This window comes from Parabacteroides gordonii MS-1 = DSM 23371 (assembly GCF_000969825.1).
GTDB classification, from domain to species: Bacteria; Bacteroidota; Bacteroidia; order Bacteroidales; family Tannerellaceae; genus Parabacteroides; species Parabacteroides gordonii.
Map to the genome: position 1 here is coordinate 173015 of NZ_KQ033920.1, position 115343 is coordinate 288357.

The window sequence follows — 115343 nt, forward strand, 5'->3', positions numbered from 1 at the left end:
AGATTCTTTTCCGAGTTCCAGCGCAGTACCAGTCCGCCGTTGTATCCCTGCTTCATCTTGGTCGATACCCTGGGACTAAAGCTGACGGACGAAAAGTTCATACCGAACGAGGCGCCAACCGATACTTCCTGTGGAAATTTACTCTGTGCTTTGCTTCCGGCAATGACAGCCAGGCACAAAGAGGATATGATTAAAATCTTTCTGATCATCTTACTTCGCTGCGTGTTACATTATAGTCGTTCTGGTAGTGAACGATAAATATATTGGTATTGATAAATCCTCCCCAGTTGTTGACCCGTTCGAAGTCGAAGCCTGTCTGTATACCTTTGTAACGGATCTTGCCCAGATTGTTTTCGAAGTTCGCTCCGTATTTCTTGATCGCATCGAAGAAGAACATGCCGGTATCGAAACCTAATATACCATATTTAGGGAAGTAATTGATCAGGCTTTTGCTGTACCAGGTCTTGTATTTCGAATAGAAATCCGAGACTTCGGACGATAGGTTGTCCGCATAGAAGTTACTATATATATAGGTATTCAATGCGAAGAAATCGTCGAGGCATTCGCGGGTGTAGGTCTGCCATTCCGGATAACCGAAAAGGGTGATGTTGTATTCCGGCTTTGCTTCCGAAAGCATACGCAGGGGCGATTTGAATTTGTTCAGCGCTTCCAGCTTGCCGGTAGTCGGGACGACAACGTTTCGTTTGTCCTTGCTCATTGTCGCTTCCAGGTCGGTCGGGAATGTCTCGGCCGAGTAGGTCAGTTCGCGCCAGGCGATGTTCCGCTGTTTCATTTCGGCTTTGAAGGCTTTCATGAAGTCGGCCTTGTCTTCTGTTCCGGGAACGGTCAGCAAAACGATGTTGTCGTTGGCAAACAGGTCGCAACCGGCCTGCGAAGCCTTGGCATACAGGTAGGAATGCGGGGTATTTACCTGGAAGATATTTGCGTTGGATAATACATCGTCGTTTCTGGAAGTGAACGGGATCACGTATTTGATATTGTTCTTTTCTGCAAAGGCGGCTACCGGGGCTATCTGTTCGTTTTGAACGGCTCCGATGATCAGGTTGGCTTCTTTCAGCTTATCGTCTTTCAGTATCTCTTTCAGCTTCTTGGTACCGTTGCCGGTGTCGAATACCGACAGTTCGATGGAACATCCGCTGTTGCGCAGGCTATCGACGGCAAGCAGCATACCTTCGTAATATTCAATGAAGCGGGGAGATTCGTCCGTCATGAACGGCAACAACAGGGCTACCTTGATCATATTCAGTCGCTTGATCTCTTTGGGGGCGGACAAGAGGGCATTCACGTCCCTTTCGTGCATCACCGGAGCGGATTCGGTCACGACGTCTTTTGTCTCTACCGGTATTTTAATGACCATGCCGGCTTTTACCCCGTTCTTCAGTTCCGGGTTCCGTTTGATCAGTTCAGCGCTGGATATATTGAACTTCCGGCAGATGCGGTACATGGTTTCTTTTTTAGCGATCGTATAGTCGATCTCCTTTGTCACGGTCTTTACCTCTTTGGTAGGCAGCGACTCGATAGGAGTGGCCGGGATACGGATCGTTTTGCCGATAGTGAAGGTGGAAGTCGACAGACCGGGGTTTGCTTCGATGATGTCCGGGCCGGGTACAGCATACCGGATAGACAGGGAGTAAAGCGTTTCTTTGGGCTGTATCGTGTGATATAAAAAGTTATCTTCCGTCTTGTCCAATGAAGCGGAGCCTGCATCGCGCTGCGGGATCTTTAGTGTAGACCCGGCTTTGATCGACTCGCGGCTTTCGGGATTCAGGCGATAGATGTCGTCGACAGTTACCCCGTACATGGTAGCGATAGAGTAAACGGTCTGTCCCCGCTCTATGGTATGATAAAATATATTATCATTTAGTTCGTTAGTAGTAATAATCCGTGCTCTGTTGTTTTGTGAATGCAGGGAAACGCAGGCAAAACTCAGGCACAACGTCAATACGTATATACTAATCTTATTCATTTGCTGATTGGAATATTTACCGCAAAGATAGTGTATGTCCGTATAAAATACTAATTTTGGAAGCTAATTAGGTGATAATATATGCAAAGGAATTGTTTAAGAAGAGTGCTCGGGACGCTCTGTTTTCTGTTGTTGGTACTTACAGCACATGCTCAAAAATATACGGTGACAGGGGGGCAAGGGACGCCGCTGCTGGCTTTCGATGAAAGTGCAAATAGCAGTAAGTTTCAGGTTTACCTAGTATATGGTATGGATAATGTTGAAATACGATATACCCCTACATCAAGCTCATATCAGTGGTATCGTTATAAAAATAAAGCCGGAGCCGGAGGTGATGGGGAAAGAATATCTTCCGAACAGGAGGGTGGAACTACTGTTATCCGTAATATCGAAGAAGGATATGGATATTACGTAGTTGAAGATGATAATATGGCGAAAACGGGGGGGTATGTCTGGATTATCGATTATAGTAAATATGCTTTTGATATCACCCGTTTATATGTAGACGCAGAAAGAAGTAATTGTGATTATATGGCTTTAGGCGCAACCGCTGATATGAAAGATATGAAATACTATACTCCATCAGGTTCTTCCAAGATATTGGATCGGGAGTTTGATATTACTTATCAGACAATGAAACTAATGGGAGAGGATGATATTTATACAACGGTGACTGTCGATACGATTATTGATCCTTTCAAGAAAGTACTTCCTCCTCCGCTTTGTGATACCGATGTTACGTTGAAAGGCGATCTGTTTGCCCGTCATTTCGGAATGGAGAAAGTTATAACGAGTGATGTCTACCAAGCGGTAGCCGTAGATGCAGTGGTGAAGATAGACACTGTGTCATACGCAAGCGATGTTCCTAACCTTGTAGTGAAGGGAGACAGCTTATCGGCTCCTGTCGAGTTTAACTTTACGGCAATAGCCAATACTCCGGTAGCGGCTGTGTTCAAATGGACTATCTCCCAGAAGAATGAAGGCGGAAAAAATACGCCGCTGTCCACTTCTCCTAATGAAGATGTTAATTATGTATTCAACCAGAATGGCACCTATTTTGTTGATTTAGAAATATCAGACCGTACGTTGGCATGTACATGGAAGCTGGAAGAACCGATTACCATAAACATTTCAGACACATATATCGATGTCCCGAATGCATTCTCTCCCGGTACGACTCCCGGCATAAACGACGAGTTCAGAGTGGCTTACCGCTCCCTTACCCGTTTCAAATGCTGGATATTCAACCGATGGGGGGCTGAAATATATTACTGGACAGACCCGTCGAAGGGCTGGGACGGTAAGAAAGGAGGGAAGTATGTTGCTCCCGGTGTTTATTTTTACGTGATAGAGGCGACCGGCTCGGACGGTAAGTCAATAAAGAAAAAAGGTTCAATTAACATTCTTAGATCAAAACGAATTGATGATGAAATTATCGAGGAATAGTATATTTAGTTTTTTATCGGGAGGCCTGGTTTGCCTGACGGCTTGCCTTTCGATCAGTTCAAGTGACTCTGAAAAAGTTTTGGAGGGAAAGCCGGTCGTTATGGCGATGACGGCTTCACCGGATATCCCTTCGTCCGTTGTCTTTTGTGGAGAGCCGATAGACCTCACCCGCTACAATATGCGTGAGGGGTTCGATCGTGAATTAAGTAGCTTTACTTATTTCCATTCGACTACGATGCTCCTGATCAAACGTGCCAACCGTTACTTTCCGGTTATCGAACCGATACTGAAAGCCAACGGTATCCCTGACGATTTTAAATACCTGGCCGTGATAGAGAGCCATCTCGATCCTCGGGTATCTTCTCCTGCACGTGCAGTCGGGATGTGGCAATTCATGGAAGCGACAGGTAAGCAGTACGGTCTGGCAATTACTCCGACCGTCGACGAACGCTGCCACGTAGCCAAGGCGACCGAAGCCGCCTGCAAGTACCTGAAAGCGGCGCATGCCAAGTATGGCGACTGGGCCAATGTAGCCGCCTCTTACAACGCAGGCATGGGGCGTATCTCCGGCGAATTGACCAAACAGACTGCCGACAGTACCTTCGACCTCTGGCTGGTAGAAGAAACGAGCCGTTACGTATATCGTATCATGGCAATCAAACAGATATTCGAGAATCCGTATAAATATGGCTTTGTGCTTCGTGCCGAAGACCTGTACAAGCCGATCGCGTGTGAAGACGTAGCCGTATCGTCCGATATCCAGGACTTATCCGACTTCGCACAGAAGAACGGGATCACCTATGCCGACCTGAAGCGTTTCAACCCCTGGTTGCGCGACCGTAAGTTGCAGACCCTGGGCAAGACCTATACGCTCCAGATCCCCAAACAAAACGAAATGTATTACAAAACTCCCAACACCTATGTACATTATTCGGGTTGGGTGGTAAGATAAAACGCCGATAGTAAAGAGTATGAACGATAAGAATGCACTGGAGGGCGGGCGTATTTCCGTTTTAGGCGCCCGTGTCCATAATTTAAAGAATATAGATGTAGAGATACCGAGAAACAAACTCACCGTGATAACCGGGATGAGCGGTAGCGGAAAGTCGTCGCTGGCTTTCGATACGATTTTCGCGGAAGGACAGCGCCGTTACGTGGAGACATTCTCTGCTTATGCGCGTAACTTCCTCGGGAATATGGAACGTCCCGATGTGGATAAGATCACAGGCCTGAGCCCGGTTATCTCCATCGAACAGAAAACGACGAACAAAAACCCCCGTTCGACTGTCGGTACCACTACCGAGGTATACGACTTCCTCCGTCTGCTTTATGCCCGGGCGGGAGAGGCCTATTCGTACCTGAGCGGCGAGAAGATGGTAAAATATACGGAGGAGAAGATACTCAACCTGATCCTCGAACATTACAGCGGAAAGAAAACCTACCTGCTGGCTCCGCTGGTTCGTAACCGTAAGGGGCATTATAAGGAACTGTTCGAGCAGGTGCGTAAGAAAGGCTATCTGAATGTCCGCGTCGACGGCGAGCTGAAAGAGATTTTCCACGGGATGAAGCTCGACCGTTACAAGATGCACAGTATCGAGGTGGTGATCGACAAAATGGTTGTCTCCGCCTCCGATGAGCGACGCCTGAAGGAAAGCCTGCGTGTCGCCATGAAGCAGGGGGATGGCCTGGTGCTGATCCTGGATGCCGATACGGACGAAGTGCGCCACTACAGCCGCCAGTTGATGGATCCGGCCACCGGCTTGTCTTACAGCGAACCGGCTCCCCACAATTTCTCCTTCAACTCCCCGCAGGGAGCTTGTCCGAAGTGTAAAGGTCTGGGACAGGTGAACCTGCTTGATATGGAAAAGATCGTGCCCGACCCTTCCCTCAGTATCTACAACGGAGGGATAGTAGCCCTTGGAAAATATAAGAATTCATTGATCTTCTGGCAGATCGAAGCCCTGTGCGAAAAGCATGGCGTGACGATCAAGACACCGATCAAGGATGTACCGGAAGAAGCGATGGACGAGATCATGAACGGGACGGACGAACGCCTGCAGATCAAGAATGAATCGCTCGGTTCTTCCAATTACTTCCTTTCTTACGAGGGGGTTGCCAAATACATTCTGATGCAGCAGGAAAGCGAGGCTTCTGCTTCCGCCCAGAAATGGGCAGGCCAGTTCATCAAAATGACTACTTGTCCCGAATGCAACGGCCAGCGTCTCAACAAGGAAGCGTTGCATTACCGGATTGCCGGCAAGAATATCGCCGAACTGTCTGCTATGGATATTGCCGAACTGTATGAATGGCTGGACGGAGTGGAAGCGAAGCTCGACCAGAAACAGATACAGATCGCTACCGAGATATTGAAAGAGATCCGTTCGCGTCTGAAGTTCCTGCTCGATGTGGGACTGGATTACCTTTCGTTGAACCGTGCGTCGGCAAGCCTTTCCGGTGGAGAGAGCCAGCGTATCCGCCTGGCTACCCAGATTGGCAGCCAGTTGGTCAATGTGCTCTATATCCTGGATGAGCCGAGTATCGGCTTGCACCAGCGCGATAATGTCCGCCTGATCAATTCGCTGAAGGAACTGCGCGATACCGGCAACTCGGTCGTCGTAGTGGAACACGATAAAGATATGATGCTGAATGCCGACTCTGTGGTCGACATGGGGCCGAAAGCCGGCCGCCTGGGAGGAGAGGTCGTTTACGAAGGAACGCCCCAGGATATGCTGAAAGTAAATACGTTGACCTCTGCCTACCTGAACGGGGAGACAGAGATCGCGATCCCTACCGAACGCCGGCAGGGAAACGGTAAGTTCATCACGATAAAAGGTGCCAGCGGGAACAATCTGAAGAAAGTGGACGTCACCTTCCCTCTGGGGACGCTGATCTGTGTGACCGGTGTGTCCGGCAGCGGGAAATCGACCCTGATCAACCGTACCCTGCAACCGATCCTGAGCCAGCATTTTTATCGCTCGCTGGAAGATCCGTTGCCTTATAAGTCGATCGAAGGGATCGACAATGTGGATAAGATCGTCAATGTCGACCAGTCGCCTATCGGGCGTTCGCCGCGAAGCAATCCGGCCACCTATACGGGAGTCTTTTCCGATATCCGTAACCTTTTTGTCGATCTTCCAGAATCGAAGGTGAGGGGCTATAAACCCGGGCGTTTCTCGTTCAATGTCTCCGGCGGACGCTGTGAAACCTGCAAGGGTAACGGGTACAAGACGATAGAAATGAATTTCCTTCCTGATGTATTGGTTCCCTGCGAAGACTGTCATGGCAAGCGGTATAACCGCGAAACCCTGGAAGTCCGTTTCCGCGGTAAATCCATCGCAGACGTACTGGATATGACGATCAACATGGCTGTGGAGTTCTTCGAGAATATCCCGACCATCCTGTCGAAGATCAAAGTCCTGCAGGACGTAGGGCTGGGTTATATCAAACTCGGACAACCTTCCACTACCTTATCCGGTGGAGAAAGCCAGCGTGTGAAGCTGGCAACCGAACTGGCTAAGAAGGATACCGGTAATACATTATATGTACTGGACGAACCGACTACCGGACTTCATTTCGAAGATATCCGTGTCCTGCTGGGCGTCCTCAACAAACTGGTCGAGAAGGGCAACACCATCATCGTGATCGAGCATAACCTCGACGTAATCAAATGTGCCGACTACCTGATCGACATGGGCCCCGAAGGCGGCCGTAAAGGCGGCCAGCTCTTATTCGCCGGTACGCCCGAGGAAATGGTAAAGAAAAAATCAAAGAGCTATACGGCTCCGTTCCTGAAGGAGGAGCTGAAGGCGGCGAAATAGGTTAGTAGTGCTACGAACAGTCACTTAGTAGTGCTACTCTACCTGTCTTAGTAGTGTTGTTAACCCGGCATAGGTAACCTGGCCGGACAAGTGTGTGGAAAATAATTTAATTAATAAAGAAATTAGAGAATGAAGAACCCTATCCAAATGATCAAGCAATGCGTGGAAAAGGAAGAACCCTATTTCCTGCTGCGCGGACAAGATATATGTGCTTTGGCTGCCATTGAAACATACTATGCCGAAGTAAAGAAGAATGTTAAAGATCCTTACTTTATCGAGGAGATCGAAGAGATAATGAAAGACTTCCGGGCTTTCCGGGAAGAACAGCAAACCCATATTCCGGATTGATCGATGGCAGACGACAGTTACAGAACCATTCAGCAAGTAGCCGAGGGCTATTACACGGAAAAGCGTAGCCGCTTTATCTCGTATGCCATCCCCGTGCGTACGGTAGAAGAGGTGAAAGAGGAACTGGATAAATACCGGAAACAATATTACGATGCCCGCCATGTCTGCTGGGCTTATATGCTGGGAGCCGACCGGCAAACTTTCCGGGCAAACGACGACGGGGAACCGTCTTCTACGGCCGGTAAACCGATCCTGGGACAGATCAATTCCAATGAGTTAACGGATATCCTGATTATCGTTGTCCGTTATTTCGGAGGGATCGAGTTGGGCACCAGCGGCCTGATCGTCGCATACCGCACCGCTGCCGCCGAAGCGATTGCCGCTGCCGAGATCGAGGAACGCACGGTCGACGAAGACATTACAGTTGCGTTCGAATACCCCTATCTGAACGGGATTATGCGGATAGTGAAAGAAGACAACCCTCAGATTGTGTCACAAAAGTTTGAAATGGACTGTGAAATGACCTTGCGCATCCGGAAGGGAGAAGCCGAACGGCTTAAGAACCGATTATTGAAAGTGGAGTCGGCCTATCTCAAGTAAATTATTAATAATCTGAAACATGGGTTATCGGCTATTTTCGATTTGAGAGGATTTGCTTATTTTTGTTCTCTCAAAATCTAAACAAAAAATAGCTGATAGAATAATGAGGAAGATCCTTTTATTTTCTTTTTTCTTGGTGATTGGTCTGGTCGTGTCGCAATTTCTTCCTACACTGGTAGGAGAGAGTTATTCGATGGTGAAGACAGTATCCAATACACTATTGTATGTGTGTCTGGCCTTTATTATGATTAACGTAGGCCGGGAGTTTGAAATGGACAAGACCCGTTGGAAATCTTATACGGAGGATTACTTTATCGCAATGGCTACCGCAGCCTTTCCCTGGATATTTGTTGCATTGTATTATATGTTCGTGCTGTTGCCCGACATCTACTGGTCGAGCGGGGAGGCCTGGAAAGAGAACTTGTTGTTAAGCCGTTTTGCTGCGCCTACTTCCGCCGGGATCTTGTTTACTATGCTTGCCGCCGCCGGGTTAAAAGCATCGTGGGTCTATAAAAAGGTACAGGTATTGGCCATCTTCGACGACCTCGATACTATTTTGCTGATGATCCCGCTTCAGATCATGATGGTGGGAATGCGTTGGCAGCTGGGTGTTATTATCCTGATCGTGATGGTATTGCTTACGCTCGGATGGAAGAAGATGGGGTCTTATAACATGCGTCAGGACTGGAAGGCTATCCTGCTCTATGCGGTAATTACGCTGGCGATTACGCAGGGTGTCTACCTCGTGTCCAAGCATTTTTACGGCGAAGAGGCCAGCATCCATATCGAAGTGCTGCTGCCGGCATTTGTCCTGGGTATGATTATGAAACATAAGCATATCGACACCAAAGTGGAGCACAATGTAGCTACTGCGATATCTTTCCTGTTCATGTTCCTGGTGGGAGTCAGTATGCCGGTGTTCTTTGGCGTCGACTTTGCTAAGCAATCGGCCGAAGCTGCAACGATTACGGGAGCACAGCCGATGATGTCGTGGCCGATGATCCTGCTGCACGTTCTGGTTGTTTCTTTCCTGTCGAATATCGGAAAGCTATTCCCGCTGTTCTTTTACCGTGACAGACGCAAACGTGAACGTTTGGCCTTGTCGATCGGTATGTTTACACGCGGTGAAGTAGGAGCAGGGATTATATTTATAGCCCTTGGTTATAATTTAGGTGGGCCTGCACTGATGATTTCTGTGCTTACTATTGTGTTTAATTTAATTTTAACTGGTATATTTGTCGTCTGGGTGGAGAAACTTACCCGCAGTGCCTATCAGCTTGAGATGGCTGAGAAGCAGCTCGAAAAATAACAGTTAGGAATATAACCGGAGACAGGCCAGCAAGCTGTCTCCGCAAACTTTAAACACATAATGGATCGTACTATTAATGTTATCCTGAAACCATTGCGCCGATTCGCTACACAGAAGTCGAGTGCCAGTTTTTTATTGTTTATGGCCACTATTCTGGCTATGTTACTGGCAAACTCGCCCTGGGCGAATGCTTATCATCACATCTTATCTTATCCTATAGACCTTCAGATCGGTAAATTCAATCTGTTTGCCCATCACGGGGAACCGATGCCTATGTTGGCCTTCGTGAATGATGCCCTGATGGCTGTATTCTTTTTTGTGATAGGGTTGGAGATCAAGCAAGAGGTACTGATAGGTGAACTTAGTTCGATGCGTAAGGCGATCCTTCCGGTCATAGCCGCTTGCGGTGGGATGATCGTGCCGGTTCTTTTCTATATCCTCGTTTGTAATACTTCTCCGGAGATACGTGGTGCTGCTATTCCGATGGCTACCGATATCGCTTTTGCCCTTGCTGTTTTGGGGCTGTTGGGTAAACGGGTACCTCTGGGTATGCGTATTTTCCTGACGGCACTGGCGGTTGTCGACGATATTGGCGGTATAATTATTATTGCCTTGTTTTATAGCGGTGATATTGCCTATCAACCTCTGCTCATTTCGTTGGCGTTGCTGGCATTATTATATGTAGGAGGGAAGATGCGGATCAATAATAACCTGTTTTATTATGTGGTCGGTTTCTTTGTATGGGTGTTGTTCCTGGAGTCGGGTATTCATCCGACCATTGCGGGGGTATTGGTGGCATTCACCGTTCCTGCCCGCCCGAAGATTAACCTGGATGATTTTACTTGTGATATGACCGGCTATCTGAATATGCTGGATTATACGGAGGTACGCCAGTCCAAGAAAGCGGCGGTGCTGACACCGACACAGATACAGGTGCTGAATAATATACATTCGCTGGCCGATAAAACGATCAGTCCGTTGCAGAGTATTGCCGACAAACTGCATCCTTTGGTCAACTACCTGATCCTTCCGTTGTTTGCGTTTGTCAATGCCGGTGTTACGTTCGGGGATATCCAGCCGGCGTCGTTAGTTAATGTTCCGTTGGCTGTCCTTGCCGGTCTGTTTATCGGAAAGACACTGGGTATTTTCTCTTTCACTTATCTTTTTGCCCGTACGAGCATAGGCTCTTTACCGACAGGAATGACCCGTATGAATTTATTCGGCGTGTCGATGCTGGGCGGTATTGGATTTACGGTAGCCCTGTTTATCGCCAACCTCTCATTTGCAGGCATGGGCGATGCAGGTATCGACTTGCTGAACCAGGCAAAACTGGGTGTCTTTGCCGGCTCATTCATCTCCGGCCTTTGCGGCTACCTGATTTTGAAGAAAGTGCTGCCGAAAGAGTAGTGGGGAATCTTTTTACTTACTGTAGTGCACATCAAACCGTCCGAAAGTGACACGCTCGCCTTCAAATCGTCCGCTGATGATTTGCGCGGTGCTGTCAAAGCGGGTGATAAAGACTTTTCCGTCTGATAGAGCTTCGTCGCCCCATGTAAATTGGGTATAAGGAATTTCTTTGTTCTCTTCCGGATTATCCAGACAGAAGCTGATGGCCATGTCTGCTTTCACCCATACATTTACCTGCATGGTTTTATTGTAGGAGATATAGTCGAAGTTGATAGAAGGCTGGGTGAGCAGGCTATATCTGCCGCCAACGTATAACCAACCGTCTACCAGGCATCCGAAAGTATCAGCACCGATCGTAGTTTCTTCCGGCATCACGGTGATATCTACTGATTCATCTTCCGTACAGGAGAAAAGAAAAGGAATGAGGCATAAGAGAAATATATACTTTTTCATGATGTGACGAATTTAATGATTGCTTTTACTTAAAAATGATAACCCAGACCGAGTGATATGTTTAACCTGGAAACGTTCAGCCGTTCTTCCGACGGGAACCTGACCAGAACCGTTTCTCCGTGATATTTCGAATTTACTTTCCTGAGATTAGTCAGTATATACTGTAGATCGGCAGAGATACCCCAATGAGAAGATAGCATATATTCAGCATTAACTCCAATATTTCCGGCAATGCGTCCACCGGTTACCCGGCGATCTTTTTCATATACCGTACTGTTGTTTCTATATCGCAGATAACCGGTTCCTGCACTCAGGCGTATATTCATCCGTTCGCTGTTTAAACAATACAAAGCGAATTGCGGTGCTATATAATGTGTATATACATGGTCAGAACTATGTTCTAACGAACCTTTTGAACTGTATCCGGAGTACAGCAAACCAAAACCGATCATCTTCTTAAAATGCCAATGGTATTGTGCATCCCAGGAAATGCCCGAACAGAGGTCACGCTCATAACTATGGGCTGAATTTGTCAAACCGGCTGTTCCGCTCAACATATTGGCATATCCCGTATGCAGGGATATGGAGTGCGGATTGTTTACCGGGTTTTCGGCATATGAAGGCCAGGAGATTAGTGATATGCAGAAGAAAGTCAGATAGAGTAACTCTTTTGGTTTCATAAGAATTAGAATTTATATATTGCACAAATATATAAAAGATTATTGTTTGATTAGGCATGGAATTGAGGTAAAAAGAAACGGCACCAACTTCGTAATGAGCTGGCGCCGTTGTTTTTATGGATATAAGACGGATTATTGCATACGACGGATTTTGCCGTAATCGAAGTTATCGTCCAGATATTCATCTTCAGTGAATTTGTATCCCTGAGGCCCCCAGTTACCCATAGCGAGCATGGCAATCATTGTCATTGGATTAAAGTTGGTCATATCTCCACCTGCTGCTTCCAATGGAATGGATACCATCTGTTTGCGCATGGAGTGGCCATAATTCTCATTGATCACCATATTGCGATATAAAGCAAGCACTCCGTTACCTTGTTCTTTACGATCCCAGGCCAGCACATAAGTTCCATCATTAGCATTTGCCTTAGCCAGAATATTAGTTAGTTTAGGAGAGTTCTTATCAGCGATGATAAAGGTCACGAAACCTTTCTTGTCTACTTTCTGTAACTTTTCATCATAGACTGAGATATAAGAATAAGACTCGGAAGAACCTAAGCAGACAGACCAGTAACGTACGTCGGCAGTAGGATATTCACTCACACTCTTCGGTGCTGTAGGCGGTATGAAACTGAAAGTGGCAACTTCGCCTTCCTTCAGATTAATACGGGTGAATAAATATTCGGCCGGACTGTTCGGATACATCAGGTTCAGTGGAGCACGCATGAAAGGAAGCGGTTTAGCATCAGAAGAAAAGTCCATAGAAGGCAATTGCAATGACTCATGGATATTACATTTCTCGCGTTTCGGGAAACTTACTTCCTTACCGGTAGTTACATCGAAAGCCTGAATTTCCGGCATTTCTACACCACCATATTCGTCACCGCTATATTGTTTTGCCAGATAAAGACGCATAAACGTAGAAACCATATTCAGCGTATCCGGAAATTCACACACATTCTTCATAGAAGCACGCATGCTTGTCGGAGTACTTTTGGGAATGATATAAATGGTATAGCCATTCGATCCATAATCAGCAGTCTCTTTAACATAAGGATTGACAGAACTGTCGTCCGGTTGTACATTCACATCTTCGATACTGGATACATCGATTTGTGTTTCATCATTATATACAGTGAAGTTAAAGAAACGTGCCTTTGGAAATTTCCCGGTCAGACGCAAACCGATGTTTGGATTATCTTTATAAGAATAGGTATATTCCCAATAATCGGCAAAAATGTCAGGGAAAGCCAATAGAGATTGGTCGTCTCCGCGGAGTGTTTTTCCCCATTGTTCTTTTGGCGCGGGATTTGGTTCCGGAGCGTTGTTGTCGTTGTCGTCATCACATGCAGTGAACAGCCCAAAAGCAAAGGCTATAGCTGCCAGGTAAAAAGTCTTTTTCATCTTTTTTGTTTATTAATTTTTTAACGGGGGACAAAAGTAACTGAATAAATATACCGGAACGAATCTTGCGTAAAGATGGAATGTCGATTATTAAATTTGGAATATAGATAGTTGAGGTTTACTGTCAAAATACGGCCAGCCACCGAAAATACGGAGGTGTAGATTTCTGTAGAAGATACCTCTTACCTTTTTCGTAAGAGATATCTTTATTGTGCGTTATAGTTGGTTTTCGTAATCGAAAGAAGAGATTAGTTCGATTAGTTTGTTTTCTGCTTTCTTTAGGGCATCCACGGAACCTATCGAGCCGGCAATATAACTATTGGCAATTGGAGTGATGAAAATATCGGCATGGGCGGTTTCATCTATTACAGGTTTGGCATCCGGCCTTTCGGTGTTGTCTTTCAAGTCACCGCGAATGGCATATGCTATTTGATTGGCATCATTGCTGATGGCTATGGCCACTGTCTCCATTAAGCTGAAGGTTCGCGCCTGATTGGATGTGATACGCCAGTTGATAATCGCTTTTGCGAGTGCTGGAATTATTTCTTCCCTTTTCTCTTTAGGACAGATCAGGCAGTTCCCGAAAATGTTTTTGCCTTCGATCCATCCCTCTTTCCTGAGTTTGGCTTCGATTTCGGGATAAAGTTCCGGTTCAAGTTTATTGGTGGAAACACAGAACAATGTCCTCAGATCGATGGCGATGTCATAAACAAAAAGACCGGATGCCCTGGTTTGATCCTGTATGAAAGCCCGGTTGGGAAGAGACCTGCTATTGGTTGTCAGCCATTCATCCAATTCTTCTTTACTTAGTTCGCCACCTCTTTTTTTGTTTTCCATCCAATAGACCTTGACAGTGTGGTGTTCCGGATGTGATGTCCTGTCGAAGGTGATATTTTCAGTCGGCGACTCGATACCGCCCAATAAAGGATGAAGCGGTCGCATGGCCGAAACAGATAAGGGGCTGCGACGCTTTACCGTCATACTGCCGCTTTCTGCTTTCATATATCCACCCAATAGTTGATCCGTAAAAGAAGGATCGCACGGAGAGTGGGGCTCTTTCTGGTTTGCCTTATTTTCTTTTTTGTCGATTTCCCAGTTGAATGTTATTGCTGCGAAAGGCATATTCAACGCCTCTATAACGGAGCGTTTTACCTGCTGGCCGCTGGAATAAGCCATTCTTCTGCCGAACTGAGGATCGAAATAGTATTTCTGTCCGTCATTTACGCCGAATACTGTATGCTCTGCATGGCGAAGGCCACGTAAATAGATAAAAGGATTGTCCATAACTGTGGGTATTAGGTTGTTTAATTTTTTGATTTCCAATAAGTATATTCAAAGTCTATCAGTGTCATGAATAGAGGAAAAGAGTCTTTAGGTATGTAATAAGCCTCTACAAAAGCTTTTCTGAACACTTCGTTGTCAGAAGATTCATATTCCATTATTTCTTTGAGCTTCTGCCCGAACACTTCTATTTTATTTGACTTCCTAACCTCTTTCGACAGGTTCGAATAAACCGTTTTGCCTTTCTCCGCTGTCCGTTCAAACTCTATCAGGGCCTTTGCTACCGCGGTTGCCAGCTCCAGTAATTCTGTTTTGTTTATCATAGCAATAATCCAGATTTTATATAGTTCATAATTAATATACGATTCCTCATTGTTGAATTTGTATTCTTTCCCTTGCGCGTAAGGCATGGAGCCTATGGGGAAATATTGTCTCAGCTTATCCGGTTCAATCGCTTTTAGTCCGATGGTACCCAGTCTACAGGCTGATTTGAAGTTGTAGTAGGTGTTAAACGACTCTATTTCTTCATCAGACAGGATACTTTGCTTTCCGTCGAAAAATAGTTTATCCCTGAAATCGAACAAAGAGTGGACTTCGGGGAGATAGAGATTGATAAACCCCAGCGTTGTGTTTGTCTGGGATAGATTATAAGAATAAGCAGTTATTACCTTATCGGGGTATTTCTTGGATAAAGCCATGATGATCTCGAGCCAGGGCTTGGTCGGTATGGCGAGATTACCCATCGATTCGGTAAGCATAATATGAAAGCTTTTGTACGGAGTTAGATCATTATAGAACTTCCGGCACCAATGGGATAACCAATGTCCGTTCCATGTTTCGATCTGTTTGTCTTTGACATTGGGTGTTTGATTCAGATACTTCCTATAGTATTTCCAACCGCAAAACAGTTGCCATAAAATGTCAGGTTCGTCCAGCAAGATGGCAAAACCTCCGCTTACCCCAATGGCAAGCGCTTCGCCGATCCAGGAGGCATACATCTCGTTTCTATCGATAAAGGTTTGTACTTCGGATATCTGTCCGGAGGTTGTTCCTTCTATATCTTTTGCCGCATATCCGACAAAGATCGACATGTTCGGTTCGTCGCCGGCTATGGCCGTTTTCAGATTATTATATTGGGCGAGCGGCTTACTGCCATATTTTTTTACATCTTCTTCTCTCGGCTTTTGGAAAAAAGGAGAATTGCTGACATGTATCAGATGCCTTTCGTCATTGAAAAACAAATTGAAGAATATCCGGTCAAAGAACTCCTCTGCGGATATATCCGTATGCATCTTCTCATTATATATCTTCAGGAACTTTTTACCGATGTAGCTTGTATACATATCTAAATGAATTTATCATGTTCCACTAATTGTAATCCAAAAATCTCATACTCTGCCTGCGACATGGGAACGACAAAAGGATTTGCTCCTATATCCTGCAACTGTTCGTATTTGTTCCTGTATCGGGAGATCGTTTTCCAGTTAACAGGTATTTCCATATTGATCCGCTCTTCCCAGGTGGCAGTGATGTAGTTATCCCTGTCGGCGGATAGTATGCTGGTCGCACTTTCTATTTCCAATGCTTTCAAGAGGACAGCTTCAGTCCGGCTGGTCAGGTTTATAAGCGAGAAGTCTCCGTCTTTTACAGCCAGGTGAATATCGATCTCCTTTGTATCGACCGATCGATATACATTGTCTATTTTTTCCTGCAGACATCTTTCCTGCAAAATACCCCCGTTGTCCGGCAGTTGGTCGAAACTACGTTTCAGTAGCTCCATTTTGTAAGGAAGCACATTCCCTTCAGGGGCGATTACATGAATCGGCCTGTAAACCCGGTGATTGACTGCTACTCTTTTTCTGTTTATTCTTCCGAATCGTTGTATCAGACTATCCAGAGGAGCGCATTGGGTAATCATCCTGTCGAAACTGATATCCAGACTGACTTCTACCACCTGTGTCGAAACGACCAGGCAGGGGCATTTCCCGTTCCTGTGTTCTTTCCCGTCGCCGTTGAATTCTTCTTTCAGTAGCTTTTCAAGTTTAACGCGGTCGCTTCGTTTGAAGCGGCTATGGATAAGCATCATGGGGATATCAGGAAATTCATTCCTGAATTCCTTGAAAGCAGCCTGCGCTTTGTTGACGGTATTGTAAATGACGAGTACTTTCTCTTTTTCCTTAAAGGCATTCGCCAGGATAGGGGAGATATTGTCCTCATTATCGAGTTTGAATATCTGATGGCGGTCGAATGTGTCCAGTATTTCATCCGGTAGTTTGACTTCATATACATTCTTTTTTCCACCCAGTATTTCCAGTAACTGTTTGTATAAAGCGGAAGGCATTGTAGCTGTTCCGATATGGATACGGCATTCAAACCTTAAAAGTGCTTTGACGATTTCCAGTACCATTGCTTGCGAGTAGTCTGAATAAGTATGTATCTCATCCAGGATGATATCACACCCCTTGATATCCAGTATGATACTTTCAAAACCGAAAGTACCGAAAATAATGGACGACAGTTGATGGGGCGTCAACACTTTGATGCTAGATCCGATCAATGGTTGTAACATCCTTTCTTCCATATTCTCTCCGACAACGATCTTCGATGTTGCATGCAGCAAACGGATATCCTTGTTGGGAATAGTTGCTTTTAGCCTTTCCCACATAGCATTTATGGAAGCTTGGAAAGGAAGGGTGTAAAATATGCGGCCTTTACATCTTTTCAATAGAAAATCGGTCTTTCCTGCACCTGTCGATGCGACTACCAAAGTGTGCGGGCGTTTGTTGTCTACCCCGATCAACGACAGGGGATATAGAGGATTTATCCGCTCCGTTCTAAAATAGCCGGACAGATCCGGTACTTCGAATATAGACTCAAGTTCCTTTTGAGTAGATGAAGAAAAAGCGGAAGCAAAATGATCTGCAGCCATTAATAAACCTCTCCAAACTGACCATCCGAAAGTCTGCGATTCGCAATACTCCACAGTATAAAGTAAAGCCTGCCGGGCTTCTTCCCGATCTATTCCGGAACATGGATATCCGAATCTATTCAATATCAGTATTCCGTATTGGCTCCATTCTTCCCAGTCCTGTAAATGATTGTCTATCCAATGGCGATCCCCCGGGACAATATCTAAAATACCTCTTCGCCGGGGATCGTCTATTATAGATTTATGATGGGCTACAACCATTTCTATCAGCGTATCCCATTCCCATCTCGGAAAGGCTGGTAGGAATGCCAAAGATGACAATTCATGTCGATGGATGAATTTAGTACGCCTGTTCGACAGGGAACCGTCAACAGTCTTATTCATCCGGTTCTGAAAATACTTATGTGCTTTACCCAAATCGTGTAAAGTCGCTCCTTTGAGGGCTATCTCCGTATCAAAAGGAAAATCTGTTCGCTTGGCGAAGACTTCGATAGCCCACCGGGTATGCAGGCTATGTTCAAGAAGTGAAACATGACCATTATCAGGACTTTTTGCAAGTATCTCGTCGATAGATTTCATAGGGTACTTCTGATCGGGTTACCTTTTACATGTAATATTCCATACATCTCTTCACCTCCGTGATATCTGTTATATCCGGCTTTGAACCCTTTTTCTTTATCAGAAGGTATCCACTCGAAACCGTCTATCTGTTCAAAATCGTCAGGTGACATTTCGGTAGGACGATCCGGTAATAATATATCTTCATTTCTGCATAAACAGATCGATTGTTTTGCTGCGCGCGATGCATCGTCATAGTTCTCAAAGGCGAGATATAAATGGGGGTATAGGAGAACGCCACGGGTAATGATACTGATGTTTTTAGGAATATAATAAACATTCCCTTGTGCATCTTTCTTTTTCTCTTTGACAAATCCGCCTTTAGACCAGGTTCGTTCCTGTTGCGAATCCAACCCGCAATAGTTAAGACGGTATCTGCTTATCTTTTGAACTCTTTCCGTCGTATTCAGTAACTCCGGGAAAAGTTTTTTTTCGATCCCCTCTATCGTGGACGTTATCAGGAATTGCAGACTGAATGTTTCACTATCCCTGACTGCTGTCCAGGGCTTGATAAATCCAAAAGGACCTGAGTATTTTACTACGTAATACATGATGTAATTGTTAGATTATTGAACCGCAACCACTACCGGTTAAAGAGCCAATGCCGCAATTCCATGCGAAGGCTTTTGTCAGAGGTGTACCTTCAATGATAAGAGGGCACATGCTGCATTTGTTACTGATATTATGGATAGTAATGAGTTTTTCTTTTTTATTGGGATAACTAAGGTCAAACTCAATCTTTAGGGACGGATCTTCCGGAAGTCCGGCAATCTGCATTTTGCGTCTTAATGTTTCGGCCATCATCTCTCCGGTATTCTCGTCTTTATATGTAAAGTGTTTATGGTTGCCATCACAAAAACGTTTTATAAAGATGGGGCTTCCGAGTTGGAAATGATTTTGGGTGGATAGGTCGGGAGTTTCCTGAATAACAATCCTTTCTACTTTCATTCCGCAAAACATATCTGGTGAGTCCATGATTGCATTTATTATGGTCTTGACATAATTCTCCTCACAAAAAGAGATAAACCAATTGGCTCCATAAGGAAAATGAAGTCCATTTTTGTATCTTTTTCCTCCCTTTAACCATGAGAAGGAGTATAAGGATATTTTATCATGTAGTTCGTTTGTTCCGAGCCAGCGATGCAATACACCAAGAAGTTTCTGCTGGTAATTGAAAGGTACGAGTTCGTTGTTGGCGCTCGTTGATAAATGTATTCTCATATAGTAATTCTGGTATTATATTTAGGTTATATATTATATAAGGTATAGATATAATCTAAGTAAGTTAATAGTATACTAAGTTTCTCCCAAATATAGTCATATATTTGGTCTGGCCTATGAATTTATTGCTTTTTTTGTTGATATAAAGGATGGCTCCTCCCTTTGAAGAGAGAATTGTCTTTGATTAACAGATAGTTTCGCTGTTAGAAAAAGTTTGAAAAAGATTTATACCACTAAGGTACAATTAAACCTTTGGAAACTTCTGCAACCTAATTACTGTCCGATCTGCTTTATATACCACAAAGGTACAATTAAACCACAAATAAATTGGCTGAAACGTTTGTCGCTACAATCGACTTTAAATACCACTAAGGTACAATTAACCCTCATCATCATGCAGACGTTGCATGATAGTAACCATCTTTAAATACCACTAAGGTACAATTAAACCACAAAAATACATGCAGAGTGTCGAAGATAACCTGTGCTTTAAATACCACTAAGGTACAATTAACCCTCAGGCGATAGCACTTGCCGATCCGGAATTATTACTTTAAATACCACTAAGGTACAATTAATTAACCCCCTATCAAATTTATAGAGATTCCCTGCTCTAAATATCTTCTAGCCTTGTTTGGTCTTTCGTTTTTACTAATTGAAGTTGTCGACCTGCAATTGTATGAAATACCCTGGGGATCGACAATTCTTTAATGGCAAACAGATTCGATCACAACATTCGATCCGTGATAAAGTGTTATCATCCCAATCCTCCTCCATTTCGTTTACAGATAACAGATAGGTCGTCAACAGCATCGCTTAGCGAAAGTTGATGTTCGGCCTCGTAGCATTCATCCAAAAAAACAAGTCCTTTGAAACGTTGCAGATAGGCAAAAGCTTGCTTTGCACTCAACTTGTAACGCTCTGCAAAAGCATTGATACAATAGATGATATAAGTTACACGATTTTGCTGTTGTTCGTTCATTGTTGTTTACCTATTAATTACTACGTTAAAACAAAGATAATGAAAAACTATATATCTTCACTTGGTACAATTAAGCCTTGTCCTCATCCCTGGAACCTTCCGGTTTTTAAGTATGTTTCATACCACTAAGGTACAATTAATCCTGAGAAAGGGGGAAGTTATCGGCTTTGTAGGATCGACTTTAAATACCACTAAGGTACAATTAAACCGCGATTGGCCGTGCCCCTGGGTCTGCCGCTATTTACTTTAAATACCACTAAGGTACAATTAAACCTACCTATTTCCAAGTTGCTGGCTGTACAATCTTCCCCTTTAAATACCACTAAGGTACAATTAAACCCAGAAAACAGCGTATATAAAGGAAAGGATAAAGTCCCTTTAAATACCACTAAGGTACAATTAAACCTTACAGGCGACATATCAGAGCTGCCTTGCTCGGAATCTTTAAATACCACTAAGGTACAATTAAACCACAAGTTGGCCCTTTGGGGGGCGCAGCTGGTATGTGCTTTAAATACCACTAAGGTACAATTAAACCTATTATGCTGTTAAAAACAAAGGAACAGTTACACCCTTTAAATACCACTAAGGTACAATTAAACCCCTTATAGAAACCATAGATTTCCCCTGTTCTAAATACCTCCTAGCCTTGTTTGTTCCTTCTTTTCTGTCAATGATAGTTGTCGACCTTCAATTGTATGAAATACCTTGGGGATCGACAACTATCATCTACCTCTTATACTCTCCAAATCACATGTTTCTACTGTGTTGATGACAGCTATTCTGCATTATAGTCGACTAAAACAGAATAAAGCTTCCAAATATACATTATATTAATATATCCTGTAAGTTTTATTCTCCAATTTGTCCCGGTGCTTTTTATATTTGCATAGTAAATTGTTCCTTAGTGGTATCTTCCGAACCTATCCCCCCGTTTTTTCTGTTATATTCCATGCCAATATCAATTTAAACAAGAAATGAGTATGGAAGAAATTAATCGTATCAGGAAAGGGGTGGCGCGTAATGGGTTTGTGATTTATGCGCTGGGGGTTATTGACAAGATGGAGAAGGATGGAAGGTTTGGGATATCCCAAGCCTACCGGAGCAGTGTGAAATCGTTGGTGCAGTTTACGAAGAGTGAGCGGATACCGTTTCAGATGTTCCGGTTTGCGCTATTGGAGGAGTATGAGAATTGGTTGATACAGCAGGGATGTTGTGAGAATACCGCTCATTATTATCTACGCAATTTGCGGGCAATCTATAACAGGGCAGTGAAGGAAAAGGTGATAAGGCCCCGTACGAATCCTTTTTCCGGTATCTCGATGGAGTCAATGCCTACCCGCAAACGGTCGCTTCCCCGGAAATGGCTCAAACGAATCAAGAACCTTGACCTGGATGGAGGCTCGTCGCTTGCCATGTCGAGGGATATGTTTCTTTTCAGCTTCTATGCCTGTGGCATGGGGTTTGCAGATATGGTGAATCTGAAACATGAAGAGGTACGGCATGAAATGATCTGTTATGAGCGTGTAAAAACCGGCCGTCCGGTATCTGTTTTCGCAGAACCCCAATTACAGGAACTAATCAAAAGGTACAGGACGACCAGCCAGTATATCTGGCCTGTTTTGTCGGATGGAGTAGACCGTGCACAAAACTACAAACGCTATCGGAGTGCACTGGTCTCATTTAACCGGCATCTGAAGAAAATAGCTGAACTCGCAAAAATCCCCGAATCACTGTCTTCTTATATGGCCCGGCACTCTTGGGCTACCGCTGCTCGCAACAAATTGATGCCGACAGCAGCGATCAGTACCTGTCTGGGACATGCCTGCGAACAAACCACGCAAATCTATCTGGACTTCTTTGATGAAGCAGTACTGAAAAAATTGAATCACAAAGTGATAAATTTGGAATAGGGTCAACCCTTTATTTGTCAAACTGTCAACCATCCTCCCCCCTGAAGCCTTTCTACAGGCGTCGGGTAGGGGGATGGTTCAAATATTCGCTTCTCCTGAAGTTAAGGAATGACAGAAAGAGAGGGAGGGAGATATAATACGAACTATTTGTAATGACTTTTCCAATAGACTCCCGGCCGGTTTCTGCGGCTGCTACTTATTCTTATCGAATAGCACCAAAATATCTTTTTAGAATTGAACCGTTTTGTTTGGCTTCCGGAAAGCTGAAGGGAGGGATTGTGCCTGATTTCTTGCTTCGGGAGGGTAAAAAGCGGAATTACCTGCCAGCTGATTACCACTACCCGGCAAGTAATTCCCATCAGCTGCCGGGTGAATGCCTGTTACCTGCCGGCTGGTTGAAAATAGCAGCCGGGTAGTTCTCTTTATGACCGTGCTGGTTGGCATAACACAGGTACTTTTGGATGCAAAAGACGCCTGAACGACTCCCATAAAGGAATTAGTGAAAAAGAACGTGTTACGAATGTGCCCGATATTCGATGATATTGTTATGACATGCCCTATAAATGCATCATTTTGACATTCTCTAAAGACTCTCCAGAAGCGCTGGAATATATAAATAACGCTAAAATGAAATTGAATTTGGAAGATAAATAGATAGCATGAATATCAAAGTTTCTTCTAAGATGAGGATTGTATCTCTATTATGCATAGAGATACATTATATTTACTTAACTAAAAACTGATACAAAGATAGAAAATATTCAATTTCAATATAGGTTGACCCTTAAGGTTTAAAGAATATTTAACCAATCAAAAAATGTTATCAATTTCAGCTTCTTTCACAAAATCGCGATTGTGAATAAAAACTATCAATCCCTAACGATGTCTTTTATCCTTTTGATAATTAGTTGTTTATGAAGGCTGTATCTCTATGCATAATAGAGATACACGTAAAAGAGGCTAAAACAGCAGAAAAAAATGTCAGATCGGGATATATATGTATGGGGATTGAGTTTGTCGGTATTTATGTTGCTGGCGACCGTCGTATTTTCTTCCTGCCGGAAAGAGGAAACCGATCCTGTAGTATCGGTGGGGAACGTCCGGCTCGCTTATAACTGGGACAAACTTCCTGCGGAGATCAAGTCCGGTGAAGGGATGTCTTTGCGTTTCTATGGTGCCGATGGCCAGGTGTACGACCGGCAGTCGGATACGGTTTCTTTCAGCGGTGAACTGCCGGAAGGGACTTACCGGGTGTTGCTGCGCAATCGTCCGACACCGGGCATTGGTTTTCGTGGGGATGATTGTTACGAAACGGCCGAAGCCTATCTGACTGCCGATAGCCGTGCTGCGGAGTCTGCCGGTCAGCCGGGTTGGCTGTTTGCTGCGTCACTGGCTCGTTGCGAAGTGTCTGCCGCCAGGCCCGTGGAGCTGTCTGTTGTCCCGCGGCCGATGGTTCACCGCATTGCCTTTAGTCTGAAGATAACCGGCCGTCCGGTGGAGGATGTGTCTGCCTGTCTGTTGAATGTGGCGACGGCACTCAACCTGAGTACCGGCAAGTCGGTAACTTCGTCCGGTGGGGAAGTCGTTATCCCTGTTGAACGTACCGGCGGACAGTTTGCCGGTCAGGTACGTATCTTCGGCCTGTTGAACGATCCGGCCGTGGAGAAGAAAAACCTGAAGTTGACGATCCGTTATGCCGACAATACAGGCAAGACCATCGAACTGGATATCTCCGATCAGCTGGACGACCTGCACGAAGGGGTGGGAAGCGATGTGGAGATAGAAGTAAATGTCGACGCGGATGATGTACGCTGGACTGTCCGTATCATTGAATGGAAGAATGAGAAAGGCCCCGATATACCTGTCGAACTTTGACAAAGGAAAAAATCAATATGAACACAGATATAAGGATATTATTTACACTGGGCGTTGTGGCTCTCCTGCTGTGGAATTGCTCTGCTGACGAAGGAACCGGGACAGGGAACGCTCCCGGGGTGATCCGCTTTGTTTCGGGTCCCGGTAGCAAAAGTGGCCCGGTGAGTGGCTCCGGCTTTGCCGCCGGGGCGGAAGTCGGTGTGTTTGCCTTAGAGAATACCGCAGGCAATGTACCTACTCCGGATGATGCCCGATTGATGGATAACCAGGCGTGTCGTGCGGATGGAGTTGGCGGGCTTACGTATGAACCGGTACAGTATTATAAGGAGAATGCCCGGTATAGCTTTTATGCCTACTATCCGTACACAGCGGATGCGGTGTTCTCTTTGTCCGGTACATCTCCGGTGCTGGCCTGCACGTTTGCTTCCCAGATAGATTATATGTACGCTACCCCGTTGGAAAACTGCGAGCCAAGCAGCGAAGCGCAACAACTTGTTTTCCACCATGCCCTGACCCAGATCAGACTGGAAATAGCGAACCATACAAAGAAAAAGCTGGTTCTTCATGCCATCCGGTTGCATGGCCCCGGTAGTGCCACGCTGGATATTGCCAGCGGCCAATGGCTATCGCCCGGCGACTGGCAGACCTATGCCCTGTATGGCCCGGCCGGTGACCTTGAAATAGCTGCCGGCAGCACGGTATCTGTCCCCGGACAGCTCATGCTGCTGCCGTCGGAAGGAACCGGAGCATCTTACACCTTCGATATAAGTGCCACCCGTGGCGACGATTCTTCGCCCACCGAACAGAAAGGCGTTGCTCTGACCCTGCCCGCCGGTGGCCTGAATGCCGGTGTCTCTTATCTCTATACAGTCAGCTACACAGCCGACGAGGAGGAAAAACCGAATGAACCGGATGAACCCGACGACCCGAATGATCCGAACGACCCGGATACGCCGGGTATCCCAGACGTTCCCGATATCCCTGTCGACCCCGACCCCGACCCGGATGTCCCCGACGTTCCGGATACCCCCGACAACCCTGTCACCATCACCTTCAAGTCCACGCTGTCCGCTTGGACGCTGATAGATGTCGGTGATACCGAAGTTCATTAATAATGAATAGAATAACAGATGTATTAATATTAAAACGACTCAATATGACAACTACGAATTTATTACTATCCATCCCCTTCCTGCTTTTAGCAGCCACCGGATGCACCACCGAGGAAATTAGTGATACCCCCATCCCCAACGAGAAAGGGGAATATGCAGTCAATTTCAGCGGAGGACTGGATATGGAACAGACAAAGAGTGGAACAACAAATTTGGCAGACGGGGTAAAAGTTACGATTTCAGCGTATGCACATGATGCAACTGAAACAGCTATAGCTAGCGGCAAATATGCTGCAAGTAGCGGCGGTTTCACAGGCGAATCCAGTTATACCATGTATCTGGCTAGAGGTTCTTACGACTTTTATGCAGTTTCCTGTAATTCCACGACAAAAGAGGTTCCGGCATTTACAAAAGGAACATCTTCTGATTTAGAAAATGGAGTGGATTATATTTGGGCACAAGCTGCGAATCAAGATATAGAAAACACTGAAAAATCTATTACTTTAGGATTAGCCCATAAAGCCGTTTGCATTGAGATTACTGTGAAAACAGCCGCAAATTCCGGTATAGAACTGATTTCATGGGAAGGTGATGCTGCGACAGATAATGATAATGCTACCATAATGCCACCTGCTGTGACTGATTGTAAGATGTCGTTATCTACCGGAGTAATAACGCCGGCAGCAGGTGTTGTTTCTGGTGTTACAGCATCTAATATGATAACAACAGCAGTGCAAGGCACGAGTGGATATGGTAACGAAAAAATAGCTACCGCCTCTTATTATATACTTCCTTTGGCTAAAAAAGATGATAGTCATTCTCACGAATTGACTGTTACCTTTAAAGTGAAAGTAAAGATAGATGGGCATGATTATACGATAGCTAATACAAACGGCGAATCCAAAACATATACCACCAAATTAACAGCTCCGGCATCCGGTAGTTATGCTTTCGAGGCCGGTAAGAAATATACCTATACTGCCACCCTGAAGCCAAACACGATCTCCTTTACGGGAGCAACGGTGACAGCCTGGGAGGAAGGGGTGAAAGAATCTCCTTTAACACCGACAGAACCAGAGCCTGCATCTTAATCTTACAACAATGACAACCCGTTTTTACCTTAATATATACAATATTTATCCTGTTGTTGGCCGGCTGCGCCGATGAAGAGCAGCGGGGTGAAGAACCTGTGCCAACTCCACCCGAGGAGTTGGTGGCCGTCTCTTTCAGCAGCACGATCGATCTGACGACGAAGGCTACAGAGGGAGTTTCCGAGAATTTAGCCGAAGGCACGCTTATAGATGTTCATGTCTATAAACAGGCAAATACGACTGCTCCGTCGGGAAGCCCCTTGGTTACCCGTCGGTATAAGGTACTATCAGGGGGAAATATGGAGCCTGCCGACCCCAGCAACACAATGTATCTCCCTGTCGGTACCTATGCTTTTTTTGCACTGGCTATCAATGCCGAGGGACAGGATCCGCCCGCCCTGGCTGCTTCCTCTTCCTATACTGGTGAATTGAAGAATGGCTTGGATTATATCTATTGTGCCGTGAACAGTACGCTCCATTCCTCACCCGAAGCGCCGCAGAACATTTCGCTATCTTTTTTCCGTCTCGCTACCCGCATTGACCTGAAGATCGATTGTGGCAGCGGTAGCGATAAGGCGACAGCGGCAACGGCTCCCACCTTCGCTTTACCTCTCACCAACCCTGCGGGCACGAAGATCTCGCTGGGGGCTAATCCGGTGATTACTGCCGGTGCGCAGGTGGAGAATAATAATACGAAAGTTACAAGTACAGGCTCAGTCGACAATGGTTTTACCGCCTCTTATATCCAGTTGCCTTTGTCGGGAAAACAGGATATCCCGGTTACGATTACTTTCCCGTCCATCACGTTTGCCGACCTGGTACAAACCAATAAAGTCTATACCCTCACTATCCCGAATACAGAGGCCGGTTTAGTTTCCGGAAACCAATATGATTACAAGGTAAATATTACCGGAAACGATGTCTCTTTTAATAACCTGACAGTCACAGAGTGGACGGGAGGTACGAATGGTAATATATCCGACAGTGATATAACGGAAGATTTTTGACGACGTTAAAACAGGAATAATCATGAAATATCAAATGAACATACACAGATTGACAGGCCTTTTGCTTCCGGCTTTTTGCCTGACGCTGGCTATCGGTTGTAGCCATGAAGAACCGGTCGATATTCCGGATATGGAACCCAGGTCGGAAATCCATTTCTTTACCTCGACCCGGACGCGGTCTGAGAACAACGGACTGACGACATCTGCCAAAGTGCGTATTTATCCCTATCAGCAAAAAACTGGGGTGACGGCACCAGTCATGGAAGGGGGCAAAAAATATACGGCGAATGATCCAGACGGAACGACACTGGCTCCGGTGGCTTCTGCTGAGGGATCGGAGGCCAAAGATATGATTCTTCCTGCAGGGAAATTCGGGTTTTATGCCGTTTCAACAAATAGCAGTACGGCAGAAGCTCCGGAGTTTAATACCATAGCAAATGAAGGCTATCCGACAGACGACTCAAAGAGTACTACTGCACTTGTTAATGGTATCGATTATCTGCACGCTGTTGCAGAAAAAAAGATACAATTCGGTACAGGTCAGAATATCCCTTTGATATTTAAGCATGTAGGAACCCAGGTTCAGCTGACTGTGCAGTTCGATAAAAATGCCTGTGCGGCAGATGAATCAGCTGCTCAAAAGTTTGACCTTGCCGATGTTTGGGTACAACAAACTGATGTGACAGATGCCTATATGTACCTGAAAGACGGCCAGGTTCGTGTCAGCAATAATATAGGATTGCAGCCATTAGACTGTGGTTCTGAAGTCGATGGATTAAAAACCGATCAAATGGCAATAATGTCCGTAGAGAAGGTTGGAAATGTGAATGGGAGCATCCCGGCCAATCAGGTAGCCACCTACAATATGTTACCATTGAAAGCAGGGGGATCCTTAAAGATGTGGATAAAGGTCGTTATTAAAGACCTTAAAGTGGGGGACACGGACGTGGCAACCCATACTTATACCGGACAGCTTGATGCCTCTAACGGCTGGAATTCCGGTGAACGAAACAGCTATACGCTGATCCTGAAAGGTAATGTAATTACTTTCTCCGGTGTGACAGTGGAAGATTGGAAAAGCGGAACTTCCGGCGTAGTAGGCGGCGTAACGGATTCAAAAACAAACTAAATCCAGAAAACATGAAACAACTGACAACAACAATAACTATCGGCCTGTTCCTGCTGCTTCCTGTAGCCTGTACGCAGGAATACGGACAGGAACAGACAAGCAACGACGACATAACGATCAGCTTTATGGCTACGGCAGGTGCGTTGGCTACCCAAGCGGCCGCTGCGGGTAATAATAAATCACTGGAAACGGGAGCGAACGTCACGGTACATGCCTGGACGAGTGCTCTTTCTTCCGAGACATCGGAAAAACCTGCGCTTTCCAATATGTATACAGTCGATAATACGGAAGCAACGGCGGTGTTGAAGGAAACAGGCGGTCTTATGCAGGTACAAACTGGGCTGGATTATTATTTTTATGCCCTGTCGACCAATAGTGCAACGGATGCCGTGCCCACACCAAACGGCAGTCATCAGACAGCCACCCTTCGCAATGGGGTCGATTATCTGATGGCAGTAGCCAATATAAAAAGTAGTAGTGCTGATGTTTCTGTCTCCTTGCCTTTCCGTCATTTGGCAACCCAAATCATATTGACCGTAAAACCGGCAGCCGAGGGTGGCTATCTGTCTGCCGCAGCTCTCTCGGTCAGTATTGCCGATACTGATCCGACAGGCAGTTATATCGATTTGTCCGTCGGATCCGTCGGTCCTGCATTGATAACGGGGGGTGTTCCGGGCGATCTTCCCAACGGGCAGACAAAAAAGGCTGTCGCTGCAAACTCTCCGTCGCCTTCATCCGAATTTACTGTCTCCTTTATCCTTCTGCCGGTAACCGTTTCTACCCGGGGTATTCCGTTGAAGCTGGATTTTACCGATTTAAGCTTTGAATCTGGTAAAACGATAGTCTCTAAAAGTTATATGGCGAGTATCCTGCCGAAAACAAATGAAACACTCACATTGGAGGGAGGATACAGTTATGCATACGAAGTGACAATCGCGCGTTATGCCGCTTCATTCAGCCTGCCGACGATAATACCCTGGGAACAGTTTGGCGTGGATATGGATAAGATCGAACTGGATCCGAAATAATCAGCCTCAGAAATAAGTATGAATATGAAAAAGAGTAACAATATATGGATCGTTCTTTTGCTGCTGGCATCTTGCCGGCAAGATACAATCGTGCCGGACGGGAAGGAACTCTATCCGGTGACGTTCAGTCTGCCGGAAGTAGATGTAATGACCCGTGCAACAGAAGGCGAAGCACTAACAGAAGGTGAAACGCTGATGATAGCCGCTTATAACCCGGATACGAAAGAGATGGCAGGGAAAAGTCAATATGTGGTAATTTCCGGTGGCCTCGGATTGGCAAATGATGCGACACCCTTATATCTTTCTGCCGGGACCTACGATTTTTGTACGATGGTTCCGGGTACCGGTTTATCGGAGGATGGGCGTTTTATAACGGTTGCTGCCGGTGTGGATGCATTGGGGTCGGTTACCCGGGCACAGATGCTGCCGGAGCCGACAAGTGTTACGCTGAATAGCCTGGAACATTTGACTTCGCAAGTCAGTTTTACCGTACGGGTGGTGACGGCCAGTTCGCCGATCGAAACGTTTAAGGTGAAAAAAATTGTAGTGAATGGTATGGTAGCGGCCCAGGACAATAACTATAAGTTGCCGAAAAATGAGTGGGTGATGCCTGCAACGAACAATGGTACATTGACGATTGATAATAGCGGGGAGGATAAGTTTGAGTATTCAGAGGCTCCTGAAGGGAAAAACGGGAAACACTATAATACTCAAAAATATCCTTTGATTATTTTCCCCCGGGCTGCCGCTCAGTTTCAGGCTACCATCACATTAGATGTAAAAGAAACGGATGAGGAGGTAGCAACAGAGAAAGAGGTTGTGGCAACCATCAATAAACTGGCATTCGAGCCGGGCAAAAGCTATCAGTTTGAAGTGAATTATGGTTGGGATTTTGTCGGGTTTACGATAACGGTCACTCCTTGGAATTCGGTTAATAACGGTCAGAACGAAGTGGGAGGCGGGGAACAGGAAATCCAACATCGCTTTGAGGTTAATGAATGGGGAGATCTGGTAGAGTTGGGAGGAGATATAGGATGAAACAATGGGTTGCTATGTATTGCACATGGATGGCATGTTTTTTTGCCACCGGCTGTTCGACCGATGGTTGGGCTAACCATCCGGACGAAGGAATGGAGGAAGAGTGGGTACCGGTTTCTTTTAGCCTGCGACAAGAACCGCTTATGTCGATCGCATGTGTCGAGGGAATGACGAAAGCAGAACCGACGGTAGAGGAAAGAACAACCAAACTGGCTATTAATGACCTGACGGTTCTGCAGTTTGACTGGGATGGAAATACGGAAGGTGGAAACGATGGTTCTACTGTGAAATGTGTAACCTCGCGTTATATTCTTTCACCGGAACCGGAGGAGGGTGATATTTATTCCATTGGTTTGCGCTCTCAGGAAAATGAAGAACAATATATCGTGTTTATAGCCAATGCCGGAGCTAAATTCCAGAATTACGAGGGAAAAACGCTCGGAGCGTTCAGAGAGGAAACGGTGGAACTCGACCAGCAGACAATGAGCGAAGATAATATGATGATGATTGCGGCGGTGAAAGCCTCTTTTACTGCCACGGGAAATACAGGAGATGCCGTCGAGGTCAACCTGCAACGGTTGGTGGCGCGTATCAGTTTTACCTGGCAAAGGAAACTGACGATAACGGGGACGAAGTTTACTCCTTTAGCCATGAAAATAGGAAATGTGCCCAATAAATTGAAGTATGCCGACGGGTTTATCGATGCTACTACCGAAATGGATTATCCGGAAAAGGTTGCCGGTAATTTTAAAAACTATACTTCTATTGTTTCCGAACTCGAAGAGGGATACACCTGGTATATCCCTTTGAACCGGCATAAGGAGAAAGGGACAGGCAAAACGGCTTATGAAAAAGACGCAACCCATGCCCCTAATGATGGAGTAGGGTGTACCTATGTGGAACTGTCGGGTATCTACACCACTCCGAATATGCCAACCCAATTAGCCAGTTACCGGTTTTATCCCGGTGGGAATATTACCGACGACTATACGATCGAGCGGAATGGGGATTACGCTATTCATGCTGTTATAAAGGGGGTGAACTCGTTCGATAAACGAGTCTCGAAGCGCAATTTTAAGGAAATCGAACCGGCCAATTGTTTTGTGGTAGCCCCGGAGACTGACAACGAACTGTTGTTTAATCCTTATCAGGCTCCGGGTACGGACGTTGCCGGTACAGGAGTCGTGTATCAGAACCAGCTGATAAAGGATCGTTTCAGCCGGATATTCGGAGTGAAAATCCTTTGGCAGACAGTTGAGGGGTTGCTTCAGTCGGTATCACTTTCTCAGGGAATGGTCTCTGTTGTACCGAATGCAACCGGTGTTTCCGGAAATGCGTTGATCGCCGTTTACGACGAAGCCGGGACGATTCTCTGGAGCTGGCATATCTGGGTGACACCGTATGCCGGGGTACTCGATGGGAGTGGCACGAAAGGTAAAATACAGCAATATGCCGAATGCTTCTGGATGGATCGCAATCTGGGAGCATTGAGCACGACAAAAAGAGAAGAAGGTCCCCGCTTCTATTACCAGTGGGGAAGGAAAGATCCGTTTTATACGGGAAACGGGGTTATAGTTTCCGGGGGGATGGAGGTTAGTTCTGCTGATATGGGTACCGCTTTGAATATAGACCAATCGGTCGGAAATCCTACCGTGTTTTTCCTGAATCAGTCGACCAGCCTTTGGCATGGCGGAAATGCGTTGACTACCTTATGGACGGAATCGGGCAATAAGACGGTATTCGATCCGTGTCCGGCCGGCTGGCAGGTGCCTGCAAAAGCGGCATGGGATACTTTTAACTGGGGAGTAAACTTTTCATGGGATGTCTCTAGTGATTTGGGAGCTACCCGGAATGTCGACGGAGGGGAATTGCCTGCCTGGTATCCGAAATCCGGGCGGTTGGATAACACTTCGATGGGTTACAACGAAAGTTATACAAGTCTTTGGTCGGCCTCTTTCGGTGCCACAATGCCGTCTGTTTTTCAGTTTAATAATGGTATGTCTTCTACAACAGAAGTTTCCGGAGCCTGGGGAGCAGCCGTGAGATGTGTCAAACAATAAAGTGAGCAAAGAAGAGAAATGGATATGAAAAAGAGAAATAGAGTCCGGTTGATTGGTGAACTGTTTTTACTGATTGTCATTTGGGGCGCGTCTACGGGGTGTACGGAGGAGACCGTACAGCCGGAGCCGGGAACGGACAATCGCAAGGTTGTAAATATAAACTGCTGTTTGCAGGTGGATCCGTTGGTGGGAGAACCGGCCACCCGGGCAGACGGTGCAATGCTGGGCGGAGAAGGAACAACAGAGGCGGAGGCGGAAGTGAAGGATCTGACTGTTATACAGTTTGATGGAGATGGAACCGATGCGAATGTACCGATGGTTGTAGTCCGCACATTCAAGAATCCGAGATTGAATGAGTTAGTTATCGGCCTGATGCAGTCACCATCACAGGCTATTCAATTTCTTTATTTTATCAGCAATGTCGGTGATGTACTGGCCAATTTTACGGGAACACTTGCCGATTTGGAAGGAAAATTGTTGTCAATCAGTCGGGAGGGTAGTTTATCGGAAGGGATCGTTATGACCGGGATTGCGAATACAAATGTGGTTACCGGCCCCACTTTAGCGGTGAAATTGACCCGTCGGTTTGCGAAAATTCGTTTTACTTATAACACAGATAAATTGCCGAATGGAGATACTTTTGATCCGGTGTGGTTGCAGTTGCTGTCGGTTCCTCAGGCGATGACGTTGGGATCGACGTCGGAAACGACAGATACATCTGTCGGCTTTTCCGATCTCTATCCGGTTTTAAAAGATATAGAGAAGGGGTATGTGTGGTATATACCCGAAAACAAACGGGGAACGGGAAATAATACTACCGGTCAGGCAACCGGCAAGATTACAGGTAATGTTCCTGATTCGTATTGTACCTATATTTTGCTGGAAGGTAATTACACTACAAGCGGAGGAGAGAGTCGTAAAGTTTATTACCGCTTTTATCCGGGAGACGACGCGATCAATGATTTTAATCTGAAAGGTAACTATGTATATAATGTGGTATTAAATCTGACGGGTATGAATACCGGTGACGGTCGGGTAACATCGTCAACAATGGAATCGCTACCCGGAGCGAATTGCTATATGGCAGCACCCGGTTCGACACTGACCTTTAACCCGTATGAAGCAGCGGGTGTATATGTGGCTTCCACCAACTGGACATCGTATGCCGATCGGATGGGAACGAAAGAAAATGGTAAGATTGACCATGTCGGATTGGTCTGGCAAACGGAACCGGGATTGGTAAAGAATATCTACAACCTGACTTCCAGTGGAGAAATACGTTTGACCACAGATAATAAGCCAGGAAATGCGTTGGTTGCAGCCTATGATGTAAATAATAAGATATTGTGGAGCTGGCATATCTGGATAACGGATTACTCGGTGAAAAAGGTAGACTATAACACTATGACTGAAACTAGTGCAGCAGTTGATAATGGGTATGTTTATAAATATAACAACTATATCTGGATGGATAGAAGTCCCGGTGCGTTATCTAATGATCGTGCAAATGTCACCTGCTTTGGTATGTCTTACCAGTGGGGAAGAAAGGATCCGTTTGTTCCGGCAAATACGTTTGTGGAAAAGAGTACCCTAACACCTATGTTTGATGCGAATGGGGAGAGGGTCGAGACTACAGGAAAGCAGTTTGATGCAACTTTTGCGAATAGTCACGATATGTTTGATAATGCGATGCAGAATCCGCTTGCATTCATTTCGAATGCAGGTTTATGGTATGGTATGGTTGCGAAAAGTGATTTGTGGTCGTCGACAAAAACTTTTTTTGATCCCTGCCCGGCAGGCTGGTGTGTTTCTCCGGAAGCGGCAATTCCTGGTGGTGGCAATGTTAGTTATTATGGTAATCGTCAAGGCTTCTATATTACTGATACAGGATTGTTTTGGCCTTACACTGGTTTCAGAAATGCATCGACGGGTCAACCCGATGGTATTGGTGTGCAAGGTATATATTGGACTTCTACTTATATTGGTGGCTATTCATCCAGAACGTATGGAGGGAGAAAGGATTATCAGTGGGATACTAGTGCCGGCGGAACCCGCGCACATTCCGACGGTCAGGGAGTCCGTTGTGTAAAAATCAAAAACACTTAATAAACAATGAATAAGAATGAACTGGCCCGTGCCATCCAGGAAGCGCGTGGTTGCACGCAGATAGAAGCAACCGAATTGCTGAATATGTTTATCGAAGTATTAACAGAGCAGTTGTCGAAAGACAACTCCATCAACCTTCAGAGTTTCGGCACCCTCAAACCCTGGCCTCAAACCCTGCGCGACGGCCGCAACCCCAAAACAGGCGCAGTCGTCACCATCCCCCCGCGCATCAGCGTCAAATTCCGTCCGGGAAAATACTTGTTGGATGCGTTGAATAAGCAGGAATAGCTGAGTTTTAGGAAATATTGAGCTATCTGATTAGTGACTGATGGTAACCAGCTCCCCTCTTGAGAGGGGGTAGGGGGTGTGTAAATGCCAGTAGATAAAACCGGCAAAAAACATAGGGATGGTTTAAATATATTAATGTGTTATTAATTAAGGCCCGTTTATAGGCGGGATTATAACACACCCCCTTCCCCCTCTCAAGAGGGGAGCCAGTTACAACCGGTCGCTATTATCAAAGACTCATATCTGTCAAAATCTGAACTATTTCTCTGTACACATATACCGGAGTAGGAAAGGGAATTCTCCCATCCTGCTAAACGTTATATATAATGTATAAAGAACTAAGAGCATTGTTCGGAAAGGAAGCTCCTTCCGTCAGTAAGTTTGAAACTATCCTGAGTGATTTACCCCCTGTCAGACGTTTTTATTATCGTCGCCTTGCCTACAAAGTGGCCCTTTGCGAATGGGAATACCTGACTGTTCGTTACCAGATTTTCCTTACCCATTTCTTTACCCGCGACTGGCAGCGGACGCTCGATCATTTGCTGGAAAACACCGTACTCGGAACTTTACAGTTCGATCTTCAGGCATCGGATATCATCCTGCGTTTTATCGGCCAGATGGAAGTCTACGAAGCCGAACACAAACCGTCCACGGTGCATTTGTCCTTTTGCTATCAACTGGCATTCGGCCATATCAACTCCATCGAAACCCTTGGTGACAAATTGCGTAAGCAAACCCTCACAGCCGAAGACCTTAATTGGCTGAATAAGTGGACTCCCGTCACCAATGAGCCGGGTACACGCGAACCTCGTGTAAAATAAATATAAATGACAGGGAATATGACGGCGATAATATAAACGATAAGGTGATATTGCGTAGTTTACCTCTTGTAGCTTGTGTAATACTGTCGCTATTATCGAAGACAGGTCATAAACTCGTTCTCTTATCTTTGTTATGTGTTCGACAGCGGACATGTAACAAAGATATTATTCATTTAATACATTATTAGTATGGCAATGAAGTTTAAGTTGGTAACAAGAAAGAACATGGGACCGGATCAGAAAGAAGTACCGGAGAAAATCTATGCACAGATGGTGTGTGGCGATTATGTTCCTTTCGATGAATTTGTGGAAGAGGTAGCCGACAGTTCCGGCGTGGGTAGTGCGGGAGTGAAAGCGGTAATCGACCGTATGGTCGTTGTACTGGTACGCCACATGCAGCATGGACGAAGGGTACAGGTTGGTGAGTTGGGGCATTTTCGTTATAACTTCGGATCGGATGGTGTAACGGATGGGAAAGACTTTGCTACCAATATGATCCGCGAACCGAAGGTTCGTTTCTTTCCGGGGAAGGCGTTGCGTGTGGCTAAAGGACGTACGAGTTTTGAGAAAATCTCTCCTGACGATAAGAAAGAGGATGAAGGAGGGAATGAGGATGACAGACCGGTTATTGAGTAAACTGGCAGTAGACCGGTAGCGGTTAACAGTTAAAGTGAATGACTATGAAACGGTTGACGGTTCAGTTGATTATTGCAATCCTGCTCACATTGAGCGGGATTGTTCTCCTCTTCAGCGGATTCTGGATCGATCCTCAGGGATTGATCGATAACAGCGTATTGGTGGCTTTCGGTGAGATCAGTACGTTTGCGGGTGCCCTTTTCGGGGTTGATTATACCTATAAATTTAAAATCAATGACAATGGAAAGTAGAAGTAAAAAGACCGGGTTAAGTGAACATTTCACGCTGGAAGAGCTTACATATAGCCGTACCGCAGTAGAGAATGCAATAGCCAATGAACCGCCTGCTCAGGCAAGGGCTTCGTTGCAACATCTGGCAAATTGTCTACTGGAACCGTTGCGGCAATTATATAAGAAGCCGATCGCCATCCTGAGCGGTTACCGGAATAAAGAGGTGAACCGTTTGGTGGGTGGTGTGGCTACGAGCCAGCATGTGAAGGGGGAGGCAACCGATTGCTATACTCCCGAAGGTCCGGAGAAGTTGCTGGAACTGTTGATGCGGTCGGGCTTACCTTTCGACCAGGCGATCTTATACAAACACCGCCGTTTCCTGCATCTGTCATTGAAGCAATCCGGCAGGAACCGGATGCAGGTGCTTGTTTATATGGTTTGTGTTATCTGTTTGTTCACAGGGTGCGGGTTAAGGAATATACATCGATCGGAAAGTAATATCCGGTATGACTCCATCCGGTTCGATGGTGCCGATAGCTTGTTGTATCAAAGCCGTTCCATCCTTTGTGACTCGCAATTATGGGAATTGAAACAAACCGTTTATCTTCCACCTGACAGTTCGGGCAGGCAAGCCCTGCAAAGTATCACCGTCGCTCGTCTCCGGCAGGTTAGAAACCAAACAGACAGCTTGTCTGCTATCACCACCACACAGCAATCCTATTCCGCACTAACCACAGAAAATAACCAAAAACAAGAATCCCGCCGCTCCACAAATATCAGTCTCCCGATCTTGGTCATAGTTGGTTTTTGTTTGTTGGCCGGAGGCGTGCTCATAAAAATGTATAGGGGTTACTTTACCTCGAAAAGTATCTTGCGCTGATTACCCCAGTTGTCGATCAAGGTAAGCAGGTGTTTACCGGATTGCACTGAACAGGCGATCTGGTGGTTGTTGGTGGTTTCTCCGAGATAGGTGTCGTCGAGATGCCAGTAAATGGTAGCATCTTGGCGGGCATGGGCGGCTTTAAAGATGAACTTCTCCTGTTTGCCGGAAAATCCTTTTGGTAAGTATAGTATGGCGTTATGCTCCGGATAGATCAGTTCGATCTGTTGGCTTTGTGTCTGTTCACATCCCGGTTTGATAGGGGGGAGCGGGATGTAGTCGATATGGTAGTTGCGATAATAATATTCCTGCGAGGGGGGCAGGACGAACCAGGGACGGGTAATCATCCGGTCTATCGACTCGCAGGAGCTGTTCACGCGGAAACGTCCGTCGGCCGACAGATGTATCAGTTTATGATAAGGGCATATCGGGGTGTTGATACCGGAGCGGGGAATATATAAGCTATCCACCTGGTCGCATATCTGTGAGGCTTTGTGTCCGCTGCTGCGGCATATAGCGGTTTGTTCCAGTTCATCGTAAGGCATATCGAACCATCCCCCTCCGGGTAGCAGGGAGAAGAGGTCGAACAAGACGGGGGCGGCATTTCCTACACCGGTTAGCCCCGGACGGCCTTCCCCCGAAGCATTTCCTACCCATACGCCGACCACATAGCGGGGAGTCGTTCCGACTGCCCAGGCATCACGCCCGCCGTAGCTGGTCCCTGTTTTCCAGGCTATCTGTTTCATCGATTCAAACTGTTGCCAGTCGGCTTCTTCTTCCGGACGGTTCAGGGCGGACATGGCTTCGTAAGTGAACCAGATGGAAGCGGCAGACAAAAGCGGTTTGTCGGTAAGGCGTTTATCCGTAATCGAACGGATCGGGTTCTTTTCCTTATTCGGATAAGGAGTCAGCGGGTGGATATCCTGCGGGTTATACCGTCCGTTATATGGGCGGTAGTGGGTAAGAATGCGGGATAAGGAAGCATACATTCCTGATATATCCCACAAGGTTCCTTCGGCACCGCCCAGGATAAGCGAAGCCCCGTAATGTTCTTCCGAAAAGCGGAGCGTAGTCATTCCCAAGGCCTTTAGTAAAGCCATGAACCGGCCTGTATTGTATTGCGACAGCATACGAACCAAAGGTACATTCAGCGAACGTTCGATAGCCCGGTGGGCAGGGACGGCTCCGTTGAATGTCTTGTTGTAGTTCTGCGGCATAAAGCCATTGATGTTTAACGGGACATCGGATACGAGGGTAGAGGGTAATATCTGTCCGTCGTGCAACATTCCGGCATAAAGGAAAGGCTTCAGGATACTGCCTGTACTGCGGGGAGAGGTGATGATATCGACTTGATTTCCCCGTTTCTCGTTTGCCCGGAAACTGGCGTTGCCGGCATAGGCCAGCACTTCTCCGGTTTCTACATCGGCAATGATGGCGGCCAGGTTATGGATATGGTTGGAGCCGAACTCGCGGGCGTAACGGTTGACCAGTTCCTGTGTCTGCTGCTGCAGGGAGTAGTGCACAGAGGAAGTGATACGTGTTCCCGGAGCACTGGCGGCAAGCCGTTCGAGCAAATGGGGAGCTTCGTCGGGCAATGGGACTGGGGCTTCGGGCAATGGCTCCATGCAGGATAGCTCGTATTCGGTGTTATCGAGGATTCCTCTGTTTTTTAATGTGAGCAGCAGGTTATCCCGTTTTGCCTTCAGCTGTTTGCGGTTTCGTCCCGGATGGATCAAGGCGGGGGAGTTCGGCAATACGGCAAGGGTAGCGCTTTCGGCCCACGACAGATCGGCGGCACTGCGTCCGAAGTATCGCCAGGCGGCTGTTTCGATGCCTACAACGTTTCCACCGAACGGGGCGTGGGAGGCATACAGGTTGAGTAATTCTTTCTTGCTGTGGGTCGTTTCCAGAAAGAGCGCCCAACACATTTCGATACTTTTCTCATAAACGTTACGGTCGCGGTTACCTCTTGCCAGGCGGGCGAGTTGCATGGTCAGCGTACTGCCTCCGCTTACTACCCGGTGATACCGGACATTCAGATAGACTGCACGCAGGATAGCTGCCGGATCGACTCCGGGATGGTAAAAGAAATACCGGTCTTCGTACGTTGTCAGGCAGGTAATGAATTTATCCGGCAGTGAGTCCGTTGCCGGAAACCGCCATTGACCGTCCGGAGCAATGCGGGCCCCTAGCAGATTGCCTTCGGATGAATAGAGCAGGGTGGAATAGGGGACAGGAAACAGGGTACGGGGAACCAATAGATACATTATCCCCCACAAAAGAACAATCAACAGCAAAAAGAAAAGAAGTATCTTTTTACGGTTCGCTTTGAGTGAGGTAATTAGTTTGGTTGGGTTCATCTTATTTGAACAGTTCTGAATGTACTCGTTTTTAGTTATCAAAGATAAAGATAAAAACTGAAAGAGAGGAGCGAATGTGCTTTGTAGTGGAATTAATTCTTTATATTTGTAGTACGATTGTACAGACTAAATCCCAGAAGTTAAATTCTTACTTTATGGAAGAAGAGAAGAGTAACAATAAAAAGAAGTTGCAGATACGTAATAGTACTGCGGAGTTCCTTATTTTTCAGCTTCAAGATAAGGAAGAAGGTGTTGAAATAGTATATAAGGATGAAACATTGTGGGTCTCTCAGAAAGCAATGTCAATTTTGTTTGATGTAGATAGAACTGTAATAACTAAACATCTGAAATCAATATTTGATGCTGAAGAATTAGATAAGGACTCAGTATGTGCAATTTTTGCACATACTGCGGAAGATGGTAAAATATATCAAACACAACATTATAATCTCGATGCCGTAATCTCTGTTGGTTATCGGGTAAATTCGGTTCGTGCCACTCAATTCAGGCAATGGTGTACAGCTGTTCTTCGTCAGTTTGCTATTCATAGGCATACTGCTGCTGAATTAATAAGGGAGAGAGCCAATGCAGAAAAAGAACATATGGGGTTAACTACGTGGGAAAATAGTCCGAATGGAAAGATTGTGAAGACTGACGTTTCTATTGCTAAGAATTATCTGAAAGAGGCAGAGTTGGACGATATGGGGCATCTGGTAAATGCATTTCTTGATTTGGCAGAAAGTCGTGCTAAGCGCCATATTCCTATGACTATGGAAGACTGGGCGAAGCATTTAGACCGTATCTTAAGTCTCGATGACCGGGCATTGTTAAGCGATAATGGAAAAGTCAGTGCAGAAGAAGCTAAAATGTATGCAGAGTCGGAGTTTGAGAAATACCGGATTGTGCAGGACCGTCTTTTTGAATCCGATTTTGATCGGGAAATAAAAGGGTTATTCGATAAAGAGTAACTCCTGTGTGTTAAGTAGTAACCGTTAATTGAAAGAAATATGGCAAGGTATCTTTATTTGGTGTGTTTATGCTATATGCTATGCCTGTTTAGCAGTTGTAATACAAAGAAAGCCGGGGGAGAGGCGGAAGAACTGCCTTTCAATCCGCATGTGGAAGCATTCACTTCCGGTAAGATATCCCGGTATACGCCGGTCTATCTGATCTTCAACCAGGATATCGCTCAGGATAAACTGAAGAGTGACCAATTGAGTAAACTTGTCCGTATCAAGCCCGAGGTGGCCGGAGAGTTCTCTTTTGAAAACAGCCGGACTATCGTATTCAAGCCGGCGAAAGGCTTTGAACGGAATACTTCCTATAAGCTGACCGCCAACCTTTCCGAATGGTTCGACGTGACCGGAAAAGACAAGGAGTTTACATTCGAATACTCAACCTTCCCCCTGGCGCTTCGTGCCAACCTGGAGTCGATGGATATCAATGCAAAGAATGAGAACGGCTACGATATAGTCTGTACCTTGCTTACCCCGGATAAGGAAACACCCGAGACGATCGAACCGCTGGTGCGCTTCTCCGAGAAAGCGGATGCAGTATGGCAACACAGTCCCGACGGGAAGAAACATCAGGTTACTTTACAGAACGTACAAGCCGGAAATGACGGTGCGCGTACGCTTACCCTCTCCGTCGCTCCGAACAAGCTGGGAGTGGCAGAAGACAAACTCCTCTCCGTCAGTGTGCCGGATATGAACGACTTCGATGTCTATGACGTGACTTATGTAACAGAGCCGGAGCGTTATGTCGAGGTAACATTCACCAAAGACCTCGATTCCTCACAAGATATGCAAGGGCTCGCTTTTATTGCCGGAAATACTTCCGAGACTGTTAATGTGGAAGGAAACCGCCTGCGTTTATATCCCGACAACCAGCGTAAAGGCGTTATGAATGTGCACCTGACCCGCCAGATCCGTAGTAAGAACGGGTTGACACTGAAGGAAGACGTTACCCGCCAGATCGAGATAAATACCTCTTTGCCCGCTGTTAAGTTTATCGGCCAGGGAGTGGTCATCCCGCAATCGACGGAACTGCTCGTTCCTTTCCAGGCCGTTTATCTCCGCGGGGTAGTGGTTCGCGTCATAAAGATACTGGAACAGAATATCGGCCAGTTCCTGCAAGTCAATAACCTGGACGGAACTTCCGACCTGATGCGTGTAGGCCGCCTGGTTGCCCGTAAGACCATCTTCCTGGATGAAGACGGCAGCGACCTTTCTGTGTGGAACACTTACGCTATCGACCTGAAGAAACTGATGGAGCCGGAACCCGGAGCCATCTACCGTGTAGAACTATCCTTCAATAAAGACCTGTCGGCTTACCCGTGTGACGACTCTGTGAAGGTATCGCGCGAACAACTTCTGGCCGAAGACGAGATCAAGTTTAAAGAGGAAAGCTCCCGTTTCGACGATGGTGGTTACTACTATTACAACGGCGACTTTAACTGGAACGATTACAACTACAACGACCGGAATGATCCCTGCTCAAACAGCTACTATTATAATAAGGTAGAAGGAAAGAACGTACTGGCTACCAATCTGGGACTGATCGCAAAAGCCGGCGAAGACAATGAAATGACTGTCCTGGTGCATAACCTGATCAGCACGAATCCCGAAAACGGTGTCGAAGTATCTGTCTACAATTACCAGAACCAGGTATTGGCTTCCGGTACGACCGACGGTAAAGGAGAGGTGAAGCTGAAGATCGCTTCCGGCAAACCTTTCTATATCATTGCTTCCCTCGGTTACCAACGTTCGTACTTGCGTGTGGACGGAGGGGCGGCACTGTCGTTGAGCTCGTTCGATGTCTCCGGAGAAGTGGTGCAGAAAGGCATCAAAGGATTCATCTATGGCGACCGTGGCGTATGGCGTCCGGGCGATACGCTTTTCCTCAGCTTTATGCTGAACGACCGGGCGAAGAAACTGCCGGCCAACCATCCGGTAGTGATGGAGTTGTATAATCCGCTGGGCCAGCTTTATCTGCGTAAGACACAGACGCGCGGCGAACTGGGTGTTTATTCCTTCGCTATGCCAACCGAACCGGATGCGCCTACCGGAGCCTGGAACGTAAATGTAAATGTTGGCGGTGTCAGCTTCACTAAACGTCTGCGCGTGGAGTCGATCAAGCCGAACCGTCTGAAGATAGACCTGTCTATGCCGGAAAAGACATTGCTGAGGGGTGAACCTCTTGACGGGCGCCTGCATGTGGAATGGTTGCAGGGAGCTACGGCAAGAAACCTTAAATACGATATCCAGGGAACCTTTATATCGACCCCGACTACCTTTAGCGGCTATAAAGATTTCTATTTTGACGATCCGTCGAAAGTCTTTAACAGTGAAGAAAGTAAACTGATCTCCGGTACAACCGACGAGAAGGGAGATGCAACGGTACAAGCGAAGTTCGAGATCGGTTCGACTGCCCCGGGTATGTTGATGGCTAACTTTGTCACCCGCGTTTACGAAGAATCCGGCGATTTCAGTATCGATGCCAACCGGATGTTGTATTCTCCTTATAAACGATATGCCGGTATCAAGTCGCCGCAACAGACACGCGACCAACTGAATACCGGAAGCAACTATACGTACGAAGTCGCTTCGACCGACTACCTCGGAAAACCGCAGGCAGGCACCGAACTCGATGTCCGGATTTATAAAGTATACTGGTACTGGTGGTGGAGTTCGGACAATAGCAGCCTGGCCAACTATGTATCCGACTCTTATAACAAGCCGGTGAAAGAACTGACTGTGCGCACCGGCGAGAATGGCAGGGGCACTTTCCAACTCTCCTTCAGCAATGAGGAATGGGGTACTTATTTTATCTCCGTAAAAGATAAGGAAAGCAAACACTCGACCGGCGTAATGAGCTATTTCGACTGGCCTTATAACGAAGGACGCCGCAATGCCGACGGTAGCGAGTCGGCCAATATGTTGAGCTTCAAGACCGATAAAGATAATTATAAACCGGGTGAGAAACTGGTTATCACCATTCCGTCCGCTAAGGGAAGCCGTGCCATTGTCAGCATCGAGAACGGTACGAAGGTGCTCTCCGTTACCGAACATACCTGCGACGACCAGCAGACAACGATCAAGCTCGACGTAACAAAGGAGATGCAACCGAATGCCTATGTCTATGTCACCCTGTTGCAGCCTCACGGCATTACGCAGAATGACCTGCCGATCCGTATGTACGGCGTAGTACCGTTCACGGTAACTTCTCCGGAAAGCCATCTGTATCCGCAGATAAAAATACCGGATGAGATTAAGCCGGAAGCCAATTATGAAGTGACCGTCTCGGAAAAGGACGGCCGCGAAATGGCTTATACGCTGGCTATCGTAGACGAAGGGTTGCTCGACCTTACCCGTTTCCGTACGCCCGAGCCCTGGAAGGCATTCAATGCCCGTGAAGCGTTGGGAGTAAGCACCTGGGATATGTATAACTATGTGGTCGGTGCCTATGGCGGACGTATCGAGCAATTGTTCAGTATCGGTGGCGACGATGCGTTGAACAAAGGCCCGAAAGCGATCGTCAATCGTTTCAAACCCGTGGTACAGTTCGATGGGCCGTTCTTGTTGAAGAAAGGGGAGAAACAGCGTCATACCTATACGATGCCGAACTACAACGGCCGTGTCAAGGTGATGGTAGTGGCCGGAAACGGTGAGGCGTACGGACATGCCGACAAGAGCGTATTCGTACGTAAGCCGGTCATGCTGTTGGGCACTCTGCCCCGTGTGATCGGTGTAGGCGAGGAAATGGTGGTTCCCGCCACTGTCTTTGCTACTGAGAACGGAGTGGGTGACGTTACTGTCTCGATCAGCTGTTCCGGTAATATGGAGGTGATGGGGGCCGCTACCCAGCAGCTTAACTTCACTAATATAGGCGATAAGCAGGCATCGTTCCGTATCAAGGTGAAAGACCAGCCGGGTGCCGGACGGGTAACCATTACGGCTTCGGGCAAAGGGGATAAGTCTGTTTATACGACGGATATCGAGATACGTTCGGTAAGCCGTCCGCAAGTCAAGGTATTGCCTGTAACGCTCGAAGCGGGTAAATCCTGGAAAGAAACAGTCAAACTACCCGGAACGGAAGGAACTAACTCGCTGACGTTGGAAATGTCGGATGTTCCCCCGTTGAATCTTTCTTCCCGTCTGTCGTACCTGATCGGATATCCGCACGGATGTGTGGAGCAGATCACATCCAAAGGTTTCCCGCAACTGTATGTCGGCGAGTTTGCCGCGCTGACGAAACAACAGCAGAACACGACTGAAAATGCCGTGAAAGAGGTAATCCGCCGCTTGCGTTCTTACCAGACCGTAGACGGAGCCTTTTCTTACTGGCCCGGTGGTACGAGCAGTAACGGATGGGGTACGGTTTATGCAACGCACTTCCTGTTGTCGGCCGAAACGAAAGGGTATCTCGTTCCCGACGGAATGAAGCGCAATGTATTGAACAACCTGCGCCGTGTTGCCCGCGACTGGAAACCGGTGACTACCTATTATTCCCGTTCGGAAGAAATGACACAGGCTTATCGTTTGTACGTGCTGGCTTTAGGACAGGCACCGGAGGTAGGTGCGATGAACCGCCTGAAAGAGAATAAGTCGCTTGCCCCGATGAGCCGTTGGCTGCTGGCTTCCGCTTATGCGCTGGTGGGTCGTACCGATGTGGCAAAAGACCTGATCGGTAAAACAACCGAGGTGAAAACCGATTACTCCGATTACGACCTGACGTTCGGTAGCGACCTGCGCGACCAGGCGATCCGCTTGATGACGTTGACGTTGCTGGGTGACGGTAAAGAAGCTGCTGTTCTGACCCGCGATATCTCGAAAGTCCTTTCGTCGGATGACTGGCTGAGTACGCAGTCGACTGCTTTCGCTTTGGTTTCACTCTCTGAATATATGGGTAAATATAAGGTGTCCGGTACGATGGACTTCTCGTATGCCTGTGCAGGAAAGAGTGACAAAGTAAGTACTACCAAGAATATCTGGACGGAAGTCCTGCTGGATAAGGCCGGAACTTCTGCTTCCGTGGAACTGAAAAATACCGGTAAGTCTACCTTGTTCGCCCGCGTTATTACCGAAGGTATTCCGGCGCAGGGCAAGGAAGAGGCTTATGCAAACGGCATCTCGCTGGCTGTTAGCTATACCGATCAGGACGGCCGTGCAGTGAATGTGGCTGACTTGCCGCAAGGAACGAACTTCATCGCAGTCGTTACCGTGAAGAACCCTACCGCCCGCGGTATCAACAATGTGGTACTGACGGAAATATTCCCTGCCGGTTGGGAGATACTTAATACCCGCTTCCTCAATGAAGGGGCAACGGATAACAAGACTATCGGGGTAAACTATCAGGATATCCGCGACGACAAAGTGTATAGTTATATCGACTATCTGCCTTCCGGCCGTCAGGTAACGGTAAAGATCAACCTCTGCGCCGTCTATCCGGGTCGTTTCTATCTGCCGCCTGTTTATTGCGAAGCAATGTATGATAACCTGACCCGTGCGAATACGGAAGGGAAGGAAGTCGTGGTAGAGTAGGCTGGTCTTAGTGACACTAGTGCCAATCGTGCCACTATAGTACTTTTATCTGTTATTAAAGTTAAGGTAATATGTAATTGGTTGTAATTTAATTAGATAGATGTTGTGGTTCTTTTTTGTTACACAGCCTTTAGGATATAATACCTCCCTTGACCGGACATGCTAAAGACAGGAAACAATAAAGATAGTGTCTATAGGCACAAGTGGCACTAGTGTCACTAACTATCGAAAAAAGCATACGCTTTTCTGACTAAGAACGTACAGTTTTAGCCGGAAAAGCGTACGCTTTTATTAATGATTTGCCGGGGATGCTATTTAATAATAGAGAAAGGCTTCGTGTCCTGTCTGGGGATAGGTAGCCGAAAGCATTTTGCATATGCTTTCCAGATACGAGGCGTCCGTCTGGTCGAAACTATTCAGGGTATCGCTGTCAATATCGAGTACAGCAACAACTTTGTCGTTGTGAATAACCGGTACTACGATCTCCGATTTCGAGTCGGAACTGCAGGCTATATGTCCGGGGAACTGATCCACATCCGGTACCACCTGTGTACGTGCCTCTTCCCATGCCGTACCGCAAACGCCTTTCCCCCGGCGGATACGTGTACAGGCCAATGGCCCTTGGAAGGGAGCAAGTACCAGCACATCCTCTTTTACCCTGTAAAAACCTACCCAGAAGAAGTTGAAGGTCTGCTTCAACGCGGCTGCTATGTTTGCCATATTGGCTATCACATCCGTCTCACCGGCCAGCAACGACTCTATCTGCGGGAGCAACGTCTGGTATTGTTGCTCCTTATTTCCATCACTTACGATTAAATTCTCTGCCATCTTTTAAACTATTATAGTAAAACAAAGGTAAAAATTAATCGTAAATATCCGTACCTTTGCACATCAATTGGTTTTTATGGCAAAACAAAACTCTCCTCTGGTACTCGGTACCGAACGTATTGGAAAGCTGCTTACGCAGTACGCAATTCCGGCAATTATAGCCATGACGGCTTCTTCGCTCTATAACATGGCAGACAGTATTTTCATCGGACATGGGGTTGGCCCGCTGGCTATCTCCGGTCTGGCCCTGACCTTCCCGCTGATGAATCTGGCGGCGGCTTTCGGCTCGCTGGTAGGGGTGGGGGCTTCCACGCTTGTGTCTGTCAAGCTCGGTCAGAAGGATTATGACGGGGCGAATAAGGTGCTGGGCAATGTGCTCGTACTGAATGTGCTGCTGGGGCTGGCCTTTACCTTTGCATTTTTATTTATGCTTGATCCGATCCTTTACTTCTTCGGGGCAAGCGAGCATACGATAGCTTATGCTCGTGACTATATGGAGATTATCCTGTATGGTAACGTTATTACCCACATGTATCTGGGATTGAATGCCGTGCTACGTTCGTCCGGTTTCCCGAAACTGGCGATGTATGCAACGTTGGCTTCGGTCGTGATCAACTGTGTGCTGAACCCTATCTTTATCTTCGGCTTTGATTGGGGGATCAAAGGCTCGGCCTGGGCAACGGTCATCTCGCAGGTTATTTCGCTGACGGGACAGTTTATCCATTTCTCCCGTCCGACGCAGTTGCTTCATTTCAAGAAAGGGATTTATAAGTTGAGGAAAGAGATCGTAAAAGGTATTCTTTATATCGGGATGTCTCCTTTCCTGATGAACCTCTGTTCCTGCCTGATCGTGATCCTGATCAACCGCGGGTTGAAGGAGCATGGCGGCGATATGGCGATTGGTGCTTACGGTATCGTGAACCGTATTATTTTCCTGTTCGTCATGATCATAATGGGCTTCAACCAGGGAATGCAGCCGATTGCCGGATATAATTTCGGTGCCCGTTTATATCCCCGTGTGACGGAAGTGACGAAGCTGACTATGAAGTGGGCTATCGGGGTGGCTACGGCCGGTTTCCTGTTGTGCCAGTTGTTCCCGACCCTGATCGTTCATATGTTTACGACGGATGACGAGCTGGTGAAAGCGGCTGTGTTTGGCCTGCACATCGTGTTTGCCGTCTTCCCGATCGTTGGCTTCCAGATGGTGGCGACCAACTTTTTCCTTTCGATCGGTATGTCGAAGAAAGCGATCTTCCTGTCCCTTACCCGGCAAATGTTGTTCCTGATCCCTTGTCTGATCATCCTTCCCCGTTTCTTCGGAACCTTGGGTGTCTGGATCAGTATGCCGGTAGCCGATACGATCGCCACGGTGGTCACGGCTCTTGTACTGGTTAATCAGTTCAGGAAGTTCAAGGAGCATAATTAAGTGGATTATCTGCTTGTAAATAAAAATAAGAAATCCTATCTTTGTCTTGTTACGAAATAGTTCATTATGAAAACAAAGACAGAATATTTGGAACTGCTCCGTTTGTATAAGCAACAAATGGCAGAGCGGTATGGCATTATCCGGCTTGGGATATTCGGTTCTGTGTCTCGTAATGAGCAAAAGGAAGATAGCGATTTGGATGTTTGTGTGGAGATGAAAGAACCGGATGGTTTCATCCTTCTGAATATCAAATACGAACTGGAAGATTTGCTGAAGTGTAAAATAGATATAGTCCGTTTGCGTGATAATATGAATGCTTTACTGAAACGGAATATAGATAGAGACGGAATCTATGTGTAAAGAAGAGATTGCATTATTATTGGAGCAAATAAGAGACTCGCTGGCTGTAGTCATGGAGAGGGCTCTTGTCGTAAAGACTGTGGAAGACTTTACACATTCTGCTGATGGAATGATGCGTCTCGATAGTATTTGTATGCAATTGGTAACTGTAGGTGAAGCGATAAAGAATATAGACAAATATACGAATAAAGAACTTTTCCCCCGATATCCTTCTATTGACTGGAGAAGTGTAATGGGATTACGGGATATAATTGCTCATCAATATTTTAATGTAGATGCAGACATTATCTTCCGTATAGTAAAAGTAAATATACCGGAGTTACTGATTGTAATAGATCATATTATTGCAGATCAAAAGGAAGAATCCTTAAAAGAAAATACTGAATAAGTTTATGGATAACAAAATCATATTGACCATTGGCCGTCAGTTTGGCAGTGGTGGTCGTGAGGTAGGGCAGAAGCTGGCTAAGGCGTTGGGAATAGCTTATTATGATAAGGAACTGATGGCTGTAGCTGCTAAGGAAAGTGGTTTGAGTGAGGAATTTTTCGAAAAGGCGGACGAGCGTGCTTCCAGTGGGTTGTCTTATGCCTTTACGATGGGATATTCGTATATGGGGATGTTCACGCCTTATAATGATATTCTTTCCAACGACGGATTATTCAAGTTCCAGAGTGATGCCATCCGTAAACTGGCTGCCGAGCAATCATGCATACTGGTGGGACGTTGTGCCGATTATATCCTGCGTGATGATCCGGATTGCCTGAGTTTCTTTATCCATAATAATATGGAGAACCGTATCCAGCGTATCCTCGAGTACCAACCCGTAACCGTGGAGCAGGCAAAGGAACTTATGGCGAAAACCGACAAATCACGTGCCGCCTACTATAATTATTATACCAATAAGGAATGGGGAGTAGCCTCGTCCTACAACTTCTCTATCGACGTATCTGTATTGGGTGTAGACGAAACCGTCGAGTTCATGAAAAGTTTTGTTGAACGGAAAATGGAGAAACGGCCGCCGCATTTCGGATAATTTACTATCTTTGCCGCTGACTTATCATAGGGGTGCCTTAATATACAGGCTGAGATTATACCCATAGAACCTGCCCGGGTAATGCCGTGAAGGGAGAATCGGTAGAATTGCTAAATAAAGGAGAGCTTAACCTCTATGTGCTCTCCGATGTTTAAACACTAATTATTATTGTAATGGAACAAATCGTTTCAACAGGAATTATTGACTCTTATTTTGCAAAACTGAAGAGCAATTTATCAATTGACGTGGCTATCGTTGGTGGTGGTCCTTCTGGTATCGTTGCAGCTTATTACCTGGCAAAAGCTGGTAAGAAAGTAGCTCTTTTCGACCGTAAACTGGCTCCCGGCGGAGGTATGTGGGGCGGTGCCATGATGTTCAATGATATTGTCGTACAGGAAGAAGCGATGCCGATCGTGAAGGAGTTGGGCGTTACTTATCACGATGCAGGTAACGGCACTTATATTATGGACTCGGTTCATACTACTTCGGCTCTGATCTATCAGGCAACAAAGGCCGGTGCAACGATCTTCAACTGCTATTCGGTAGAAGATGTGGTGTTCCACAATGATGCCGTAGCAGGTGTTGTTGTAAACTGGGCCCCTGTTATCCGTGAGGGTATGCATGTAGACCCGCTGACTATTATGGCGAAAGCTGTATTGGAAGGTACAGGACATGACTGCGAAGTGGCACGCACAGTTGCCCGTAAGAACGATATCCGTTTGAATACCCCGACAGGCGGTGTGATCGGCGAACGTTCACTGAACGTAGAGCTGGGCGAACAAACCACAGTAGAGAATACAAAGGAAATCTATCCGGGATTATTCGTTTCCGGTATGGCAGCTAACGGCGTAAGCGGTAGTTTCCGTATGGGGCCGATCTTTGGCGGTATGCTGATGAGCGGAAAGAAAGCAGCCGAGCTGATCTGCGAAAAGCTGGATAAATAATACGGAATAACAAGGTATTATAATACAAAAGGACGGTCATCCTGTTTTTGGGATTTCCGTCCTTTTCTGATATAGTAACATAAAAACTTACCTATGTCCTGTTACATGTTCTCTACAATCTCCCGTTGTTTCTTGAAAAACTGTATTCTTTGCATCTCGCCGCTTTCGGAGATCATAGTCGAGAACTTCCTGAGCGACTGAACCTATTCCTTCATGCTTTTACACATGTCTTTATCTCTCGATGTGATCGAGTTGATCGAAAATATCCGGATCAGGCTCAGCTGCAAGTTGGATGTTTCCACATAGCTGTAAGTCGCTTCGAAGTTGATGTTGGAGATATAGATATGTACATCTTTCCCTGTATCGAACTTCCCTTTGGAAGCTATTGCTTCCAGGTCGTCCAGTAACTGAAGAAGATCGGCCTGCAGGTTGGTCACTTCTTCATCCGTAATCAGATGGATGCTGGCAAAATATTTAATGTCGTTTACCAGATAGTGAAACATCATACAATCCCAGATATAATTCGTTGTCTGTATGTACTGCGTTGCTTTGACAAAGTCTTTTTGCACCTGCTTTAGCTCGTCCGAGATAGTTAACTCGGAGAAATACTTTACACAGTTCACCTTTTCATTCTGGTACATCCATTTGAATAAGCGGAACTTCGACAAGTTCTCATATTGCAGGTAAAAAGTCTGCGGAATCATATTCGATGCCGTGCTCAGTTCTGAAGTCGGATCGTCGTGCAACGCTTCAAAGACTTCAAGATAGTGGTCAAGAATAGTATAATACGTTTTGATAGGATCTGAATAATGTAAAAGATTCAGGTCGAACATCGCGTTGTTAGTATAACTTATACCCACGATCTGGTCCAGTGAAACTCCCATCTTCTTAGAAATGATAGAAGCTTCGTTGAGTGTGAAAGGAACTTCACCGCGTAATCTGCGATACACGGCTTCTTTTCCTATATAAAGGATATCCATCAGCGTATTCGCCAGGTTTACGCCATCAGGTATTTTATTCTTCATCACCTCAATCAGGTTTGTATTTAATACATCTGTATTCATTACCAAATTCTCCCTTTTAAAAATATATATGTTCATTAATTAAACAATATACGGGACGTAATGTTTCGGAAAACGCAACAAACATGTTTGCGACCACGTGGATGTTGCGAATATCTGACAAGCGGGTGCGGAGATTATACGAATAAGAAATAAGCGGGATGCAAAATACCTTATATCCGAAATAAAACTCCCGTTTTTGCTTAGTAAATTCGCATATCTCAATGAAAGAGAGATAATGATGGTTTGGATGGATAGTTATTATCGCTTAATATTAAACAAAGTGATTGTGAATTGAGATAGCATTAGAATGGATGAACTTTATTTTATTTTAGTCTTAGATTTTTTGTTTATAAATTATTTGACCTAACCAAACATTTGCTTGTATAATCAGAATGAGTAGACCACTAGTGCTAATACCATGAACAGCTGCCCGGCTGAGAGGTGACCTCTCGGCCGGGTTTTTTTATGATATATCTTGCATTTGCCATTGAGTTGCAAAATAAACTTCCTATTTTTGCAGCATAAAGTTATGAAAGCGAAAGAAAAGATAGTCCGTTATGTCATGTTGCTGGCAAGTATTGTCATGCTGCTGTCGGTGGTGATACCTCATCATCACCATAGCAACGGGATGCCTTGCTTCAAGTCGCTGACTACCGATACCCACAGTCATAAGAGTGCTTCTTCGCACGATTGCGGGTGCAACGGGCACAATCTGGTACTCTTTACTTCATTGCTTTCCCATGCGAGTGATCTCGATGTCAGTCACTTGCTTTTCCCTTTGCAAGTTTTATTTGATTATATTAACCCTCCTGAACCGGCCTTTTGCGGACATCCTTTTGACCGAGGCCGAGCCTTTTATATTGAGTCCCTGCACGATACGTGGATAACGTGTGCAAGTGGCCTGCGTGCCCCTCCTGTGTTGTAATTGCTATGGATCAGAGCGAACCTTATTCGCTTTCCGGTGTTCTATCAAAGCGCCGGACTAATATTTATTTGCATTAATAACACATTATAATACAATGAGAAAGATATATTTATTGTGGGTTTTATGCGCCTACGTACTTGCAGGCTGTAGCGGTGGAGCTACTAAGCAGGAAGAGCATAATCATGATCATGAAGCACACGAACATGAAGAAGGACACGACCACGATCACGAGGGACACGATCATGAACATGAGGGTCACGATCATGGAAAGGAAGCGGCGACTACTGCTGCACATTCCAATGAGATCATTTTCAAAGAAGAACTGGCTAAGGCTGTCGGTTTGCAGACAAAGGTCGTGGAACCGGCTCCTTTCACGGATGTCATAAAGACAAGCGGAAGCATACTGGCTGCCCAGGGTGACGAAACAACCGTTGTAGCCACTGTGCCCGGTATCGTTACTTTCGGAAACTTATCGTTTGTAGACGGTGCTGCCGTACGTAAAGGGCAGGCCATTCTGAGCCTGGCCTCTAATACGCTTTCGGATGGTAACGTAGCCGCCCGTGCCAAATATGCCTACGAGAATGCGAAGAAGGAGTATGAACGTATGGAGCAGTTGGTTGGCGATAAGATCGTTTCGGCCAAAGACTTCGAGCAGGCTCGTCTGAACTATGAAAATGCAAAGGTGGCCTATGAAGCGGTTGCCGGAAAGCAAACGGCGAACGGTGTATCGGTCGTATCCCCGATGAACGGTTATCTGAAGAACCTGCAGGTGAAGGAAGGAGATTATGTGGCAGTGGGACAGCCATTGGCAACGATCTCGCAGAACAGCCGCCTGGTACTTCGTGCCGAGGTTTCGGAAAAGTATTATCAATATCTTCCGGCTGTTCAGTCCGCTAACTTCCGTACACCTTATGATGATAAGGTCTATAAGCTCTCTGATCTTCACGGGCGCATGCTCTCTTTCGGAAAAGCGTCGGATGCCAATTCATTCTATATCCCTGTGACTTTCGAGTTTGATAACAAAGGAGCCGTTATACCCGGTTCGTTTGTGGAGATCTATCTGCTGACTTCTCCGATGGAGGAGGTGCTGAGTGTTCCCGTTTCCTCTTTAATAGAGGAGCAGGGTGTTTACTCCGTCTTTATCCGCCTGGATGAAGAAGGTTATCAGAAGCGGGAAGTGAAACTGGGTGCCAATAACGGTTCGGAAGTACAGATACTCTCCGGATTGAAACCGGGTGAAAACGTGGTTACACAAGGTGCCTATCAGATCAAACTGGCTTCTGCATCCAATGCTATTCCGGCTCATACGCATAATCATTAATGGGAGGAGCCTTATATGCTGAATAAAATTATATATTACTCGCTGCATAACAGGTTGGTAGTACTGATCTGTGCATTGCTGCTGATGATAGCGGGGACGTATACAGCCTTTCATACGGATGTAGACGTATTCCCGGATTTGAATGCTCCTACCGTAGTTATCATGACAGAAGCTAACGGTATGGCTCCCGAAGAGGTGGAACGCCTGGTTACTTTCCCGGTGGAAACAGCAGTGAACGGTGCGATGGACGTGCGCCGTGTACGTTCTTCCTCTACTACCGGCTTCTCAGTCGTGTGGGTAGAATTCGACTGGGGAACGGATATCTATCGTGCCCGTCAGATCGTATCGGAGAAACTGGCCGTGGTAAGCGAAAGCCTTCCGGAGAATGTGGGTAAACCGACACTTGGCCCGCAGTCTTCCATCCTCGGTGAAATGATGATTATCGGTCTGACCGCCGACTCTACTTCTTTGCTCGATCTGCGTACGATAGCCGACTGGACGATCCGTCCGCGCCTGCTCTCGACCGGCGGTGTGGCACAGGTTGCCGTGATTGGCGGTGATATCAAAGAATACCAGATCCTGCTCGACCCGGCTCGCATGAAACATTACGGGGTAGGGTTGGATGAAGTTCTGACCGTTTGCCGCAATATGAACCGTAACGCCAATGGTGGCGTACTGTATGAATATGATAACGAATACATTATCCGTGGCGTCCTCTCCACACCCAAAGCGGATGAGCTGGCTAAAGGAGTGATAAAGACAGTAGACGGTTTCCCGGTGCTGTTGGAGAATGTAGCTACGGTCAAGATTGGAAGCAAAAGTCCGAAACTGGGTACCGCATCCGAACGGGGCAAACACGCCGTCCTGATTACGGTCACCAAGCAGCCGAATACCAGTACGATCGACCTGACGAATAAGCTGGACGGTATTGTGGCCGACCTTCAAAAGAGCTTGCCTTCGGATGTGAAAGTCTCTACCGACATCTTCCGTCAGAGCCGCTTCATCGACAGCTCTATTAATAATGTAAAGAACAGTCTGTTTGAAGGAAGTTTCTTCGTTGTGATCGTATTGTTCCTGTTCCTGATGAATATCCGTACCACGGTGATCTCTCTGGTGGCGTTGCCGCTGTCGTTGCTGGTCTCTATCCTGGTGCTGCATTATATGGGGCTGACTATTAATACCATGTCGCTGGGAGGTATGGCGATCGCTATCGGTTCGTTGGTGGATGATGCGATTGTGGATGTGGAGAATGTGTACAAGCGGATACGGGAGAACCGGATGCTGCCGCCCGACGACAGGCGTTCGATACTGGAAGTGGTGTATGACGCTTCCCGCGAGGTGCGTATGCCGATCCTCAACTCTACGTTGATCATCGTTGTCAGCTTCGTTCCGTTGTTCTTCCTTCACGGGATGGAAGGACGTATGCTGGTGCCGCTGGGCGTCGCATTTATTGTTGCCCTTTTCGCTTCGACCATCGTGGCGCTTACGCTGACTCCGGTATTGTGTAGCTATCTGCTGAACCGGAAAGCGACCGACCAGAAGATCGATAAAGAAGCATGGGTGGCCCGTAAGCTGAAAGAATGGTATGGCCGTGCGTTACAAGTAGCGTTGGCACATAAGAAAGTGGTGCTGGGCTGTACCTTCGGTCTGTTTATCGTGGCACTCGGTATCTTCTTTACATTGGGTCGCAGCTTCCTGCCGCCTTTCAACGAAGGATCGTTTACGATCAACGTAAGTTCGCTGCCGGGTATCTCGCTGGACGAATCGGATAAAATGGGACACCGTGCGGAAGAACTCCTGATGCAGGTGCCCGAAATACAGACGGTAGCCCGTAAGACCGGCCGTGCCGAACTGGATGAACATGCTTTGGGCGTGAACGTGTCCGAGATCGAAGCACCTTTCGTCCTGAAAGACCGTAGCCGGGAGACAGTCATGAATGATGTGCGTAAGAAGCTGTCCACTATCAGCGGAGCTAATATCGAGATCGGCCAGCCTATCTCTCACCGTATCGATGCGATGCTTTCGGGTACGGAAGCCAATATCGCCATCAAGCTGTTCGGTACCGACCTGAACCGTCTCTTTACGATCGGTAACGATATCAAGAACTCGATCCAGAGCATCCCCGGTCTGGTAGACCTCAAAGTGGAACAACAGATCGAACGTCCGCAGCTGACCATCACGCCTAAACGCGAACTGATGGCGAAGTACGGAATACCTCTTCCCGAGTTTGAAGAATATATTAATGTAATGCTGGGAGGCGAAGTTGTCAGCCAGGTATATGACGACGGCAAGACCTTCGACCTGACTGTTAAGACTTCGGACGAGAGCCGTGCCACGATGGAAGATATCAGTAACCTGATGATCGACGCGGGCGGGAAGAAGATCCCGTTGAGCTACGTCGCCGAAGTACGTTCCGTGACCGGCCCGAATACGATCAACCGTGAGAATGTACAGCGTAAACTGGTGATCAGTGCGAACGTCTCCGAACGCGACCTGCGCAGCGTGGTAAACGATATCCAGAATAAAGTAGGCACCTCGATCCAACTGCCGGAAGGCTATCATATCGAATACGGCGGACAATTTGAAAGTGAACAGGCTGCCAGCCGTACTTTGCTGCTCACTTCCTTGATGTCGTTGCTGGTGATCTTCCTGTTGCTTTACAACGAATTCAAGAATGCAAAGGAGAGTGGCGTGATCCTGTTGAACCTGCCGTTGGCCCTGATCGGGGGTGTGTTCATCCTGTGGCTTACTTCGGGCGAGATCAGTATCCCGGCCATTATCGGCTTCATCTCATTGTTCGGTATCGCTACCCGTAACGGTATGTTGCTGATCAGCCATTACGCACAGTTGCGTAGCGAAGGCTTCTCGGTGCATGATGCCGTGATACACGGTTCGCTCGACCGTCTGAACCCGATCCTGATGACGGCTTTGAGTTCGGCACTGGCACTGATCCCGCTTGCTTTGAACGGCGACCTGCCCGGCAACGAGATACAAAGTCCGATGGCAACCGTTATCCTGGGAGGTTTGCTGACATCCACCTTCCTCAACGGGTTTATCATCCCTATTGTTTATCTTTTAATGAATAAGGAAAAATGAAACAATTCATAATAATAGCCACTTTGGCATCTGCGGTGCTTTCGGCGAGCGGGCAAAACTCCATCGACGAAGTGCTGCGCAGTATCGAAGCCAATAACAAAGAGCTGCAGGCAAACGGTCAGCTGACTGTCTCGAAGAAGCTGGAAGCCAAGCTCGACAATAACCTGCCCGACCCTTCCGTCTCCTATGTACATCAGTACGGCAACCGGGAGGGGATGGGAATACAGGGGGAGCTGGTTGCTTCCCAGTCGTTCGACTTCCCTTCAGTCTATGTGCAGAAGAATAAACTGGCCAAGTCGAAAGCAGCCAGTTACGACCGTCAGGGGGCGGAGTTCCGTCAGCAGATCCTTTTACAGGCGAAAGAGCTTTGCCTGGATCTGGTGTTGCTGAACCAGCAGAAGGCTTTGCTCGACCAGCGCCGGCAGAATGCGGAACAGTTGTCCGAACTGTATGCCACGCGTCTGCAATCGGGGGATGCCAATATTTTGGAGACGAATAAGATCAACCTGGAACTGTTGAATGCAAAGACCGAAGCCCGCATGAACGAAGCTACCCGTATCGCCAAGTTGCAGGAACTGGCCACGCTGAACGGCGGCATCGCCATCGAATTCACGGATACGGCCTATACTCCGGTAAAAGAGCTTTTGTCTTTTGAAGAACTGCGTTCGGAAGCGGTCACTTCCAATCCGCAGTTGCTGACATTGAAAAGCGAGCAGATCGCGGCACAGCGACAGTTGAGCGTGAATAAGTCGAAAGGGCTGCCCGGCTTCGAACTGGGCTATCGCCTGAATACGGCGACGGGGGGCGAACGCTTCAACGGTTTTCTGGTAGGTGTCACCATCCCGTTGTTCTCGAACCGCAATAATGTACGGCAGGCCAAAGCCCAGTCGCTTTATACGGATCTGCAACTGGAAAGCACCACCTCTACGGTTGAAAGCGAATTGCGCCAACTGTATAACCAGTCGTTGGCTCTCCGTACTTCTATGGACGAATACAATGCCGTCCTGAAAAGCCAGAACAACCTCGCCCTGCTGAATAAGGCTATCCAGACCGGACAGATCAGTATGATCGAGTATTTCGTGGATGTGACGACATTGTATCAGAGCATGCAGAATTATATGCAGTTGCAGAACGAGTACCAGAAGGTGATGGCACAATTGTATAAATATAAATTATAGGTAATAGTCGGAAGGCAATCTTGTGAGGGCAGGTTTTGAACCTGCCCTTTTTTTGTTATTTCTTTTATTGTATATAGAACAATATACGTATCTTTATTCCTTGAAATCTGCAAATAACGAATGAAAGATGAGAAACACAACAATCTTATGTTATAGCCTTTGCGCCCTGCTGGCAACCACTACTTACGCCCAGGAGAAGAATACGCTGGGCATGGAACTGGTACACATACCCGAAGGTTCTTTCCACATGGGAAGCCACGGAGTAGGAGAGAACTTTGACGAAGCACCCATCCACCCGGTTACGATCAGCCGTCCCTTCCTGATGGGCGCGACCGAGGTAACGAACGCACAATACGAATGCTTCGATCCCACCCATAAAGCACTCAGGGGCAAGTACGGCCTTTCCAACGGAGACGACGAAGCCGTTGTCTTTGTCAGCTACCCCGAAGCAAAAGCCTTTTGCGAATGGTTGTCGGAGAAGGAAGGCAAAACCTACCGTCTCCCGACCGAAGCCGAATGGGAATACGCTTGCCGTGCCGGCACGTACTGGCACTTCTGGATGGACGACGGACTGCACGGCATCTTCCATAAGAACCAGCAAAACGTATGGGGCACCGACTCGACCATCAACCTGACGGTAGGGAAGACCCGCCCCAATCCTTTCGGACTCTACGATATGCACGGCAATGTGGAAGAATGGTGCAGCGACTGGTACGGCCCTTACGAAGCAACTGCACAAACCGATCCGGTCGGGCGTGCCGATGGCTTATATAAAGTAACGCGCGGCGGAAGCCATAGCACCCCGGAACGTTTCCTGCGTTCGGCCAACCGCATGGCAATGATCCCCGAAGACAAACACTGGCTGACCGGATTCCGTGTCGTGCAGGCCGACATGCCGACGACCGGGCCGCTTCCCGCGTTGGAATCGGCCGTGGAAGAGAATATCTCACAAAGCAAATATAACTGGAACGCACCCTCGAAAGAACCGTTCTTTGCCGAGCCGCTTGTCTATGTGAATGCGCCCGATTGTCATTCCGGCGTTCCTTTCTACCGGCATAACCATTGCCCGGCTATCAGTTGGTGCGATAATGGCGACCTGTTGGCTATCTGGTTCACCTGCGATGAAGAGTCGGGGCGGGAAATGACTATCCTGGAAAGCCGCCTGAAAGCCGGCAGTAACGAATGGAGCCAGCCTCGCGAGTTCTTCCGGGTGCCCGACCGGAATGTAACCGGCTCATCACTCCTGAACAATAACGGCACATTGATCCACATGAACGGCGTAGAAGCTGCCGGAACCTGGGAAACCTTGGCAATGGTGATGCGAACCAGCACCGACAATGGTGCTACCTGGAGTCGTCCCCGTATCGTTGCCCCCGAACATGCCCGCCGCCATCAGGTGATAGCCGGTTCCTTCCGCACGAAAGAAGGCTGGCTGGTGCAGGCTGCCGACGCCACTCCCCGCAGTGATGGAGGAACAGCTCTGCATATGAGCCGCGACGGAGGACAAACATGGGAGGATATGGGACAAGCCTTTCCCGGACGGGTGAACCCCGGCAAGTTCGAAGCAGGACAGTCCGGCGGGACGATTGCCGGTATCCATGCCGGTGTGGTGCAGCTTTCCGACGGCCGCTTTATGGCTTTGGGACGTGGCGACGGTATCGTTAACGAAGCCGGACTGATACGGATGCCGATGAGTATCTCAGAAGATAACGGAAAGACATGGACATATAGTGCTTCCGAGTTCCCCCCGATCGACGGCGGGCAACGCCTGGTGCTGATGCGCCTGCAAGAAGGGCCTATTCTCCTGATCTCTTTCACCCATCATCCTTTCCGCCTGAAGAACGGCCTGGAAGGAATGACCTTCAAAGATAAGGACGGCCAGGAATATACGGGCTACGGAATGTATGCCGCCCTCTCGTTCGACGACGGGAAGACCTGGCCGGTAAAGAAATTACTGACCGATGGCAAGGAGCGCTTTATGGATGGCGGTGCCTGGACAGGCTTCTTCGATATGGATAGCACCCATGCCGAACCCCGTGGCTATCTGGCAGGAACACAATCGCCCGACGGAACGATCCATCTGGTCAGCAGCCGTAATCATTACCGTTTCAACCTGCCGTGGCTGGTGGAATATGCGGAGGTAAGAAAAGTTTCATCCGGGAGAAACTAAAGTTTCACTAGGGAGAAACACTTGTTTCTTCCGCATGAAACACTTGTTTCTCCTAGGTGAAACAGAAGTCACCTCTCGACCGGCTGTCAGCAGGATGCCGAACCGTCTGTTAGGCGGGTAAGCATCTGCCGGTAGCCGGTCATAATATCTTCGATTACTTCCGCTACCGTCTCTTCTTTCCTGAACAGGGCGGCTACCTGGCCGATCTCCAGTTCGCCTTCTTCCAGGTTGCCTTCGAACATGCCTTTCTTGGCTCTGCCTTTTCCGAGTAACGCGCGCATTTCCTCTACCGATGCACCCCGCGCTTCGGCTTCTTCCACAGCAGAGGTGAAACCGCCTTTTACCAGACGGGTGGGAGCCAGCTTCTTCAGCAGCAATTTCGTATCACCTTCATTCAGATTAAGGCAAAGCTGCTTGAAGTTTTCGTGTGCGGAACTTTCCCGGGTCAGGGCGAAACGGGTACCGATCTGTACACCTTCGGCTCCGAGGGCAAAAGTAGCCAGCATCGCATCGCCCGTACCTATGCCGCCCGCAGCAAGGAGTGGGAGAGAAGTTGCCCGGCGTACGGCAGGGATCAGGCAAAGGGTCGTCGTCTCTTCCCGTCCGTTATGTCCGCCGGCTTCAAAGCCTTCGGCTACGATCGCGTCGACACCGGCTTCTTCACATTTGGCTGCAAAGAGGGAACTGCTTACTACATGCACGACCGTCATGCCGTGCTCCTTCAGGAACGGTGTCCATTTCTTCGGGCTTCCGGCCGAGGTAAAGACTATTTTTACCCCTTCTTCCACCAGGATGTTCATCAGGCTTTCTATCTCCGGATACATTAAGGGGACATTGACGCCGAACGGTTTGTCGGTCGCCGCCTGGCATTTCCGGATGTGTTCGCGAAGTACTTCGGGATGCATGGAACCGGCTCCCAGTAAACCCAGTCCGCCTGCATTGCTGACAGCCGAAGCCAGCCGCCAACCGCTACACCATACCATCCCGCCTTGTATAATGGGGTATTTAATACCGAATAACTCACATATTCTGTTCATGGCTCATCTATTTATAATGTTAAGGAGACAAAGTAAAATAAAACTTCCCTATCTTTGTAGGCCTCGTTATATAAATAATGTGGATATAAATTAATTCTTACAATATAATAGTTATGAACAAAGCGCTTATGGCTGCCGGACTGGCAGTAGTTTTGGGAGCATGCAGCTCTTCAAAGAAAAGCGATGTAGCCGAGACTACACCCAATCCTTTCTTTACGGAGTACACAACCCCGTTCGGTGTCCCTCCCTTCGATAAGATCGAGGTAGCCCATTACAAACCGGCCTTCCTGAAAGGGATGGAAGAGCACAAAAAGGAAATCGACACCATTGTGAACAACACCGAAGAGCCGACCTTCGAAAACACGATCGTCGCTCTCGACCAATCCGGCGAGTTACTGAATAAAGTACTGTATGCTTTCGGAGGACAGTCGAGTGTGAATACCACCGACGAGATACAGGAGCTGGAGCAGGAACTCTATCCTCTTTTCTCCGCCCATTCGGATGATATCAGCCTGAACCCGGCTCTCTTTGCCCGTGTGAAAGCTGTTTATGACAACCAGGCTTCGCTCGGTCTGAATAAGGAACAGAAGAAGTTGCTGGAAGAAACCTACAAAGGATTCGTACGCGGAGGGGCCAACCTGGATGCCGACAACCAGGCCAAGCTGCGTGAGTTGAACGAGAAGATCTCCGTGCTGGAACTTACTTTCGGCCAGAATATGCTGAAAGAAACCAATGCATTCAAGTTGGTTATCGACAAGAAGGAAGACTTGGCAGGCCTGCCCGAATCGCTGGTTGCCGCTGCTGCCGAAACAGCCGCTGCCGACTCGATGGAAGGGAAATGGGTTTTCACGCTGCATAACCCGAGCGTGATGCCGTTCCTGCAATATGCCGATAACCGTGCTTTGCGTGAAAAGATCTTCAAGGCTTATATCAACCGTGGCAATAACGGCAACGAGAATGATAACAAGGAAGTCGTGAAACAGCTGGTTGCCGCCCGCCTCGACAAAGCGAAACTGCTGGGTTACGAAGACTTTGCCGCTTACGTGCTGGAAGAGAATATGGCGAAGAACGAAAAGAACGTATATAACCTGCTCGACCAGGTGTGGACTCCGGCTTTGAAAAAGGCGAAGGAAGAACTGGCCGACATCAACGCCGAGATCAGGAAAGAGGGCGGTAACTTCGATGCCGAAGGCTGGGACTGGCGTTATTATGCCGATAAGGCACGCCAGGCTAAATTCAATATGGATGAAAACGAAGTGCGTCCGTACCTGGAACTCAACCATGTGCGTGACGGTGCTTTCTATGTGGCAAATAAATTGTACGGTATCACCTTCACCGAAATCAAGGATATACCGAAGCCCGATCCCGATGCGTATGCATTCGAATGCAAGGACAAAGACGGCAGCCCGCTGGGTGTCCTCTACATGGACTTCTACACACGTCCCGGCAAGAGCGGCGGTGCCTGGTGCGGTGGTTACCGTTCGCAGACTTATAAGGATGGCAAGCGCGTCGATCCGATTGTGACGACTGTCTTCAACTTCAGCAAACCGGCTGCCGGACAACCTGCCTTGTTGAGTGCCGATGAAGCGGAAACGGTTTTCCACGAATTCGGACATGCCCTGCATAGCTTGTTCGGTGACGTTCACTATTATGGCGTTGCTGATGTTCCGCGCGACTTTGTTGAATTGCCTTCGCAGGTGAACGAACATTGGGTATTTGAACCGGAAGTACTGAAAGTATATGCCAAACATTACGAAACCGGCGAGGTCATTCCTCAGGAACTGGTCGACAAGATCGTGAAGAGCGGCAAGTACGGACAAGGTTTTGCCACAGTCGAATACCTGGCTGCTTCCCTGCTCGATATGGATTATCATATCCTGAAAGAACAACAGCCCGATATGGATGTCGAAGCATTCGAAGCCAATGCCCTGAACAGCCGCGGCCTGATCCGTCAGATTCCGCCGCGTTACCGCACTACCTATTTCAGCCATACGATGACAGGTGGTTACACTGCCGGCTATTACAGCTACATCTGGGCTGAGGTGCTGGATGCCGATGCTTTCGAAGCCTATAAGGAAACCGGCGATATCTTCAATCCCGAAGTGGCTGCCAAGTTCCGTACCTATGTCCTGACTCCGGGCGGTATCGACGATGCAATGGTCATGTACAAAAACTTCCGCGGCAAAGAACCGAGCATCGAACCATTACTTAAAAACAGAGGTTTAAAATAAGATTATCTTACATACTGTTGATAGAGAAGCCTTCCTGTATTTTGGAAGGCTTCTCTTTTTTTATATCTTTGCGTTAATAAAATACTTAAACAGAACAACATGAAGAAAATGATTATGGCAGCCGGTATAGCCGTTGCACTTAGTGCTTGTAGTTCGCCGGGGAAAAAGTCTGAAACCACAGCTCCCGGGGATATTTTCCTGACAGAGTTCACGACCCCGTTTGGTGTTCCTCCTTTCGACAAGATCACATTGGAGGATTATATGCCTGCCTTTAAAGCAGGGATAGCCGAGCAACAGAAAGACATTGAAGCTATTGTTAACCAGAAGGCTGCACCCGATTTCGAAAATACGATCGTGGCACTCGACCAGAGCGGAAAGCTGCTGCGCCGGATAAGCCCTGTTTTCTATGGCCAGAACAGTGCCAATACCAACGATGATATGCAGGCATTGAGTCGCGAGCTCTCTCCGCTGCTGTCGAAGAACAGCGACGATATCCGTCTGAACGCGGAACTGTTCAAACGCGTAAAGGCCGTATACGACAACCAGGAGTCGATGAACCTCGACAAGGAACAGAAGAAGTTGCTGGAAGAAACCTACAAGGATTTTGTACGTGGCGGTGCCAACCTCGATGCCGAAAAACAGGCTCGCCTGCGTGAACTGAACAGCGAGATATCCATGCTCCAACTCACCTTCGGACAGAATATGCTGAAGGAAACCAACGCTTTCAAGCTGGTGATCGACAATAAGGCCGACCTGGCAGGTTTGCCCGAAAGCCTGGTGCTGAATGCCGAAGCAGCTGCCCGCGCCGCCGGAATGGAAGGCAAATGGGTCTTCACCCTGCACAATCCGAGCGTAATGCCTTTCCTGCAATATGCCGACAACCGCGCTTTGCGTGAAAAGATATTCAACGGTTATATCAACCGTGGCAATAACGGCAACGATGCCGACAATAAAGAAGTAGTACGCAAACTGATCTCCCTTCGTCTGGAAAAAGCCAAACTGATGGGGTACGACGATTACGCTTCTTTCGTCCTGGAAGACCGTATGGCAAAGACATCCGATAAGGTGTATGCCCTGCTGGATGAAATTTGGACACCCGCTATCGGCAAGGCAAAAGCCGAACTGGCCGACATCAACGCCGAGATCAGGAAAGAAGGCGGCAACTTCCAGGCTGAAGGCTGGGATTGGCGTTACTATTTCGAGAAAGCAAAGAAAACCAAATTCGACCTCGACGAGAACCAGGTGCGCCCGTATCTGAAACTCGAGAACGTGCGCGACGGTGCTTTCTATGTTGCCAACAAGCTGTACGGTATCACTTTTACCCCGATAAAGGATATCCCTCTGCCATATCCCGATGCAGAAGCATTCGAATGTAAAGACAAGGACGGCACACATCTAGGCGTGTTGTATATGGACTACTTCCCGCGTGCCAGCAAAAAAGGGGGTGCCTGGTGCGGTACTTACCGTTCGCAGACTTATCAGGATGGCAAGCGCCAGGCTCCTGTCGTAACGATCGTTTGCAACTTCTCACAGCCGTCTCCGGGTCAACCTGCCTTGTTGAGTGCCGACGAAGCCGGTACATTGTTCCATGAGTTCGGACATGGCCTGCACAACCTGTTTAAGGATGTACATTATTATGGTGTATCGGGTGTTCCCCGCGACTTCGTTGAGTTGCCTTCACAGATCATGGAACATTGGGTATTTGAACCGGAAGTGTTGAAGGTTTACGCCAAACATTACCAGACAGGCGAAGTGATCCCGGCCGAACTGATCGAGAAACTGGATAAGAGCGGCAAGTACGGTCAGGGTTTTGCTACGACCGAATATCTGGCTGCTTCCCTGCTGGATATGGATTTCCATGTATTGAAGGAAGTACATGACGGTGCAGACGTGATGAAGTTTGAAGAAACCGTACTGGGTGATCGTGGCCTGCTGAAACAGATCCCGCCGCGTTACCGCACTACGTATTTCAACCATACGATGGGCGGCGGTTACACAGCCGGTTATTATAGTTATATCTGGGCCGAAGTGCTCGACTCCGATGCTTACCAGGCATTCAAGGAAAGCGGCGACATCTTCAACCCCGAAGTGGCTGCCAAGTTCCGTACCTATGTCCTGACTCCGGGCGGTATCGACGATGCAATGGATATGTACAAGAATTTCCGTGGCAAAGAACCTAACACCGAACCGTTGCTGAAGAACAGAGGTTTGAAGTAAGATCATAAACAAGGATAACGCGGAACACGCGGACAATCACAGATTAGGGTGTCTACTTAGTATGTAGTAGACACCCTAATTCGCGTTAAATAGACATCCTAATAAGCGTATTTGTGCGGTATAAATCGTAACACTCACTCCGGGAATGCGTTTGGTAAAAAGCGTCAAGACGGTATCGTCTATATAATTATCGATCAGGATAAGAGACTTTGTAGCCGTTCGCACCAGGTCAGAGGCAAATTTGTAGGCATCGAATAGTTGCCCATCATAGAAAATACCTTCTACCGGCGGCAGGGATGTTTTGATGAAGAAGTCGAACTTTTCATCGTATTCAGAGAATTTGGAATTCATTCTCTGTTCAATAACTTCTATTCGCTGATTGATTGTATAGCCTTTCAGCATGTATTCTTTTAGTATCCTGTTCGCCCATATTCTGAATTGAGTGCCTCTTTGTGATTTCACACGATAACCGACAGAGATAATGACATCGAGACTATAAGCTTTAACCGGTTTGTCTGAATTTGCAATATGCAAAAAATGCATATTGCTTTTTTCATCCAGCTCTTTTTCTTTGAATATGTTGCCTATATGTCTGGCAATAACTGATTGGTCTCTTTGAAAAAGTTCTATCATTTGTGCTTGAGTCAGCCAAACGGTTTCATCTTCCATTCTGACCTCTAATTGCAGAGTGTTTTCTGATTGATAAATAATAATTTCTCCTTTGTCTTTCATAATTAATATGTTTTGATTCTTGAGTTATGTAGGCAAAGGTATTCATTTCAATGGATATAGAATACGGATTGGCTAAAATATTTTCATAGGTGAATGTTTTTATATCTTAGCAGATGTGAAACCTTTCTTTGCAAACTTTCCCGGATACCCGAAAGCGATAGCCAGCAAAGCGCCAAGTCCTAACAGATAAGGATAGTACAGATATTGCATGATCTCGATAGGAGAGACGCCACCCAGTCCGGCAGCCATCAGCAGTTGTGCGCCATAAGGGATAATGCCCTGCACGAAACAGGAGAAGATATCGAGCAGGCTGGCACTGCGGCGCGGGTCTACATGGAAACGGTCGGCGATGTCTTTGGCGATCGGGCCTGCCATGATCAGGGCGATTGTATTGTTTGCCGTGCAGAGGTTGGCAAAGCTCACCAGGGCGGCAATACTCAGCTCAGCCCCTTTTGAGGAGCGGATATGTGAAGTCAGCTTCCCGATGATCCAGTCGATACCGCCGTTGTAGCGGATCATTTCCAGCATACCGCCGGCCAGCAGGGTGACGATGATCAGTTCGCCCATGTTCGTGATACCGAGCCCCATCGAAGCCGTCCATCCCCATACGTCGAAACCGCCTGTCAGCAGTCCCACGACACCCGACAGCAGGATGCCGATAAACAATACCAACATCACGTTCACACCGAAGATAGCCGTTACGAGCACTACGATATAAGGTATCACCTTGACCCATTCGATCGTTCCGGGAGCGTAGTCGCTGTCTATACCGCTACCAACCAATACATATATTATTCCTGTGAGAATCGCTATCGGAAGGGCAATGCGGATGTTCACCTTAAACTTATCGTTCATATTGCATCCCTGTGTACGGGTGGCAACAATGGTTGTATCCGAAATAAACGACAGGTTATCGCCGAACATCGCCCCGCTGACAACTACGCCGAGCATCAGGGCATCGGGCATCCCTGTCTTGGCCGCAATACCCACCGCCACGGGGGCCAGTGCAACGATCGTCCCGACCGAAGTACCCACCGAAATGGAGATAAAACAAGCCGCCAGGAAGATACCGGCCGCCAGCAGGTTACCGGGCAGGATCGACATCGCCAGGTTGACGGTCGCATCTACCGCCCCCATCGACTTAGCCGTTTGGGCGAAAGCGCCTGCCAGGATGAAGATAAGCACCATCAGCATGATATTGGTGTTGGCTGCTCCACGGCAGAACTGTTCGATGCGGTTGGATAGTTTTCCACCCTTGGATATGGCGATGGCAACCACCGACGAGATAACGAAAGCAACCGTAATAGGCATCTTGTAGAAATCGCCCGCCAATATCGAAACAACCAGGTAGGTGAGGAGGAATACCAGTAACGGTATCAACGCCCACGCATTCGGTGCATGGTTCAAAGGGGAATTTGTATCTTTTATCATATTCAAATCTCAATAGCTTAGAAGGAGAAGCGTAAAGCAATACGTACGCCGCCTTTCTTTATATTCGGTTCGTTCAGGTAAGTCAGACGGCGGTAATAGTCGATGCGGAGTATCTTGAAAATATTCTCCAGGCCGACGCTGGCTTCCATATAAGGCGTGTTACCCAGGGGACGTGTCCCGTCGGGCAAGACGAACAGGCCGGGTGTCATGGTCGGATTGTTCTTGTCTGTCAGTCCGCCATAGATACCGTTGAAAGAGATCACTTCGCGCAGACGCAGCCACTTAACACCCGGGATACGGTTCAGTATCCATCCTTTCATATAATAGGTGGCATTGAATGAAACGTACTGGTCGGTAACGAATTCCAACGCATTCATCATATGGAATGCTTCCGGCTGAATGGTGATGGACTGGTTGGTGTTCGGCAATATCAGCAGGGGGAAAGGAACCTTGTTCCATACTTTCCCGGCTTTCAGCTGTGTATCGATATGCCCGAAGGAAGATAACCAGATACGTTTCTCGGCACTGACTTCCGTATGGTTGTAGGTGTATTCGCCCCCTAACACTTTCAGGCCTAGCTGGTGTGAGAGCTTGAAGATAGGAGCGTCTTTCGACAGGTTGAATACCGACTCTTTACCGGAACGGCCGTCGTAGGAGCGTTCGCCCGGAGCAAAACGGAGTTGTGTACCGATCTCGGATGTGGTGATGCTTTTCTTGTGTATCAGCATACCGTCGGCATCTTTCTCTATGTATTTAAGCGTTCCCGCCGCCTGGTTGTTCTGGTTGTACACCCATGACCGCCAGGTAAGGCCGTTCAGCCATTCTTTTTCATACTGGAACATCGACTTGCGGATATACTGCATCTTGGTAACAGGTTCGCCCACTTTCCAGGCAACGAAGATGTTGTCTTTGCTGGTAAAGAGGAAGTCCTGTCCCGGAGTATATACGTCGTATTCCTGGATGAAGGAGAGGTTGTTGACCGGGCTTTCTCCTTCGTGGTAGAGCTTCTTGTTGAAGCTATGGGTCAGTTTGACGTTGTATTTCAGTTTACGGTCGTTCGTTCCGTAGGCCAGGTAGCCGCTGGCGAACCAGTAAGGGTTCAGGTTGGCTGTCGTCATACCGCCGACACGCAGGCGGACACCTTCCAGGCTGTTACCACTGATGGTCGTATTCATCGGCCCGAAGTCGAACTTGGTCGATTTCTTGTCGCCCGCCGTTGGGATGTAGCCGGATATGAGTATCTCTGCCGTTTTGATGATTACGTTGAAGGCCGGGACTTTCCGGAGCTGTGCCAGCAAGTCGTCCAGTGCATTCTCTTTTTCCTTCAGCGGGACATGGCGGTTGTTTACCCAGAACGTATCGGTTTGCTCGATTGCAACAGGCAGGGTGTGAAGCGAGCCCAACAGGTTGAAAACGGAGTCGGCTTGCGCTTGTTCTATATTGAAATTGTATTTGTCGTAGTTCCTTAACTGGTGTGCATAGAGTTGTTGCGCTCCTTTCACCAGGTAGAAGTTGACGTAAGTGTTTTCGTTCTTGACCACCCAGGTGCTGTCGGGCATCCGTTCGAATTCCTGTTCGATACGGAGCTTATCCACCCAGTTGAGGTTGATGTTGACCGGCGTGTTGAGCAGGAATTTCTTTAGGGCATAGTTCCCGTCCAGCGTAATATACAGTCTTCCGGTGAAACCGTAACTCTGACTGTTGACCGGGACGAAAGCCAGGTCGACGCATTTATCGCCGCCGATATCCAGCGTATCCATAATATAATACTTATAATAGCTGGTAGCCAGGGTGGAGGATAGCGGGCTGACGAAACGGTTCAGCAGGATATTGATATTGTTGTCGAAGATATTGATTCCCTGGAATATCTCTTCGAGGTTGGAGGTGATGCCGCCGCCGTCGTCGAGTGTCTGGTCGACGCCCTGCATACGTTTTCCTTTGACGATCGTCTTTTCTGTTTTCGGTTGCTTGCGGTAATACTTATCCGCAAGGGTTTCACGAACGGAAAGGGTCAGGATCGGTTTACCGTTGAACTCGGAGGTGTCGAGATAGTTCCGGATGAATTTGAACTTCTTCATGAACTTGTTCTTCTCGAAGTCCGGGTTGAAGTCGTCCAAAGAGAGGGAAAGCTTTTCGTACACTTCCGTCTGGTATTCGTCTTTCGCTTCGATGCGGTTGTCGTTCTTATGCTCGATCACCTTCCGGATCAGTTCGACTGCCGGGTTGTCTTTGCGGGTGTATTTCTCTCTTTTGGGTTTTACAACCACCTCGGAGATCTCGAAAGCCGTAGGACGTATCTTTATGTCGAGGCCGTCGTTCTTCTGGCCTGTTTTCAGGTCGATCACTTTGGTATCGTATCCCAGCGATGCGAAGGCCAGTTTATTGTACCCCTTATCGTTCTGAAGGGTAAACTTCCCGTTATCGTCGGTCATTGCACCAATCGTGGAGCCGTCGAAGTAGACGGATACAAAGGCCAAAGGCTCTCCGGTGATTGAATCTTTCACAATACCGGATGCAGAAGTAATGCTTTGAGCATATAAAACAGAGATACCAGTCACTGCCTGCAATAAAACCAACAGTAATATAAAGCGAATTCTTTTTACCATGAAACTAACGTTATTCCTTCTCGGATAATGCAGTTGGCAAAGGTAGTCTTTTTCTTCGGAGGGAGGATGTATGCCTTATTAATAATATTTAATCATAAGGGATGAAAATGAAGGGTGAATTCTTGGGGAAGTTAATTAATTAGTTAACTTTGCGGGTGATAATACTAAAATCGTAATTATGAAAAGTAGACGAGAGATTCTTTTGTATAAAGATTACTTTAAATTGTTCTATGCCCCTCTATCTGCCGGAGTTAGAAACAAAATAAAGTATGTTTTAAAGGTGTTGCAAGAAGAAGAGAATGTACCTGTCAGGTTTTTTAAACATGTAGAAGGTGTGAAAGGTTTGTATGAAATACGAGTTGAATACGAAAGTAATATATATCGTATTTTCTGTTGTCTGGATGACGGGCGGATTGTAGTTCTTTTTAATGGCTTTCAAAAGAAATCACAGAAAACTCCATTGAAAGAAATAGAATTGGCAACCAGAATTATGAAAGAATATTTTAAAGGAAAGAAAGGTAAATGAATATGAAAGAAGAATATTTGAGCGAAGAGAAACAAGAACAAATAATGCAGTGTCATACATTCGACGAATTATTAGATGTTGAATTGGGCCCTGCCGGAACTCCCGAACGTGATCAGTTTGAAGAAGATGCACAAGCTTTCATTCTTGCCGAGCGCTTGAGAGAAGAGCGCCTTAAAGCTGGTTTGACCCAGGAGCAACTAGCAGCGAGGATCGGTACAAAGAAAAGTTATATCTCCCGTATTGAGAACGGAAAGTGTGATGTACGGTTACCGACTTTATATAAGATATTCCGTGGATTAGGAAAGAGGATAAGCGTGACCGTTTTGTGAGATATCTTCACCAGGTCGTTTATCATACATACCAACAAGGGGCTGCTTGCGTAACAAACAGCCCCTTGTTATTTACCTTACAGTTTCTTTTACAGCGACTTCAAATTCACCGTATTCACCGGGTTCTTTCCTTCCGGCGTATACAGGAGGTCTATGCGGTCGGCATAAGCCTTTTCCACTTTGCCGCGTACGATCTTCATGGTGCTGTTTACCAGGCCATTCTGTTCGGTGAAAGGCTCCGGGAGAACAGCGAATGTTGTCGGTAGCCAGCGGTCGGGGAACATAGCAGCCAGGTCGCCCCCTTTGCGGAAACGGTCGATCTGACCCTGGATAATGCGGATTGCTTCTTCTTTGCCTTTATCGGAATTGAGATCGAGCTGCTGATGCGCCAGATGTTTCTTCAAACGTTCTTTGTTGGGTACGACCAGAGCCACGGTGTAAGGATTCTGGTTATTGTAGAGCAACAGCTGGTCGATGCAGGAAGAATGTTCAACCAAGGCCTCTTCAATCCCTTCCGGACTGTATTTCTCGCCGTCGCTACCGATCAGCAAGCTTTTGAAACGGCCCAGTACATACAGTAATCCGTCTTTACCCATATAACCCATGTCGCCGGTATAAAGCCAGCCGTCTTTGACTGTGTCGGCTGTCGAGGTTGGGTTTTTCCAGTAACCGGCCATAACGTTCTCTCCACGGATAACGATTTCACCTTTCTCGCCGACGGGCAATTCTTTTCCATCCAGGTCGCATATTTTCAGGTCGAGCGGCTGAACCAGTACGCCGCTACTTCCGAACCGGTGATGGCGCGGGCCATTGGTCGAGATGACGGGAGTCGCTTCACTCAGTCCGTAACCCTGGAACATCGGCAGGCCGATGGCATAATAGAACTTCTGCAAATCTTTGTCCAGCAAGGCACCGCCGCCGATAAAGAACTTCAGTTCTCCCCCGAAGTTTTCGCGTACTTTCGAGAAGATGAGACTGTCGAACAGGGCAACGACCGGCTTTAGGAGGAAACGCCATCCGCGTCCTTTGTCATCGCCGCCGTCACCATTGTAAGTATAGGCCACGTTCAGCCCCATGTGGAATAGGCGGTTTACCAGGTTGCCCTGTGCACGGATTCCTTGCTCGATGTTCTTCTTGAAGTTCTTGGCCAGAGCCGGAACACTCAATATCAGGTAAGGCTTGAACTCCTTGATATTTATCGGTATATTCTTTAGAGTCTCCATACCTGTCTTTCCTACCTGTACCGTAGCGACGGACGCTCCTTTATACATAAATATATAGAAGCCGACCACATGGGCGAAGCAATGGTCGAGGGGAAGGATAACCAATGTGCGCCAGGTATCGTCGATATCCACACAGGTAAGCGATTGTTCGACATTGGCGGTATAATTACGGTGCGTCAGGATAACCCCTTTCGGGTCGGCTGTCGTACCGGATGTATAAGTGATGGTGGCATAATCGTCATTCGTCAGCGACTGTCCGATTGCCAGGAATTCATCCAGCGGATGCGTCTGAAGGTACTCTTTTCCCATTCCGATCACTTTGGAAAGAGGTATTTCTTTCTCCTTATATTCCGGCTGGTCGTCAAAAACAATCACCTGCCGGATAAGAGGCAGTTTATCCATGATCGCCCGTATCTTCTTCAGCTGGTTGCCCGATACCATGATGTATTTCACGTCGGCATGCAGCAGTCGGAACAGCAGGTCGTTGGCCTCTTCCAGTTTAATGGAAAGGGGCACATTGGTGGCTCCGGCATAGAACATGGCCAGCTCGCCGATGATCCAGGCGTTGCGGCCTTCGCTCAGTAAAGCCATGTTGTCACCCTTCTTTACCCCGAGGGCAACCAGTCCGGCTCCAAGGGTGTAAACCTGTTCTTTCACCTCTGTGTAAGAAGTCGGTTCGAACTTGTCTTTCGTCTTTTCCCATAAGAACGGGTTGTCGGGGAATTGCTTCACCGAGCTTTCAAAAAAGTCAATAAGCGTCTTTTTCATCTGATATCGTTTATAGGGTTTGTTTCTCTATTTCTTCAAGCAGCGCGCAAGCGGCTTCTACCGTGCTGACATTCTTTACCACGATGCTACGCTTGCCGTTCACGTCCCGGATCATGCATTCGCGGGGATGCTTCTGTATGAATGCTAATAACTTATCGAATGCTTCGCTCTGGTAATACGGGCTGTCCTGGTTGGCTACCAGGAAGATACTCATCAAGCCTTTTTTCAGTACCAGTTTCTCCATGCCCAGTTTCCTGGCTATGCGGCGGAGGCGGACGACACGGATCAGCTCTTTTCCCTCTTTCGGGATCTTACCGAAACGGTCTTTCAGACGTTCGGTAAAGGCCAGGATGTCGCGTTCCTCTTCCATCTTATCCAGTTCGCGGTACAAGGTGATACGTTCCGAGTCGTTGGGGATATAAGTAGGAGGGAACATCAGCTCCAGGTCGCTTTCGATATACGTTTCGCGGATATATTCGCTACCGGAATCCCGTTTGCCGTCATCCGCATCGGCGTAGAGGTCGGCAAACTCGTCACTCTTCAGTTCGTCGACGGCCTCTTCCAGGATCTTCTGGTAGGTTTCGTAGCCGAGGTCGGCAATGAAGCCGCTTTGTTCGGCACCCAGCATATTTCCGGCACCACGGATGTCGAGGTCTTGCATGGCGATATGAATGCCGCTTCCCAGCTCGGAGAAGTTTTCGATCGCCTGCAAACGGCGGCGTGCCTCCTGCGTGAGCGAGGAGAGAGGCGGTGAGAGCAGGTAACAGAACGCTTTGCGGTTGCTTCGTCCCACACGTCCGCGCAACTGGTGCAGGTCGGACAGCCCGAACTGCTGGGCGTTGTTGATAATGATGGTGTTGGCATTCGGCACGTCGATACCGCTTTCCACGATACTGGTGGCGATCAATACATCGTATTCGTAGTTTACGAAGTCGAGGATGATTTTCTCCAGCTTGTCCGGTTCCATCTGTCCGTGGCCGACGGCTATGCGGGCGTCGGGCACTTCCCGGCGTACCAGATGTTCTATTTCGTAAATGTTCTGAACACGGTTATTGATGAAAAATACCTGCCCGTTACGGCTCATTTCGAAGTTGATCGCCTCGCGGATAATATCGGGGTTGAAACGCTCCACTTCCGTCTGTACCGGATAGCGGTTGGGGGGCGGCGTCGTGATGCTGCTCAGGTCGCGGGCTCCCATCAGCGAGAATTGCAACGTACGCGGGATTGGTGTCGCCGTCATGGTCAGCGTATCCACATTTACCTTCATTTGGCGAAGCTTCTCCTTGACCGATACGCCGAACTTCTGCTCTTCGTCGATGACCAGCAATCCCAGGTCTTTGAACTTCACATCCTTGCTGACGATACGGTGTGTGCCGATCAGGATATTAACTTTCCCGTCCGCCACATCTTTCAGGGTTGCCTTGACCTGTGCCGTTGTCCGTGCCCGGCTGATATAATCGATCCGGCAAGGGAAATTTTTCAGACGCTCGGAGAAAGTCTGGAAATGCTGGAAAGCCAGCACGGTAGTCGGCACCAATACGGCCACCTGCTTATTATCCGATACCGCTTTGAAGGCGGCGCGGATGGCTACTTCGGTCTTTCCGAACCCGACGTCGCCGCAGATCAGTCGATCCATCGGGCGCGGATTTTCCATATCCTCCTTTACATCCGCCGTCGCTTTCATCTGGTCGGGCGTATCTTCGTAGATGAAGCTGGCCTCCAGTTCGTGCTGCATAAAGCTGTCGGGCGAGTAAGAGAAACCCTTTTCCTGTTTGCGCTGCGAATAGAGGAGGATCAGGTCGCGGGCGATGTCCTTGACCTTCTTCTTCGTTTTTTCCTTCATCTTTTCCCAGGCACCGGTTCCCAGCTTGTTCAGTTTGGGAGGCTCGCCGCTGTCTTTTCCTTTGTATTTGGAGAGTTTGTGCAGCGAGTGGATGCTGACGAAGATAATATCGTTGTTCTGATAGATCAGCTTGATCGCTTCCTGTATCTTTCCGTTCACTTCGGTGCGTACCAGGCCGCCGAACTGTCCGACGCCATGATCGATATGCACGATATAATCGCCTGTCGTGAACTGGTTCAGCTCCTTCAGCGACAGCGTGATCTTTCCGCTCCTTGCCTTCTCGCTTTTCAGGTTGAATTTGTGGAAACGGTCGAATAGCTGGTGGTCGGTAAAGAGGCAGATCTGTAATGTCTCGTCCGCGAAGCCTTCATGTATCGTCTTGTTGACCGAGGTAAAAGGGATGTTCTCTCCCCGGTCTTCGAAGATTGCCCGGATGCGGATGGCCTGCTTCTCGACGTCACTCAATATATATAAAGTATAGCCCTTCTCCAGATAATCTCGGAAAGAGCTGCTCACCATTTCGAAGTTCTTATGATAGATGGGCTGTGCCTGCGTGCTGAAAGTCAGGGTCGCATCGGCCACTCCGGTTGGGCGTGTACCGAAATGCATCCGGCGGAAATTCAGGGCTGTCCGGAGGAATTCGTCCCCTCTGACTAATTTGGCACGCATCGCTTCGGCGTCTGCGAACGACTCCTCGTCACCGATCACCGGTTCTTCGTTCCACAAGCTGTCTATCCGTTCCTTCGTCCAGGCCAGGTCTTTGCAGGCCAGGGTCGTTTGCGGGGGCAATGAGTTCAGCAACATTGTGTTACTGCGGTTGCTCTTATTCATTTCCGGTACGATATAGATGCTGTCCATCTTCTCTTTGGAAAGCTGCGTCTCCACATCGAACGTACGGATCGTTTCCACTTCGCTTCCGAAAAAGTCGATGCGGTAGGGGAACTCGTACGAAAAAGAGAAAACGTCGAGGATACTACCGCGTATGGCATATTGCCCCGGCTCATACACATAATCGACCTGCTCGAAACCATATTCGTCCAATACATCGGAAACGAACATATTATCCAGCTTTTCGCCGACGCTGATCTTGAGTGTGTTCTGCTTCAGATCTTCGCGCGATATGACTTTCTCCGCCAATGCGTCGGGATAAGAGACGATAACGAACGGTGCTTCCGGGTCTTGCAGGACGCTGAGCACTTCGGTGCGCAGGATCTCGTTGGCCGGATCGACGTGTCCGTATTTGATTGCCCGGCGATAGGCGGAAGGGAAGAAGTAAATATCGCTGCTGCCGGTCAACTGAATCAGGTCGTGATAAAAGTAGCCGGCTTCTTCCTGGTCGTTAAGTATGCACACATAGCTTCCCCTTCTTTTTAAAAAAAGAGAAGCGATTGTCATTGCAGCGCCCGATCCGTTCAACCCTTTCAGGAATATATTGTTTGACGTATTACCGTTCAAAAGGGTGTCCAGTGCAGTAATTTGCGGGTGGGCGGCAAATATCTTGAGTAATTCTTGTACCTCCAATGGATTAATATATACTATTGAAAATTATGTAGACGCAAAAATACGGAAAATGTATCATATTGGCATCATACCCTTATCAAAAAACCGTTTCAAAAGAATCTCCATCGCCCTTTGCCTCACCATCGCCTGGCGCATATCCTCGTCGATCACCATGTTTCCGGCAGGCTTGTAGCCGGCAGCCTGGCGCATGGCAGCGTGCTTTGCTTCCGGGGAGTCGCGGATGATGCCACGGGCTTGCAGGGAGAGATAGACGCGGGCAGGGTAGAGGCGTTCGAGCGGATAACCTGCCCGGTATTGCTCGAATACACGGCGCAGGAAAGCCCGTTCGCGCTCTTCCTTGTAGGCGTCGGAGACGGGTGGGAGGGCGGATTGCGCTTTTGCCTGCTCGCGTTCGACGACAGCCCGGTAACGCAGGTCGCTTGTCTGATAGGCTTTCAGCCAACGGGTGATCGTGCGCATGTTCAGCCCCATGAAATCGCCGTACTCGCCTTTGGCTCCCAACTCGAAACAGAGGGCGACTTCCTGCAAGGTGAGGCTGGGGTACGATTCTTGCAGGTCGGCAGACAGCTTGGCAATCAATATTCCCAGGTCGCCGTCTTTGGGTGGCGAAAAGCCCAGCAGGACATAGGTTTGCAATAAAATCTGATTGACTGCCGGAAGAATTTCCCCCGGCTGGTACGTCATCAGGCGGCGGTCGGCAATGGCGTGCTGCAATCTGATTTCCAAACTCATACGGCTTGCGAATTATAGATTTTCATGGCTATTTCCGTAGCCCGTTTACCCGTTTCCATCAATTCTTCAATTTTCGAGCGCCGCTCCGGTTGGTTGGATGAATAAATCGGTTGCAGGATCGTTTTTGGTGTGCCGCCGGAAAGTTCTTCCATTTTCAGATTGAAGTTATGGTATCGCCACCAGCCGACGAAACTCTGGCTGTAATCCTTTTTTGTCCGTATCGTGTCCAGGCTGAATTTCAGGCGCAGGTAATCGTCGAATACGGCCATCGCTTCGCGCGTATGTTGCAGGACGGCCGTGCCTTTTCCGGCATAACGGACGATCGTGGCCTGCCAGTCTTCATCTGCCAGCAAGGTATCTTTCCATTGTTCGCGTTCTTCATCCAAGCTCTGCGGCTCTTCTTTCGGCTCCTCGCACGCGCGTTGTTGCTGTTGTTGTAAATTTACTTTACTTTCCTTTACTTTACTTTGTGTACTTAAACCCTGTTTTGGGGGAGTTTCCGACACGGAAACCAGGGTTTCGGGAGCGGAAATAAAATTGCATTTGTATTCAACTATCTGGTTTACAGATCGTTTCTTTGTTGCTAAAGAAAAACGGTCTTGAATACTTTTCGAGGTCAAAATACGGTGTTCCATAAAGAACTCTTCACAGAACAGGCCTATTTTGACACAAGCCAGAATAATTTCCAACACGCTGTTTTCGGGAATTCCCAACTTTTCGCCCTGGTCGAACAGGTAATCGTCGGTCGCTTCGATATAATACCCGTTTGAATAAATATCGCACAAAAGCGAGATATAAAGCAAAAAAGCTTCTGCGCCAAATTGCTTCTTTATCCGCCTTATTTTAATGTCGTTAAGGATGGTTGTATCCAAAGGAAAATAATCTAATCCGGTTCTTGATGGTCTTGACATGATTTGTTTTTGATAATAGCCCGTATAATTAAACGTACAGTTTTCAGCATCAGCAGTTCCGCCGGCAGCACGCGTATCACGCACCAGCCCGAGACTGCCGCCTCGTTGTATTTCTCCATATCGCGCAGGTAACCTTCGGGGCGGATGTGGCGGCCACCGTTAAAGGCGCCGCCTTCCACCTCGATCGCTACACGGCGGGCGGGGATGGCGAAGTCGAAACGCCAGTCCCGTGAAGGATGGAAACGGTATTCCGCCACTACATCCTCGCCCGTATGTTTGCGGATCAGCACGCTAAGCGGCGAATAGGTCTCCGTCGTCATAGAGAAAAGCTTCCGCTTCCTTGTCGGTGTTGCATTGTTCCATCAGGCAGGTGTTGTGGCGGTTGTCGAACACGATCCATTTGCGGCAGCGCGGTTCGTAATAATAACCGAATTCCTCGCCGCTGGTGTACGTATAGCCGCGCGAACCTTTTTCGCCCGCCATCAGCTTCATCAGGCAGATTGCCGCCTGGTCTCCCAGGAGGCAACCCGTTTTTAGGGTGAAATGCTTTCTCATCAGGCGGCAGCGTTAAGTGTTTCCAAGTCGTTGTCGTCGAGCGAGATAAAGGCATCGTGTTCCAGCCGCTTGCCCGCTTCGATGTAGGCCAGCGCTTCGCGTTCGCAGGCAGAAAGGTCTTCGAGCAGGAGGTCGATCGAAGGGTATTCGTCGCGGCCGATGTAAAAACGGGTGACGATATTGCCGCAATGGCTCTCCTGTTTTCCCAGGCGGGCATAGATTGTAAGCAGTTGCGCGTCGCCGCAGTTCTGGCGCTGGAAACCGGTGATGCAGATGTCGTCGTCTACGGCCACCAGCCCGGTGAGGTTCACCACATGATAGGCCATACGTTGCATCCCTTCGCCGAGATCGGGGTGCGCGGGTGCATCGTTTTCGTAGGTTATTACGCGGTTGTCGCCTGTGGCTTCCGTAAAAGCTTCATAGCGGGCTTTGAATTTGCCATCTTTGATGGACAGGAATGAAAACGTTCTTAATGTATTGTACATTTGGTTGTTTAATAAAAAAATAGTTATTGTTTTAGAAAAGTAATAATAATCAGGCGATTTTCCCGATTTTCGGTTCCGGCAGGTAGGCCACGTAGACGCTGTCTACTTTCACCCCTTTGCGCGCCTGCTTTTTGGCATAGGAGAGCATCGGGCGGAAGATGCGTTCGAGGTCGTCGTCGGAGAGGTTGCGGCCCAGTTCCTGCCACCAGAAACGCAGCAGGTCGATGTATCCTTCGGGTTCGGTGACGACGGGCACCAGGTCGGCTGCCACTTCGTCGAGCCGCAGCGAAGCCTGTCCGGCCAGCAATCGTGAGTCGGCTTTCTGCAAGGCCTGCGCTTTTTCCTCTTCGGTGAGGTCGTCGCGTCCTGCAATCCGTTTTCCGGTACGGTCGCGGTTCTTTTGTAGCTGGAAAGCGCGGGCGTTGGCCTCGTTCATCTGCTTTTTGAGATAGGCGCGCAGCATGTTGGCGGCTTCGTAAGCCGGACTGCCTTTCTCGGCGGGGTCGATCCCTTTTTCGAGGGTGACGAACTGTTTTTGCAACTCGGTCAGCTTGGCCGTAAAAGGTTTGCGTATGCTGTTCATCAGCCCGACTTTGCACGTACATTCGGAGATATACGACCTGATTTCGTCCGCAAAAGCCTCGTTCATTCCTTCGCGCCCGATCCGTTCCAGCAGCCCGCGCCCTTTTTCGGCATACAAGACGTTGATTTTCGCATTTGATTGGAGAGTCAATACGCAATCTTTCATAGGTAACTCGGCTCTGGAAACGTAATTTTCTTTCGGTTTCATTTTCTAAAATTAAAATATTATTAATATGTATAGTTAAGGTTTAATCGTTTGTTGTTTGATTAAACCGATGCAAAAGTAGATAATAAAAATGATATGAGCAAGTGATATTCAATATTTATGTGTGATTTTATGAGAATATTTTTATTTGATGCGTATTTGTTAATATTAACTTTTGTGCTACCTGTAGATATACGTTTTTTTATTAAATTCCAACGGCGAGAAATGGTCTTGTGTCAAAAAGGGTTATTGTCTGTTTTATGGTTTTCGGTGAAAGCTGTTGTTTTTGATAGGAAAGCACGCTTCCGGTAGAAAAAATAATTTCTCTCGGAAGAAAATCGAAATTCATTCGGGAGAAATTGGAAATGGATGCGGATAGGGTCTAAAAGGGATAAATAGATAGTGTATAAATCGCAGTTTATTTGATCCGGCTTTAAGAAATAAGGCTTCTGTCAGAAATAAGTTCCAAATAAATATGGTTTTCTATAAATAAACCCTATATTTGTCGTGTCGTAGTGTAGTCGGTTACAGCGGTAACAGGTTTACGGCAACATAAATTATAAGTTAAGCATTTTAAGATATTATTCTGGAAACACTAAATTTCCCAAATTAGACTTTCACTGGAGTAATAGCAACAAAATGCCCATGTCGATTGTATATACTTATGTGTATAAAATATGGCGTGGGCTGTTGTCTATTATCAAGTGGAAGGGGTAAGGGAAATACCTGTGTTTCAGATAATAGCGGCAGCTTCACGCTTTTTTTATGCACTGAAATCTCCAAACTATAGCTTTCTGTATCGGCAGTAATTGAAAAACAAGATATTATTGTCCGATGCAACGAACACTACTAATTCACTATAAAAGAATGTGTGTAAATCGGAGGTGTGATGCTTGCGATTTACGTCGGTTAAGTAGAAGCTGCCCGTCCGTGAGGATATGGCAGTTTATTTAAAAATAGTATAAATATTATGGCAGAACACAATACAAACAATGCATCGGAAGCCTTGTTATTGAAAAGGATTTCCAGGCAGGAAGAGATTTTAAACCAGTTGGCTTTAAGAAGTCAGGCTTTGGAGTATGAGAACAGCCGGTTGCGGTTGTTGCTCTATAACTCGTGGCTTAACAAGGGCAATATTCCCCCGGAAGAGGTTGATAAATATGAACTGCTTCCCATGTATCTGGAAGATGTGATGGCCATACTCCAACAGCCTGTTGAACTGTTTAATTTCAATACGCGTGTCCTGCTGACGTTCAGAGCCTTGGATATAAGGACAATCAAAGACCTGTTGTTTGAGATCAAAGAATATAAAATGTATCATTTCAAATGCTACAGGAGCTTTGGCCAGAAATCACTCCAAAACGTATTCGATATCCTGCGCGAGAACGGCTTTATCGACAAATATTATAAAAGCTATTTGTTCGAGTTTGTTTGAAGAATCATCTATCTGCACACAACCCAACTCCGCCTCGGCGGAATGAACCGCCGGGGTTTCGTTCTTTAACAAATTGTTATCAGATCAAAAAACATAAATCTTGTATCCAGCTTTTCTACAGAAAGTCCCAACGCATTACGTTCTTGTTCTTCGGAGCTAAAAACTGACTCAAAATTATTTCTTTTATAATAAGCAATTGCTTTTTCATTATTATATGCATCCACAATCACAAAGCGGCATCCGGTTTTATTAAGTGGATCAACAAACCATGACTTGATAAAATCCATCAACTCACAACCAACATGATGCGACTGATAACCGATATTTACTCCTAATCGTCCAACTAATACAGCCGGATAACTTTTATGCTCTTTCTGATGAGGTATATTTTTAGATATTTTTTTCTTTCGGGCATTAGGCAAAAAATCAACCCGCATGCTTGCATTAGCCACAGTAAAAGCGCATACAACAATTGTTGGATCTTGTTCCAAGCGGAAACAATAGCTTTTGCCTAATAATTGCTTTGAATAAAGAATAGCTTCATTTTGGAAGAAGTTATCTAAATCGGTATCACCACAATAAAAATGTGCCATATTAGACACGACCTCTGTATTTAGTACAGAGAAAAAACAGTTATCTGTCAAAAATCCCATTTTCATAGTAAGGTTTAAAATGTTATTACAATTTTGCTTTAGCTAAAATAGCTTTTGCATTTTTTTTCTGTTCAGTAAAATCGACAGAACCTCGTTTCTTTTCGGCTTCCCTTGCTTTCTTTTCAAAATCGATAGCAGCCTGCCCTGTCAAAGTGGGAATTGTTTTAATTTTTATAGCCATAATGTTTTGATTTTATGTGGCAAATGTAGCTATTATTATTTTACTTTCAAAGTAATTGCATTCCTTTTCCCCACCTATCTGCACACAACCCAACTCCGCTCCGACGGTTCATTCCGCCGGGGCGGAGTTCTTAATACACAGAAATAGCGCATATTTTTCTTCAAAAACACCTGTCAAATAAATAATAATCTTAACTTTGCCACAAACAAAATCGTATAGCTATGAAAAATCAAGGAGAAATCATTTTTTACCATCCGGAAGCAACTTTAAAGATGGAAGTCAGAATAGAAAACGAAACCGTTTGGTTAACCCAAGTACAAATTGCCGAACTATTCGGTGTGAAGCAACCTGCTATATCCAAGCATTTAAAAAATATATACGATTCAGGAGAACTGAATGAAGAAAGCACATATTCCATTTTGGAATATATGGGTAATGACGGTAAACAAAAATACCAAACCCGATTTTATAATCTGGATGCCATATTGTCTGTCGGCTACCGTGTCAACTCCAAGAATGCAACTCGATTCCGTGTTTGGGCGAATAAAATTCTGAAAGATTATTTATTAAAAGGTTATGCAATTAACAGACGAATAGAAAATATTGAAGCTAAGCTGATCGAGCATGATCAAAAGATCGATTTTTTTGTAAGGAATGCTCTTCCACCTGTCGAAGGTATTTTCTTCGACGGCCAACTGTTCGATGCCTATAAATTTGCTGCTGATCTGATAAAATCGGCCAGAAAATCTATTGTTTTGATCGATAATTATGTGGATGATAGTGTTTTAATGTTGCTGACTAAACGGAATGTCCATGTTACAGCTGTAATTTATACAGCGCAAATATCTAAACAACTGGCTTTGGATTTGCAGCGTCATAATGCTCAATACGAGCCTGTTGTCATAAAACAGTTCAGGCAGTCGCACGACCGTTTTTTGCTGATCGACAACAAAGATATTTACCATATCGGTGCTTCCTTGAAAGACCTCGGTAAAAAATGGTTCGCATTCTCAAAATTGAATTTGGATATAAAGGATATTATGCAAAAGATCATTTAAAGCCACCTATCTGCACACAACCCAACTCCGCCCTTTTGCCCGGTTGTAACTTTGCATTGTCAATCAGACAAAACAACAAAGTATCAACCTTTAAACAATTATTTAAAACATGGCCCAGGGCTACAAATTAGTAACAAGAAAAGTAACCGACCTGAAAGGCGGTGCAGCACAGGAAAAGGTCTACGCAATCCCCGATTACAACGGTTATACCGACATGGAGACATTGTGTATGACGATCGGGGCACGATCGACTGTTTCAAGTGCCGATGTAAAAGCGGTATTGGACAACCTTAACTTTGTCCTCGATATGGAACTGCGTGCCGGACGTATCGTGCAGTTGGGCGAGTTCGGAAACTTCCGCCTGTCGCTTTCCAGCAAGGGCGCCAACGACAAGAAGTCGTTTACCCAGGCAGATGTAAAAGGGGCGCGTGTGATCTTCACCCCCGGCGCATCATTACGCAACACTAAAAGGCTGGTCGCCTTCACTTCGACTGAAAAGAAAGAAGCGGAAAGCGGCGGAAATCCCGGAGGAGGCGAGGACGACAGACCGGTAATCGAGTAAATTATTAATTGTTAATTATTAATTATTTTGTATCTTTGTACACGAATGAAACCGACAACCTATTCAATGAAAGAGCTGAGTGCGATGTATTTCCCGCACAGCAGCATCCGCAGCGCAGGCGTTCAACTGAAACGCTGGTTCGTGTACAACAAACCTCTCATGCAGGCCCTCACCGATGCGGGCTATTACAACGGACAAAAGATTTTAACTCCTAAACAAGTGACGCTCGTTTTTGACTATCTGGGCGAACCTTGATTTCCCCGAGTGAAGAAACAAAGTGTACAATTATGGATTGCCGTGCTGCTGACCGCAGCCGGTATCCTTCTTTTATTTTTCGGCTTCTGGACGGCGCCGCTGGGTGAGATCCACAACAGCGTGCTGGTAGCTTTCGGCGAGACGGCGACATTTGCCGGTGCACTGTTCGGAGTCGATTATAAATACAAACAAAATCAATGAACCTTAGTAGAAATTTCACTTTACAAGAACTCACATACAGCCGCACCGCAGTCGAACACGGGCTTGAAAACGTTCCCGGCCCGCTGGCTTTCCAGTCATTGAGAAACCTCACAACGTATCTGCTTCAACCGCTTCGCGACCGCTACGGCAATGCTATCGCCATCACCAGTGGCTACCGCAATGAAACAGTCAACCTGTTGGCCGGCGGAGTCAAAAACTCGCAACATACGAAAGGGGAGGCGGCCGATTGTTATATCGCAGAAGGCCCGCTGAAATTGCTGGATATCCTGAAAGCTTCCGGTCTCGATTTCGACCAGGCAATCGTTTACCGCCGGAAGAAGTTCCTGCATCTTTCTTACCGGGAAGGGTTTAACCGCAGGCAGGTACTTTACAAATGAAATTCAGCCTGTTCTTTTTCTTCATCCTGTTTTTTGTAAACTGTTCGACCAGCAAACAAACCAATTCATCCCGGCAACAAACCGATAGTTTACGGCAAACCAGCCGGTTATCTGTCCGGACAACTAAAATCCCTGAAAGCCGTGCCCGCTTAACGATCCCTGCCGGCAGGCTGAAGGAACTGCCTTCCGGAGCCGCTTTTGTACAGAAAAGCGGGCAGGCAACCGCTGAAATCCGCTTCCTGCACGACACATTGTTTGTCTACGCCACCTGCGACAGCCTGCAAGCGCTGGTTTATCAATACGAAGAACAAAACGAACAACTGCATGCCCGGCTGGAAAACAGCCAAACCGAGAAATCCCAAAGTCCGCGTATCGGTTTCTGGATCTTCGGCATTCTCTTCCTTGTTTCTTTTTTCTTCGGATGGAGACGGGGCAAAGCTTTTTAAGAAGGATTTATCTCCTGCCAGCGTAAATTTCAATAAAATTAGGGCATAATCGACAAATAGTTTGTAGTTTTGTGCTTCATAGTTGATCATAAATAATTCGTATATGTCAGACAGTATTGTAATTATTCCTACTTACAACGAGAAAGAGAATGTTGAGAATATTATCCGTGCGGTGTTTGGGTTGGAAAAAGAGTTTCATATTTTGATTATAGATGATGGTTCTCCCGACGGTACGGCGGATATCGTGAAGCGTTTGCAGAAAGAATTTCCCGAACGTCTTTTTATGGTGGAAAGACAAGGTAAGCTGGGATTGGGTACTGCTTACATCTGTGGCTTTAAATGGGCGATCGAACATAAATACGACTTTGTATTCGAGATGGATGCTGACTTCAGCCATAATCCGAACGACCTTCCTAAATTATATGCCGCCTGCACGGAGCAGGGGGGCGATGTGGCTATCGGTTCGCGTTACAGCAATGGCGTGAATGTGGTGAACTGGCCGCTGGGACGTGTACTGATGTCGTACTACGCATCCGTCTATGTCCGCCTGGTTACCGGTATGAAGATACAGGACACGACGGCCGGTTTTAAATGTTACCGCCGCGAAGTGCTCGAAACGATCGACCTCGACCATATACATTTCAAAGGATATGCTTTCCAGATCGAGATGAAGTTCACTGCTTATAAGTGTGGTTTCAAACTGGTGGAAGTGCCTATCATCTTTATCAACCGTGTGCTGGGGACTTCGAAGATGAACTCTTCTATCTTCGGCGAAGCCCTGTTCGGCGTATTGAAACTGAAGTGGTGGAGTCTCTTCCGTAAGTATCCGCAGAAGAAGTAAAAGGAGGGAAAACTTCCGCATTAAATTTAATACTTATGAAATACCTTATAAATAGACTGCTACTATCAGCCTTATTATTGGTGTCTACCGGCGCGTTTTCGCAAACACCTGTCGATGAGCTGGAACAGATCCGGCAAAACTATATCCAGTCGCTGGTGAGTTCCAACGACGACTCCGATCTGCTGAACCGCATACTGGCCGGTATTCCGCCCGAAACGGAAATGTCGGATCAGATGGTGGTGGAACTGCATCAGCGGTATCCATTCAATATAGACGGTATCAAAGCCTATATGGAGAGTCTCGGTGAGGATGGCGCGTGGCCGGATATCAATTATGCCGACACGAAACGTTCCGGCTGGGATGCCAAGAAGCATGCCGACCGGGTGTTGGAACTGGCGAAACTCTATCACGCCGAAGGCCCTTCCTGCACGTGGTCGCCCCGTTTCTCGACGGTTATTCATCAGGCTCTCGGCTATTGGTTTCGTACGAAGCCGGTCTGCAAGAACTGGTGGTATAACGAGATCGGCATTCCCAAAACGTTCGGCCCGGCTTTTATCCTGCTTCGTACGCAGATGACACCCGACGAGCAGAAAGAGGCGGTGAAGGTGATGGATAACGCCCGCTTCGGCATGACGGGACAAAATAAGGTATGGCTGGCCGGAAATGTACTGATGAAAGGACTGTTGCTGGACGATTACGCGCTGGTGAAGGCAGCCCGCGACACGATCGTTTCTGAAATAACGACCGGACGGCCGGAAGGGATCAAGAGCGATTGGAGTTTCCACCAGCACGGGCCGCAACAGCAGTTCGGCAACTACGGGCTGGCTTATCTCTCGGAAATGAGTTTCTATTCGGGGCTGTTTGCCGGAACCTCGTTTGCCCTGAGTGCCGAACAACAAGCTATTCTGAATAACCTGCTGACGGAAGGTTACCGCTGGATCATCTGGCGGGGATATATGGATGTGAATGCGCTCGACCGCCAACTGTTCCATAATGCGCCTATACATAAGGCACTTGCCATCGGTAACGCGGCCAACTCGCTCCGCAAAGGAAGTTCCCCAACTGATGTCGCGAAGATACAGGCTTTGCTGGATGATAATTTCCCACCGCAACAGCCGGAAGGTACTGCTTTTGCCGGACAGAAGCATTTCTGGGATTCGGATCAGACGATACATCGTGCCCCGAAATGGATGGCTTCGGTCAAGATGGCTTCCGAACGGGTGATCGGCACAGAGTTGGTCAATGAAGATAATCTGAAAGGGTTTTATATGGGCGACGGGGCTACGTATATTTATCGTAACGGGGATGAATATCTGAATGTGTTCCCGTTCTGGGATTGGCGTAAGATACCGGGTGTTACTTCTTACGAAAGCGATGCCCCGGTGCCTTCTCCGCGTAGTTATGGTGCACATACCCGTAATGAAACGGCCTTTGTCGGCGGTGTGACCGATGGCCATACAGGCATGACGGCAATGGTATTGAACCGCGACGGACTGAATGCCCGCAAGTCGTGGGTTGTGACGGATGAGTTTATTTTGTGTCTGGGTGCCGGTATCCGGTCGGACAGCACGTTAAGCATAACGACATCCATCGATCAGCGGAAGAAGCGGGGAGCGTTGTCTTACTTCGACAACGGTCGCTGGAATCCGGTGGACGGCCTGTTTACTTCTACCGGAAAAGCCTTGCGTTTCTTCCACGACAGCACCGGTTATATCCTGATGCAGCCGCAGAACAGTGTGGCGATCTCCGAAAAACGTTCCGGGAGCTGGTCTGACTTTATGGGTTCCTATACGCCGCAGACAGTGGAAGGGGAGGTTGTTTCCTTGTATATCCGTCATCCGAAGGATGTTCCGGGCTCTTATCAGTATCTAATTCTTCCGGCTTCGTCAGCCGGGCGCACGGCTTCTTTCCGTACGGAGGATATTCGCGTACTTCGTAACGATGAAGCCATGCAGGCCGTTGCAATAAATACCTGTTATTATATTACCGCCTATCAGGAAGGAGCGATCCGCCTGGCCGCTGACCTGGCATTGGAGATAAAGACACCGGGTATTTACAGGGTGGAAGAAAGGGCAGGCAATGTCCGTATCCATGCCGCCGATCCGACCCATACACAGTCCTCTTTATCCATGAGAATCAATGACTATGATCTGAAGATTATGCAACCGGCCGACCAGGTGGCCGGACAGACCATCTCCGTCTCTGTCAGAATTGAAAGGTAGATTGTCATTTTTATAAGCTTTTAAAAGGAATATAGTTTGTATTTTTGTACGTATAGATACTTATGTGAGTTTTTGCTAACAGCTAAACTGATGTATTATGAAGAAAATAACACACTTATTCTTTTTATGCCTTCTTGCCTGCGCCAGCCAGGGGCTTTTCTCTTGTAGTAAGACGGATCGGTCTGTGGCTTCCTTTGCCCGGATTGAGGAGGGTTTTCGCTCTATTCCCGATAGTGTGCAGATCGGTGTTTACTGGTACTGGATTTCCGATAACTTATCGAAAGAAGGGGTCGAGCGTGACCTGGAAGCGATGAAAGTGGCTGGTATCAACCGAGCCTTTATCGGGAACATCGGGATCGATGGTATTCCTTATGGCGATAATAAATTGTTGAGTCCCGAATGGTGGGAGGTGCTGCATGCGGCCTTGAAGAAAGCCACGGAACTGGATATCGAAATCGGTATATTCAATAGTCCGGGATGGAGCCAGTCCGGCGGCCCGTGGGTGAAGAGCACGCAGGCCATGCGTTATCTGACCTCTGCCGACACGGTCGTTTCGGGGCCAAAATATATGCAACTTACTTTGCCTTCCGTTGGCAAAGAGGAGCAGGAAGTCTGTGTAATCGCTTATCCGGCATCCACCGAACCCACCGTGGAGAAAAGCTGGCCTGTAAGGAAGAAGTCCGGGCAAGCCTCTTCGACAGTCTTGTTCTTCAACAAGAAGGAAACAATCCGCACCCTGCTTTTCCGGGTGAATACACCTTTTAAAACGGATGCCAAGTTATGGGCGAAAAAAGGAGGGCAGGAAGAACTGGTCAGGGAGTTTACGATCGACCGGAGTAATCCGGCTCTCAATGTCGGCTTCGATCCTTATGCACCTGTCGTTATTTCCCTTCCGGAAGTTACCGCTTCGCAGTTCCGCCTGGAAATGTCGGACGAAGGGGGAGCGAATGGCGAGGTGACGCTTTCTTCTTCCCCGATGGTGGAGCGTTATCCGGAAAAGTCGTTGGCGAAGATGTTCCAGACTCCGTTGCCTATGTGGGACGATTATCTTTGGAAGGAACAGCCGGCTGTCAGTGATGCCTCTTTACTGGTTTCTCCGGAGAAGGTCAAAGACGTGACTGCTTTCGCGCAGCATGGCGTGTTGAACTGGGAAGTGCCGGCAGGCGACTGGGTAATCCGGCGGATGGTTATGCTTCCGACGGGTGTGACAAACTCGCCGGCGGCTCCCGAAGCAACAGGGCCGGAGATCGATAAGATGAGCCGCAAACACGTCGCTTTCCATTTCGACGCCTTTATCGGCGAAATCCTGAAACGCATCCCGGAAGCCGACCGGAAAACATTCAAGGTCGTGGTGCAGGACAGCTATGAAACCGGCGGGCAGAACTGGACGGACGATATGATCGATGTTTTCAAAGAACGTTACGGGTACGATCCTGTTCCGTATCTTCCGGTGTTGAATGGTGTTGTGGTCGGCAGTCCCGATCTCTCGGATCGTTTCCTCTGGGACTTGCGGCGTCTGGTGGCCGACCGTGTTTCCTACGATTATGTGGGTGGCTTGCGGGATGTCTGCCATCAATACGGGCTGACGACTTGGCTGGAGAATTACGGCCATTGGGGTTTCCCGGGTGAGTTCCTGCAATATGGCGGCCAGTCCGACGAGATAGCCGGAGAGTTCTGGAGCGAAGGCTCGCTGGGTGACATCGAGAACCGGGCGGCTTCTTCCTGCGGACATATCTACGGGAAGAAACGCATCTGGGCTGAATCCTTCACCAGCGGAGGGCCTGCGTTCAGCCGCTATCCCAATCTGATGAAGCAGCGCGGGGATCGTTTCTTTACGGAAGGGATAAACAGCACGTTATTGCATGTGTATATCCATCAGCCGTTCGAAGACCGCGAGCCGGGAATGGATGCCTGGTTCGGGAATGAGTTTAACCGGAAGAATACCTGGTTCAGCCAGATGGATGTTTTTACCAACTATCTGAAACGTTGTAACTTCCTGTTGCAACAAGGGGATTATGTGGCGGATGTAGCCTATTTCATTGGTGAGGATGCGCCCAAGATGACAGGCGTCTGTACACCGGCACTTCCTGCGGGCTATTCTTTCGATTATATCAATGCAGAAGTGTTACTGGAACGTGCCACCGTGAAAGACGGCAGGATCGTCTTGCCGGGCGGCATGAAATACCGCCTGCTTGTTTTGCCGCAATTGAAGACGATGCGCCCCGAAGTCTTGCGGAAACTGAAAGACTTGTTGCATGCCGGAGCTTGTATTGTTGGCCCGGCACCGGAATATTCCCCGAGCCTGAGCAATTATCCGGCAGCCGATCAGGAAGTGAAGGCTTTGGCTACCGAGCTTTGGGGAGAAAAGAAGGAACCCATGAAGAAAATAGGGAAAGGACGTTTGTACGCATCGACGGACAATCTGCAGCCGGTGCTGGATGCCCTGAATATAAAGCCTGATATGCGTGTCGACTCCGGTGCTCCGGTGTTGTTTATTCATCGGGCGACGCATGAAGGGGATATTTATTTTATCTCCAACCAAAGTGGCGAACCGGTGGAGATCAATCCGGCATTCCGCGTATCCGGCAAATTACCGGAGTTGTGGAACCCGTTGACGGCGGAGATCCGTTATCTTCCGGAGTTTGCTTGTTCCGGTGAGGTGACCACTGTCCCGGTGCGTCTGGAAGGATATGAAAGTTCATTCCTTATATTCCGTAAAAAAGGCTCTCCGAAGAAAACGGCCGCCCGGAATTATCCGCATAAAGAAGTGTTGGCAACGGTCGCTTCTCCCTGGCAGGTCGCTTTTGAGAAAGGGAAAAGAGGGCCGTCGGAAACTGTTACTTTCCCGGAACTGAAGGACTGGACGACTTCTGCGGATGCGTCGATCCGCTATTTCTCCGGAAAAGCAGTCTACACCAACCGGATCACATTGCCTGAATTACCTCAGAAACCGCTTTATCTGGATTTGGGAAAGGTGATGGTGATGGCCAAAGTAAAGGTGAACGGACAGTATGCAGGTGGCGTATGGACAATGCCTTATCGCTTGCCGGTTGGGGAATACCTGGTGGAAGGGGAGAACCTGATCGAAGTGGAAGTGGTGAACAACTGGATGAACCGTTTGATAGGCGACAGCCTGTTGCCGGAGCAGGAGCGCGGCACATGGACAAACGTGAATCCCTGGAAATCCGATTCGCCGTTGCAATCGTCCGGTTTGATCGGCCCGGTAGAAATTCAGGCCTATTCTTATGAATAACCGCCCGCGCTTGTGTTGTTTTTGAATAGAATCATGTACATTTGTGAAAAATAAACACAAAGCATATGAATAAAATTCTGATAAAAAACGCTTGCATCATTAACGAAGGACGTATGTTTAAGGGATCAGTCCTTATTAATGGTGATAAAATAGCCGAAGTATTTGAAGGTGCTGTTCCGGCAACAACCGATAATGTAAAGGTGATCGACGCCGAAGGTAAATTCTTATTGCCGGGCGCTATCGACGACCAGGTGCATTTCCGTGAACCGGGTCTGACTCATAAAGGAGATATCGCCAGCGAAAGCCGTGCTGCCGTAGCCGGCGGTATAACGACTTTCATGGATATGCCGAACACCAAGCCGCAGACGACCACGATCGCCGACCTGCAATGGAAACTGCAACGGGGGGCGGAAACGTCTGCCGCCAACTATTCTTTCTTCTTCGGAGGAACGAATGATAATATGGATGAGATCCGCAAACTGGATCGCAGCCGTGTGCCAGGGTTGAAGCTCTTTCTCGGCTCTTCTACCGGGAATATGCTGGTTGACAAGAAAGACAGTCTCGAACGTATCTTCGGTGAAGCGGATATGCTGATCGCGATCCATGCGGAAAAGGAGGAAGTGATCAAACGCAACCTGGCTTATTATACGGGATTGTATGGCGAGGATCTCGATATTTCTTATCATAGCAAGATCAGGAGTGAGGAGGCTTGTTATGCCTCTTCTTCGGAAGCAGTGGAATTGGCAACGCGCCTGAACTCACGCCTGCATATTCTCCATCTGTCCACAGCCAAAGAGCTTTCTTTGCTGAGTAACGCGATCCCTTTGAGCGAAAAGAAAATTACAGGGGAAGTATGCGTGCATCATCTCTGGTTCCACGATGGCGACTATGCCAAATATGGCAACCGTATCAAATGGAACCCTTCTATCAAGACGTTGGAAGACCGTATTGCCTTACGCGAGGCAGTTAAAAACAATACGATCGATATTGTGGCGACCGACCATGCTCCGCATCTCTTGTCGGAGAAGGAGGGAAGTTGCCTGAAAGCTGCTTCGGGCGGCCCGTTGGTACAGCATTCGCTGGTGGCTATGCTCGAACTGGTGGCCGAAGGTTGCTTCACGTATGAAAAGGTGGTGGAAAAGATGGCGCATATGCCGGCCGACCTGTTCCATATCGACCGTCGCGGATACATCCGTCCGGGCTATTATGCCGACCTCGTGCTGGTCGATCCCGATAAGAGTTGGACTGTGGCGCCGGAAAACATCCTGTATAAATGCGGTTGGGCTCCTTTCGAAGGAACGACTTTCCATCATAGCGTCAGCCAGACGTTTGTCAACGGAGAACTGGTTTATGACAATGGCACCATCGATGATACCGTTCGGGGAATGGAAGTGCGGTATCTTTGATCTTAGCGCATGAATAATGTATATGAAGAGCGGCTGGGTACGGATCGTATGCTGCCGCTCGTTTTTAAGATGGCGCTTCCGGCAGTCGTTGCACAGCTGGTCAATCTGCTTTATAATATTGTGGATCGTATTTATATCGGGCATATTCCCGGAATAGGTACGCTGGCGCTGGCGGGTATCGGTGTGGCCGGTTCTATTATTATCCTGATCTCCGCTTTTTCCGCTATTGTGGCCGGAGGAGGTGCGCCGCTTGCCGCCATTGCGTTGGGACAAGGCAACCGCCAGCATGCCGGGAGGATACTTGGAAACGGGTTTGTATTGCTCCTGTTGTTCACTGTCCTGACCTCTGCGCTGGCGTATATCTTTATGAAGCCGATACTGTTGTTTACCGGTGCTTCCGAACAGACGCTCGGTTATGCGACGGATTATCTTTCGATCTATCTAATCGGAACGTTGTTTGTGGAGGTTTCGGTCGGTCTGAATACCTTTATCAATACGCAGGGGCGTCCGGGCATAGCGATGTGGTCGGTGGTGATCGGTGCGGTGCTTAATATCCTGCTCGATCCGCTTTTCATCTTTGTTTTCGATATGGGTGTGAAAGGGGCTGCGCTTGCCACGATTATTTCGCAGGCGGCTACTGCTCTCTGGGTATTGTTGTTTCTTACTTCCTCCCGTGCTTCCTTACGGCTCGAAACCCGGTATATGAAACCGGACAGGAAAGTGATCGGTGCCATACTGGCGTTGGGGGCTTCGCCTTTTATTATGGCCAGTACCGAAAGCCTGGTCGGTTTTGTCCTGAACGGGACGCTGAAGACATTCGGGGATATTTATGTAAGCGCATTGACTGTGATGCAGAGTGCGATGCTCTTTGTCAGTGTTCCGCTCACCGGATTTGCTTTGGGATTTGTTCCTATCGTGAGTTATAATTATGGACATGGCAACCGGGAACGGGTGAAGGAATGTTTCAAGATCGCTATGACTGTTATGTTCCTGTTTAATTTCGCTTTGATGTTGTTTATGATCTTGTTCCCGTCGGTTATTGCTTCGGCTTTTACGGCAGACGAAGAACTTATCGGAACGGTGAAGGAAGTGATGCCTGTCTTTTTAGCGGGAATGACTATTTTCGGTTTGCAGCGTGCCTGTCAGAATATGTTTGTGGCTCTTGGGCAGGCAAAGATATCCATTTTTATTGCCTTGCTCCGGAAAGTACTTTTGCTTATTCCGCTTGCACTTATCTTGCCGCGTTTCATGGGAATGATCGGTGTCTATTCGGCAGAAGCTATTTCCGATGCAACCGCAGCTATTTGTTGCACGATTATCTTTGCCATCCAGTTCCCGAAGATATTGAATAAGATGACTGTATAGTAAGATACTGTTTTAAATATAGTGTTGTTGGTAGGGGCGGTTCGCGAACCGCCCTTACAGATGCAGCATACAGAACCGGTCAGGGAATATCGATCAGTTTATGTGTCTGCAAGCTGAGTTGCCATTCCGGATGTTGGAGGATGTATTCTACAATCTCGGGAGTATTCCGGCAGGAGCAAGGCTGTATATAATGATGCTTAGCCGGCAGATTGATATAAGAGGACAAATCCTGTCCGAGGTAAACCACTTTCACTTCATCCATCCGGTCGATGCAGATAGGAGCACCTTCCTTCGGCGAACAAGTCACCCAGTCGATATTTGCCGGCAACTTGCGCGTGCCGTTCGTCTCTATACATATATATTTGCCTTCTTTGTGGAGCAGGTCGATAAATTCTTCATCGATCCATAAAGCAGGTTCGCCACCGGTCAGTACGACCAGGTTGGAAGGATAGGCGGAAATCGTCCTGATGATCTCTTCATCCGACATCAATGTTCCTTCCTCATGTTCTGTATCGCAGAAACTACATTTCAGGTTACACCCTGAAAAACGGATAAAGACAGCCGCCTTTCCCGTATGATAGCCTTCCCCCTGAAGGCTATAAAAAATCTGATTAATCTTTCTCATAGATCGCTGTGTTTGATTCTGATTCATTTACTTCTACTTTATAACAGGTGGGTATTTGGTCACAAATCCACCGGGCCATGTTCTCTGCTGTCGGGTTGAAGGGGAGAACTTCGTTTAAGTTCTGATGATCGAGTTTGCTCTTGATTAAGTTCTTGATATGGCTGAAATCGATCACCATACCATCGGCGTTTAGTTCCTTCGAGCGACAATAAACTGTGATAATCCAGTTGTGACCATGCAGGTTCTCACATTTGCTGGGATAGGAGAGCTTCAGGCTATGTGCGGCTGAAACTTCCATTCGCTTAACTACGGTATACATGCAAAAAAAGATAATTTAAACGTTTATACTCTGTACCTGATGTCACCTTGATACGGGTGCAAAAATACACAAAATACACATGCGATTATCAGCTCCCGGCCTATCATATTTATTAAAAAAACATTTGTATATTTGCAAGTATTAGAAGGTTAGCTCCATTTCTCCGGAAGATGGGAAAAAGATATAAAGTAGCAATAAGTAAAATAACCAGCGTTATTTTGCTTGTTATTTCACAGAATATGTGTGCTTTTGCCTTGGTAAACCAATTTTTAAGCTACGGGAGCAAATGTTAAAAAATAGAAGAAGCTGCAAATAAGTTTCGATAATTTTAAAAATGTGTTTTATAATATCTTTTTTTATTTGCGCAGTAACATAAAATCCCGCATCTTTGCATCCAGATAACCTAAACAATCTTTTTGCCTTAAAGACTAATACCTATTAAAAACCTATAAAGAGGGCCTTTGAGAAAAGGCCCTCTTTATGATTTTTAAGCCTTTAGTAACCTGTTTCTTCAATCTTCGACGATATTTTTCCTATTGCTTCATTCAGTTTTTCTTCCGGTGGAATGACATTAAAGTCACCCCAAAACTTCTCATCATAGCTAAATTTTGTTTCAGAAAAGACGGTTCGGGTAGATAATGTTTCTTTTCGTGTAAAACGGTTAACATTAACAGTGTCCGTTTTACATATAACCATTTCGAACCATACATGAAGCGGGGAACTGCCGAATAACTGCCTTTTTTGTTTCACTTTAAAATGCAGGTCGCCCCTTACATGATTGATATAATAAGTGCCGTTCCACGGTTTGTAGGTGACGGTGTAAATTACTTTTTGCGGCGTGATTTTCAAGTTACGGCTCTTCTTCTCGACCAGCATGCCGGCGGCTTCTTTAACGTATTTGGGATGCAGCTCAAACTCCGCGCGAAGCAGGGCGCTGTTCTCGGAGTCGATATATAAGTTTCCCTTATAAAGCGGAGTCGTGATAAAGTTGCGTTGCTCGAAAGAGATCACGTTTGCCATCCGGTTGTCTATGACGGTGATGTCGGAATGGGCAAAGACATAAGGATAGTTTACCTCGCTTTCAGGTATCAGGAAATCCGGCATATTCTTTATGATATCCAATGTAATACTGGCATTGAGCCCCGATTTCATCTTAGCGACAACGGTGTCTTTTTCCTGGTTGCTGGTGATGCGGCGCATTTTTAACAATTTCACCTGGTCGACCGTGTTCTGGTTATTATAGGCCGTTTTATAAATTTTAAAAACGCCTTCCGTCAGGCTGACGAACTTATTTTTCCGTTCGATCCCTTCCCGGTAGAAAGAGGTCATGTAGACCGGTTCCTGCGAGTAATTCTGTTTCTTTTTGTCCTGCATCTCGCGCAATAAACGCAACGGGTTTGCGATGCGGACGACAACTTCCTGCAAGGAGATCACTTTGGGCTCCAGTGTAAGCATACTGTAACGCTCCGCCAGCAACTCGCCGGACATTTCAAGCGGCTGATAACCCAGGTGAGAAAAGCTGATTTGTGACTGACGCAGGGAGTCCGGCAAACGGAGCCTGAATTCTCCCCCCTGGTTTGTGATGCTTCCTATCGCTTCCGCACTGATACCGACGGTAGCAAATGGAATAGGCTCATTGCTGTATTTGTCGCGCAAAATACCTTCGAGCGTGAAGTAACGGATGCTGTCGGGAAGAACCGGTTCGACCTTTACCGGGGGCGCTTCTACGGGCGGTGAGATCAGTATGTGGTTTCCGATCACCCGGAGACCGAGTTGCTTATTCCCTGTGATCAGCTGGATCGCTTCCCTGACGGTATATTTACCGCCCGGAATTTTAACGACCTGCTCATTGTCGATAATTTTACTGTCGTAGATAAAAAGGTAGCCGGAACGTTCGGACACTTCCCCCAACAGGTGATACACCGTTTCCTTGTTTTTGGAAAGATGGATGACACGGTCGAGAATATCGTTATCATCTGCCTGCAAAGGAACTGCTACGGCCAGCAGTAGTCCGATGAGGAAGTAGAGTATGCGATATGTGACGTTCTGTTTCACCTCGGGTTGTTTTTATCCTGTTAGTTCTCATGCAACGTAAGCACATTCTTATCACGTGTATATTTCAGGTTCAGGGCTCCGCAAATCAGTTCGGCAATACTTTCCGGCGAATTGTTGAAGAAAGTAACGGTCAGCTTCCGGTCTTCCAGAGCGGGGACGGTCTGCAAACGTATATCTTCCGTGTTGAGGTTGATGATACGCAGGATGTCGGCCAACCGTTCGTCTTTAAAATGTATCTGCCGGGTATATTCCGAGAATTGTTCCGGATGCCTGGTCTGGTTTACGTGGAGTTTACGGGAAGCGAGAGTCGCTGTCTCTCCGGCTTTGACATAAACGTCCTGTCCATTCTTTTTCAGGGTCACTTTCACCACTCCCCGCTGTACGGACAGTTCGAAAGGCCGGCTTCCGTCGCTTTTCACATTAAAGGCCGTGCCCAGTACTTCGATACGTGTCTCTTCCGTTTCGATCAGGAAAGGCCGCGTGCGGTTTCCGGTGACATCGAAAAGCGCATTGCCCTGCAAGGAAACTTCCCTCTTGTCCGGCTGGAAATGTTCCGGATAATGGATGGCTGCGTTGCCGGCCAGATAGACGATGGAACCGTCTTCGAGCGTGGTGGCCAGCGTCGTCGTTTCCATATTCTGCCGGGTAAGCAGGTTCCGGTCGATTTCCTTTTCTGTTTGATTGAAATAGTTGATGGAGATATATGTACAAAGTAATATGACAGCAGCTGCTGCTGTCCATTTGAATGCAGTCAGACGAAGCGATGGACGAGCTGTCTCCGCTTGGGTGATCAAACCATCCTTCTCCAGGCGGTTGTAAAGTGTTGTCCATGCCTGGTCCGTTTTTCTGTTGTCCTTTTCTTTCCGAGTCATACTGTTTGTGTATAATTCTCAATTTCTTTTCTGAGCGTTTGAAGCGCCTTTGTCATTTCGGCTTCCACTGTTTTGACCGAGAGGGAGAGGATAGAGGCTATCTCTGCATATTTCTTTCCTTCAAAGCGATGCATCCGGAAGATGCGGAGCCGGCGTTCCGGCAGCTTTTTGAGTGTCTTGTCGATCAGTGTTTCCAGTTCCTTGTATTCCAGTTGATCCTGCGGATCGGAAGGTTTGCCATCGGGGTTGCCCGCTAAGACGGTTTCCCTGTACCGGTTGCGCACCTCCAGATGTTCGCAGTATTGGAGAGCCTGGTTGCGTACCGCCCCGTACAGGTAACTTTTGATGGAGCGGAACACCTGCAGCTTCTCCTTTTCTTTCCAGAATACGTAAAAGAGCTCTTGCACGATCTCTTCGGCCACATCCCTGTTTCCGGTGATCCCTGCGGCATACAGGCAAAGAGGGGAGTAATAGAGCCGGAAGATGCCTTCGAACGCCTTGACGTTCCCCTCTTTAATCTTAGTTAATACGAATAAGTCGTTTATCATGCCGCGGATCTTTCTGTTTAGAGTCCTTCAAATGTACGAAAAGATATTGAGATTTATTTCTGTTGCTTTTTTAATTTGTTTACTGCGCTGTCCAGCGATTCCGTAGGTTCGATGATATTGTAAGCGCCCCAGAAATCTTCATCCATAAAGTTTTCCACCTTGTCGGACAATGATTGTGATTCCTTGAATGCCATCTTGTACGGAATACCGCCAACATTATCCTCTTTGCCATCCGTCACGACCATTTCCGAAATAATGGTGTAATTGGTTGAGAACAGTTTGCGTTTCCAGTCACATTTAAATCGTACCCCGTTGCGTATGTAGTTCAGATAAGTTACGCCGTTCCTTTCCTTGTAAGTCACCAGGTAAGCCACTTCGAGCGGGCGGAAACGTAATCCGAACGGTTTCTTTTTGAGGATGGCCTGGGTCGCTTTGTTGCGGTCGTCCATGCTCAGGTTGAATTCTGCACGGGTAAATGAGAGTCGTTCCTTGTCTATGTACAGTTTTCCGTAATACAGGGCATACGGCATGATCACCTGTGGCTGGAAACTGATCACATATTGCGGACGGTTATCGATATTGGTCGATTCTTCCATCTTGAATGTATAATAAGAAAGGCATTCCAGATCGAGCAATACATCCGGGTTCTTCACTATGTCAACATAGACCGACATCGTAGGGCCACCGAGAAGTTTCACGGCAAGCGTATCGCTTTTCTTCTGGCTCAACAGTTTGCGGCCTTTGTATATCTGCACCCGGTCGTGATCTGCCGACTCGTTATACGGAGTCTTGTAAATATCGATCACTGCTTCGGATATATTGATGTATCTTTTTCCTTTTTGTGCTGTTTCGCGATAGAAACCTGTCAGCATATTTGTCTTCTTACTATAATTTGCCGGGATCTTTCTGACCGCTTCTTCTACGATGAGCCGTGGTTCGCGGGCATGGATGATGATCTCGTCGAGCATGTTCTCGTAAGGAGTCATCCAGACGGTCAGGTCTGAAATATCGCCCCCGTTGAGCGTTACTTTGTTATTATAGTATCCGATATGCGATACTTCTACCGCTTTCACATGAGAGGCATCCTTGATCTTGAAAGAGAATTCCCCTTCCTCGTTCGTGATGGTTCCTGAAGTGCTGCCCGGAATGGAGATATTTACATATTCCAGTCGCTTTTTATTTTGCTTGTCTTTAACGACTCCGCTAACGGTGATGTAGTCTGCGTTCTCATCGTCACGTTCTAGTACCTGTGCCTGAAGCGGACTCATTCCTACTACTAATAGCATGACAAGCAAAAATCGGATGGATTGTCTATACTGCGTTTTCATCTCTGTATTGTTTTAAAGGTGAATATTACTCGTTTGTACTAATAAGATCGTTCAGGAAATAAATACCCTATGGAAAAAGTGAACTATTTTGATAAATCTTTCTATATTTGTGAAGGACAGGACGATAAGCACACATATATAATTCTATATCCTATGAAAACCAAACGTATTAATCGAAGAGCTTTTTTCAGGCTTTCGGCCACTGCGGGAGCCGGTGCCCTGCTTATGCCGGGTGTCGCTGCAACCCGTACCAGTCAGCCCGGTAATGAGAATGAAATCCCTGTCCGTACGCTTGGCCGAACGGGGGTAAAACTTCCGATCCTGAGTATGGGAGTGATGCGTGCCGATAATCCGAATGTCGTAAGAGCCGCTTACAACTCGGGGCTGTTCCATTTTGATACGGCTCACGGGTATCAGAACGGAAAGAACGAAGAAATGCTGGGGAAGTTCTTTGCCGGGAAAAAACGCGACAGCTTCTTCATCGCCACCAAAGGTAAATTCGATTATCCGCTGAAAGATGATTTCGAACAAACCTATACCGATCTTGTCGACCTGAGCCTGAAACGGCTGGAAATGGATCAGGTAGACCTGTTCTACGCACATGCTTTGAGCAAGGTCGAAGAGGTGAAAGACGAACGTGTGATTGCCGTCCTGAAGAAGCTGAAGGAAGAGGGCAAAACCCGTTTCATCGGATTCTCTGCACATGCCGGTAAACCGGAACTGCTGGATGCAGCCATTGAAGCCGGAATTTACGATGTGATCCTGCTGAGCTATAACTTCAAACTCTCCAACCTGAAAGAAACGGAAGAAGCCATTGCCCGTGCCGCCAAAGCCGGTATCGGCCTGGTTGCCATGAAGACCATGACCGGAGGAACCGAAGATGCGGCCGGTAAGAAGAAGATCAATGCAGAAGCCTGTCTGAAATGGGCCTGGAAGAATGAACATATAACGACCGCTATTCCCGGTTTTTCCAATTACGACGAACTGGAGGAATGTCTGGCTGCCGGCCGCAATCCGGAACTGACTTCCGGCGAACAGGAATATCTGGCTTCCCTCTGCGGACAGGAAATGTTGTATTGCCAGCAATGCGGAAAATGCCAAACGCAGTGTCCCGAACATCTTCCTATTCCTGATATCATGCGTGCCTACATGTATGCTTATGGCTATAAATATTCGAAGATGTCGAAAGAGACACTGGCGGAGCTGAACCTTTCGCCGGATATCTGTGCGAATTGCGATACCTGCCGGGTGACGTGTCCTTCCGGGTTCGACGTATCGGCAAAGATAGCCGCTATCACGCCGGTTCTGCAGGTTCCGAATGAATTTCTGACTTAATAAATACCCGTTATGAGATACATCAATTATTTGTTGCTCTTATTCCTTTTGCCCGTTTGTCCGCTGAAGGCACAAACGCCGGACGAACTGAAATCGTGGTTGCCGGCGGTGGCCGGTTGGACAATCTCGGATGAAGTGGAAGTGTTCAATCCCGACAACCTGTTTGACCGGATCAACGGTGCCGCCCCGCTTTTCATCGAGAATAATTTCAGGGAAATGACTTCGATGGAGTATAAGAAAGGAGCCGATTACATCACTATACAGGCCTATCGTCATGCAACCCCTGAGGATGCTTTCGGCATGTATTCCTCGGAACGTTCTTCGGATCTGGCTTTCCTTCCCATCGGGGGAGAAGCGCAGGGGGATAAGACCAACCTTTATTTCTTTGCCGGAAATATGTATCTGAAGATATGGAGCAACGTTTCCGGTGATGTGTCGGCTGAATTGCAGTCCATAGGAAAAGGGTTGGCGGAAAAGATCGATGCCAAAGCCGCTTATCCGTTGGTAGTCCGTTTGTTTCCGGAAGAAGGAAAGATCCCTTATTCCGTCAGTTATATAACATCCAACTTTATCGGCCATGAATTCCTGCGTTCCGTTTATACGGCCAGGTATGAACGCGGCGGACAGAGTTTCCAGTTATTTATATTGGATGGAGGCACTCCCGAAGGTGTAAAAGATGTATTGACCCAGTATATGGCTTTCACCAAGCAACCGCAGGAGGTACAGGAAGGTGAATTGCTGATTAAAGACCGTTATAACGGAGATATCCCGTCTCTCTGGAAAGGACGTTATCTGATCGGTATTTTTAATGAAAACGGGGATACGATAACCGGCGGGAATGAATTGTTGAACGAACTGGCCGGTAAACTTTAATTGATTTCAGCATGTCGAACTTTGATAAGGCAGACTTTATACAGGCTGTCTACCAAATGGTAAAAACCGTTCCGCGGGGTCGTGCCACCAGTTATGGCGCGATAGCCCGCTCGATCGGTTATCCGAATATGTCGCGGATGGTAGGAACTGTTTTAGGTAACTGCAACAGTGCGGAAACCGGCATCCCTGCCTACCGTGTCGTAAACAGCCAGGGCATCCTGTCCGGCAAAGATGCTTTCGGCACTCCTACGGAAATGCAGGAAAAACTGGCAGAAGAAGGTGTGATGGTGGAGAATAACCGTATCAAAGACTGGAAGCGTGTGTTTTGGGATCCGATGAAGGAGATTGCCACAGACTAGCGTGAAGTATAGGGGAAACTAATTCAAATCTCCCTACTATTTATCGGATAAGTAAGGACTTTCTATTGCCAGGGTGTAGGGGGTAGCACAACAGCCTGTACAGGATAATCCGCCAGGGTGTACAGGATAATCGATTACCCTGTACAGGGTAGAATTATTGGGTGCTGACTTAACATTTAGTTTGTCATATCTATCGTGCTACCAACATAGTATATATGTGTTAGTATCGGAAGTGTTACTTCTTACGGTGGGCTTATCCTCTGATAAAGAGTTTTTTTATTTTTAGCCTTCATGCCTTCATGGTGAGTCTTATAATGCTTATAATTAGTGTTTTACAAATGAAGCCACCCGGTTGTACTGCCTTCATCGGATGAATGCACTTTACCGGGTGGCTTCATTTATAAGTGTTTGTATATTAGCTGATAACCTGTCTTTATGAAGGCATGAGGGCAGATTTTACGAAAAACTTATTTCACGGTTACCTGCAACGGTTGTTTAACCTTCTGTGCAAATTCCTGTACATACTTGAACCATTCGGCAGAGTTGCGGAAGCCCCATTTGCTCCATCCGGCTCCGGTGTAATATGTATAATTGCTTCCCGGAGTGTAAGTCGTATAAGCCAACACATGACCATCGGCGCCACGTTGCTTTTTCTCCTGGTCGGAGAAGTTTACCGCTTTGGCTTCACTGATCTTTTCGGGGAATACGGCTGCTACATAGATCTGTCCGTTTTCCGGGTCTTCCGGATCGGCATAAGCGATGTAACCGTTTGAAGCATCAGCCTGGTAATCATTGCTCGGTTCATGCAGAACGATACCTGTTACAAGCGGGGTCGGTTCACTCAGGTTATCGAACGACAGAGTTACTTTGTTCAGTTGCGAACCTGCATCCAATGAAAGCAGGCGTGTTTCAATCACGGAAGCATCTTCTTTTACTTTAAGCGGGTTGTAGACCAGCTTCACTGTGAAACGCAGCGGGCCGTTATCCAGGATTTCATACTCCTTATAGCAGTACGGATAAACAATAGAGTCGTTAGCCAACAGGGCGGAAGTACCGGCACCCAATGTCGGGCCTACCTTGTAGTAATCCAGTCCGTTGCCATGATCGATATGGTAGGAGATGGAGTTAGCCAATTCCTGTGCAGCCTTCTTGTCTGTCTTTCGCAGTTCGGCTATTTGGGCTCTCGACTCCGGATTTAGCTCTGTCTTGTAACGCATGTCGACAACAGGCTCCGAAACGCACTTCACCCATATATCGTAGCCGAAAGCCTGTTCGCCGGTGGCTTGCAGAGCCGGGCCATAGGTACGGAAAGCGATACGGTCGTTTTCCCAGGCGATATCATCCACCCGTTCCGGATAGAATTTACCGCAGGCAACCGTTGCCGGCTCTTCCGGTGTCCCCGGTTCGATCTTATAAGTAACGCTGCTGTTTGCGTTCACATCAACGGGGAAAATAATTTTTTTGTCGTAGGTGATCTGATAAGGGATCTGTGTTCCGTTGTTGTCGGAGATAATGAAAGACTCGCCATTCAGTTTGGCTACTGCATCCATTGAAATCTCTGTAATCTCATTCGAGCGGGCAATGGCGGACGGGTTTGTCACTGTTACGTCCACGCTCTTTTCCTGCGTACAGGCAAAGGCGGTGGCGGCCAGAAATAAGGAAATAATCTTTTTCATACATATTATATTGTTAGTTCATAAATATTTCGCCGTGAGTGTTCTCCATTTGAAACCGGCAGTAAAAGTATGAATATTCACTAAGTTTACAAAGCCCATTTGCAGTAAACAAACGTTTTTTTCTATTCGATCTATGTTCTTGTCATGCAGTATACGATTCTTTTTACCGTTTATATAGCATGATGTTGAAGCAGTGTTTACTTATTCTGATGTTGATGGGAGTTTCTCATATCCGGCTATATGCACAAAGTTGGAGTGAGAAGGACTCGGTGTGGTTGTCGGGTGTTCTATCGGGAAAAGATACGATCCGTATCAACCCGGAGTTTCAAAAGGCGATCGATAGCGGTACATTTATTCATCTCGAAGATGAACCCGGACAGCAAATGCTGGAAGCCCCGACGGAGTTGCCCATCCTGAAAGACTTTTCCGAATATTTGCATGCCGATGCAGACACTGTACGCGATCGTCTGATATATAAATCGATGCCGCCCAGTGTGTATCGTTTGTATGTAATAGAGTTGGATACCTGTTTGCCGATAAACAAAGAAGCCTATACGCCGCCGCCCACACGTTTGATCGATAAAAAAGAAATACAAGTAGGAAAACTACCGGTGACGGCTGCTGTAGGAGGGAAGAACCTGTATTCGTCGGATGTGGTGAAAGACGGGCAGAAGCGGGGAACCGTAGGCGGATCGGTGAAACTCTATTTCTCCCTGGATGATATGCTGAAATGGGTTTTCTCCAAAAAAGAAAGAAACAAGCGGAAGAACCGTAAGCGGGATGATACGTGGCGTTATTATAATTCGATGCCCTGACAGCTGGTTTACGTTTCTAAAATAAAAAGACTTCCGCCGGTATGTGAACGAACCCTACGGAAGTCTGAACTTAAGTTATAGCTTTTCTTTATATTATATATCTATTCTTTTTTATTAAGTCTGTAACTAAGTGCCCCTGACGGGCATTTGTTGATCTGTGCGATCAATTCATCAGTGGTTGCATTTTCTATTTTTATCCAAGGTCTTTCCTTCGGATTATACACCTGAGGTAATGTTTTTACACAAATACCTGCATGTTTACATAGTTCGGGTTGCCATATAATGGTCAACTCGCCGTTTGAATATTCAATTTTCTTTCCCATATCTATAATCGCTTTATCTAATGTCTATCCTTTATCCTACGTTGATACCTTTCATGACGATGCGTCGCCAGTCCGGATGCTTTTTAATGTATCCGGCTACAAAGGGGCATAGCGGAACCAGTCGTAATTCCTGTCTTTCGATATCTTTCAGTACTTTTTCTACCAGTTGACTGCCTACACCCTTCCCTTCCAGTTGGACAGGTACTTCCGTGTGTGTGAGATAAATTTCCCCATTTTTTGATTTAATATACTCGATTTTCGGAACCAGTTTGCCAATATGAAATTCGTATTGGTGGTTCTCTGTGTTATCAATTAATTCGTAATCGTCCATTATCGTACTCTTTTATTAATGTTCTGTTATATTTCAAACATTTTACACAGAGGCTTTGTTTTGGATATTTCCTGTTTTCTTTTGTTGCTGCTCTGATAATGAAAGAAAACAGTAATTTGTATCTGATTGTAAGTGAGAATTTATTTATTCTTTCAATTTAATTCAAATACCGGCTTTTTTTGTTGAACTTTTATTGCGGAGAAGTGTTTTATAAGTATAAAACAAAGTCATTTTGTTTTCTGAGAAGGAATAATTGATGAATAATGGTATAATTGACTAATAAGGCAGTAAAATAGAACACCTCTGTTTTACTTATTATTATTAGTTTTAAGTCACATATCAAAAATGGAGTGTTATGAATAAGAATGACGTTGGCTCAAATGCCGGTAAGATCTGGCGTTTGCTTGCAGAGAGGGGCAACATGTCCATCAGGAAAATCGGGGAAATGACTCATTGTAAAGAGTCCGTTATTTTTCTGGCGTTGGGTTGGTTAGCTCGGGAAAATAAGGTGCGTTTTTGTAGCGATAGTAGCGGAATGATATCCGTAGAGGTTAATATTCCACTGACAGAGACGTATTATTAATAAGAAGAGGATTAATTTTAGAGGCGCAAACGGTAAAGGGATACAAAATGATTGTAGCCCTTTTTGTTTGCGCTTCACTCTTCTACGGACGGTATTTACAGCAAGCCGGGAGCTTGTTGTAAACACTGTCGTCTGCTTTATACTTGTCGTTGTCGTGTCCGGCATTGGCAATAGCTTTGGCTACGGCATCGACGGATGTCTGCTTGAGGTCGAACTGCAAATGGATCATTTGGGCATCTTTGTCCCACATGGCCGAAGTGACTCCCTTTATGCCTTTGGCTGTACTTTCGATACGTTGTTTACACATATCGCAGGCTCCTTTCACACCGAACATGGCATGTTCGCTTTGTGCGTTTGTCGTGCCGTGCATCTGATGTCCTTCGTGTCCGGTCATTGGATGGGCGGCGTTTCCGTCGTTATTCATCATAGAAGGTTTTCCTTCCAGCTGGGCACTGGCATCTATGGAAAAGACGCCGTTCGTTACGATCTCTTCTCCGTCGGATAATCCTTTCAGTATGACATAAGCATTTCCTAAAGACGGCCCCAGTTCTACTTCCCGCATCTGGAAAGTGGGAGTGGAGATATCCGGTTGTCTGACATATACAATAGCCCGTTTGCCTGTCCAAAGCACTGCCGTTTGGGGAACGACAATCTGATCTTTATACCCTTTTAAAGGAGCGTCGACCAGCGCGGTTGCATACATTTCCGGCTTTAGTTCCATATTCGGGTTGGCAACTTCCACACGTACACGGGCTGTGCGGCTGGTTGCATTCACGATCGGATCGATAAATGCGATCCTGCCTTTATATGTTTTGCCGGGAAGAGCCTGTAAAGTGAATTCTACCGGATCACCTTTGCCCAGGAAAGGAAGGTCTACTTCGTATGCATCGAACATCGCCCATACTTTGGAAAGATTGGCCACGTCATATAGTACCGCACCTTGTGATACATAATCTCCCTGGCTGACCTTTTTCGACATAACGATACCGCTGGTATTGGCTTTGATCTCGACGATAGGAGAGGTGGCACCCGATTGTTCGATGGCTGTTATTTGTGCATCGGTCATTTTCCAGAGCAGTAACTTCTCCCTGGCCGCTTTGATCAATGCCGGTTGTTGCATCTTCAATGCTTCCAGCAATTCTTCCTGGGCGGTAAACAGTTCGGGAGAGTACAAGGTGGCAAGTGTCTGTCCGGCGCGGACTGTTTCACCGGTAAAGTCGACTGCCAGATTTTCTATACGTCCCCCCACATGTGCCGTTTGCGATTGCAGGCTTCGTTCGTCCGGGGCTATTTTACCATACAGGCGTACCTGTTTGACCGGATTCTCCTTATTGACGCGTGATGTCTGCACATCGGCCAGAGCCATTGCTTCTTCGGATAGCTGGATGGCTGACGGATCAACGTTTTCGTCACCGTGGTTGCTTTTGCGTACCGGTATCAGATCCATTGCGCATATCGGGCATTTACCCGGTTTGTCCTGCCGGATCTGAGGGTGCATGGAGCATGTCCAGACTCCGTTTTCGTCTTGTTGCAGGTCATGGCTGTGGGAATGTCCTGCTATGCTGTCGTGGTCATGATGTTCGCTGTCTGCCTGCGGAACTGTTGAGGAAGGGCTGAACAGCAGCCATCCGATTAATAAACCTGCCAGTGCAAATAATATGTACTGAACTTGCTTTGTCTTGATCCATTCTTTTATCTTTTTCATACGATTAATCATTTAATGAGGTTGCTACTAATTTTTCCATGCCGGCTACCATTGTGTTGTATTCGGCAATAGCTTCACTTTCTTTGAGACTGTAATCCAGCAACTGGCGTTCGAGTTGGATCACATCGGTAAGGCTGCTGACTCCGGCTGAGAATTCTCTTACTATCAGTTGCCAGGTCGATAAAGCCAGATCCCGTTGTTTTTTATAAAGGCTGACTTTACGGGCTGCATCTGCCAACTGTTGTTTGACGGTCTGATATTCTGCCTGTAGTTGGTTTAGCGTATTTTCATATTTCAGTTCGCTTGCCTGGCGATAATGTTTACTTTCCCGTTGCTGTGCATTGTATTTCTTCCGGAAGATCGGAATACTGATCTTAAACATGGGCATGACCATATCCATCCCGTTCATATCAGGCATCACCATAGCATTATCCGATTTACCGACCACGGAATATTGCAGGCCGATACCGAACATCGGATAGCTCATCTTTTTATCCATGACCGCCTTGGCTTTATAGGCATTCGCTTCCGCTTCCAGCATCGACAACATCGGGTTTGCCAGAATAATACTGTCGGTCATCGTCTGGTCGTCTATCAGGAAACGGAGTTGTTCCAGTGTGTCCGGAACAGCAACCCTTGCCTGTTGATCCCGATTCAGTAAAGCATTGAAGCGGGCTTCGGCGGCGATCCGGTTGGAGACGATCACTTCCAGGTTGTTTTCCAGTTCGGCTTTCTCTATCTGGATGCGCAACACGTCCGACATGCCTCCGGAAGAACTTCCTGATCCCATAGATTCTGCCGCCATTTCCGACATGGCATTGTTGTTTGGGGCTGGTGCGGATGCTTGTGGGCTGCTTCCCATTCCTCCCATATTATCCATACTGTTTCCCGAAGATGCGGGAGCAGCAGGTGTCGTACCTGCAACCGGTGCGGCTACCGGTGATGAGCTCCTGACACCAGGAGCAGAGAAACGTTTGAGTGCCAGCTGTTCCAGTTGTTCCAACAAAACGAGGTTGGCCTGCGTGTTCTTATACTGCTCGTTCAGGTTGCATAACTGATACCACTGGCTTTTAACCTCGTAGAACAGGTTGTTTCGTGCATCGCGGAATTGTTCGTAGGCCATGCGTGACATTTCTGTCGCTTCGTTGCGTGCCGCTTTTTGGGTGCCGAACCAGGGAAACATCTGCATGAGTGTAAAGTCTGCAATCTGTTTACCTCCCAGTGTTTCCATCGGTTTGACGAAAAAGCCGATATCCAGTTCCGGATCGGAATAGGCGCCTGCTTGCGGAATTTTTTCCAGTGAAGCCTTATAAAGGGCGAAATTGGAATTGACCAGCGGATTATTGCGTGCAGCTGTCTCCAGATAAAAAGCCAGGCTGTCTGCCTGCTGTGCATACCCGGATGATACTCCGAGTAGCAAGGCGATACCGGTCAGGATAAGTTGTATTTTGATATTATTCTTCATCGTTATTCTCCTTTTGAATGTTCTGTTTCTTTTGTTCTTTCCGGATTGCGCTTTCCCGCCACCAGCATTGCAGGACAGGAACTACAAACATGGTCATAGACTGTATCAGCATACCTCCGAACGTAGGGATTGCCATCGGCACCATGATGTCGGCTCCTTTTCCGGTGGAAGTCAGTACAGGGAGCAAGGCTATCAGCGTGGTTGCCGTAGTCATGGCAGCTGGCCGTACACGTTTCAGTCCGGCTGTTACTACCGCTTCCCGTATAGCATCTTTCGTGCGGGGATCTTGTTGCAGGAAGGTTTGGTGGATATAAGTTCCCATCAATACCCCGTCGTCGGTGGCAACACCGAACAAAGCAATAAATCCGACCCAGACGGCAACGCTTAGATTGATCGTGTGCATCTGGAAAAGATCCCGCATATTTTCTCCTCCGACGGAGAAGTTCATAAACCAGTCCTGACCATACAGCCAGAGCAGGATAAACCCTCCGGCAAAAGCCACAAAGACGCCGGAGAAGTGGATGAGGGAAGCCGTTACTGATTTAAACTGGAAATATAAAACCAGCAAAACGATCAGCAAAGCCAACGGAACGACAATGGCCAGTCGTTGGGTGGCCCGTTCTTGTTGTTCGTAGTTACCGGCCAATTTATAGGATACGCCTTTTGCCAATGTCAGTTCCCCGTCTTTTATCTTCTGATCCAATACGCGGGTGGCTTCTTTCACGACGTCCACTTCTGCCTTCCCGGACGTTTTATCGAATATAACGTAGCCTACCAGAAAGGTGTTTTCGCTTTGTATCATCTGGGCGCCGCGGGTATAATCGATGTCGGCCAGTTCTTTCAACGGTACTTGCGCCCCGGTTGCCGTAGGAACAAGCAACATCGACAAGGCTTCCGGATTATCCCGTAATTCGCGGGCGTAACGGAGACGGACAGGGAAACGTTCGCGTCCTTCTACTGTCGTTGTCAATACCATTCCGCCTACAGCGGCACTTAACACTTCCTGCAGGTCTTCTACATTCACTCCGTAGCGGGCCATGTTATCCCTGTTCAGCTTGATTTCCAGGTAAGGAGCACCTACAGCCCTGTCGTAGAATACGGAAGAAGGGATTACGGAAGGCACCTCTTTTAATGCCTGTTCGATGGCTTTGCCGCTTTGTTCGATCGTCTCCAGGTCGGGGCCGTATATCTTCAATCCCATCGGGGCACGCATACCGGTCGATAACATGACAAGGCGTGCTTCGATCGGTTGAAGTTTAGGGGCAGAGGTAAGACCCGGCAAATGGGTCACGTTTACGATTTGCTGCCAGATATCGTCTGTATTCTTGATTTCCGGACGCCATTGACGGAAGTAATCCCCTTTTCGATCGGGTATCAGGCTGTCTTTGGGCAGTAGCTGGAAGCCGTCGGAAGGATTGTATGTGCCGCCATTCTTTAAAAGGTAGGCTCCCTGTTTGTTTACTTTGAAACGTTCCCGCTGTCCGTCCTCATTCAATATATATTCCGGTCGATAGTTGATCGTATTCTCAAACATCTGTGCCGGAGCCGGGTCAAGGGCTGAGTTTACACGTCCCCATTTCCCGATAGCTGTTTCCACTTCAGGAATGGCAGCCAGCCGTTTATCGAGTGCTTCGATATAATCGAGATTTTGTGTCACTCCGGTGTGAGGCATACTGGTTGGCATCAGTAGGAAGGAGCCTTCATTCAGGCTGGGCATGAACTCCTGGCCTATGCCTGGAAATTCGTTGGATGCCTTTTCCCAGAAAGCTGTCTGCCGGAAGTCTTTCCATCCCAGCAATTCCATGCCGGAAGCTACGAAACCGAACGTTCTGTTAAATCCCATCCAAATGATAAATCCGAACAGGATCGTGGCTATCGGAAGGGTCATGAACTGCCAGCGATGGCTGAGACACCATCGTAATATCTGTTCGTAATATATAACCAGCAACCAAAGCAGGGTTAAAATAACGACGATACAAGCGGCCACAAACAGAATGTTGGAGAATAATCCGGCTTGAGGGCCCATCGGTAACCATTCTTCTGACAGGTAATAAACAGCTACCAACAATGTAATACCTATATTGATATAGTTGCTCATCTTCGGATTTTTCCAATAGAAAGCGAACAGGTTGTTCAACCCGATAGCCGTAAGACCCAACACCGGGATATTTCCGTAAATAATCGATAACAGGATACCTGCCACTATCAATATATAATTGGCGACCTTGCGTATTAACTTCGAGTTTATCCGGATGGAGAACAGCCAGTAGGAAAGTGTAGGCAGCAGGATCAATCCCAGAACGAAAGCCGAAGCCAGTGCATACGTCTTCGTGTAGGCGAGGGGAGAGAACATCTTTCCTTCCTGTGCTTCCATAGCAAAAACGGGCAGGAAACTGACTATTGTGGTGATCATGGCCGTGGCGATCGCTCCTGATACTTCGCTGACAGCTTTGTAAATCAGGTTGACCAATGCCTTTCCTCCTTTTATCCCTTTATTCTCCGGCATTTCCATATACCGGATGATACTTTCTACAAAGACCACACCGACATCGACCATCACTCCGATAGCAATCGCGATACCGGATAAGGCTACGATATTGGCTTCTATCCCGGTATACTTCATGATAATGAATGTAGCCAGTACGGCGATAGGCAGCATGCTGGCAATGACAACGGATGCCCGCAAGTTAAGTACCAGTACGATAATAACGATGATACAGATCAGTATCTCATGGGAGAGGGAAGTCTCCAGCGTTCCGATCGTTTCTTTAATCAATCCGGTTCGGTCGTAAAACGGAACGACACATACTTTCGATACTGTGCCGTCGGCCAGTGTTTTCTGGGGCAGACCGGCTTCTATCTCTTTGATCTTTGTCTTTACGTTATCGATCACCTCCAGCGGGTTTGCTCCATAGCGGGCAATGACGACTCCTCCTACAGCTTCCACTCCTTCTTTATCCAGTCCGCCACGCCGTGTACCGGGGCCGATAGTGACGAAAGCGACATCCGAGATACGCACCGGCACGCCGTCCCTAACTGTTACGACTGCCTTTTCCAGATCGGATACATCTTTAATATAACCGAGCCCGCGGATCAGGTATTCTACCTTGTTTATTTCCATCGTCTCGGCACCGATATCGAGATTACTTTTCTTCACCGCATTCATGATCTCCATGACAGACACATTAAAGGCACGCATGGCGTCCGGATTCAGTTCTATCTGATATTCCTTCACGAAACCTCCGGCTGAAGCGACTTCCGAAACACCTTCAGCAGCGGAAAGGGAGTATTTTACGTAGAAATCCTGGATGGTGCGGAGTTCTTCGGCATTCCAGCCTCCGGTCGGTTTGCCTGTTTCGGGGTTCCTGCCTTCCAGGGTGTACCAGTATATTTGTCCTAAAGCGGTGGCATCCGGGCCTAATGCCGGCTGTACACCTTCCGGTAAGGTGCCGGAAGGCAGCGAATTTAGTTTTTCAAGGATACGCGAACGGCTCCAGTAAAATTCAATATTGTCATCGAAAATAATATAGATGAATGACATACCGAACATAGAAGTACTACGGATACTTTTTACGCCTGGAATCCCCAGCAGGGAAGTAGTCAGTGGATAAGTGATCTGATCTTGTATATCTTTGGGTGACCGTCCCATCCATTCGGTAGCGACGATCTGCTGGTTATCTCCTATATCGGGTATTGCATCTACCGGGATCGGATTACGTGGAATAATACCTCCGTGCCAGTTGAATGGAGAGGTCGATATACCCCAGACAATGACTAAGATCAATAATAGCAGGGTTACAACCCTGTTGTCAAGGAAATAACGGATTATTTTATTTAGCATAGGATGATGTTTTTAATCAAAATGATTTAATTAATGCATAGAATTTTATGGCAACAGGCAAGCTTTGTTTTACAAAGAATGCCTATGCGTATATACATTCCTCTTGCTTTACACAAAAGGAACAGATAATTCTTATTTTTTGTTTATGAAATGTAAACAAAAAGAAGTATAGCCGGTTGTTGGAAACCGGTATTAATTAAATCAGGAAAGAGCAGTTACGAATGCATAGTTCTGCACCACTACATTCGGGCGGGGTATTAAAATAGGATTCGGATACGGTTGTTTTTACTGTTTCGGAAAGAACAAGGAGTTCTCTTATATCGAACAGCAAAGATAAAGCCACCGGCGTATAGTCGATGACCGGTATCTGGTCAACATTCTGGTCGACAGTCATTTTAACCAGTTGTGTCTCTGTAGAACAGCAATGATTCGACTGTTTTTTTTCTTTGCATGAAGGGCATGTATCATTTAGCCACAGATCGACTTCCACCAACTTGCCCATGCAATGGTGTATATTCAGGGCGATTCCGCTGGACACCCCGATATATAAGATCGTTAATAGGACTAAAAGATATTTTTTCATAAATACAAAGATAGAGTTGTTTTTCCAAATAAAAGTATAAAATGTATGGAGAGCTTATTAAAGAATGTTTCTTCCTACTGGCAATCACATTTTCTTATTGTATCTTCACAGCGTAAACAAAGAATATATTTTGTGTATTCAAACTAGAAGTGGTAAAGTTTTATGGTAATAGCTTATTTAAGAGTAACTACAGGCAAGCAGCATCTTGAAAAACAGAGAGATGAAATAGAACGTTTTGCGTTAGATAAGAGAATACAAGTAGATAAATGGTTAACGGATATTGTAGATGATAAGAGGAAGGTAAAAGATCCTTCTTTAAGCCGTGTGTTGGACAGGATGCAACAGGGGGATAAGGTGATTATAACCGATATCGCCCGTTTGGGTCGTACCTTATCTGATGTAATGAGTCTTTTAGGCAAATGTATGGCAAAAGGAGTTCATGTATATAGTATAAACGACCGCTATATCCTGGATGACGATCTGAATACCCAGGTGGTATCCAATACTTGCAGTCTGATATCGGAGATCGAACACAACCTGATGTCGATCCGG

The 115343-nt window shown here is 47.2% G+C and carries 96 protein-coding genes, 2 pseudogenes and 1 CRISPR repeat array (2 of these 99 running past the window's edge); of the genes and pseudogenes, 56 read left to right on the forward strand and 42 right to left on the reverse strand.

The features are described from left to right. Positions 1 to 209, reverse strand: the start of a protein-coding gene (locus HMPREF1536_RS17630; protein WP_028726739.1) for a porin family protein. Its footprint begins 454 nt before the window's first position; the window shows 209 of its 663 coding nt (coding positions 1-209); its start codon is at positions 207 to 209; the stop codon falls past the left edge of the window. Further along, complete coding sequence (locus tag HMPREF1536_RS17635; protein WP_028726738.1) at positions 206 to 1987, reverse strand: LysM peptidoglycan-binding domain-containing protein; 1782 nt, start codon at positions 1985 to 1987, stop codon at positions 206 to 208. The genes HMPREF1536_RS17630 and HMPREF1536_RS17635 overlap by 4 nt, the downstream gene beginning before the upstream one ends. An 81-nt stretch (positions 1988 to 2068) precedes the next feature. Here HMPREF1536_RS17635 and HMPREF1536_RS17640 point away from each other — a divergent pair, with 81 nt between their 5' ends. The 7 genes from HMPREF1536_RS17640 to nhaA all read left to right on the forward strand — a co-directional run bounded on the left by HMPREF1536_RS17640 (position 2069) and on the right by nhaA (position 10915). Beyond that, positions 2069 to 3433 (forward strand): T9SS type B sorting domain-containing protein, encoded by a 1365-nt coding sequence (locus HMPREF1536_RS17640; protein ID WP_028726737.1) that lies wholly within the window; start codon positions 2069 to 2071, stop codon positions 3431 to 3433. Beyond that, complete coding sequence (locus tag HMPREF1536_RS17645; protein WP_374938066.1) at positions 3414 to 4385, forward strand: lytic transglycosylase domain-containing protein; 972 nt, start codon at positions 3414 to 3416, stop codon at positions 4383 to 4385. The genes HMPREF1536_RS17640 and HMPREF1536_RS17645 overlap by 20 nt, the downstream gene beginning before the upstream one ends. Before the next feature lie 19 nt (positions 4386 to 4404). Beyond that, positions 4405 to 7251 carry an excinuclease ABC subunit UvrA gene (gene uvrA / locus HMPREF1536_RS17650; protein ID WP_028726735.1) on the forward strand — a complete coding sequence of 949 codons (2847 nt, stop codon included), beginning with the start codon at positions 4405 to 4407 and terminating at the stop codon, positions 7249 to 7251. 129 nt (positions 7252 to 7380) lie between these two features. Beyond that, a complete protein-coding gene (locus HMPREF1536_RS17655) occupies positions 7381 to 7599 on the forward strand; it encodes a hypothetical protein (RefSeq protein ID WP_028726734.1) in 219 nt (72 codons plus the stop codon). Positions 7600 to 7602: 3 nt separating this feature from the next. After that, the gene (locus HMPREF1536_RS17660) at positions 7603 to 8199 is read left to right on the forward strand and encodes an IMPACT family protein (RefSeq protein ID WP_028726733.1); all 597 of its coding nucleotides are present in this window, start codon (positions 7603 to 7605) and stop codon (positions 8197 to 8199) included. Positions 8200 to 8302: 103 nt separating this feature from the next. Then, on the forward strand, positions 8303 to 9508 hold the full coding sequence (locus tag HMPREF1536_RS17665; protein ID WP_028726732.1) for a cation:proton antiporter family protein: 1206 nt from the start codon (positions 8303 to 8305) through the stop codon (positions 9506 to 9508). A gap of 60 nt (positions 9509 to 9568) precedes the next feature. Then, the gene (gene nhaA / locus HMPREF1536_RS17670; protein WP_028726731.1) at positions 9569 to 10915 is read left to right on the forward strand and encodes a Na+/H+ antiporter NhaA; all 1347 of its coding nucleotides are present in this window, start codon (positions 9569 to 9571) and stop codon (positions 10913 to 10915) included. Positions 10916 to 10927: 12 nt separating this feature from the next. Here the strand turns inward: nhaA and HMPREF1536_RS17675 are convergent, their stop codons facing one another. The 9 genes from HMPREF1536_RS17675 to HMPREF1536_RS17715 all read right to left on the reverse strand — a co-directional run bounded on the left by HMPREF1536_RS17675 (position 10928) and on the right by HMPREF1536_RS17715 (position 20483). Then, positions 10928 to 11368, reverse strand: coding sequence for a Riean_0653 family protein (locus HMPREF1536_RS17675; RefSeq protein ID WP_028726730.1), 441 nt, complete (start codon positions 11366 to 11368; stop codon positions 10928 to 10930). Positions 11369 to 11397: 29 nt separating this feature from the next. Next, complete coding sequence (locus tag HMPREF1536_RS17680; RefSeq protein WP_044191597.1) at positions 11398 to 12048, reverse strand: outer membrane beta-barrel protein; 651 nt, start codon at positions 12046 to 12048, stop codon at positions 11398 to 11400. Between the two features lie 132 nt (positions 12049 to 12180). After that, positions 12181 to 13452, reverse strand: a complete 1272-nt coding sequence (locus HMPREF1536_RS17685; RefSeq protein WP_028726728.1) for a hypothetical protein — start codon at positions 13450 to 13452, stop codon at positions 12181 to 12183. Between the two features lie 216 nt (positions 13453 to 13668). Further along, positions 13669 to 14736, reverse strand: a complete 1068-nt coding sequence (locus HMPREF1536_RS17690) for a hypothetical protein (RefSeq protein WP_028726727.1) — start codon at positions 14734 to 14736, stop codon at positions 13669 to 13671. A gap of 20 nt (positions 14737 to 14756) precedes the next feature. Further along, positions 14757 to 16076, reverse strand: a complete 1320-nt coding sequence (locus tag HMPREF1536_RS17695) for a hypothetical protein (protein WP_028726726.1) — start codon at positions 16074 to 16076, stop codon at positions 14757 to 14759. Positions 16077 to 16078: 2 nt separating this feature from the next. After that, on the reverse strand, positions 16079 to 18241 hold the full coding sequence (locus HMPREF1536_RS17700) for a CRISPR-associated helicase/endonuclease Cas3 (protein WP_044191596.1): 2163 nt from the start codon (positions 18239 to 18241) through the stop codon (positions 16079 to 16081). Continuing rightward, positions 18238 to 18831, reverse strand: a complete 594-nt coding sequence (locus HMPREF1536_RS17705) for a hypothetical protein (RefSeq protein WP_052349785.1) — start codon at positions 18829 to 18831, stop codon at positions 18238 to 18240. Before HMPREF1536_RS17705 ends, HMPREF1536_RS17700 begins: the two co-directional genes overlap by 4 nt. Positions 18832 to 18841: 10 nt before the next feature. Next, complete coding sequence (gene cas6, locus HMPREF1536_RS17710) at positions 18842 to 19501, reverse strand: CRISPR-associated endoribonuclease Cas6 (RefSeq protein ID WP_028726724.1); 660 nt, start codon at positions 19499 to 19501, stop codon at positions 18842 to 18844. Between the two features lie 757 nt (positions 19502 to 20258). Then, entirely contained in the window at positions 20259 to 20483 is a 225-nt protein-coding gene (locus tag HMPREF1536_RS17715; RefSeq protein WP_028726723.1) for a DUF3791 domain-containing protein, read from the reverse strand. A 113-nt stretch (positions 20484 to 20596) separates the two neighbouring features. Further along, positions 20597 to 21086: direct repeats of the CRISPR family, unit length 30 nt; unit sequence CTTTAAATACCACTAAGGTACAATTAAACC. A gap of 380 nt (positions 21087 to 21466) precedes the next feature. Between HMPREF1536_RS17715 and HMPREF1536_RS17720 the strand changes: the two genes are divergently transcribed. Further along, positions 21467 to 22396 carry a tyrosine-type recombinase/integrase gene (locus tag HMPREF1536_RS17720; protein ID WP_028726722.1) on the forward strand — a complete coding sequence of 310 codons (930 nt, stop codon included), beginning with the start codon at positions 21467 to 21469 and terminating at the stop codon, positions 22394 to 22396. Between the two features lie 228 nt (positions 22397 to 22624). On the opposite strand, the gene HMPREF1536_RS27700 is transcribed toward HMPREF1536_RS17720, so the two are convergent. Continuing rightward, complete coding sequence (locus HMPREF1536_RS27700; RefSeq protein WP_147337559.1) at positions 22625 to 22885, reverse strand: hypothetical protein; 261 nt, start codon at positions 22883 to 22885, stop codon at positions 22625 to 22627. Positions 22886 to 23374: 489 nt separating this feature from the next. Here HMPREF1536_RS27700 and HMPREF1536_RS17730 point away from each other — a divergent pair, with 489 nt between their 5' ends. The 14 genes and pseudogenes from HMPREF1536_RS17730 to HMPREF1536_RS28385 form a co-directional block, all read left to right on the forward strand. Next, positions 23375 to 24271, forward strand: coding sequence for a DUF5119 domain-containing protein (locus HMPREF1536_RS17730; protein ID WP_028726720.1), 897 nt, complete (start codon positions 23375 to 23377; stop codon positions 24269 to 24271). Positions 24272 to 24288: 17 nt separating this feature from the next. Then, a complete protein-coding gene (locus HMPREF1536_RS17735; RefSeq protein ID WP_147337560.1) occupies positions 24289 to 25383 on the forward strand; it encodes a fimbrillin family protein in 1095 nt (364 codons plus the stop codon). Positions 25384 to 25427: 44 nt separating this feature from the next. Next, positions 25428 to 26474, forward strand: a complete 1047-nt coding sequence (locus tag HMPREF1536_RS17740) for a BF2992 family fimbrillin-A clan protein (protein WP_028726718.1) — start codon at positions 25428 to 25430, stop codon at positions 26472 to 26474. A 53-nt stretch (positions 26475 to 26527) separates the two neighbouring features. Then, positions 26528 to 27481: a fimbrillin family protein gene (locus HMPREF1536_RS17745; RefSeq protein ID WP_028726717.1), complete on the forward strand. Its 954-nt coding sequence runs from the start codon at positions 26528 to 26530 to the stop codon at positions 27479 to 27481. A gap of 22 nt (positions 27482 to 27503) precedes the next feature. After that, complete coding sequence (locus HMPREF1536_RS17750) at positions 27504 to 28610, forward strand: fimbrillin family protein (protein ID WP_028726716.1); 1107 nt, start codon at positions 27504 to 27506, stop codon at positions 28608 to 28610. 11 nt (positions 28611 to 28621) lie between these two features. Next, positions 28622 to 29638 carry a fimbrillin family protein gene (locus HMPREF1536_RS17755; protein WP_028726715.1) on the forward strand — a complete coding sequence of 339 codons (1017 nt, stop codon included), beginning with the start codon at positions 28622 to 28624 and terminating at the stop codon, positions 29636 to 29638. A gap of 24 nt (positions 29639 to 29662) precedes the next feature. After that, positions 29663 to 30676, forward strand: coding sequence for a fimbrillin family protein (locus HMPREF1536_RS17760; RefSeq protein WP_157395707.1), 1014 nt, complete (start codon positions 29663 to 29665; stop codon positions 30674 to 30676). A 14-nt stretch (positions 30677 to 30690) separates the two neighbouring features. Further along, positions 30691 to 32736 (forward strand): DUF4906 domain-containing protein, encoded by a 2046-nt coding sequence (locus HMPREF1536_RS17765; RefSeq protein ID WP_028726713.1) that lies wholly within the window; start codon positions 30691 to 30693, stop codon positions 32734 to 32736. A gap of 24 nt (positions 32737 to 32760) precedes the next feature. Next, the gene (locus tag HMPREF1536_RS17770) at positions 32761 to 34842 is read left to right on the forward strand and encodes a DUF4906 domain-containing protein (protein WP_157395706.1); all 2082 of its coding nucleotides are present in this window, start codon (positions 32761 to 32763) and stop codon (positions 34840 to 34842) included. A 6-nt stretch (positions 34843 to 34848) separates the two neighbouring features. After that, positions 34849 to 35130 (forward strand): HU family DNA-binding protein, encoded by a 282-nt coding sequence (locus tag HMPREF1536_RS17775; RefSeq protein ID WP_028726711.1) that lies wholly within the window; start codon positions 34849 to 34851, stop codon positions 35128 to 35130. A 326-nt stretch (positions 35131 to 35456) separates the two neighbouring features. Continuing rightward, positions 35457 to 35951: a hypothetical protein gene (locus HMPREF1536_RS17780; protein WP_147337561.1), complete on the forward strand. Its 495-nt coding sequence runs from the start codon at positions 35457 to 35459 to the stop codon at positions 35949 to 35951. A gap of 189 nt (positions 35952 to 36140) precedes the next feature. After that, complete coding sequence (locus HMPREF1536_RS17785; RefSeq protein WP_028726709.1) at positions 36141 to 36587, forward strand: HU family DNA-binding protein; 447 nt, start codon at positions 36141 to 36143, stop codon at positions 36585 to 36587. Positions 36588 to 36631: 44 nt separating this feature from the next. Then, entirely contained in the window at positions 36632 to 36838 is a 207-nt protein-coding gene (locus HMPREF1536_RS17790; protein ID WP_028726708.1) for a hypothetical protein, read from the forward strand. Next, a pseudogene (locus tag HMPREF1536_RS28385) lies at positions 36828 to 37250 on the forward strand (D-Ala-D-Ala carboxypeptidase family metallohydrolase); the annotation flags it as partial. The gene HMPREF1536_RS17790 and the pseudogene HMPREF1536_RS28385, both read left to right, overlap by 11 nt. A 416-nt stretch (positions 37251 to 37666) precedes the next feature. On the opposite strand, the gene pbpC reads toward HMPREF1536_RS28385, so the two are convergent. Then, positions 37667 to 39964, reverse strand: coding sequence for a penicillin-binding protein 1C (pbpC, locus tag HMPREF1536_RS17800; protein WP_052349792.1), 2298 nt, complete (start codon positions 39962 to 39964; stop codon positions 37667 to 37669). Positions 39965 to 40212: 248 nt separating this feature from the next. Between pbpC and rhuM the strand changes: the two genes are divergently transcribed. Both rhuM and HMPREF1536_RS17810 read left to right on the forward strand, forming a co-directional pair. Further along, entirely contained in the window at positions 40213 to 41025 is an 813-nt protein-coding gene (gene rhuM, locus HMPREF1536_RS17805; RefSeq protein ID WP_028726706.1) for a RhuM family protein, read from the forward strand. Positions 41026 to 41064: 39 nt separating this feature from the next. Continuing rightward, positions 41065 to 46599, forward strand: coding sequence for an alpha-2-macroglobulin family protein (locus HMPREF1536_RS17810; RefSeq protein WP_028726705.1), 5535 nt, complete (start codon positions 41065 to 41067; stop codon positions 46597 to 46599). A gap of 315 nt (positions 46600 to 46914) precedes the next feature. Here HMPREF1536_RS17810 and HMPREF1536_RS17815 read toward each other — a convergent pair whose 3' ends face one another. Further along, positions 46915 to 47427: a GAF domain-containing protein gene (locus HMPREF1536_RS17815; RefSeq protein ID WP_044191593.1), complete on the reverse strand. Its 513-nt coding sequence runs from the start codon at positions 47425 to 47427 to the stop codon at positions 46915 to 46917. A 76-nt stretch (positions 47428 to 47503) separates the two neighbouring features. Between HMPREF1536_RS17815 and HMPREF1536_RS17820 the strand changes: the two genes are divergently transcribed. From HMPREF1536_RS17820 to HMPREF1536_RS17840, 5 genes are all read left to right on the forward strand, one after another. After that, the gene (locus HMPREF1536_RS17820) at positions 47504 to 48853 is read left to right on the forward strand and encodes an MATE family efflux transporter (protein ID WP_028726704.1); all 1350 of its coding nucleotides are present in this window, start codon (positions 47504 to 47506) and stop codon (positions 48851 to 48853) included. A gap of 66 nt (positions 48854 to 48919) precedes the next feature. Continuing rightward, positions 48920 to 49213 carry a nucleotidyltransferase family protein gene (locus HMPREF1536_RS17825; RefSeq protein WP_028726703.1) on the forward strand — a complete coding sequence of 98 codons (294 nt, stop codon included), beginning with the start codon at positions 48920 to 48922 and terminating at the stop codon, positions 49211 to 49213. After that, the gene (locus HMPREF1536_RS17830; protein WP_028726702.1) at positions 49206 to 49601 is read left to right on the forward strand and encodes a HepT-like ribonuclease domain-containing protein; all 396 of its coding nucleotides are present in this window, start codon (positions 49206 to 49208) and stop codon (positions 49599 to 49601) included. Before HMPREF1536_RS17825 ends, HMPREF1536_RS17830 begins: the two co-directional genes overlap by 8 nt. Before the next feature lie 4 nt (positions 49602 to 49605). After that, entirely contained in the window at positions 49606 to 50247 is a 642-nt protein-coding gene (locus tag HMPREF1536_RS17835; protein WP_028726701.1) for a cytidylate kinase-like family protein, read from the forward strand. A 173-nt stretch (positions 50248 to 50420) separates the two neighbouring features. Next, a complete protein-coding gene (locus HMPREF1536_RS17840; protein WP_028726700.1) occupies positions 50421 to 51191 on the forward strand; it encodes a sulfide-dependent adenosine diphosphate thiazole synthase in 771 nt (256 codons plus the stop codon). 101 nt (positions 51192 to 51292) lie between these two features. Here HMPREF1536_RS17840 and HMPREF1536_RS17845 read toward each other — a convergent pair. Then, a pseudogene (locus HMPREF1536_RS17845) lies at positions 51293 to 52255 on the reverse strand (hypothetical protein). 529 nt (positions 52256 to 52784) lie between these two features. On the opposite strand from HMPREF1536_RS17845, the gene HMPREF1536_RS27160 reads away from it, so the two are divergent. The 5 genes from HMPREF1536_RS27160 (at position 52785) to HMPREF1536_RS17865 (ending at position 60945) form a co-directional block, all read left to right on the forward strand. Beyond that, positions 52785 to 53180, forward strand: coding sequence for a DUF6769 family protein (locus HMPREF1536_RS27160; RefSeq protein WP_225608016.1), 396 nt, complete (start codon positions 52785 to 52787; stop codon positions 53178 to 53180). A gap of 94 nt (positions 53181 to 53274) precedes the next feature. Continuing rightward, positions 53275 to 54501 (forward strand): efflux RND transporter periplasmic adaptor subunit, encoded by a 1227-nt coding sequence (locus HMPREF1536_RS17850; RefSeq protein WP_028726699.1) that lies wholly within the window; start codon positions 53275 to 53277, stop codon positions 54499 to 54501. A gap of 15 nt (positions 54502 to 54516) precedes the next feature. Continuing rightward, on the forward strand, positions 54517 to 57597 hold the full coding sequence (locus HMPREF1536_RS17855; protein WP_028726698.1) for an efflux RND transporter permease subunit: 3081 nt from the start codon (positions 54517 to 54519) through the stop codon (positions 57595 to 57597). Beyond that, positions 57594 to 58775, forward strand: coding sequence for a TolC family protein (locus HMPREF1536_RS17860; RefSeq protein ID WP_028726697.1), 1182 nt, complete (start codon positions 57594 to 57596; stop codon positions 58773 to 58775). Before HMPREF1536_RS17855 ends, HMPREF1536_RS17860 begins: the two co-directional genes overlap by 4 nt. Before the next feature lie 127 nt (positions 58776 to 58902). Then, positions 58903 to 60945 carry an SUMF1/EgtB/PvdO family nonheme iron enzyme gene (locus tag HMPREF1536_RS17865; RefSeq protein WP_028726696.1) on the forward strand — a complete coding sequence of 681 codons (2043 nt, stop codon included), beginning with the start codon at positions 58903 to 58905 and terminating at the stop codon, positions 60943 to 60945. A gap of 86 nt (positions 60946 to 61031) precedes the next feature. On the opposite strand, the gene HMPREF1536_RS17870 is transcribed toward HMPREF1536_RS17865, so the two are convergent. After that, entirely contained in the window at positions 61032 to 61982 is a 951-nt protein-coding gene (locus HMPREF1536_RS17870) for an NAD(P)H-dependent flavin oxidoreductase (protein ID WP_028726695.1), read from the reverse strand. Between the two features lie 113 nt (positions 61983 to 62095). Between HMPREF1536_RS17870 and HMPREF1536_RS17875 the strand changes: the two genes are divergently transcribed. Together HMPREF1536_RS17875 and HMPREF1536_RS17880 are read left to right on the forward strand one after the other, a co-directional pair. Further along, entirely contained in the window at positions 62096 to 64213 is a 2118-nt protein-coding gene (locus tag HMPREF1536_RS17875) for a M3 family metallopeptidase (protein WP_028726694.1), read from the forward strand. Between the two features lie 99 nt (positions 64214 to 64312). After that, positions 64313 to 66430 carry a M3 family metallopeptidase gene (locus HMPREF1536_RS17880; RefSeq protein ID WP_028726693.1) on the forward strand — a complete coding sequence of 706 codons (2118 nt, stop codon included), beginning with the start codon at positions 64313 to 64315 and terminating at the stop codon, positions 66428 to 66430. Positions 66431 to 66505: 75 nt separating this feature from the next. On the opposite strand, the gene HMPREF1536_RS17885 is transcribed toward HMPREF1536_RS17880, so the two are convergent. The 3 genes from HMPREF1536_RS17885 to HMPREF1536_RS17895 form a co-directional block, all read right to left on the reverse strand. Beyond that, positions 66506 to 67162 carry a virulence RhuM family protein gene (locus HMPREF1536_RS17885; RefSeq protein WP_044191592.1) on the reverse strand — a complete coding sequence of 219 codons (657 nt, stop codon included), beginning with the start codon at positions 67160 to 67162 and terminating at the stop codon, positions 66506 to 66508. Positions 67163 to 67261: 99 nt separating this feature from the next. Further along, positions 67262 to 68593 (reverse strand): Na+/H+ antiporter NhaC family protein, encoded by a 1332-nt coding sequence (locus HMPREF1536_RS17890; RefSeq protein ID WP_044191591.1) that lies wholly within the window; start codon positions 68591 to 68593, stop codon positions 67262 to 67264. Between the two features lie 17 nt (positions 68594 to 68610). Then, on the reverse strand, positions 68611 to 71199 hold the full coding sequence (locus HMPREF1536_RS17895; RefSeq protein ID WP_028726691.1) for a DUF5686 and carboxypeptidase-like regulatory domain-containing protein: 2589 nt from the start codon (positions 71197 to 71199) through the stop codon (positions 68611 to 68613). A gap of 178 nt (positions 71200 to 71377) precedes the next feature. Between HMPREF1536_RS17895 and HMPREF1536_RS17900 the strand changes: the two genes are divergently transcribed. Beyond that, complete coding sequence (locus HMPREF1536_RS17900) at positions 71378 to 71725, forward strand: type II toxin-antitoxin system RelE/ParE family toxin (RefSeq protein WP_044191589.1); 348 nt, start codon at positions 71378 to 71380, stop codon at positions 71723 to 71725. A 2-nt stretch (positions 71726 to 71727) separates the two neighbouring features. Further along, positions 71728 to 72054, forward strand: a complete 327-nt coding sequence (locus HMPREF1536_RS17905; protein ID WP_181988973.1) for a helix-turn-helix domain-containing protein — start codon at positions 71728 to 71730, stop codon at positions 72052 to 72054. Positions 72055 to 72143: 89 nt separating this feature from the next. Here the strand turns inward: HMPREF1536_RS17905 and HMPREF1536_RS17910 are convergent, their stop codons facing one another. The 8 genes from HMPREF1536_RS17910 to HMPREF1536_RS17945 are packed head-to-tail and all read right to left on the reverse strand — an operon-like array spanning position 72144 to position 80882. Beyond that, a complete protein-coding gene (locus tag HMPREF1536_RS17910) occupies positions 72144 to 74045 on the reverse strand; it encodes an AMP-dependent synthetase/ligase (RefSeq protein WP_028726688.1) in 1902 nt (633 codons plus the stop codon). 10 nt (positions 74046 to 74055) lie between these two features. Beyond that, positions 74056 to 77409 (reverse strand): transcription-repair coupling factor, encoded by a 3354-nt coding sequence (mfd, locus tag HMPREF1536_RS17915; protein ID WP_028726687.1) that lies wholly within the window; start codon positions 77407 to 77409, stop codon positions 74056 to 74058. 54 nt (positions 77410 to 77463) lie between these two features. Then, a complete protein-coding gene (locus tag HMPREF1536_RS26710; protein ID WP_150115634.1) occupies positions 77464 to 78093 on the reverse strand; it encodes a hypothetical protein in 630 nt (209 codons plus the stop codon). Between the two features lie 44 nt (positions 78094 to 78137). Then, positions 78138 to 79052, reverse strand: coding sequence for a DUF4373 domain-containing protein (locus HMPREF1536_RS27165; RefSeq protein WP_081693273.1), 915 nt, complete (start codon positions 79050 to 79052; stop codon positions 78138 to 78140). After that, positions 79025 to 79372, reverse strand: a complete 348-nt coding sequence (locus HMPREF1536_RS17930) for a PDDEXK family nuclease (protein WP_225608017.1) — start codon at positions 79370 to 79372, stop codon at positions 79025 to 79027. Before HMPREF1536_RS17930 ends, HMPREF1536_RS27165 begins: the two co-directional genes overlap by 28 nt. After that, complete coding sequence (locus tag HMPREF1536_RS17935; RefSeq protein ID WP_028726686.1) at positions 79344 to 79607, reverse strand: hypothetical protein; 264 nt, start codon at positions 79605 to 79607, stop codon at positions 79344 to 79346. Before HMPREF1536_RS17935 ends, HMPREF1536_RS17930 begins: the two co-directional genes overlap by 29 nt. Next, positions 79607 to 80092 (reverse strand): hypothetical protein, encoded by a 486-nt coding sequence (locus HMPREF1536_RS17940; protein ID WP_028726685.1) that lies wholly within the window; start codon positions 80090 to 80092, stop codon positions 79607 to 79609. Before HMPREF1536_RS17940 ends, HMPREF1536_RS17935 begins: the two co-directional genes overlap by 1 nt. Positions 80093 to 80141: 49 nt before the next feature. Beyond that, positions 80142 to 80882, reverse strand: coding sequence for a hypothetical protein (locus HMPREF1536_RS17945; RefSeq protein ID WP_028726684.1), 741 nt, complete (start codon positions 80880 to 80882; stop codon positions 80142 to 80144). 967 nt (positions 80883 to 81849) lie between these two features. Here HMPREF1536_RS17945 and HMPREF1536_RS17950 point away from each other — a divergent pair. After that, a complete protein-coding gene (locus HMPREF1536_RS17950; protein WP_028726683.1) occupies positions 81850 to 82314 on the forward strand; it encodes a hypothetical protein in 465 nt (154 codons plus the stop codon). Between the two features lie 65 nt (positions 82315 to 82379). Here the strand turns inward: HMPREF1536_RS17950 and HMPREF1536_RS17955 are convergent, their stop codons facing one another. Further along, positions 82380 to 82973, reverse strand: a complete 594-nt coding sequence (locus tag HMPREF1536_RS17955) for an N-acetyltransferase (RefSeq protein WP_225608018.1) — start codon at positions 82971 to 82973, stop codon at positions 82380 to 82382. Between the two features lie 19 nt (positions 82974 to 82992). Next, positions 82993 to 83148 carry a hypothetical protein gene (locus HMPREF1536_RS27945; RefSeq protein ID WP_044191588.1) on the reverse strand — a complete coding sequence of 52 codons (156 nt, stop codon included), beginning with the start codon at positions 83146 to 83148 and terminating at the stop codon, positions 82993 to 82995. Between the two features lie 221 nt (positions 83149 to 83369). Here HMPREF1536_RS27945 and HMPREF1536_RS17965 point away from each other — a divergent pair, with 221 nt between their 5' ends. From HMPREF1536_RS17965 to HMPREF1536_RS18015, 11 genes are all read left to right on the forward strand, one after another. After that, entirely contained in the window at positions 83370 to 84206 is an 837-nt protein-coding gene (locus HMPREF1536_RS17965; protein ID WP_028726681.1) for a virulence RhuM family protein, read from the forward strand. 109 nt (positions 84207 to 84315) lie between these two features. Then, positions 84316 to 84768 (forward strand): HU family DNA-binding protein, encoded by a 453-nt coding sequence (locus tag HMPREF1536_RS17970; protein WP_028726680.1) that lies wholly within the window; start codon positions 84316 to 84318, stop codon positions 84766 to 84768. Positions 84769 to 84795: 27 nt separating this feature from the next. Continuing rightward, positions 84796 to 85023 (forward strand): DUF4248 domain-containing protein, encoded by a 228-nt coding sequence (locus HMPREF1536_RS27170; RefSeq protein WP_225608019.1) that lies wholly within the window; start codon positions 84796 to 84798, stop codon positions 85021 to 85023. 9 nt (positions 85024 to 85032) lie between these two features. Continuing rightward, on the forward strand, positions 85033 to 85224 hold the full coding sequence (locus tag HMPREF1536_RS17980; protein WP_028726678.1) for a hypothetical protein: 192 nt from the start codon (positions 85033 to 85035) through the stop codon (positions 85222 to 85224). Further along, on the forward strand, positions 85221 to 85622 hold the full coding sequence (locus HMPREF1536_RS17985) for a D-Ala-D-Ala carboxypeptidase family metallohydrolase (RefSeq protein WP_028726677.1): 402 nt from the start codon (positions 85221 to 85223) through the stop codon (positions 85620 to 85622). Before HMPREF1536_RS17980 ends, HMPREF1536_RS17985 begins: the two co-directional genes overlap by 4 nt. Next, positions 85619 to 86068, forward strand: coding sequence for a hypothetical protein (locus tag HMPREF1536_RS17990; RefSeq protein WP_028726676.1), 450 nt, complete (start codon positions 85619 to 85621; stop codon positions 86066 to 86068). The genes HMPREF1536_RS17985 and HMPREF1536_RS17990 overlap by 4 nt, the downstream gene beginning before the upstream one ends. 103 nt (positions 86069 to 86171) lie before the next feature. After that, entirely contained in the window at positions 86172 to 86909 is a 738-nt protein-coding gene (locus tag HMPREF1536_RS17995; RefSeq protein WP_028726675.1) for a polyprenol monophosphomannose synthase, read from the forward strand. A 35-nt stretch (positions 86910 to 86944) separates the two neighbouring features. Continuing rightward, positions 86945 to 89131, forward strand: coding sequence for a polysaccharide lyase family 8 super-sandwich domain-containing protein (locus HMPREF1536_RS18000; protein ID WP_028726674.1), 2187 nt, complete (start codon positions 86945 to 86947; stop codon positions 89129 to 89131). 97 nt (positions 89132 to 89228) lie between these two features. Then, positions 89229 to 92384, forward strand: a complete 3156-nt coding sequence (locus HMPREF1536_RS18005) for a glycosyl hydrolase (RefSeq protein ID WP_028726673.1) — start codon at positions 89229 to 89231, stop codon at positions 92382 to 92384. Positions 92385 to 92449: 65 nt separating this feature from the next. Further along, the gene (locus HMPREF1536_RS18010; protein WP_028726672.1) at positions 92450 to 93790 is read left to right on the forward strand and encodes a dihydroorotase; all 1341 of its coding nucleotides are present in this window, start codon (positions 92450 to 92452) and stop codon (positions 93788 to 93790) included. A gap of 9 nt (positions 93791 to 93799) precedes the next feature. Then, the gene (locus tag HMPREF1536_RS18015; RefSeq protein WP_028726671.1) at positions 93800 to 95155 is read left to right on the forward strand and encodes an MATE family efflux transporter; all 1356 of its coding nucleotides are present in this window, start codon (positions 93800 to 93802) and stop codon (positions 95153 to 95155) included. Between the two features lie 79 nt (positions 95156 to 95234). Here the strand turns inward: HMPREF1536_RS18015 and HMPREF1536_RS18020 are convergent, their stop codons facing one another. The 6 genes from HMPREF1536_RS18020 to HMPREF1536_RS18045 form a co-directional block, all read right to left on the reverse strand. After that, positions 95235 to 95780 carry a 7-carboxy-7-deazaguanine synthase QueE gene (locus tag HMPREF1536_RS18020; RefSeq protein ID WP_028726670.1) on the reverse strand — a complete coding sequence of 182 codons (546 nt, stop codon included), beginning with the start codon at positions 95778 to 95780 and terminating at the stop codon, positions 95235 to 95237. Further along, complete coding sequence (gene queD, locus HMPREF1536_RS18025) at positions 95767 to 96099, reverse strand: 6-carboxytetrahydropterin synthase QueD (RefSeq protein WP_028726669.1); 333 nt, start codon at positions 96097 to 96099, stop codon at positions 95767 to 95769. Before queD ends, HMPREF1536_RS18020 begins: the two co-directional genes overlap by 14 nt. Before the next feature lie 495 nt (positions 96100 to 96594). Next, positions 96595 to 98154 (reverse strand): STN and carboxypeptidase regulatory-like domain-containing protein, encoded by a 1560-nt coding sequence (locus tag HMPREF1536_RS18030; RefSeq protein WP_044191584.1) that lies wholly within the window; start codon positions 98152 to 98154, stop codon positions 96595 to 96597. A gap of 20 nt (positions 98155 to 98174) precedes the next feature. Then, positions 98175 to 99026, reverse strand: a complete 852-nt coding sequence (locus tag HMPREF1536_RS18035; RefSeq protein WP_028726667.1) for a FecR family protein — start codon at positions 99024 to 99026, stop codon at positions 98175 to 98177. Continuing rightward, the gene (locus tag HMPREF1536_RS18040; RefSeq protein WP_028726666.1) at positions 99023 to 99574 is read right to left on the reverse strand and encodes an RNA polymerase sigma-70 factor; all 552 of its coding nucleotides are present in this window, start codon (positions 99572 to 99574) and stop codon (positions 99023 to 99025) included. Before HMPREF1536_RS18040 ends, HMPREF1536_RS18035 begins: the two co-directional genes overlap by 4 nt. Before the next feature lie 53 nt (positions 99575 to 99627). Continuing rightward, positions 99628 to 100902 (reverse strand): carboxypeptidase-like regulatory domain-containing protein, encoded by a 1275-nt coding sequence (locus HMPREF1536_RS18045; protein WP_028726665.1) that lies wholly within the window; start codon positions 100900 to 100902, stop codon positions 99628 to 99630. A 153-nt stretch (positions 100903 to 101055) separates the two neighbouring features. Between HMPREF1536_RS18045 and HMPREF1536_RS18050 the strand changes: the two genes are divergently transcribed. The 3 genes from HMPREF1536_RS18050 to HMPREF1536_RS18060 are packed head-to-tail and all read left to right on the forward strand — an operon-like array spanning position 101056 to position 103469. Beyond that, positions 101056 to 102237 (forward strand): aldo/keto reductase, encoded by a 1182-nt coding sequence (locus HMPREF1536_RS18050; protein WP_028726664.1) that lies wholly within the window; start codon positions 101056 to 101058, stop codon positions 102235 to 102237. 12 nt (positions 102238 to 102249) lie between these two features. Beyond that, complete coding sequence (locus HMPREF1536_RS18055; RefSeq protein ID WP_028726663.1) at positions 102250 to 103110, forward strand: DUF6599 family protein; 861 nt, start codon at positions 102250 to 102252, stop codon at positions 103108 to 103110. Positions 103111 to 103121: 11 nt separating this feature from the next. Beyond that, positions 103122 to 103469 (forward strand): MGMT family protein, encoded by a 348-nt coding sequence (locus tag HMPREF1536_RS18060; RefSeq protein ID WP_028726662.1) that lies wholly within the window; start codon positions 103122 to 103124, stop codon positions 103467 to 103469. Positions 103470 to 103936: 467 nt separating this feature from the next. Here HMPREF1536_RS18060 and HMPREF1536_RS18065 read toward each other — a convergent pair whose 3' ends face one another. Then, positions 103937 to 105145: a DUF4861 domain-containing protein gene (locus HMPREF1536_RS18065; protein ID WP_028726661.1), complete on the reverse strand. Its 1209-nt coding sequence runs from the start codon at positions 105143 to 105145 to the stop codon at positions 103937 to 103939. Positions 105146 to 105324: 179 nt separating this feature from the next. Between HMPREF1536_RS18065 and HMPREF1536_RS18070 the strand changes: the two genes are divergently transcribed. Beyond that, entirely contained in the window at positions 105325 to 105960 is a 636-nt protein-coding gene (locus HMPREF1536_RS18070) for a hypothetical protein (protein ID WP_028726660.1), read from the forward strand. A gap of 101 nt (positions 105961 to 106061) precedes the next feature. Here HMPREF1536_RS18070 and HMPREF1536_RS18075 read toward each other — a convergent pair whose 3' ends face one another. Both HMPREF1536_RS18075 and HMPREF1536_RS18080 read right to left on the reverse strand, forming a co-directional pair. Next, a complete protein-coding gene (locus tag HMPREF1536_RS18075) occupies positions 106062 to 106283 on the reverse strand; it encodes a (4Fe-4S)-binding protein (RefSeq protein WP_028726659.1) in 222 nt (73 codons plus the stop codon). 31 nt (positions 106284 to 106314) lie between these two features. Next, positions 106315 to 106617 carry a GNAT family N-acetyltransferase gene (locus HMPREF1536_RS18080; protein WP_028726658.1) on the reverse strand — a complete coding sequence of 101 codons (303 nt, stop codon included), beginning with the start codon at positions 106615 to 106617 and terminating at the stop codon, positions 106315 to 106317. A gap of 352 nt (positions 106618 to 106969) precedes the next feature. Between HMPREF1536_RS18080 and HMPREF1536_RS18085 the strand changes: the two genes are divergently transcribed. Then, positions 106970 to 107197 (forward strand): winged helix-turn-helix domain-containing protein, encoded by a 228-nt coding sequence (locus HMPREF1536_RS18085; protein WP_028726657.1) that lies wholly within the window; start codon positions 106970 to 106972, stop codon positions 107195 to 107197. An 82-nt stretch (positions 107198 to 107279) separates the two neighbouring features. On the opposite strand, the gene HMPREF1536_RS18090 is transcribed toward HMPREF1536_RS18085, so the two are convergent. The 4 genes from HMPREF1536_RS18090 to HMPREF1536_RS18105 all read right to left on the reverse strand — a co-directional run bounded on the left by HMPREF1536_RS18090 (position 107280) and on the right by HMPREF1536_RS18105 (position 114791). After that, positions 107280 to 108902, reverse strand: coding sequence for an efflux RND transporter periplasmic adaptor subunit (locus tag HMPREF1536_RS18090; RefSeq protein WP_028726656.1), 1623 nt, complete (start codon positions 108900 to 108902; stop codon positions 107280 to 107282). 4 nt (positions 108903 to 108906) lie between these two features. After that, on the reverse strand, positions 108907 to 110367 hold the full coding sequence (locus HMPREF1536_RS18095) for a TolC family protein (RefSeq protein ID WP_028726655.1): 1461 nt from the start codon (positions 110365 to 110367) through the stop codon (positions 108907 to 108909). Then, positions 110357 to 114208 (reverse strand): efflux RND transporter permease subunit, encoded by a 3852-nt coding sequence (locus HMPREF1536_RS18100; protein WP_028726654.1) that lies wholly within the window; start codon positions 114206 to 114208, stop codon positions 110357 to 110359. Before HMPREF1536_RS18100 ends, HMPREF1536_RS18095 begins: the two co-directional genes overlap by 11 nt. 196 nt (positions 114209 to 114404) lie before the next feature. Further along, on the reverse strand, positions 114405 to 114791 hold the full coding sequence (locus HMPREF1536_RS18105; RefSeq protein ID WP_028726653.1) for an HYC_CC_PP family protein: 387 nt from the start codon (positions 114789 to 114791) through the stop codon (positions 114405 to 114407). 162 nt (positions 114792 to 114953) lie between these two features. Here HMPREF1536_RS18105 and HMPREF1536_RS18110 point away from each other — a divergent pair, with 162 nt between their 5' ends. Further along, positions 114954 to 115343, forward strand: the 5' portion of a protein-coding gene (locus HMPREF1536_RS18110; protein ID WP_028726652.1) for a recombinase family protein. It continues 207 nt past the right edge of the window; the window shows 390 of its 597 coding nt (coding positions 1-390); it begins with the start codon at positions 114954 to 114956; the stop codon falls past the right edge of the window.

Coding starts and splice junctions, on each gene's coding strand:
- HMPREF1536_RS17635 (WP_028726738.1), bottom strand. CDS start 1,987: ATGAATAAGATTAGTATATACGTATTGACGTTGTGCCTGAGTTTTGCC.
- HMPREF1536_RS17640 (WP_028726737.1), top strand. CDS start 2,069: ATGCAAAGGAATTGTTTAAGAAGAGTGCTCGGGACGCTCTGTTTTCTG.
- HMPREF1536_RS17645 (WP_374938066.1), top strand. CDS start 3,414: ATGAAATTATCGAGGAATAGTATATTTAGTTTTTTATCGGGAGGCCTG.
- uvrA (WP_028726735.1), top strand. CDS start 4,405: ATGAACGATAAGAATGCACTGGAGGGCGGGCGTATTTCCGTTTTAGGC.
- HMPREF1536_RS17655 (WP_028726734.1), top strand. CDS start 7,381: ATGAAGAACCCTATCCAAATGATCAAGCAATGCGTGGAAAAGGAAGAA.
- HMPREF1536_RS17660 (WP_028726733.1), top strand. CDS start 7,603: ATGGCAGACGACAGTTACAGAACCATTCAGCAAGTAGCCGAGGGCTAT.
- HMPREF1536_RS17665 (WP_028726732.1), top strand. CDS start 8,303: ATGAGGAAGATCCTTTTATTTTCTTTTTTCTTGGTGATTGGTCTGGTC.
- nhaA (WP_028726731.1), top strand. CDS start 9,569: ATGGATCGTACTATTAATGTTATCCTGAAACCATTGCGCCGATTCGCT.
- HMPREF1536_RS17675 (WP_028726730.1), bottom strand. CDS start 11,368: ATGAAAAAGTATATATTTCTCTTATGCCTCATTCCTTTTCTTTTCTCC.
- HMPREF1536_RS17680 (WP_044191597.1), bottom strand. CDS start 12,048: ATGAAACCAAAAGAGTTACTCTATCTGACTTTCTTCTGCATATCACTA.
- HMPREF1536_RS17685 (WP_028726728.1), bottom strand. CDS start 13,452: ATGAAAAAGACTTTTTACCTGGCAGCTATAGCCTTTGCTTTTGGGCTG.
- HMPREF1536_RS17690 (WP_028726727.1), bottom strand. CDS start 14,736: ATGGACAATCCTTTTATCTATTTACGTGGCCTTCGCCATGCAGAGCAT.
- HMPREF1536_RS17695 (WP_028726726.1), bottom strand. CDS start 16,076: ATGTATACAAGCTACATCGGTAAAAAGTTCCTGAAGATATATAATGAG.
- HMPREF1536_RS17700 (WP_044191596.1), bottom strand. CDS start 18,241: ATGAAATCTATCGACGAGATACTTGCAAAAAGTCCTGATAATGGTCAT.
- HMPREF1536_RS17705 (WP_052349785.1), bottom strand. CDS start 18,831: ATGTATTACGTAGTAAAATACTCAGGTCCTTTTGGATTTATCAAGCCC.
- cas6 (WP_028726724.1), bottom strand. CDS start 19,501: ATGAGAATACATTTATCAACGAGCGCCAACAACGAACTCGTACCTTTC.
- HMPREF1536_RS17715 (WP_028726723.1), bottom strand. CDS start 20,483: ATGAACGAACAACAGCAAAATCGTGTAACTTATATCATCTATTGTATC.
- HMPREF1536_RS17720 (WP_028726722.1), top strand. CDS start 21,467: ATGGAAGAAATTAATCGTATCAGGAAAGGGGTGGCGCGTAATGGGTTT.
- HMPREF1536_RS27700 (WP_147337559.1), bottom strand. CDS start 22,885: ATGGGAGTCGTTCAGGCGTCTTTTGCATCCAAAAGTACCTGTGTTATG.
- HMPREF1536_RS17730 (WP_028726720.1), top strand. CDS start 23,375: ATGTCAGATCGGGATATATATGTATGGGGATTGAGTTTGTCGGTATTT.
- HMPREF1536_RS17735 (WP_147337560.1), top strand. CDS start 24,289: ATGAACACAGATATAAGGATATTATTTACACTGGGCGTTGTGGCTCTC.
- HMPREF1536_RS17740 (WP_028726718.1), top strand. CDS start 25,428: ATGACAACTACGAATTTATTACTATCCATCCCCTTCCTGCTTTTAGCA.
- HMPREF1536_RS17750 (WP_028726716.1), top strand. CDS start 27,504: ATGAAATATCAAATGAACATACACAGATTGACAGGCCTTTTGCTTCCG.
- HMPREF1536_RS17755 (WP_028726715.1), top strand. CDS start 28,622: ATGAAACAACTGACAACAACAATAACTATCGGCCTGTTCCTGCTGCTT.
- HMPREF1536_RS17760 (WP_157395707.1), top strand. CDS start 29,663: ATGAAAAAGAGTAACAATATATGGATCGTTCTTTTGCTGCTGGCATCT.
- HMPREF1536_RS17765 (WP_028726713.1), top strand. CDS start 30,691: ATGTATTGCACATGGATGGCATGTTTTTTTGCCACCGGCTGTTCGACC.
- HMPREF1536_RS17770 (WP_157395706.1), top strand. CDS start 32,761: ATGAAAAAGAGAAATAGAGTCCGGTTGATTGGTGAACTGTTTTTACTG.
- HMPREF1536_RS17775 (WP_028726711.1), top strand. CDS start 34,849: ATGAATAAGAATGAACTGGCCCGTGCCATCCAGGAAGCGCGTGGTTGC.
- HMPREF1536_RS17780 (WP_147337561.1), top strand. CDS start 35,457: ATGTATAAAGAACTAAGAGCATTGTTCGGAAAGGAAGCTCCTTCCGTC.
- HMPREF1536_RS17785 (WP_028726709.1), top strand. CDS start 36,141: ATGGCAATGAAGTTTAAGTTGGTAACAAGAAAGAACATGGGACCGGAT.
- HMPREF1536_RS17790 (WP_028726708.1), top strand. CDS start 36,632: ATGAAACGGTTGACGGTTCAGTTGATTATTGCAATCCTGCTCACATTG.
- pbpC (WP_052349792.1), bottom strand. CDS start 39,964: ATGTATCTATTGGTTCCCCGTACCCTGTTTCCTGTCCCCTATTCCACC.
- rhuM (WP_028726706.1), top strand. CDS start 40,213: ATGGAAGAAGAGAAGAGTAACAATAAAAAGAAGTTGCAGATACGTAAT.
- HMPREF1536_RS17810 (WP_028726705.1), top strand. CDS start 41,065: ATGGCAAGGTATCTTTATTTGGTGTGTTTATGCTATATGCTATGCCTG.
- HMPREF1536_RS17815 (WP_044191593.1), bottom strand. CDS start 47,427: ATGGCAGAGAATTTAATCGTAAGTGATGGAAATAAGGAGCAACAATAC.
- HMPREF1536_RS17820 (WP_028726704.1), top strand. CDS start 47,504: ATGGCAAAACAAAACTCTCCTCTGGTACTCGGTACCGAACGTATTGGA.
- HMPREF1536_RS17825 (WP_028726703.1), top strand. CDS start 48,920: ATGAAAACAAAGACAGAATATTTGGAACTGCTCCGTTTGTATAAGCAA.
- HMPREF1536_RS17830 (WP_028726702.1), top strand. CDS start 49,206: ATGTGTAAAGAAGAGATTGCATTATTATTGGAGCAAATAAGAGACTCG.
- HMPREF1536_RS17835 (WP_028726701.1), top strand. CDS start 49,606: ATGGATAACAAAATCATATTGACCATTGGCCGTCAGTTTGGCAGTGGT.
- HMPREF1536_RS17840 (WP_028726700.1), top strand. CDS start 50,421: ATGGAACAAATCGTTTCAACAGGAATTATTGACTCTTATTTTGCAAAA.
- HMPREF1536_RS27160 (WP_225608016.1), top strand. CDS start 52,785: ATGAAAGCGAAAGAAAAGATAGTCCGTTATGTCATGTTGCTGGCAAGT.
- HMPREF1536_RS17850 (WP_028726699.1), top strand. CDS start 53,275: ATGAGAAAGATATATTTATTGTGGGTTTTATGCGCCTACGTACTTGCA.
- HMPREF1536_RS17855 (WP_028726698.1), top strand. CDS start 54,517: ATGCTGAATAAAATTATATATTACTCGCTGCATAACAGGTTGGTAGTA.
- HMPREF1536_RS17860 (WP_028726697.1), top strand. CDS start 57,594: ATGAAACAATTCATAATAATAGCCACTTTGGCATCTGCGGTGCTTTCG.
- HMPREF1536_RS17865 (WP_028726696.1), top strand. CDS start 58,903: ATGAGAAACACAACAATCTTATGTTATAGCCTTTGCGCCCTGCTGGCA.
- HMPREF1536_RS17870 (WP_028726695.1), bottom strand. CDS start 61,982: ATGAACAGAATATGTGAGTTATTCGGTATTAAATACCCCATTATACAA.
- HMPREF1536_RS17875 (WP_028726694.1), top strand. CDS start 62,096: ATGAACAAAGCGCTTATGGCTGCCGGACTGGCAGTAGTTTTGGGAGCA.
- HMPREF1536_RS17880 (WP_028726693.1), top strand. CDS start 64,313: ATGAAGAAAATGATTATGGCAGCCGGTATAGCCGTTGCACTTAGTGCT.
- HMPREF1536_RS17885 (WP_044191592.1), bottom strand. CDS start 67,162: ATGAAAGACAAAGGAGAAATTATTATTTATCAATCAGAAAACACTCTG.
- HMPREF1536_RS17890 (WP_044191591.1), bottom strand. CDS start 68,593: ATGATAAAAGATACAAATTCCCCTTTGAACCATGCACCGAATGCGTGG.
- HMPREF1536_RS17895 (WP_028726691.1), bottom strand. CDS start 71,199: ATGGTAAAAAGAATTCGCTTTATATTACTGTTGGTTTTATTGCAGGCA.
- HMPREF1536_RS17900 (WP_044191589.1), top strand. CDS start 71,378: ATGAAAAGTAGACGAGAGATTCTTTTGTATAAAGATTACTTTAAATTG.
- HMPREF1536_RS17905 (WP_181988973.1), top strand. CDS start 71,728: ATGAAAGAAGAATATTTGAGCGAAGAGAAACAAGAACAAATAATGCAG.
- HMPREF1536_RS17910 (WP_028726688.1), bottom strand. CDS start 74,045: ATGAAAAAGACGCTTATTGACTTTTTTGAAAGCTCGGTGAAGCAATTC.
- HMPREF1536_RS26710 (WP_150115634.1), bottom strand. CDS start 78,093: ATGACGTACCAGCCGGGGGAAATTCTTCCGGCAGTCAATCAGATTTTA.
- HMPREF1536_RS27165 (WP_081693273.1), bottom strand. CDS start 79,052: ATGTCAAGACCATCAAGAACCGGATTAGATTATTTTCCTTTGGATACA.
- HMPREF1536_RS17930 (WP_225608017.1), bottom strand. CDS start 79,372: ATGACGACGGAGACCTATTCGCCGCTTAGCGTGCTGATCCGCAAACAT.
- HMPREF1536_RS17935 (WP_028726686.1), bottom strand. CDS start 79,607: ATGAGAAAGCATTTCACCCTAAAAACGGGTTGCCTCCTGGGAGACCAG.
- HMPREF1536_RS17940 (WP_028726685.1), bottom strand. CDS start 80,092: ATGTACAATACATTAAGAACGTTTTCATTCCTGTCCATCAAAGATGGC.
- HMPREF1536_RS17945 (WP_028726684.1), bottom strand. CDS start 80,882: ATGAAACCGAAAGAAAATTACGTTTCCAGAGCCGAGTTACCTATGAAA.
- HMPREF1536_RS17950 (WP_028726683.1), top strand. CDS start 81,850: ATGGCAGAACACAATACAAACAATGCATCGGAAGCCTTGTTATTGAAA.
- HMPREF1536_RS17955 (WP_225608018.1), bottom strand. CDS start 82,973: ATGAAAATGGGATTTTTGACAGATAACTGTTTTTTCTCTGTACTAAAT.
- HMPREF1536_RS27945 (WP_044191588.1), bottom strand. CDS start 83,148: ATGGCTATAAAAATTAAAACAATTCCCACTTTGACAGGGCAGGCTGCT.
- HMPREF1536_RS17965 (WP_028726681.1), top strand. CDS start 83,370: ATGAAAAATCAAGGAGAAATCATTTTTTACCATCCGGAAGCAACTTTA.
- HMPREF1536_RS17970 (WP_028726680.1), top strand. CDS start 84,316: ATGGCCCAGGGCTACAAATTAGTAACAAGAAAAGTAACCGACCTGAAA.
- HMPREF1536_RS17985 (WP_028726677.1), top strand. CDS start 85,221: ATGAACCTTAGTAGAAATTTCACTTTACAAGAACTCACATACAGCCGC.
- HMPREF1536_RS17990 (WP_028726676.1), top strand. CDS start 85,619: ATGAAATTCAGCCTGTTCTTTTTCTTCATCCTGTTTTTTGTAAACTGT.
- HMPREF1536_RS17995 (WP_028726675.1), top strand. CDS start 86,172: ATGTCAGACAGTATTGTAATTATTCCTACTTACAACGAGAAAGAGAAT.
- HMPREF1536_RS18000 (WP_028726674.1), top strand. CDS start 86,945: ATGAAATACCTTATAAATAGACTGCTACTATCAGCCTTATTATTGGTG.
- HMPREF1536_RS18005 (WP_028726673.1), top strand. CDS start 89,229: ATGAAGAAAATAACACACTTATTCTTTTTATGCCTTCTTGCCTGCGCC.
- HMPREF1536_RS18010 (WP_028726672.1), top strand. CDS start 92,450: ATGAATAAAATTCTGATAAAAAACGCTTGCATCATTAACGAAGGACGT.
- HMPREF1536_RS18015 (WP_028726671.1), top strand. CDS start 93,800: ATGAATAATGTATATGAAGAGCGGCTGGGTACGGATCGTATGCTGCCG.
- HMPREF1536_RS18020 (WP_028726670.1), bottom strand. CDS start 95,780: ATGAGAAAGATTAATCAGATTTTTTATAGCCTTCAGGGGGAAGGCTAT.
- queD (WP_028726669.1), bottom strand. CDS start 96,099: ATGTATACCGTAGTTAAGCGAATGGAAGTTTCAGCCGCACATAGCCTG.
- HMPREF1536_RS18035 (WP_028726667.1), bottom strand. CDS start 99,026: ATGACTCGGAAAGAAAAGGACAACAGAAAAACGGACCAGGCATGGACA.
- HMPREF1536_RS18040 (WP_028726666.1), bottom strand. CDS start 99,574: ATGATAAACGACTTATTCGTATTAACTAAGATTAAAGAGGGGAACGTC.
- HMPREF1536_RS18045 (WP_028726665.1), bottom strand. CDS start 100,902: ATGAAAACGCAGTATAGACAATCCATCCGATTTTTGCTTGTCATGCTA.
- HMPREF1536_RS18050 (WP_028726664.1), top strand. CDS start 101,056: ATGAAAACCAAACGTATTAATCGAAGAGCTTTTTTCAGGCTTTCGGCC.
- HMPREF1536_RS18055 (WP_028726663.1), top strand. CDS start 102,250: ATGAGATACATCAATTATTTGTTGCTCTTATTCCTTTTGCCCGTTTGT.
- HMPREF1536_RS18060 (WP_028726662.1), top strand. CDS start 103,122: ATGTCGAACTTTGATAAGGCAGACTTTATACAGGCTGTCTACCAAATG.
- HMPREF1536_RS18065 (WP_028726661.1), bottom strand. CDS start 105,145: ATGAAAAAGATTATTTCCTTATTTCTGGCCGCCACCGCCTTTGCCTGT.
- HMPREF1536_RS18070 (WP_028726660.1), top strand. CDS start 105,325: ATGATGTTGAAGCAGTGTTTACTTATTCTGATGTTGATGGGAGTTTCT.
- HMPREF1536_RS18075 (WP_028726659.1), bottom strand. CDS start 106,283: ATGGGAAAGAAAATTGAATATTCAAACGGCGAGTTGACCATTATATGG.
- HMPREF1536_RS18085 (WP_028726657.1), top strand. CDS start 106,970: ATGAATAAGAATGACGTTGGCTCAAATGCCGGTAAGATCTGGCGTTTG.
- HMPREF1536_RS18090 (WP_028726656.1), bottom strand. CDS start 108,902: ATGAAAAAGATAAAAGAATGGATCAAGACAAAGCAAGTTCAGTACATA.
- HMPREF1536_RS18095 (WP_028726655.1), bottom strand. CDS start 110,367: ATGAAGAATAATATCAAAATACAACTTATCCTGACCGGTATCGCCTTG.
- HMPREF1536_RS18100 (WP_028726654.1), bottom strand. CDS start 114,208: ATGCTAAATAAAATAATCCGTTATTTCCTTGACAACAGGGTTGTAACC.
- HMPREF1536_RS18105 (WP_028726653.1), bottom strand. CDS start 114,791: ATGAAAAAATATCTTTTAGTCCTATTAACGATCTTATATATCGGGGTG.